The sequence below is a fragment of the Streptomyces sp. NRRL S-118 genome, from assembly GCF_000716335.1.
GTDB lineage: Bacteria > Actinomycetota > Actinomycetes > Streptomycetales > Streptomycetaceae > Streptomyces.
The window spans coordinates 159,128-248,173 of record NZ_KL591004.1; the positions used below are offsets into that span (position 1 = coordinate 159,128).

Annotated in this window: 82 protein-coding genes, 2 tRNA genes, 3 pseudogenes and 1 riboswitch (1 of these 88 running past the window's edge); of the genes and pseudogenes, 49 read left to right on the plus strand and 38 right to left on the minus strand. The window is 69.5% G+C overall.

Annotated elements, in window-relative coordinates:
- The 3 genes in view from cydD to IH00_RS0110050 are tightly spaced (at most 32 nt apart) and all read right to left on the minus strand, a layout consistent with a single transcriptional unit that may run on beyond the window.
- On the minus strand, nt 1-1,894 hold the 5' portion of the coding sequence (gene cydD, locus IH00_RS0110040; protein WP_031071827.1) for a thiol reductant ABC exporter subunit CydD. 1,742 nt of this gene lie to the left of the window's left edge; only the first 1,894 of its 3,636 coding nucleotides appear in the window; its start codon is at nt 1,892-1,894; its stop codon lies off the left edge, out of view.
- A 15-nt stretch (nt 1,895-1,909) separates the two neighbouring features.
- Nucleotides 1,910-2,914 carry a cytochrome d ubiquinol oxidase subunit II gene (gene cydB / locus IH00_RS0110045; RefSeq protein WP_031071828.1) on the minus strand — a complete coding sequence of 335 codons (1,005 nt, stop codon included), beginning with the start codon at nt 2,912-2,914 and terminating at the stop codon, nt 1,910-1,912.
- Between the two features lie 32 nt (nt 2,915-2,946).
- A complete protein-coding gene (locus IH00_RS0110050; RefSeq protein ID WP_031071830.1) occupies nt 2,947-4,464 on the minus strand; it encodes a cytochrome ubiquinol oxidase subunit I in 1,518 nt (505 codons plus the stop codon).
- Between the two features lie 195 nt (nt 4,465-4,659).
- On the opposite strand from IH00_RS0110050, the gene IH00_RS0110055 reads away from it, so the two are divergent.
- Complete coding sequence (locus IH00_RS0110055) at nt 4,660-5,034, plus strand: cyclophilin-like fold protein (protein WP_031071832.1); 375 nt, start codon at nt 4,660-4,662, stop codon at nt 5,032-5,034.
- Nucleotides 5,035-5,047: 13 nt separating this feature from the next.
- Here the strand turns inward: IH00_RS0110055 and hisC are convergent, their stop codons facing one another.
- Entirely contained in the window at nt 5,048-6,166 is a 1,119-nt protein-coding gene (gene hisC, locus IH00_RS0110060) for a histidinol-phosphate transaminase (protein WP_031071834.1), read from the minus strand.
- Nucleotides 6,167-6,544: 378 nt separating this feature from the next.
- Here hisC and IH00_RS0110065 point away from each other — a divergent pair, with 378 nt between their 5' ends.
- The 3 genes from IH00_RS0110065 (at nt 6,545) to IH00_RS0110075 (ending at nt 9,978) form a co-directional block, all read left to right on the plus strand.
- The gene (locus tag IH00_RS0110065; protein WP_031071837.1) at nt 6,545-7,651 is read left to right on the plus strand and encodes a LacI family DNA-binding transcriptional regulator; all 1,107 of its coding nucleotides are present in this window, start codon (nt 6,545-6,547) and stop codon (nt 7,649-7,651) included.
- A gap of 248 nt (nt 7,652-7,899) precedes the next feature.
- Entirely contained in the window at nt 7,900-8,997 is a 1,098-nt protein-coding gene (locus IH00_RS0110070) for a metallophosphoesterase (protein ID WP_267882555.1), read from the plus strand.
- A gap of 159 nt (nt 8,998-9,156) precedes the next feature.
- Nucleotides 9,157-9,978 (plus strand): membrane protein, encoded by an 822-nt coding sequence (locus IH00_RS0110075; protein WP_031071841.1) that lies wholly within the window; start codon nt 9,157-9,159, stop codon nt 9,976-9,978.
- Between the two features lie 70 nt (nt 9,979-10,048).
- Here the strand turns inward: IH00_RS0110075 and IH00_RS45040 are convergent.
- Both IH00_RS45040 and IH00_RS43320 read right to left on the minus strand, forming a co-directional pair.
- Nucleotides 10,049-10,183, minus strand: a pseudogene (locus IH00_RS45040) (hypothetical protein); the annotation flags it as partial.
- A gap of 84 nt (nt 10,184-10,267) precedes the next feature.
- A complete protein-coding gene (locus IH00_RS43320; protein ID WP_199819740.1) occupies nt 10,268-10,408 on the minus strand; it encodes a hypothetical protein in 141 nt (46 codons plus the stop codon).
- A 290-nt stretch (nt 10,409-10,698) separates the two neighbouring features.
- Here IH00_RS43320 and IH00_RS40050 point away from each other — a divergent pair, with 290 nt between their 5' ends.
- Entirely contained in the window at nt 10,699-11,262 is a 564-nt protein-coding gene (locus tag IH00_RS40050; RefSeq protein WP_234334810.1) for a hypothetical protein, read from the plus strand.
- A 65-nt stretch (nt 11,263-11,327) separates the two neighbouring features.
- Here IH00_RS40050 and thiC read toward each other — a convergent pair whose 3' ends face one another.
- Entirely contained in the window at nt 11,328-13,115 is a 1,788-nt protein-coding gene (gene thiC / locus IH00_RS0110095; protein ID WP_031071847.1) for a phosphomethylpyrimidine synthase ThiC, read from the minus strand.
- A riboswitch (TPP riboswitch) is annotated at nt 13,109-13,243 on the minus strand. Its footprint overlaps the gene before it by 7 nt.
- A 71-nt stretch (nt 13,244-13,314) precedes the next feature.
- On the opposite strand from thiC, the gene IH00_RS0110100 reads away from it, so the two are divergent.
- Complete coding sequence (locus IH00_RS0110100) at nt 13,315-14,667, plus strand: YibE/F family protein (RefSeq protein ID WP_031071849.1); 1,353 nt, start codon at nt 13,315-13,317, stop codon at nt 14,665-14,667.
- Nucleotides 14,668-14,669: 2 nt separating this feature from the next.
- Here the strand turns inward: IH00_RS0110100 and IH00_RS0110105 are convergent, their stop codons facing one another.
- From IH00_RS0110105 to IH00_RS0110120, 4 genes are all read right to left on the minus strand, one after another.
- Complete coding sequence (locus IH00_RS0110105) at nt 14,670-15,104, minus strand: SsgA family sporulation/cell division regulator (RefSeq protein WP_031071851.1); 435 nt, start codon at nt 15,102-15,104, stop codon at nt 14,670-14,672.
- Nucleotides 15,105-15,249: 145 nt separating this feature from the next.
- Nucleotides 15,250-16,020 (minus strand): IclR family transcriptional regulator, encoded by a 771-nt coding sequence (locus IH00_RS0110110; RefSeq protein ID WP_031071853.1) that lies wholly within the window; start codon nt 16,018-16,020, stop codon nt 15,250-15,252.
- A 262-nt stretch (nt 16,021-16,282) separates the two neighbouring features.
- On the minus strand, nt 16,283-16,501 hold the full coding sequence (locus tag IH00_RS0110115; protein WP_420710866.1) for a DUF5326 family protein: 219 nt from the start codon (nt 16,499-16,501) through the stop codon (nt 16,283-16,285).
- A gap of 140 nt (nt 16,502-16,641) precedes the next feature.
- The gene (locus tag IH00_RS0110120) at nt 16,642-16,959 is read right to left on the minus strand and encodes a cupin domain-containing protein (protein ID WP_031071858.1); all 318 of its coding nucleotides are present in this window, start codon (nt 16,957-16,959) and stop codon (nt 16,642-16,644) included.
- Nucleotides 16,960-17,009: 50 nt separating this feature from the next.
- Here IH00_RS0110120 and IH00_RS0110125 point away from each other — a divergent pair, with 50 nt between their 5' ends.
- From IH00_RS0110125 to IH00_RS0110140, 4 genes are all read left to right on the plus strand, one after another.
- Entirely contained in the window at nt 17,010-17,390 is a 381-nt protein-coding gene (locus tag IH00_RS0110125; protein WP_031071860.1) for a phage holin family protein, read from the plus strand.
- Nucleotides 17,391-17,418: 28 nt separating this feature from the next.
- On the plus strand, nt 17,419-18,549 hold the full coding sequence (locus tag IH00_RS0110130) for a cystathionine gamma-lyase (RefSeq protein ID WP_234334811.1): 1,131 nt from the start codon (nt 17,419-17,421) through the stop codon (nt 18,547-18,549).
- 230 nt (nt 18,550-18,779) lie between these two features.
- Complete coding sequence (locus IH00_RS0110135) at nt 18,780-19,676, plus strand: LysR family transcriptional regulator (RefSeq protein WP_031071864.1); 897 nt, start codon at nt 18,780-18,782, stop codon at nt 19,674-19,676.
- Nucleotides 19,677-19,717: 41 nt separating this feature from the next.
- On the plus strand, nt 19,718-20,197 hold the full coding sequence (locus tag IH00_RS0110140; protein ID WP_031071866.1) for an NUDIX domain-containing protein: 480 nt from the start codon (nt 19,718-19,720) through the stop codon (nt 20,195-20,197).
- Between the two features lie 116 nt (nt 20,198-20,313).
- Here the strand turns inward: IH00_RS0110140 and IH00_RS0110145 are convergent, their stop codons facing one another.
- The 4 genes and pseudogenes from IH00_RS0110145 to IH00_RS0110155 form a co-directional block, all read right to left on the minus strand.
- Nucleotides 20,314-21,957 (minus strand): globin domain-containing protein, encoded by a 1,644-nt coding sequence (locus tag IH00_RS0110145; RefSeq protein WP_031071868.1) that lies wholly within the window; start codon nt 21,955-21,957, stop codon nt 20,314-20,316.
- Between the two features lie 368 nt (nt 21,958-22,325).
- Nucleotides 22,326-22,433 (minus strand): annotated as a pseudogene (locus IH00_RS43935) (hydrolase); the annotation flags it as partial.
- Between the two features lie 85 nt (nt 22,434-22,518).
- On the minus strand, nt 22,519-22,671 hold the full coding sequence (locus IH00_RS45405; RefSeq protein WP_420710867.1) for a hypothetical protein: 153 nt from the start codon (nt 22,669-22,671) through the stop codon (nt 22,519-22,521).
- Nucleotides 22,672-22,784: 113 nt separating this feature from the next.
- Complete coding sequence (locus IH00_RS0110155) at nt 22,785-24,005, minus strand: MFS transporter (RefSeq protein WP_031071870.1); 1,221 nt, start codon at nt 24,003-24,005, stop codon at nt 22,785-22,787.
- Nucleotides 24,006-24,144: 139 nt separating this feature from the next.
- On the opposite strand from IH00_RS0110155, the gene IH00_RS0110160 reads away from it, so the two are divergent.
- The gene (locus IH00_RS0110160) at nt 24,145-24,606 is read left to right on the plus strand and encodes a MarR family winged helix-turn-helix transcriptional regulator (protein ID WP_031071872.1); all 462 of its coding nucleotides are present in this window, start codon (nt 24,145-24,147) and stop codon (nt 24,604-24,606) included.
- A gap of 86 nt (nt 24,607-24,692) precedes the next feature.
- On the opposite strand, the gene IH00_RS0110165 is transcribed toward IH00_RS0110160, so the two are convergent.
- On the minus strand, nt 24,693-26,069 hold the full coding sequence (locus IH00_RS0110165; RefSeq protein ID WP_031071873.1) for a serine hydrolase domain-containing protein: 1,377 nt from the start codon (nt 26,067-26,069) through the stop codon (nt 24,693-24,695).
- Between the two features lie 139 nt (nt 26,070-26,208).
- Between IH00_RS0110165 and IH00_RS0110170 the strand changes: the two genes are divergently transcribed.
- The 3 genes from IH00_RS0110170 (at nt 26,209) to IH00_RS0110180 (ending at nt 28,452) form a co-directional block, all read left to right on the plus strand.
- Nucleotides 26,209-26,934: a dienelactone hydrolase family protein gene (locus tag IH00_RS0110170; protein ID WP_031071874.1), complete on the plus strand. Its 726-nt coding sequence runs from the start codon at nt 26,209-26,211 to the stop codon at nt 26,932-26,934.
- Nucleotides 26,935-27,212: 278 nt separating this feature from the next.
- Nucleotides 27,213-27,776 (plus strand): dihydrofolate reductase family protein, encoded by a 564-nt coding sequence (locus tag IH00_RS0110175; RefSeq protein WP_031071877.1) that lies wholly within the window; start codon nt 27,213-27,215, stop codon nt 27,774-27,776.
- Between the two features lie 163 nt (nt 27,777-27,939).
- Nucleotides 27,940-28,452, plus strand: coding sequence for a hypothetical protein (locus IH00_RS0110180; protein ID WP_031071879.1), 513 nt, complete (start codon nt 27,940-27,942; stop codon nt 28,450-28,452).
- A 154-nt stretch (nt 28,453-28,606) separates the two neighbouring features.
- Here the strand turns inward: IH00_RS0110180 and dnaB are convergent, their stop codons facing one another.
- Nucleotides 28,607-30,097, minus strand: a complete 1,491-nt coding sequence (gene dnaB / locus IH00_RS0110185; protein ID WP_031071880.1) for a replicative DNA helicase — start codon at nt 30,095-30,097, stop codon at nt 28,607-28,609.
- 422 nt (nt 30,098-30,519) lie between these two features.
- Between dnaB and IH00_RS0110190 the strand changes: the two genes are divergently transcribed.
- On the plus strand, nt 30,520-31,857 hold the full coding sequence (locus IH00_RS0110190; RefSeq protein ID WP_031071886.1) for an MATE family efflux transporter: 1,338 nt from the start codon (nt 30,520-30,522) through the stop codon (nt 31,855-31,857).
- Between the two features lie 167 nt (nt 31,858-32,024).
- On the opposite strand, the gene rplI is transcribed toward IH00_RS0110190, so the two are convergent.
- The 4 genes from rplI to rpsF form a co-directional block, all read right to left on the minus strand.
- The gene (rplI, locus tag IH00_RS0110195) at nt 32,025-32,471 is read right to left on the minus strand and encodes a 50S ribosomal protein L9 (RefSeq protein ID WP_031071888.1); all 447 of its coding nucleotides are present in this window, start codon (nt 32,469-32,471) and stop codon (nt 32,025-32,027) included.
- An 18-nt stretch (nt 32,472-32,489) separates the two neighbouring features.
- Nucleotides 32,490-32,726, minus strand: coding sequence for a 30S ribosomal protein S18 (gene rpsR / locus IH00_RS0110200; protein WP_005315025.1), 237 nt, complete (start codon nt 32,724-32,726; stop codon nt 32,490-32,492).
- A 63-nt stretch (nt 32,727-32,789) separates the two neighbouring features.
- Nucleotides 32,790-33,362, minus strand: a complete 573-nt coding sequence (locus IH00_RS0110205; RefSeq protein ID WP_031071890.1) for a single-stranded DNA-binding protein — start codon at nt 33,360-33,362, stop codon at nt 32,790-32,792.
- Nucleotides 33,363-33,437: 75 nt separating this feature from the next.
- Nucleotides 33,438-33,728, minus strand: a complete 291-nt coding sequence (rpsF, locus tag IH00_RS0110210; protein ID WP_003956532.1) for a 30S ribosomal protein S6 — start codon at nt 33,726-33,728, stop codon at nt 33,438-33,440.
- 281 nt (nt 33,729-34,009) lie between these two features.
- Between rpsF and IH00_RS0110215 the strand changes: the two genes are divergently transcribed.
- From IH00_RS0110215 to IH00_RS0110225, 3 genes are all read left to right on the plus strand, one after another.
- A complete protein-coding gene (locus IH00_RS0110215; RefSeq protein WP_031071892.1) occupies nt 34,010-34,324 on the plus strand; it encodes a hypothetical protein in 315 nt (104 codons plus the stop codon).
- Between the two features lie 172 nt (nt 34,325-34,496).
- Complete coding sequence (locus tag IH00_RS0110220; RefSeq protein WP_031071894.1) at nt 34,497-35,615, plus strand: lipid II:glycine glycyltransferase FemX; 1,119 nt, start codon at nt 34,497-34,499, stop codon at nt 35,613-35,615.
- Between the two features lie 64 nt (nt 35,616-35,679).
- Nucleotides 35,680-36,711 (plus strand): alanine racemase, encoded by a 1,032-nt coding sequence (locus IH00_RS0110225; RefSeq protein ID WP_031071896.1) that lies wholly within the window; start codon nt 35,680-35,682, stop codon nt 36,709-36,711.
- Nucleotides 36,712-36,784: 73 nt separating this feature from the next.
- Here IH00_RS0110225 and IH00_RS0110230 read toward each other — a convergent pair whose 3' ends face one another.
- Both IH00_RS0110230 and IH00_RS0110235 read right to left on the minus strand, forming a co-directional pair.
- Nucleotides 36,785-38,269 (minus strand): glycosyltransferase family 87 protein, encoded by a 1,485-nt coding sequence (locus IH00_RS0110230; protein WP_031071899.1) that lies wholly within the window; start codon nt 38,267-38,269, stop codon nt 36,785-36,787.
- Nucleotides 38,270-38,515: 246 nt separating this feature from the next.
- Complete coding sequence (locus IH00_RS0110235) at nt 38,516-41,200, minus strand: transglycosylase domain-containing protein (protein WP_039946703.1); 2,685 nt, start codon at nt 41,198-41,200, stop codon at nt 38,516-38,518.
- A 384-nt stretch (nt 41,201-41,584) separates the two neighbouring features.
- On the opposite strand from IH00_RS0110235, the gene IH00_RS0110240 reads away from it, so the two are divergent.
- The 3 genes from IH00_RS0110240 (at nt 41,585) to IH00_RS0110250 (ending at nt 44,899) form a co-directional block, all read left to right on the plus strand.
- Nucleotides 41,585-42,307, plus strand: coding sequence for a PadR family transcriptional regulator (locus IH00_RS0110240; protein WP_031071903.1), 723 nt, complete (start codon nt 41,585-41,587; stop codon nt 42,305-42,307).
- 50 nt (nt 42,308-42,357) lie between these two features.
- Nucleotides 42,358-43,440: an inositol-3-phosphate synthase gene (locus tag IH00_RS0110245; RefSeq protein WP_031071907.1), complete on the plus strand. Its 1,083-nt coding sequence runs from the start codon at nt 42,358-42,360 to the stop codon at nt 43,438-43,440.
- Nucleotides 43,441-43,630: 190 nt separating this feature from the next.
- Complete coding sequence (locus tag IH00_RS0110250; protein ID WP_031071909.1) at nt 43,631-44,899, plus strand: MFS transporter; 1,269 nt, start codon at nt 43,631-43,633, stop codon at nt 44,897-44,899.
- 130 nt (nt 44,900-45,029) lie between these two features.
- On the opposite strand, the gene IH00_RS0110255 is transcribed toward IH00_RS0110250, so the two are convergent.
- Nucleotides 45,030-46,496, minus strand: coding sequence for a CCA tRNA nucleotidyltransferase (locus IH00_RS0110255; protein WP_031071911.1), 1,467 nt, complete (start codon nt 46,494-46,496; stop codon nt 45,030-45,032).
- 162 nt (nt 46,497-46,658) lie between these two features.
- On the opposite strand from IH00_RS0110255, the gene IH00_RS0110260 reads away from it, so the two are divergent.
- The 7 genes from IH00_RS0110260 to trxA all read left to right on the plus strand — a co-directional run bounded on the left by IH00_RS0110260 (nt 46,659) and on the right by trxA (nt 56,301).
- Entirely contained in the window at nt 46,659-49,082 is a 2,424-nt protein-coding gene (locus IH00_RS0110260) for a DUF6049 family protein (RefSeq protein ID WP_031071913.1), read from the plus strand.
- Nucleotides 49,083-49,127: 45 nt separating this feature from the next.
- Nucleotides 49,128-51,335 (plus strand): murein biosynthesis integral membrane protein MurJ, encoded by a 2,208-nt coding sequence (gene murJ / locus IH00_RS0110265; protein WP_031071916.1) that lies wholly within the window; start codon nt 49,128-49,130, stop codon nt 51,333-51,335.
- Between the two features lie 138 nt (nt 51,336-51,473).
- Complete coding sequence (locus IH00_RS0110270) at nt 51,474-53,201, plus strand: protein kinase family protein (protein ID WP_031071918.1); 1,728 nt, start codon at nt 51,474-51,476, stop codon at nt 53,199-53,201.
- A gap of 28 nt (nt 53,202-53,229) precedes the next feature.
- A complete protein-coding gene (gene sigM, locus IH00_RS0110275) occupies nt 53,230-53,934 on the plus strand; it encodes an RNA polymerase sigma factor SigM (RefSeq protein ID WP_031071920.1) in 705 nt (234 codons plus the stop codon).
- A complete protein-coding gene (locus IH00_RS0110280) occupies nt 53,931-54,812 on the plus strand; it encodes an anti-sigma factor (protein ID WP_031071921.1) in 882 nt (293 codons plus the stop codon). The genes sigM and IH00_RS0110280 overlap by 4 nt, the downstream gene beginning before the upstream one ends.
- Before the next feature lie 124 nt (nt 54,813-54,936).
- A complete protein-coding gene (gene trxB, locus IH00_RS0110285; protein ID WP_031071923.1) occupies nt 54,937-55,911 on the plus strand; it encodes a thioredoxin-disulfide reductase in 975 nt (324 codons plus the stop codon).
- Nucleotides 55,912-55,959: 48 nt separating this feature from the next.
- Nucleotides 55,960-56,301 (plus strand): thioredoxin, encoded by a 342-nt coding sequence (gene trxA / locus IH00_RS0110290; RefSeq protein WP_031071925.1) that lies wholly within the window; start codon nt 55,960-55,962, stop codon nt 56,299-56,301.
- A gap of 83 nt (nt 56,302-56,384) precedes the next feature.
- Here the strand turns inward: trxA and IH00_RS0110295 are convergent, their stop codons facing one another.
- The 9 genes from IH00_RS0110295 to rpmH form a co-directional block, all read right to left on the minus strand.
- Entirely contained in the window at nt 56,385-57,002 is a 618-nt protein-coding gene (locus IH00_RS0110295; RefSeq protein WP_031071928.1) for a GNAT family N-acetyltransferase, read from the minus strand.
- A gap of 303 nt (nt 57,003-57,305) precedes the next feature.
- A complete protein-coding gene (locus IH00_RS0110300) occupies nt 57,306-58,409 on the minus strand; it encodes a ParB/RepB/Spo0J family partition protein (protein ID WP_078887666.1) in 1,104 nt (367 codons plus the stop codon).
- Complete coding sequence (locus IH00_RS0110305; protein ID WP_078887667.1) at nt 58,406-59,482, minus strand: ParA family protein; 1,077 nt, start codon at nt 59,480-59,482, stop codon at nt 58,406-58,408. The genes IH00_RS0110300 and IH00_RS0110305 overlap by 4 nt, the downstream gene beginning before the upstream one ends.
- A gap of 264 nt (nt 59,483-59,746) precedes the next feature.
- Nucleotides 59,747-60,457, minus strand: coding sequence for a 16S rRNA (guanine(527)-N(7))-methyltransferase RsmG (rsmG, locus tag IH00_RS0110310; RefSeq protein ID WP_031071934.1), 711 nt, complete (start codon nt 60,455-60,457; stop codon nt 59,747-59,749).
- Between the two features lie 118 nt (nt 60,458-60,575).
- Nucleotides 60,576-61,088 carry a Jag family protein gene (locus IH00_RS0110315; protein WP_031071936.1) on the minus strand — a complete coding sequence of 171 codons (513 nt, stop codon included), beginning with the start codon at nt 61,086-61,088 and terminating at the stop codon, nt 60,576-60,578.
- Between the two features lie 14 nt (nt 61,089-61,102).
- A complete protein-coding gene (gene yidC, locus IH00_RS0110320) occupies nt 61,103-62,380 on the minus strand; it encodes a membrane protein insertase YidC (RefSeq protein WP_031071938.1) in 1,278 nt (425 codons plus the stop codon).
- A gap of 3 nt (nt 62,381-62,383) precedes the next feature.
- A complete protein-coding gene (gene yidD, locus IH00_RS40065) occupies nt 62,384-62,707 on the minus strand; it encodes a membrane protein insertion efficiency factor YidD (protein WP_078887668.1) in 324 nt (107 codons plus the stop codon).
- Nucleotides 62,704-63,075, minus strand: coding sequence for a ribonuclease P protein component (gene rnpA / locus IH00_RS40070; protein ID WP_078887669.1), 372 nt, complete (start codon nt 63,073-63,075; stop codon nt 62,704-62,706). The genes yidD and rnpA overlap by 4 nt, the downstream gene beginning before the upstream one ends.
- 18 nt (nt 63,076-63,093) lie before the next feature.
- On the minus strand, nt 63,094-63,231 hold the full coding sequence (gene rpmH / locus IH00_RS0110330) for a 50S ribosomal protein L34 (protein ID WP_003956500.1): 138 nt from the start codon (nt 63,229-63,231) through the stop codon (nt 63,094-63,096).
- A 360-nt stretch (nt 63,232-63,591) separates the two neighbouring features.
- Between rpmH and dnaA the strand changes: the two genes are divergently transcribed.
- From dnaA to IH00_RS0110385, 11 genes are all read left to right on the plus strand, one after another.
- Complete coding sequence (gene dnaA / locus IH00_RS0110335; RefSeq protein ID WP_078887670.1) at nt 63,592-65,331, plus strand: chromosomal replication initiator protein DnaA; 1,740 nt, start codon at nt 63,592-63,594, stop codon at nt 65,329-65,331.
- A 1,066-nt stretch (nt 65,332-66,397) separates the two neighbouring features.
- Nucleotides 66,398-67,528, plus strand: coding sequence for a DNA polymerase III subunit beta (gene dnaN, locus IH00_RS0110340; protein WP_031071944.1), 1,131 nt, complete (start codon nt 66,398-66,400; stop codon nt 67,526-67,528).
- Between the two features lie 148 nt (nt 67,529-67,676).
- A complete protein-coding gene (gene gnd / locus IH00_RS0110345) occupies nt 67,677-68,555 on the plus strand; it encodes a phosphogluconate dehydrogenase (NAD(+)-dependent, decarboxylating) (protein WP_031071945.1) in 879 nt (292 codons plus the stop codon).
- Between the two features lie 58 nt (nt 68,556-68,613).
- The gene (recF, locus tag IH00_RS0110350; protein ID WP_031071947.1) at nt 68,614-69,735 is read left to right on the plus strand and encodes a DNA replication/repair protein RecF; all 1,122 of its coding nucleotides are present in this window, start codon (nt 68,614-68,616) and stop codon (nt 69,733-69,735) included.
- Between the two features lie 62 nt (nt 69,736-69,797).
- Entirely contained in the window at nt 69,798-70,337 is a 540-nt protein-coding gene (locus IH00_RS0110355) for a DciA family protein (protein WP_039946754.1), read from the plus strand.
- Between the two features lie 583 nt (nt 70,338-70,920).
- Complete coding sequence (gyrB, locus tag IH00_RS0110360) at nt 70,921-72,984, plus strand: DNA topoisomerase (ATP-hydrolyzing) subunit B (protein ID WP_031071951.1); 2,064 nt, start codon at nt 70,921-70,923, stop codon at nt 72,982-72,984.
- A 41-nt stretch (nt 72,985-73,025) separates the two neighbouring features.
- Nucleotides 73,026-75,680, plus strand: a complete 2,655-nt coding sequence (gene gyrA / locus IH00_RS0110365) for a DNA gyrase subunit A (protein ID WP_031071953.1) — start codon at nt 73,026-73,028, stop codon at nt 75,678-75,680.
- A 3-nt stretch (nt 75,681-75,683) separates the two neighbouring features.
- Nucleotides 75,684-76,286 (plus strand): DUF3566 domain-containing protein, encoded by a 603-nt coding sequence (locus tag IH00_RS0110370; RefSeq protein WP_078887672.1) that lies wholly within the window; start codon nt 75,684-75,686, stop codon nt 76,284-76,286.
- 59 nt (nt 76,287-76,345) lie between these two features.
- Nucleotides 76,346-76,419: transfer RNA gene (locus IH00_RS0110375), tRNA-Ile, on the plus strand.
- A 144-nt stretch (nt 76,420-76,563) separates the two neighbouring features.
- Entirely contained in the window at nt 76,564-76,698 is a 135-nt protein-coding gene (locus IH00_RS40085) for a DLW-39 family protein (RefSeq protein ID WP_003958712.1), read from the plus strand.
- Nucleotides 76,699-76,886: 188 nt separating this feature from the next.
- Nucleotides 76,887-78,185, plus strand: a complete 1,299-nt coding sequence (locus tag IH00_RS0110385; protein WP_031071957.1) for a hypothetical protein — start codon at nt 76,887-76,889, stop codon at nt 78,183-78,185.
- Nucleotides 78,186-78,252: 67 nt separating this feature from the next.
- Here the strand turns inward: IH00_RS0110385 and IH00_RS0110390 are convergent, their stop codons facing one another.
- The gene (locus IH00_RS0110390; protein WP_031071959.1) at nt 78,253-79,581 is read right to left on the minus strand and encodes a serine/threonine-protein kinase; all 1,329 of its coding nucleotides are present in this window, start codon (nt 79,579-79,581) and stop codon (nt 78,253-78,255) included.
- Between the two features lie 33 nt (nt 79,582-79,614).
- Nucleotides 79,615-80,163 carry a helix-turn-helix domain-containing protein gene (locus IH00_RS0110395; protein WP_031071961.1) on the minus strand — a complete coding sequence of 183 codons (549 nt, stop codon included), beginning with the start codon at nt 80,161-80,163 and terminating at the stop codon, nt 79,615-79,617.
- Nucleotides 80,164-80,312: 149 nt separating this feature from the next.
- Between IH00_RS0110395 and IH00_RS0110400 the strand changes: the two genes are divergently transcribed.
- A tRNA-Ala gene (locus IH00_RS0110400) sits at nt 80,313-80,385 on the plus strand.
- Between the two features lie 489 nt (nt 80,386-80,874).
- On the opposite strand, the gene IH00_RS0110405 is transcribed toward IH00_RS0110400, so the two are convergent.
- The gene (locus IH00_RS0110405; protein WP_078887673.1) at nt 80,875-81,510 is read right to left on the minus strand and encodes a malonic semialdehyde reductase; all 636 of its coding nucleotides are present in this window, start codon (nt 81,508-81,510) and stop codon (nt 80,875-80,877) included.
- A gap of 244 nt (nt 81,511-81,754) precedes the next feature.
- On the opposite strand from IH00_RS0110405, the gene IH00_RS0110410 reads away from it, so the two are divergent.
- Nucleotides 81,755-82,084 (plus strand): DUF6344 domain-containing protein, encoded by a 330-nt coding sequence (locus IH00_RS0110410; RefSeq protein WP_031071964.1) that lies wholly within the window; start codon nt 81,755-81,757, stop codon nt 82,082-82,084.
- Nucleotides 82,085-82,095: 11 nt separating this feature from the next.
- Here IH00_RS0110410 and IH00_RS0110415 read toward each other — a convergent pair whose 3' ends face one another.
- Nucleotides 82,096-82,791: a DUF5324 family protein gene (locus IH00_RS0110415; RefSeq protein ID WP_031071966.1), complete on the minus strand. Its 696-nt coding sequence runs from the start codon at nt 82,789-82,791 to the stop codon at nt 82,096-82,098.
- A 160-nt stretch (nt 82,792-82,951) separates the two neighbouring features.
- Between IH00_RS0110415 and IH00_RS0110420 the strand changes: the two genes are divergently transcribed.
- Together IH00_RS0110420 and IH00_RS0110425 are read left to right on the plus strand one after the other, a co-directional pair.
- Nucleotides 82,952-83,485: a peptidylprolyl isomerase gene (locus IH00_RS0110420; RefSeq protein WP_031071969.1), complete on the plus strand. Its 534-nt coding sequence runs from the start codon at nt 82,952-82,954 to the stop codon at nt 83,483-83,485.
- Between the two features lie 65 nt (nt 83,486-83,550).
- Nucleotides 83,551-84,414, plus strand: a complete 864-nt coding sequence (locus IH00_RS0110425) for a rhomboid family intramembrane serine protease (protein ID WP_031071971.1) — start codon at nt 83,551-83,553, stop codon at nt 84,412-84,414.
- Between the two features lie 244 nt (nt 84,415-84,658).
- Here IH00_RS0110425 and crgA read toward each other — a convergent pair whose 3' ends face one another.
- A complete protein-coding gene (gene crgA, locus IH00_RS0110430; protein WP_031071972.1) occupies nt 84,659-84,916 on the minus strand; it encodes a cell division protein CrgA in 258 nt (85 codons plus the stop codon).
- Between the two features lie 159 nt (nt 84,917-85,075).
- Between crgA and IH00_RS0110435 the strand changes: the two genes are divergently transcribed.
- From IH00_RS0110435 to IH00_RS39485, 6 genes and pseudogenes are all read left to right on the plus strand, one after another.
- Nucleotides 85,076-85,846 carry a DUF881 domain-containing protein gene (locus IH00_RS0110435; RefSeq protein ID WP_031071975.1) on the plus strand — a complete coding sequence of 257 codons (771 nt, stop codon included), beginning with the start codon at nt 85,076-85,078 and terminating at the stop codon, nt 85,844-85,846.
- A gap of 25 nt (nt 85,847-85,871) precedes the next feature.
- Complete coding sequence (locus tag IH00_RS0110440; protein WP_031071978.1) at nt 85,872-86,630, plus strand: class E sortase; 759 nt, start codon at nt 85,872-85,874, stop codon at nt 86,628-86,630.
- Nucleotides 86,631-86,703: 73 nt separating this feature from the next.
- Nucleotides 86,704-86,865: a hypothetical protein gene (locus tag IH00_RS43325; RefSeq protein WP_031071981.1), complete on the plus strand. Its 162-nt coding sequence runs from the start codon at nt 86,704-86,706 to the stop codon at nt 86,863-86,865.
- A complete protein-coding gene (locus tag IH00_RS0110450) occupies nt 86,862-87,500 on the plus strand; it encodes an aminodeoxychorismate/anthranilate synthase component II (protein WP_031071984.1) in 639 nt (212 codons plus the stop codon). The genes IH00_RS43325 and IH00_RS0110450 overlap by 4 nt, the downstream gene beginning before the upstream one ends.
- Nucleotides 87,497-88,738, plus strand: a complete 1,242-nt coding sequence (locus IH00_RS0110455; protein WP_031071985.1) for a class E sortase — start codon at nt 87,497-87,499, stop codon at nt 88,736-88,738. Before IH00_RS0110450 ends, IH00_RS0110455 begins: the two co-directional genes overlap by 4 nt.
- Nucleotides 88,739-88,788: 50 nt before the next feature.
- Nucleotides 88,789-89,046: pseudogene (locus IH00_RS39485) on the plus strand (class E sortase); the annotation flags it as partial.

The window sequence follows — 89,046 nt, forward strand, 5'->3', positions numbered from 1 at the left end:
GCCACTCCCCCGCCGTGTCGCGGACCCGGCGCAGCACTCCGCGGCCAGGCGCCCCTGCGCCGGGCCTGTCCGGGTGTCCCGAGGCTCCCGTGCCCGCGGCCGCAGGGACGCCGTCGTCGCCGCGTCCCGCGCCCGCGCCCTCCGCGGACGCGGCCTGCGCCGCGACCTCCGCGTCCATGCGGCCACCCCACGAGGGGCTACCCGCTCCACCCACGGCCCCGGCCCGGGCCGCGCTCCCGGCGGGGGGTCCGGCGGGGGAGACCCGCAACTCCACCACCCGGTCCGCCACCGCCAGCAGCGCCGGCCGGTGGACCACCAGCAGCACGGTCCGCCCGGCGGCGAGCCGCCGCACCGCGTCCACCACCCCAGCCTCGGTCTCGCCGTCCAGCGCCGCCGTCGGCTCGTCGAGCAGCAGCACCGGCCGGTCCGCGAGGAACGCCCGCGCGAGGGCGAGCCGCTGCCGCTGGCCCGCCGACAGGCCGGCGCCGTCCTCGCCCAGCACCGTTCCCGCCCCCGCCGGCAGGGCGTCGACGAACTCGGCCGCGCCCGCGTCGCGCAGCGCCCGCGCCACGGCCTCGTCGTCCGCGCCGGGCCGGGCCAGCCGCACGTTCTCCGCGATGGTCCCGGCGAAGAGGTACGGCCGCTGCGGGACCCAGGCGATGCGTTCGCGCCACCGGTCCAGGTCCAGCGACCGGAGGTCGGCACCGCCGACGAGGACCCGGCCCCCGTCGGCCACCGGCTCCACGAAGCCCAGCACCACATCCAGGAGGGTGGACTTGCCCACCCCGCTCGGCCCGACCAGCGCGACCGTCTCGCCCGGTTCGACGACCAGCGAGGCCGCGTCCAGCGACGGCTCCGTCCGCCCCGGGTGCCGCACGGTGACACGGTCCAGCTCGATGCGCACCGAGGCCGGCGCGACACCGGCGCCGGTGTCCCGTACCGGGGTCTCCAGTACGGCGAAGATCTCCTCCGCGGCCGACAGCCCCTCCGCCGCCGCGTGGTACTGCGCCCCCACCTGCCGGAGCGGCAGGTACGCCTCGGGCGCCAGGATCAGGATGACCAGCCCCGTGTAGAGGTCCAGGTCCCCGTGGACCAGCCGCATGCCGACGCCGACCGCCACCAGGGCGACCGACAGCGTCGACAGCAGCTCCAGCGCGAAGGACGACAGGAACGCGATCCGCAGCGTCCGCACCGTCGCCTGCCGGTACTCCGATGTGATCGCTCTGATCGACTCGGCCTGTGCCTTAGCCCGGCCGAACACCTTCAGAGTGGGCAGCCCGGCCACCACGTCCAGGAAGTGCCCGGACAGGCGCGACAGCAGCTTCCACTGCCGGTCCATGCGGGCCTGGGTGGCCCAGCCGATGAGCACCATGAAGATCGGGATCAGGGGCAGTGTCACCACGATGACGGCCGCCGACACCCAGTCCTCCGTGACGATCCGCGCCAGGACCGCCACCGGCACCACCACCGCCAGCCCCAGTTGCGGCAGGTACCGCGCGAAGTAGTCGTCGAGCGCGTCGACTCCTCGTGTGGCCAGCGCCACCAGCGACCCCACCCGCTGCCGGCCCAGCCACCCCGGCCCGAGGGCGGCCGAGCGCTCCAGCAACCGGCCGCGCAGCTCGGACTTGACCGCCGCGGCGGCCCGGTGGGCGGCGAGCTCGGTCAGCCAGGCGACCAGCCCCCGCCCCACCGAGACCGCCGCCAGCAGCGCCAGGGGCGCCGCAGAGCCGGAGACGTCACGTCCCTGCTGGAAGGCGCCGACCACCACCTCGGCGATGAGCATCGCCTGGACGACGACCAGCCCCGCGCCGAGCAGGCCGAGCACCACCACTCCGGCCAGGAACAGACGGGTGGCACGGGCGTACCGGAGCAGACGCGGGTCGATCGGTTTCACGTGAAACATTCCCCACTAGTGAGCGGCGTCGGCGATGTGCTGGGTGCCGATCCGCTTGCGGAACACCCAGTACGTCCAGCCCTGGTACAGCAGGACCAACGGCGTGGCGATGGCTGCGCACCAGCTCATGATCTTGAGCGTGTAGGGGCTGGAGGCGGAATTGGTGACCGTGAGACTCCAGTCCGGGTTCAGCGAGGACGGCATGACGTTCGGGAAGAGCGTCAGGAAGAGCATCGCGACGGCGGCCGCGATCGTGACGCCCGACAGCGCGAACGACCACCCCTCACGCCCCGCCTTGATGGCCCCGACCGCCCCGACCAGCGCCACCACGGCCACGGCCATCGCCACCAGGCTCGTACCGTCACCGCGCGAGAACTGCGTCCAGCTCAGGAAGCCGAGCGCCAGAGCGGCGGTGACCAGTCCCAGCGTGAGCGCGAGCTTCCGCGCCCGGACCCGGATGTCACCGACGGTCTTGAGCGCGGTGAAGACCGCGCCGTGGAAGGTGAACAGCGTCAGGGTGACCAGCCCGCCCAGCAGCGCGTACGGGTTGAGGAGGTCGAAGAGCGTTCCGACGTACTCCTTGGACGCGTCGATCTTCACGCCCCGCACGATGTTGCCGAAGGCGACGCCCCACAGGAAGGCGGGGATGAGCGAGGTCCAGAAGATCGCCTGCTCCCAGTTGTGCTGCCACCGCTCCTCGGGCCGCTTGGCGCGGTACTCGAAGGCGACACCGCGCACGATCAGGCAGACCAGGATGAGCAGCAGCGGAAGGTAGAAGCCGGAGAAGAGCGTGGCGTACCAGTCCGGGAAGGCGGCGAAGGTCGCGCCGCCGGCGGTCAGCAGCCAGACCTCGTTGCCGTCCCAGACGGGTCCGATGGTGTTGATGAGCACCCGCTTCTCGACCCGGTTCCGGGCGAGCAGCTTGGTCAGGACACCGACTCCGAAGTCGAATCCCTCCAGGAAGAAGTAGCCCGTCCACAGGACGGCGATGACGACGAACCAGACGTCGTGGAGTTCCATGCCTCAGCTCCCAGTCCTCGAGTGAAGGGCCATCAGTACGAGAAGGCCATCGGCCGGTCGGCCTCACGATCGGCGTCGCGGTCGTGGCCGCCGATCCTGGTGGGCGGGTTGAGGTCGGACTCGGTGAGCTCGGGCGGCCCGGCCTTGACGTACTTGACGAGGAGCTTGACCTCGATCACGGCGAGCACGGCGTAGAGCGCGGTGAAGACGATCAGCGAGATGAGCACCTCGGCCTGGGACACACCGGGGGAAACGGCGTCACGTGTCCGCAGCACCCCGTACACCACCCACGGCTGGCGGCCCATCTCGGTGAAGATCCAGCCCCACGAGTTGGCGATGAGCGGGAAGCCGAGCGTCCACAGGGCGCCCAGCCAGTACAGCTTGGTGAGCTTGGGGCTCAGGGGCTTGCGGAAGAGCACCAGGTTCGGCACCTCGTCGTCGCCCACCCGCAGCCGCTTCGGCAGCAGGAACCGCTTGCGGGTCAGCCACAGCCCGAGGAGCCCGAGCGAGAAGGACGCCATGCCGAAGCCGATCATCCACCGGAATCCCCAGTACGCGACGGGGATGTTGGGCCGGTAGTCGCCGGGGCCGTACTTCTCCTGGAGCGCCTCATTGGTGTCGTTGATGCCGGGGACGTACGACTCGAAGTCGCTGTGCGCGAGGAAGGACAGCAGGCCGGGTATCTCGACGGCGACCTTGTTGTGGCCCTTGTCGACGTCTCCGTACGCGAAGATCGAGAAGGGCGCGGGGCTCTCGCCGTCCCACAGCGCCTCGGCCGCGGCCATCTTCATCGGCTGCTGCTGGTACATGACCTTGCCGAGGAAGTCACCGCTGATCGCGGTCAGCATGCCGCCGACCACGACGGTGACCAGTCCGAGCCGCAGCGAGGTCTTCATGACCGGGACGTGCTTCGTGCGGGCCAGGTGGTACGCGGCGATGCCGACCATGAACGCCCCACCGGTGAGGAAGGCCGCGGACATGGTGTGGAAGACCTGGGTCACGGTGGTGTTCTGGCTGAGCACCGCCCAGAAGTCGGTCAGCTCCGCCCGCCCGGTGGCCGCGTTGATCCGGTAGCCGACCGGGTGCTGCATCCAGGAGTTCGCCGCCAGGATGAAGTACGCGGACAGGATGGTGCCGATCGAGACCATCCATATACAGGCCAGGTGGATCCTCTTCGGCAACTTGTCCCAGCCGAAGATCCACAGCCCGATGAACGTCGACTCGAAGAAGAAGGCGATGAGCGCCTCGAAGGCGAGCGGCGCGCCGAAGACGTCACCGACGAAGCGCGAGTAGTCGGACCAGTTCATGCCGAACTGGAACTCCTGCACGATGCCGGTGACCACACCCATCGCGATATTGATCAGGAACAGCTTTCCCCAGAACTTCGTCGCCTTGAGGTACTTCTCCTTCTCCGTCCGCACCCAAGCGGTCTGCAGACCGGCAGTGAGGGCGGCGAGGGAGATCGTCAGGGGAACGAAGAGGAAGTGGTAGACGGTAGTGATACCGAACTGCCACCGCGCCAGCGTCTCTGGCGCCAGAGCCAGGTCCACGACATCTTCTCCTTACGGCCGTGCAGGGTCGTCGTGCGCCCCCACCGCCCACCTGATTCCGGCGGATCCCGGGAGGAACCAGGCGAGCTTGTGAATGCGTTCACAATCACAAGCAATTATGACTCACACGAAATCCGTAGCGGTACCCGGGGGTACCTCTACCGGAAAACTTCAACATCTTGTTGAATCCAGCGGGTGCAGATACGTATCTCCTGGCCCGCCGGCCACACGACCGCGACCATCGAGGAAACCCCCACGAGCAAGGCGCTCGCAGGGGTCCTCCCGATCACCTCCACCGCCCGCAGCTGGGGCGAGGAGGTCTACTTCGACACACCCGTCTCCACCGCCCTGGAGGCGGACGCCCGCCAGGTGGTGGAACCCGGCACCGTCGCCTTCTGGACCGAGGGCGACGCGCTGGCCCTGCCGTACGGGCCCACCCCGGTCTCGCGGGGTGACGAATGCCGCCTCGCGAGCCGGTGCAACGTCCTGGGCCGGCTCGACGGGGACCCGCGCGTCCTCGCCACCGTCCGCGACGGCGACCCGGTGCGCGTCGAGCTGGTGACCGACTAGCGCGGCCCGCCCGTCAGAACTTCTCCTTGCGGTAGGACTCCGCCACCCGCAGGAAGATGTCGTTGGCCTCGCTCTCGCCGATCGTCACCCGCACGCCCTCACCGGCGAACGGCCGCACGACCACACCGGCCTCCTCGCAGGCCGCCGCGAAACCCGCGGTCGCCTCGCCCAGCCGCAGCCACACGAAGTTGGCGTGCGTCTCGGGCACCGTCCAGCCCTGGGCCACCAGCCCGTCGTAGACCCGCGTGCGCTCACACACCAAGGAGCCAACGCGCCCCAGCAGTGCGTCCTCGGCACGCAGCGAGGCCACCGCCGCGTCCTGCGCGAGCTGGCTCACGCAGAAGGGCAGCGCCGTCTTGCGCAGGGCCGCGGCGACCGGCTCGTGGGCGACGGCGAAACCCACCCGGAGCCCGGCCAGCCCGTACGCCTTGGAGAACGTCCGCAGGACGGCCACGTTCGGCCGGTTGCGGTAGATCTCGATCCCGTCCGGCACCTCGGAGTCCCGGATGAACTCGCGGTACGCCTCGTCCAGCACCACCAGCACATCGGACGGAACCCGGTCCAGGAACCGCTCCAGCTCGGCCCGGCGCACCACCGTGCCCGTGGGGTTGTTGGGGTTGCAGATGAAAATCAGCCGCGTCCGGTCGGTGATCGCATCCGCCATCGCGTCCAGGTCGTGCACATCACCCTCGGTCAGCGGGACCTGCACCGGAGTGGCACCGCTGATCTGCGCGATGATCGGGTACGCCTCGAAGGACCGCCAGGCGTACAGCACCTCGTCGCCCGGACCGGCGGTGCTCTGGACGAGCTGCTGCGCCACGCCCACCGAGCCGGTGCCCGTGGCCAGGTGCGTCACCGGTACCCCGAAGCGCTCGGAGATCTCGGCCATCAGCCCGGTGCAGGCCGCATCGGGGTAGCGGTTGAAAGCGCCCGCGGCGGCCATCGCCGACTCCAGCACGCCGGGCAGCGGCGGGTAGGGGTTCTCGTTGGAGGACAGCTTGTAGGCGACCGGCTTGCCCTCACCGGCGCTCGCGGCGGGCTTGCCCGGCTTGTACGTGGGAATGCCGTCCAGCGCGGCCCGCAGCTTCGGGCCCGTGCCGCTCGCGCCGCTCTTCCCGCTCGTCTCGCTCACTGTGGTCCTCCTCGACCGTGCGTACCACCAATACTTCTCACCCTATGAGGATTCGGCCGCTGTGCGAATGGCTTCAGGACGACGAATGCCGCACGCCCGCCGCCGGGCGGCAGGACAGGGGGAGCGCTCCCGGGACGGCGCGCGCCGGTGGCTCACGCCGTGGCGCGCATCCCCCGTAGAGGTGAGTTGAGCCCTCACCGAGACCTCGGCCATGTGGCCGGACCGTACGCACCCACATCTGGCCGTGCCAAGAGAAAAGGCCCAACTGCCTTGCAAAACAAGGCAATTGCGGGGAGCCGACCATGCAGAATCGTGCCTGTCAACGAGTGAATATGCGACCGGCTCAACCGCCCGCCATCGCCCTACTATCGGCTCGCCATGACAGCAGCAGGGAAGCACCAGGTGAGCCGGGCACAGACCCGGGGAAGCCGGCAGGGTCGAGCGGGCATCCGGGACGTGGCCGCCGCAGCCGGGGTCTCCATCACGACTGTCTCCGACGCGCTCAACGGCAAGGGCCGGCTCCCGGACGCCACCCGCCGCCATGTCCGCGAGGTCGCCGACCGGCTGGGCTACCGCCCGTCGGCCGCGGCCCGCACGCTCCGTACCGGCAAGTCCGGCCTCATCGGCCTGACGGTGACGACCTACGGGGATGAACCTTTCACCTTCACCGAATTCGCCTATTTCGCCGAGATGGCCCGGGCCGCCACCTCCGCCGCGCTCGCCCGCGGCTACGCCCTGGTCATCCTGCCCGCCACCTCACGCCACGACGTCTGGTCGAACGTCGCCCTCGACGGCACCGTCGTCATCGACCCCTCCGACCACGACCCGGTGGTCACGGAGCTCGTCCGCCAAGGGCTGCCCGTCGTCTCCGACGGCCGCCCCGCCGGAACGGTTCCGGTCACCGCCTGGGTCGACAACGACCACGAGGCCGCCGTACTCGATCTGCTCGACCACCTCGCAGCCGCCGGCGCCCGCCGGATCGGCCTGCTCACCGGCACCAGCACCGACACCTACACGCGGCTCTCCACCAGCGCGTACCTCAGCTGGTGCGAGCGCGTGGGCCAGGACCCGGTGTACGAGGCCTACCCGGCCCACGACCCGTGCGCCGGGGCCGTCGCCGCCGACCGGCTGCTCGCACGCCCGGACCGCCCGGACGCCGTCTACGGTCTCTTCGACCCCAACGGCACCGACCTGCTCGCCGCGGCACGGCGCTACGGCCTGCGCGTCCCCGACGACCTGCTGCTCGTGTGCTGCAGCGAATCCACGGTGTACGCCGCCACCGAGCCGCCCATCACCACGCTGTCCCTCAAACCGCGCCGGATCGGCACCGCGGTCGTCCAGCTGCTCATCGACGCCATCGAGGGCATCGACGCCGACCGGCCGGTCGAGCAGGTGATACCGACGGAGCTCATCGTCCGGACGTCCTCCCAGCGACGCTCCACCCGTACGACCGTCAGTCCTCCCAGGTCGCCGTCCCAGGAGTGACTCCGGTCGCGGAACGGAGCGGACCCGCTCACGGGTCGGCGACACGTCAGCGACAGGCCCGGGCAGGGACAGGGGCAAGGACAGGACAGACCTCCCCAATCGGGACGAAACGGCCGGTGAGCCCGGGGCGCACCCGGATTCACCACCCCTGGTGCGTCACACAGCTCGGGCCTCATTCCTATGATGGGCGGACGACACCGCGGACCGCCCCGACCAGGCCGGTCTGCCAGGTGTAGGGCGTCGCGACGGTGGTGGAGGGGTCGATGACTCAGGGGGCCGGTCAAGGACCCGTGGTGCGGACGGCGACGTTGCGTGACTTCCGCGTACCGCCGTACGCCCAGGTACCGGTGCAGGACCACGCCGCACACCCCGGGAACGCCTTCCCTGAAGGCGAGTTCCCCGAGGGCTACACGCCGACGGAGCGGGACCTCCCGGTGATCAACCGTGGCGACACCGTGCAGGTGACCGTCGACCCGCCGGAGGCCCCCGCCCCGGCGCCCGTCACCGCCCCCGATCCGCATGCCGGCCCCGGCCCGCTGTACGTGGTCGGCGACGTCCACGGCTACCTCGACGAGCTGGTCGCCGCACTGCGCGAGCAGGGCCTCATCGACGCCGAAGGACGCTGGGCCGCGGGCAACGCCCGGCTCTGGTTCCTCGGCGACTTCACCGACCGCGGCCCCGACGGCATCGGCGTCATCGACCTCGTCATGCGGCTGTCCGCCGAGGCCGCGGCTGCGGGCGGCTACTGCAAGGCGCTCATGGGCAACCACGAGCTGCTGCTGATCGGCGCGAAGCGGTTCGGCGACACCCCCGTCAACTCCGGTGCCGGCACGGCCACTTTCCAGGCGGCCTGGCTGCTCAACGGCGGCCAGAAGAGCGACATGGACCGTCTCCAGGACGTTCACCTCCAGTGGATGTCCCGGCTGGACGCGGTGGTCGAGGAGGACGGGCACCTGCTGCTCCACTCCGACACCACCGCCTACCTGGAGTACGGCTCCACCGTCGAGGACGTCAACGACACCGTCCACGAGATCCTCACCCGCAACGACGCCGACGAGTGCTGGGACCTGTTCCGCAAGCTCACCAAACGCTTCGCCTTCCGCGACGAGGGCGGTCCCACGGCCGTACGGGAACTGCTCGACGCCTACGGCGGGGAACGCGTCGTGCACGGCCACAGCCCCATCCCCTACCTCCTGGGCGAGGTGGGCTCCGAGGACGGCGAGGACAGCGCCGGCCCCTCGGTCGCCGGTCCGCACGTGTACGCCGACGGCCTCGCCATCGCCATGGACGGCGGTGTGACCATGGCCGGAAAGCTGCTGGTCGTTCAACTCCCGCTCTCTCCCTGAGACATCACGCAGCGGAGCCGAGACAGGCGATTTCCGGAATTCCTCTGTCACCCTTTGCCGTAACCGCTCTACCATCGGCTTATCCGTAGCAGGCTCTCCTCCGTTTCCGCCCGACTGCCCGTTCTACGCGGGCAAACAGGCCCTACGGAGCATCGGGGGATGCACATGAAAAGCGCTCCGCACCTGCTGACCGAGGACCGCTCCGAGTACGAGCGCCTCCTCGACGAGGCACTGCGCAACGCGCACGAACGTCCGGAACTCGACGCGATCGGCAAACGGCTCAACGCCGAACAACTGCGCACCATGGCCCTGAACGCGACGGCACTGATCACCCAGGCCGCCGCGACCGAGTACGACCACTTCGTGCAGGTGCGCGAGGAAGCGCGTACGCCCGCACCCGCCTCCACCATCGGCTCCATGCTGTCCGGCGACGACGACTCGGCGGCCGGCCCGGGCGCCGGGCTCGGTGTCGTCGTCACCGTCCTGGCCCCGGTGCTCGCCGGTACCGCCGCGGTCATCTTCCTGCTGGTCGGCTATCTGCTGATGGCCCTCGACCCGGCGCCGTCCTTCGCCGAGCCGCTCCTGACGGCCGGCTGGTTCTTCGCCGCGGTCACGGCGCTGGGGATCCTGGTCGCCGCCGTCGGCCTGCTGGTCACGGCCCTGCGCAACAGCTCCACGCAGGTGCCCGCGCACGAACCGGGCGACGACCTGCCCGACGAAGTCGCCCGCGCGCGAGAGGCATGGCGCCATGCCCTGCTGGAGCGGGGCATCATGCCGTTCCTGCGGGACGCCCTGGCCGACCCGAGCGCCGACCCCGCCTCCGGAGCCCCTCCGCGCAGGGTCGGGCAATTGCCGAAGGTCGGTTACAGCGGCCCCGACTTCTCCAGTCCCAGCGAGGGCGGCACGGCGCCGCGACCCACGTTCACCAGCCCGGACTTCACCAGTCCGGACTTCGGCGGCCCGGAGCACCAGCCGGACTGACCGGTGCATGGGCTCTGTTTCACGTGAAACATCCGTTCGAGGGCCTGGCGCCGCGTCCACGCGGCCGGGGTCAGTCCGCCAACGGCAGATAGACCCGGTTCCCCGCAGCGGCGAACTCGGCGGACTTCTCCGCCATCCCCGCCTCGATTTCGTCCTGCTTCAGATCGCCGCCGTGCTCCCGCCGGATGTCCTGCGAGATCTTCATCCGTCAAAGGATCAGTCCGCAGAACGACGAAGGCTGACCGACGACTCCCCCCGGAATGCCGTCGGTCAGCCTCGTTTGCGCAGGTCAGTCAGCCAGCGGAAGGTAGACGCGGTTGCCAGCGGCCGCGAACTCCTTCGACTTCTCCAGCATCCCGGCCTCGATCTCCTCCGGGGTGGCGTCCGCCTCACCGCCGAACTGCTCTGTGATGCTTCTGCTGATCTTCATCGACTGAAGGATGGTCCGTAGATCGGCAGACATTGGTTCGCTCTCCCAATCCGTAAAAAATGGGAAACCCCCTGGTCACCGACTACGCGCGCCACTAGCGTCGGACTCTCTTCCACACCGTCATCGGGGGACTCATGCACGCCCGCACGACACAGTTGGCGACGTCAGCCGTAGCAGCTGTCATCGGTCTGTTCCTCATGTCGGGCTGTGCCCCAGCGCAGGAGCCGAAGGCCGCTGCTGGAGCGTCGTCCTCCACCCCGCCGGCCAAGTCCCTCGTGACACCCCTGACGATGGCCCAGCTCAAGACCCTCGCCTTCAAGAGCGGAGAAGTTCCGCAAGCCCACGAGCCCATCGAGGTACGCGAACCGATGCCGGAGGGCAGCGGGCGCACGTTCCCGCCCATATCCGACCCCTCCTGCCAGCCCCTCATCGACGCCCGTTCGGGCGAGGGTTCATTCGCTCACGTCTTCCAGACCTTCAACTGGAAGGAGAACATCATGGGCGGCGGCTCGACACTTGCCTCCTACGAGGGTGACCAGGCCGAACAGCGCTTCGCAGAACTCAAGCGGGCCCTCGCCACCTGCCGGTCCTACGAGGGCGAAGGCTGGGTCGGGAAGTTCAAAGCGACGGTGAAGACGGAGGCACCACCGCAGGTCGGCGACGAGGCAGTTGCCTTCCGGGAGGTCATGCCTGCGGTGGAGATGCCCGGAGACCGCAACGAACAGTTCATCGTGGTACGTACGGGGAACACGATCGCCACGTTCTCCGAGCTCTCGGTAGGCACACCCCTGTCGTTTCCCGCCGAGCTGGTCAGTCGACAGGTGGAACGGCTGCGGAACGCCCAGCGAACCTGATCACAAGCGAACGACCGGCCGACGACGCCCCCGTAGCCGTCGGCCGGTTGCCTGCCATCCGCTGATCAGTCCGCGAGCGGAAGGTAGACGCGGTTACCGGAAGCCGCGAACTCCTTGGACTTCTCCAGCATCCCGGCCTCGATCTCCTTCGGGGTGGCGTCCGCCTCGCCGCCGAACTGCTCTGTGATGCTTCTACTGATCTTCATCGAGCAGAACTTCGGGCCGCACATGGAGCAGAAGTGGGCGGTCTTGGCCGGCTCGGCAGGCAGCGTCTCGTCGTGGAACTCCCGCGCGGTGTCCGGGTCGAGGGCCAGGTTGAACTGGTCCTCCCAGCGGAACTCGAAGCGGGCGTCCGACAGGGCGTCGTCCCACTCCTGCGCCCCGGGGTGCCCCTTGGCAAGGTCCGCCGCGTGGGCAGCGATCTTGTACGTGATGACACCGGTCTTCACGTCGTCGCGGTTGGGCAGTCCCAGGTGCTCCTTGGGCGTCACGTAGCAGAGCATCGCGGTGCCCCACCAGGCGATCATCGCGGCGCCGATGCCCGACGTGATGTGGTCGTACGCCGGAGCGACATCGGTGGTCAGCGGGCCGAGCGTGTAGAACGGCGCCTCCTCGCAGATCTCCTGCTGGAGGTCGATGTTCTCCTTGATCTTGTGCATCGGGACATGGCCCGGGCCCTCGATCATCGTCTGGACGTTGTACCGCTTGGCGATCCGGTTGAGCTCGCCCAGCGTGCGCAGTTCGGCGAACTGGGCCTCGTCGTTGGCGTCGGCGATCGAGCCGGGCCGCAGGCCGTCGCCGAGCGAGTACGTCACGTCGTACGCGGCGAGGATCTCGCAGAGCTCCTCGAAGTTCTCGTACAGGAACGACTCCTTGTGGTGCGCCAGGCACCACGCTGCCATGATCGAGCCGCCGCGGGAGACGATGCCGGTCTTGCGGCGCGCGGTCAGCGGCACGTACCGCAGCAGGACTCCGGCGTGGACCGTCATGTAGTCGACGCCCTGCTCGGCCTGCTCGATGACCGTGTCCTTGTAGATCTCCCAGCTCAGTTCCTCGGCCTTGCCGTCGACCTTCTCCAGAGCCTGGTAGAGCGGCACGGTACCGATCGGCACGGGGGAGTTGCGCAGCACCCACTCGCGGGTGGTGTGGATGTTCCGGCCGGTGGAGAGGTCCATGACCGTGTCGGCACCCCAGCGGGTCGCCCAGGTCATCTTCTCCACCTCCTCCTCGATGGAGGAAGTGACGGCGGAGTTGCCGATGTTGGCGTTGACCTTCACCAGGAACCGCTTGCCGATGATCATCGGCTCGATCTCCGGGTGGTTGACGTTGGCCGGCAGCACCGCGCGCCCGGCCGCGATCTCCTCACGCACCACCTCCGGGGAGACGTTCTCGCGGAGCGCGACGTACTCCATCTCCGGCGTGATCTCGCCCCGGCGGGCGTACGCGAGCTGCGTCACCGCCTGCCCGTCACGGCCCCGGCGCGGCTGGCGCGGGCGGCCCGGGAAGACGGCGTCGAGGTTGCGCAGCCCGCCGCGCGGCGAGGTGTGCTTGATCCCGTCGTCCTCCGGGCGGACCGGGCGGCCGGCGTACTCCTCGGTGTCGCCGCGCCCGATGATCCAGTTCTCCCGCAACGGCGGCAGGCCGCGGCGCACATCGGTCTCGACGTGCGGATCGGTGTAGGGCCCTGACGTGTCGTACAGCGTCACGTCCTTGCCGTTGGTGAGGTGCACCTTGCGGACCGGCACGCGAAGGTCGGGGCGCGAACCCTCGATGTACCCCTTGTGCCATCCGACGGACTTCCCGGCCTCGTCGTTCTGATCCGAGGCAGGCGTGCGTGCGTCCTGAACGGTCATTGTGACCTACTCCCTACGCCGGCATTACCCGGTAACAGGTTCGGCGGTCGACGCAGCCGTTTCCGTACTCTTCGTACGGATATCAGCGCCCTCTCAGCCCGGTGCTCCGAGCTCCCGCGTGTGCAAAGGTGTCACCACGCTAGCGCCCTCCCGGCCACGCTGAACAGAGGGCCCCCTCGGTTCTTGCGATGATCGGTCGGTGACTTCCACGCACGAGACACCCGAGCCGGACCGGCATGCGCACGGTCATACGCACAGCCATGGCCCTGCCGCGCCCGTCTCCAAGCATCTGCGCAAGGTCATCGCTGCTGTCCTCATTCCCTTCGCCACGGCGGTGGTCGTGGGTCTCGCCGTGCTGTGGCCAGGGGGTGCGCCGGCACATGAACGCACCGGTGTCGGTTTCGACCGGCAGACCGAACAGGGCACGGTCGTCCGCGTCGAGCGGGTCGACTGCAAGGACGTGAACGCCGCCCAGGTCCCGCCCACCGGGGACACGACGACACCGGAGGGCCGGGAGGCGGTCAACGCGCAGCAGGGGCAGTGCGCGAAGGCGACGGTCGAGGTCACCACGGGCAAGGACCAGGGCCGCCGGTTCGTCGAGGTCGTACAGCCCGACTCGCCACGCCAACTCGACGAAGGGCAGGGCGTGGTGGTGGCCTACGCGCCCGACGCGCCCCGCGACCTCCAGTACTCGGTCACCGACGTCGACCGCAGGGTCCCGATCGCGGTGCTCGCCGGGATCTTCGCACTGGCGGTGGTGGCCGTCGGCCGGATGCGCGGTGTGATGGCGCTGATCGCCCTGGCGGCGAGCTTCATCGTGCTGACGGTCTTCATCCTCCCGGCCATTCTCCAGGGTTCGAATCCGCTGGTCGTGGCGGTGGTCGGGGCGAGCGCGATCATGCTGATGGCGCTGTACCTGTGCCACGGGCTCACCGCCCGCACCTCGGTCGCCGTGCTGGGCACCCTCATCTCACTGCTGCTGATCGGGCTGCTGGGTTCGGTCTTCATCGAATGGGCGTCCCTCACCGGCAACACCGACGACTACACCGGTCTGATCCACGGCCTCTACCCGGACATCGACATGTCGGGTCTGCTGCTCGCCGGCATCATCATCGGTTCCCTCGGTGTACTCGACGACGTGACCGTGACCCAGACGTCCGCGGTGTGGGAACTGCACCAGGCCGACCCGAAGATGGGTCCCCGCGCCCTGTACCGCGCCGGTATCCGTATCGGACGTGACCACATCGCCTCCGTGGTCAACACGCTGGTCCTGGCGTATGCGGGTGCGTCGCTGCCCCTGCTGCTGCTCTTCTCGATCGCGGAGAGCAGTGTGGGGACGGTCGCCAACAGCGAGTTGGTGGCACAGGAGATCGTACGGACCCTCGTCGGCTCCATCGGGCTGGTGGCCTCCGTGCCGGTCACGACGGCTCTGGCCGCCCTGGTGGTCTCGGCCGACCGGCCGGACGACAGCGACCGCCCGGGGCCCGCGGCCGCCGCGGCCCCGGCGGGACGCAGCGGACGCGGCGGACGGGGCCGTCGTCGCAAGCAGTGATCTCAGCCGGCGTTCTCCTCGGCGAGGATCCGGCCGAGCGCCTCCTCCAGGTGCTGCTCGAAGTCACCGAGGGTGAGCTCCTGGCCCAGGGGCACCAGCTTGTCGGTCCGGTCGAGGAACGCCACCAGGGGCGGCACGCCCGCCCGGAACAGCGCCCGGTCGCTGCCGACCTGCAACCGGATGCTGACGTCCGACAGATCCTCGGACCCGGTCGGCGCGATGTGCACGTCGCCGTCACCGGTCGGCGCGTTGATCCCGTCCAGGAGCAGCTCCCGCCCGAACGTCCAGGTCACCGGTGCGTCACCGGGCAGATGGAAGGTCATCCGGACCGCGAAGGGGTCCGTCGTGTCGTACCCGAGCTCGACCGGGATCCTGAAGGCCAGCTCCTCGGATACGACGAAGCTCATCAGGACCTCGGCCTGAACCGACTCGTGCATCATGTACCCCGCAGTGGATGAAGCAGTGATGAACAGCAATGTGATGAAGGCCGGAGCCGATAACGGCAAGTAATGATCTCTACCCGCCCTCTTAGTTCGATCGTCATCGTCCTGGAGGCACTGGAGGATCACAAGGAGTGATTTTTCAGATACTGATAGAGACGTCGAGCGAACGCAGCAGCCAGCCCACTTCACCGCGGAGCCGGTCAACAGCGGGCCACAGCCGTTCCTCCTCATGGAGGGGGACGGAGATTGCCATGGCGGCCGTCATCGAGCCCGTCGGGATCGGAATGGCGGCGCAGACCGTGCCGAGCGCGTACTCCTGACGCTCCACCAACGGCTGTATCCGCCCGGTGCGTGCCAGGCGATCCAGCAGGGACCGCCGGTCGGGGACGGTGTACCGGGTGACCGGCTGCACGGGATGGCGGTCGAGGTGGTCCTGCCGGGCCTTCTCGTCGAGCTGCCCGAGCAGGCACTGGCCGATCGCATGGGCGTGGCCCGTCTCGCGGAAGTCGGCCGACTCCTCCACGGCAGGGGCGGCAGGCGTGTCGGATACGGCGAGCAACTCGATCTCGCCGTCGCGGTAGACCGCGAGGTAGAGGGGGACGCCGATCAGGTCCCGCACCTGCGCCAGCGAGTCCTGGATCTTGCTGCGACGATTCTGCGGAGCGCCGCCGGCCACCAGGCGGCGGGCCGCGTCACCGATGACGAACACACCGTCCACGCGGTGCAGATAGCCCTCGTAGGTCAGGGTGCGCAGCAAGTGGTACGCGGTGGGAAGCGGCAGGCCCGTCTCGCGGGCGAGCTGCTTGGCAGGGGCACCGTCGGCATGGGAGCCCACGGCCTCCAGGAGTCTCAGCGCCCGCTGGACGGAGCCGATGAGGGTTGGAGCCGCTGAGCTGGTTTCCGTGGCCAAAGGTCACCCCCGGGCGGATTGCCCCCGGTGCGGTCCGTGGACCGCGGACAGGGCGTGCGACCACCCTTGTTCTTCAAGGACGGCGAAGGCTGGCCACTCTAACGGCAGCGCCTGCTCGGAGGCCGGGTTTCACCGGCCCCGTTCCCTCGCCCGGACTAACGCCCGAGCTGGTGGCCGGGCGGGCAGGCGTCCGGCCGCGGGCGCCGCCGGTCGCCGCGGACGGCGCCATGATCACCGGTCGCGGCGGTCACGGACGCCGCCGTCACCAGTCGCTGCGGGACGACGAGGAGGACAGGAACTTCCGTACGACGTAGATCAGTCCGCCGACGAGCGCGACGAACAGCAGTACCTTGAACAGCACCCCGATCAACACGCTGACCACGGTGGCGATCATGCCGCCGAAGACGAGCACCGCGATCAGGGGTATGGCCACCCACTTCACCCACCACGGCAGCCCCGCCAGAAGCCCCTTCATCGCCATCGCCCCTACCTCATCCCTGCACACCGGTACGTCCGTACGTCCTGACGCCCTCGATGCTAGAGGTGAGGCGGGGCCCGGCGGGGGTCCGGCGTCCCTTGCTCTCCCCTGATCCTCCCCCTAGGGCCCCTCAGGGGAGGAGGTCAGCTCTCCGGCGGAGAAAAGACCACCAGCACCCGCAGATCCTCGGTGATGTGGTGGAACTTGTGCGGCACACCGGCCGGCACGTACACCACGCTCCCCCGCCCGACCTGAGTCGTCTCCATCCCGACCGTGATCGACGCGCGACCGCTGACGATGACGTACACCTCGTCCTCGTTGTGCGGCTTCTGGGGATCGAGCTCGCCCGCGTCGAGTGCGTACAGGCCCACCGACATGTTCCGCTCGCGCAGGAACTGCAGATACGCGCCGTCGTTGGCGGCGCGCTCCGCCTCCAGCTCGTCCAGTCGGAATGCCTTCATGCCCGTCCGCCCCTGCCCTCGCTCCAGTGCTGTCTGCCACGATCAGACACATGATGAATTTCCTAGTCAAGACGATCGCGAACGCAGGTGCCCTGGCAGTGGCGATCTGGCTGCTCCAGGACATCACGCTGACCGGTGACAGCACCGGAAGGAAGGCGCTGACCCTGGTCCTGGTGGCCCTTGTCTTCGGCGTGGTGAACGTCCTGGTCAAGCCGGTGGTGAAGCTGCTCACGCTGCCGCTGTTCATTCTCACGCTCGGGCTGTTCACCCTCGTCGTGAACGCGCTGATGCTGTTGCTGACCTCGTGGCTCGCCGACGTGCTCGACCTGAACTTCCACGTCGAGGGGTTCTGGACCGCCGTCCTGGGCGGCCTGATCATCTCCGTCGTGTCCTGGGCCCTGAACGTCATTCTCCCCGAGGGCAAGGACTGAGGGCCGGGCATCGATGGAGGAAGCACGCATGGGCGACGGAACGCGAGCGGTACGGGCCGGTCTGCCCGAGCCCCACAAGTACGAACCGACCCTGCCGGGGCCGGTGTTCGCAGCCCACTACCACCTGCCCGGCGAGCCGACCGGCCCGTACACCTATGGACGCGACGAGAACCCGACCTGGACACACCTGGAGCGGGCCATCAGCGAACTGGAGGCGCCGGGCGAGCCGGACGGCGTCGAGAGCGTCGTCTTCGCCTCCGGTATGGCCGCCGTTTCCGCGGTCCTGTTCTCGCAGCTCAAGGCCGGTGACGTGGTGGTCCTCCCGTCCGACGGCTACCAGGCGCTGCCGCTGGTGCGCGAGCAGTTGGAGGCGTACGGGATCGAGGTGCGCACCGCGCCGACCGGAGGCGACGCGCAGCTGGCCCTGCTGGACGGCGCACGGCTGTTGTGGATCGAGACGCCGTCGAACCCGGGGCTGGACGTCTGCGACATCCGGCGGCTGGTGGCGGCCGCGCACGACCGCGGCGCGGTCGTCGCCGTCGACAACACCCTCGCCACGCCTCTCGGCCAGCGTCCGCTGGAACTGGGCGCCGACTTCTCCGTCGCCAGCGACACCAAGGGCATGACCGGACACGGTGACGTCCTGCTCGGGCACGTGGCCTGCCGCGATGCGCGGCTCGCCGCCTCGGTACGGCGCTGGCGCAAGATCGTCGGCGCCATTCCCGGGCCCCTGGAGGCATGGCTCGCGCACCGGTCCCTGGCCACGCTGTCGCTGCGCGTCGAGCGCCAGTGCGCCAACGCGCTGGTGCTGGCCGAAGCTCTGATGCGGCGCGACGACGTCTCGGGACTGCGCTATCCCGGGCTGCCGGGCGACCCCTCCCACAAGGTGGCCGCGGGACAGATGTGGCACTACGGGTCGGTCGTCTCCTTCGTCCTGCCCGACCGCGGCCGGGCGGAGCGCTTTCTGGAGGCGCTGCGGCTGGTGGACGACGCGACCAGCTTCGGCGGGGTGCGGTCCACCGCCGAGCGGCGCGGCCGGTGGGGCGGCGACGCCGTGCCCGAGGGCTTCATCCGCTTCTCGGTCGGGGCCGAGGACGCCGAGGACCTGGTGGCCGATGTGCTGCGGGCGCTCGACGAGACGGCACAGCTGGCGGCATGAATACGGGCGGCGCATGGAAAGGACGGTCCGAGCCTCCCCCCTCGTGGCTCGGACCGTCCTGGCTTGTCGCGCGGAGATCAGTGGAGATCCGCGTGGAACAAGGCTAGTTGACTCTGCGTCAGTGTCCAATCACGGTAGCGACAGCGACCTATCGACTTATTTATAGTTGGACGGCCTGAGGCGCTGTCAGGTGACGCGACCGTGACCGTGGCGATGGGGAGGCGATGGATGTGGACCTCGCCCTGCTGCGCACGTTCGTCACCGTCCACCGGGCCGGTTCCTTCACCCGCGCCGCCGCCCTGCTGGGCCTCTCGCAGCCCGCCGTCACCAGCCAGATCCGTACCCTGGAGCGGCAGCTGGGCCGCCCGCTGTTCCTGCGCCAGGCCCGTGGCGTCACACCGACGACCATCGGGGACGAGCTCGCCCACCGGGCCGCGCCCCACCTGGACGCGCTGGTCGAAATCGTCGAGACCGGGCTGGACGAGCAGACCGGGGTCCGCACCCTGCACCTCGCCGGGCCGCCCGAGTTCACCTCCGTACGCGCCCTTCCCGCCCTCACCGGGCTCATCTCCCAGGGCCTCGCGCTGCGCACCACGCTGGCCGGCACCGCCGAGGAGACCCTGGAGGGGCTGGCCGCCGGCCACCACGACCTGGCCATCACCACGGCCCGTCCCCGCGGCGGGCTGCTCACCGCGACACCGCTCTGCGACGAGGAGCACGTCCTGGTCGCCTCACCGCGCTGGGCCGCCCGGCTCGGCCCCGGCGTCCTGCTGCGCAAGGGCGCCGTGGTGCTGGAGCAGCTGCCCGTGGTCGAGGTGCACGAGTCGCTGCCGTTCGTCGCGCGTTACTGGACAGCTGTCTTCGACTCCAAGCCGGCGGCCGCCGCCACCGTCATCGCACCCGACCTGCGCGCCGTACTCGAGTCCGCCGCCTCGGGTGCCGGCCTCGCCGTACTGCCCCGCTACCTGTGCGAGCACGACCTGGAGCGCGGCCGGCTGGTGGCCCTGCTCGATCCGCCCGTGCCCCCGTTACGCACGTACTTCCTCGTCGTGCGCACCGGCACGCTGGCGCTCCCGCACATCGCGCGGGCGCACGAGTCTCTGCTGCGTGCTGCGGTCGACTGGTGAGTGGGAGTTTCAGGAGCACCGATGCGGGCCATTTTCAAGCCATGACCGAACGACCGGTGGTCAAGCGCACCGCACGCGCCGTCCTGCTCGACGGCGACGACCTCATTCTGATCAAGCGCACCAAGCCCGGTATGGATCCGTACTGGCTGACCCCGGGCGGCGGCGTCGAGCCGGAGGACCCGACGGTCGTCGACGCACTGCACCGCGAGGTCCACGAGGAACTCGGCGCCAAGATCGTCGATGTCGTGCCGTGCTTCGTCGACACCGTCGAGCACATCGTGGACGGCGGCGTCTCGGGCGTGAAGGTGCAGCACTTCTTCGTCTGCCGGCTGGAGTCCATGGACCCCGCCCAGCGCCACGGCCCCGAGGTCGACGAGCCCGAGGGGGAGTACGAGATCGTCCGGGTGCCCTTCAGCCGCGTCGGTATCGCCGCCGTCAACCTCGTCCCGCTCTCGCTGCGGCACTACCTGGACGGCAACATCGAAGGCGTCCGGGCGATGCACGCGCCGGACCTCGGCTAGGGCCTGTCTTATGGATGGGGCCGGATCAGGCAGCGGGGTCCGGGGCGTGCGGGTGCAGGGCGGAGGAGGGATCCTCCCCGGGCGCCCGAAGGGCAACGGGGCCCTGGCCGGGCCGGTCAGGTCGTCGCCGCCACCAGCTCATCGAGGGAGTCGTGCCGTATCCGCTCGTACGGCACGCCGATGCCCCGCAGCGCGTCGACACCGCTGCGGATCATGCCCGGTGGGCCGGAGAGGTAGGCGTCGTACTCGTTCCACGGCCCGTACTCGCGCACCACGTCGGGCAGCTGCGTCTTGCCGTCGATGATGGCCCGCACCTCCAGCCACGGATGCGACTGCTGGAGCCGCAGCATCGTGTCGATGTCGTACAGGTCGTGATCGGTGCGGGCACCGTAGAAGACCTCGACGGGCCGCCGCTCGCCGTGCTCGGCGACATCCTCGACGAGCGCCTTGATGGGCGCTATGCCGGTGCCGCCGCCCAGGCAGAGCAGACCGTTGTCGGTGGAGTGGTCGACGGTCATGGATCCGGCGGGCGGTCCCAGCCGCAGCACGTCGCCGGGACGGGCGTGGTGGACGAGGGCGTTGGAGACCCAGCCGGCCGGTACTGCCTTGACGTGGAAGCTCAGCAGACCGTCCGAGCGCGGCGCGGAGGCGAACGAGTAGTGGCGCCAGACCCTCGGCCACCACGGCGTTTCGAGGCTCGTGTACTGGCCGGCCAGGAAGGGGTAGGGCTGGTCGGGCCGGACGGTGACAACGGCGATGTCGGGCGTTCTCAGGTCGTGCGAGACCACCTCGGCGTGCCACCAGGCCGGAGCATGGCGTTCGTTCTCCGCCGCCGCGTCGATCATGATCTGCGAGATCGTGGTGTACGTGCGGACCCAGGCCCCTTCGGTCTCCTCGTCCCACGTCGTCGTCGCGTACCTGCTCAGGGCTCCGATGAGCGCCTCCCCCACGGCCGGGTAGTGCGAGGCCTCGGTGCCGTACTTGCGGTGGCCGCGGCCCAGGTGCTGGAGGTACTCCGTGAGCACCTCGGCGTTGTCCATGTGCTCGGCTGCCGTCAGCAGCGCCTTGAGGAGGCGGTCGCGCTGGGTGTCCATGGCCGCCGGGAAGAGGGAGCGCAGGTCGGGATGGCGGGTGAACAGCAGGGCGTAGAAGTACGACGTCACCTTGTCGGCCACGGGGGCCACCTCGGCGAGCGTGCGCCGCACTCGTATCGCGTCGGGCGAACCGCTCTCGGCGACGTCGGCCGTGCCGGGTATGCCGTGCACGGAGGGCTCGTCGGCGGCGGAGGCCCGGGATGCGGGCCCGGCGGCCTCCGGCCCCCGCGGTCCCGGCACCGGGACCGGGACCGGGACCGGCGACTCCCAGGCGGACCGCTGCTCGGGGACGGGACGGTCGTCGCCGACGGGACGGGAGGCGGCTGGGGGCCCTCCGGGTGCGGTGTACTCGTCGCCGTCGGGGTGCTCGGCGGCACGGTCGTGGGCCGTCCGGCCTCCCTGGGTGGTGGACTCATCAGCGGGATGCCCTGTGGCCACCGGCTCTGACGCGGTACGAGTCGCACCACTGCCGACCAGCCGTATGGAGGTCAGTGGACGGCGCGGCCCCTCCGTTCGCTGCCGGCCGGGTCCGGTGCCCCCGTCGGTCTCCGGGTCCGGCGCGGCAGGCCGGTCCGATACGGGTTTGCGCGGCGTGAACCAGCCGCCGCCACCGCCGCTGTCACCGGAAGTGCCGTTGTCGGCCGACGTGGTGGTCGGAGCGTCCATAGAGTGCCTCGCCTCGAACATCTTTCGGTCGGTGTCCGGACTTTCCGACGATCCGGAACATGACTCAATTGCCCGCGCTGCCCCGTCATCTGCTTCGCTGCCCGCCGTCACCGTAACCCCGGCGTGCCACGAACCGGGATGACCGCCATCCCTCCGCGACATTGGGTGGAGCGGCCGTCATCGCAGCATGCCAGCGCCCTCCGGTCCTCGGACCGAGTGCGGAAAGCCCGGGTTTTCCCACGCGTTTCCCGTTAGGCTGCATTGCCTCCATGCCCTTGGAACCAGCGGCGGCCGCACCGGCCGTGGGCCTTTCGGAGATTCGCCTCCCGAATCCGCATGCAGTGCGATCCACATGCAGTGCCAAACCCGATCTCCGCGTCGGACATGGAATCACCGTATGCAACACACTCGTCCAGCTCTACCCCCAACTCTGCACAGAGCCGGTCCCTGATCTTCACTTCGGCAGCTGCCCGGATGCCTGGCATTCATGCGTGTGCTCCCGCCGTCGGATGTCACTGACGGCGGGAGCACCGGTGTGTTTCACGTGAAACCGTGACGCCCTCAGGCGAGCGCTTCCCTGGCTGCGGAGGCGAACTCATGGTTCTGGGCGGGGGCGCCGGCGCCCACACCGTTGGCGCCGATCAGACGACCGTCGCGTGTCTCCGCGTCCTGAGTGGTGAGCGGGGCGACGGCGATGGTGGAGGCGGTGCTCATGAGGGGTGCTCCTTGGTGCGGGGGTTGTTCGCGGGGTCTTCGGGCGTGGGGATCCGGGCAGGGGGTCTCGTGCCAAGCGATGCCCTGGATCGGGACGTGCTCGGGACGGCTGCTCAGTGATGCGCCGTCGCGGCGGAGACGGCGGTCGGCTCCGGAGCGGCCCCGGCGACGACCCGGCTCCCGCGGCGGCCGTCCCGGCGCTCCAGGGCGCTGGAGAGGACGGCCAGGGCGAGGGCCGAGACGGCGAGCACGGCACCGACCCAGTTCGGGGCGGTGATCCCCAGGCCGGCCGAGATGACGATGCCGCCGAGCCATGCGGACAGCGCGTTACCGAGGTTGAAGGCGCCGATGTTGACGGCGGAGGCGAGGGTCGGTGCTCCGGACGCCTGGTCCAGAACCCTCTTCTGCAGCGGCGGTACGGTCGCGAAGCCGAGCGCGCCGATCAGCGTGATCGTGACAGCGGCCGCTACCTGGTGGTGCGCGGTGAGGGTGAAGAGCGCCAGGACGACGGCGAGGGCTCCTAGCGAGACGTAGAGCAGCGGCATCAGCGCACGGTCGGCGAACTTGCCGCCGATCAGGTTGCCGCCGACCATGCCGAGACCGAACAGGACGAGCAGCCAGGTGACGGAGGACTCCGCAAAGCCGGCTGCCTCGGTCATCATCGGCGTGATGTAGGTGATCGCGGCGAACACACCCCCGAAGCCCAGCACGGTCATCGCCATCGCGAGCAGTACCTGCACATTGCGGAACGCCGCGAGTTCATGGCGCAGCCGTACGCCTTCGGGCCTGGGCTGCTCGGGCACCAGCTTGGCGACACCCAGCAGGCCGAGGACGCCCAGCGCGGCGACGATGAAGAAGGTCGCGCGCCAGCCCGCCGTCTGGCCGATGAACGTTCCGGCCGGCACACCGACGACGTTGGCGACGGTCAGACCGGTGAACATCATGGCGATCGCACCGGCCTTCTTCTCCGGGGCGACCAGGTCGGCCGCAACCACGGAGCCGATGCCGAAGAACGCTCCGTGCGCGAGCGAAGCCACGACACGGCCCAGCAGCATCAGGCCGAAGACCGGTGCCACGGCGGACACCAGGTTGCCGGCGATGAAGAGTCCCATCAGCAGCATCAGCATGCGCTTGCGGGAGACCCTGGTGCCCAGGACGGTCATCAGGGGGGCGCCGAGCACGACGCCGAGTGCGTAGCCGGTGACGAGATAGCCGGCGGTCGGGATCGAGACTCCGTAGTCACCGGCGACCTGGGGCAGCAATCCCATGATCACAAACTCGGTGGTTCCGATACCGAAGGCCCCGATGGCCAGGGCGAGGAGCGCGAGTGGCATGGGCTCTACCTTCCAAAGATGTTGCGTCTGCGCCTTACGAGCGTCCACAATAATTGCAGACGCGGGTTATTTGCAAGCGCTGGCTATTGCAGCCGTCATCTATGCTGAGGTGAAGCCACTCCTGGACGGAGGAGAACCCATGACAGCGACAGACCCGGCCCTGACCGCCCTCTCCCAGGGGTGGTGCGCCCTCTCTCTGCTGCACGGGAAGATCGAGTCCCACATCGAGCGCGCACTGGAGGCTGGGCACGGCCTGAGCATGCGCGAGTACTCCCTGCTCGACGTTCTCAGCCGCCAGCACAACGGCCCGGGTGGCCATCTGCAGATGAAGCAGGTAGCCGACGCTGTCGTGCTCAGCCAGAGCGCGACCACCCGTCTGGTGAGCCGCCTGGAGGACCGCGGACTCCTCACGCGGTACCTGTGCGACACCGACCGGCGTGGCATCTACACGGATGTCACAGAAGCGGGCCTGGCCCTCCTCGCGGAAGCCAGGCCCACCAATGACGCCGCCCTGCGCGAGGCACTCGACGAAGCCGCCAAGAACCCGGCGCTCGCCCCGCTGGTCAGGGTGGTCGAAGAGCTGCACGCTCCAGCCGTGTGACAGCCGGAGCTGCACGCTGCAACCCCATCACGCTCTGGGACGTGATGGGGAACCAGTGCTGTTTCACGTGAAACAGCACTGCGGCATCACAGGCCGCGCCAGCCCCCCTCGTCCACTCCGCCCGGCACAGCGTCGCCAGGCGCGTACGGCTCTCGCGTGAAGACGAACGAGCCCAGGTCGAGATGGCTCACCGACCTGTCCTCCCGGCGCACCACCCGCAGGGTCTCCCCAGCGAAATAGCCGTCCAGACCGGTCCAGGTCTCGTCCGCCTCCGCCCGGAAGCGGGAGGCCCGCCCCGGCCCCCGCAGAGGACGCAGCTCCACGCCCCGGTCGGCCCCGATCGCCAGGCCGTATGCGTAGGTCCCCCAGTACCAGGGGCCGGTCAATGCCAGCAGCGCCGGATCCACCTCGGGCAGCGGCCGCCATGGCGCGGGAATGCGCGGCTCGGCCTCCGCCACGATCCGGACGAGATCGGCGGCGACCACGCCGGGCACGGGCCCCGACGTGGCATTGGCCAGCACGACAGCCGCCAGTCCCTCCGTCACATCGATCCACAGCCCGGCGAGGAACCCCGGCAGTGAGCCGCTGTGCCCGACCAGTGTGCGGTCGCCTCTGCGTACCAGCTGGAGTCCCAGGCCGTATCCGCCGTCCCAGTCACCCTCCTCCGGCGCCACGGCCGGCGAGCGCATTTCCCGGACCGTCTCCGCGCGCAGCACGCGGTCATCTCCGTGGGCGAGGAAGGAAGCGAACCGGCACAGGTCGGTGGCCGTGGACCAGAGCTGCCCCGCCGGGGCCATCAGCCCCAGGTCGTGGATCGCTTCGGGCAGCATCACATCGGCCCAGGGGTGCACCGCCCAGCCACCGGCGTGCGGTGAGGCTGGCTGTGTGGTCGTGCGGTTCAACCCCAGCGGTTCGAGAATCTCGGTCCGCAGCGCCTCTTCCCAGGGCACCCCGCGCACCGCTTCCACGAGAGAACCGAGCAAGGTGTAGCCGGTGTTGGAGTAGTGATGGCGGCGCCCGGCCGGATGCAGCAGCGGACGTTCACCGAGCACATCGGTGAGCCCCGGGCGCAGGTCCCCCGGCGTCCGCTCCCACCAGGGCGCCGGCGATTCGGCGATCAGGCCGGAGCTGTGACTCAGCAGCTGGGCGATCGTCACCTCGCCCACCCCCGTGCCCGGCAGGTGCTTGTCCAGCGGATCGGCCAGGTCGAGCAGCCCTTCGTCCCGCAGCCTCATGACCAGGACGGCCGTGAACGGCTTCGTGATGGACCCGATCCGGTACTGCGTCTCGGCATCGGGGGCATGCCCGTCCACGCAACTGCGTGCACCCGTCCACACCACCTCACCGTCCCTGACGACGGCCCCGACGAGGGACGGTGTACGCCCTTCGGCCTGGGCGGTGGCGACCCGGTGGACCAGTGCCCGTTCGGTCGTGGGGAGCAGTGCTTCGAAGGAGGATGTCATGGCTCAGGTCTAGCGCCCGGAGATCACGCCGTCGACCGGATAACCACCGACATGGCAACCCACGGGCTCGCACCCGGGCTGTTCTGCCCACAGTGAAGACCGGTCCGACCGGGCCGGGCGATCACTACAGTCCGGCCTCATGACGACGATCACCACGCGCGCGGTCGAATACCCGGCCGACGGCTTGACGATGATCGGGCACCTCGCGCTCCCCGCCGGTGTCGACCGCCGGCCCGCAGTTCTGATCGGGCCCGAGGGACCAGGACTGAACGACGTCCAGCGCCGCAGGGCCGACGCCCTCGCCGAACTGGGATACGTAGCGCTGGCCTTCGACATCAACGGCGGCCGCTGGTTCACCGACCCGCAGCAGATGCTGGCGCACGTGACCCCGCTGCTCGGCGACCCCGACCGCATGCGGGCCATCGGCCATGCGGCACTCGATGTGCTGCGTGCTGAACCGCGGACCGACCCCGACCGGATCGCCGCCATCGGCTACGGCACCGGGGGTGCGATCGTGCTGGAACTCGGGCGCGACGGTGCCGACCTGCGCGCGATCGGCACGGTCAACGCACTGACCACGGGCCGACCGGGCGAGGCGGCGCGCATCCGGTGCCCGGTGTGGGCAGGGGTCGGGTCGGAGGACCCGATCATGCCGCCCGCGCAGCGGGACGCGTTCACCGCCGAGATGCAGGCCGCCGGCGTCGACTGGCGCCTCGTGGTCTACGGCGGAGCCCTGCACGCCTTCCACCACCCGCCGGTCGACCAGGACGTGCTCCCTGGCGTCGGCTACCACCCGCAGCACGCGCAGCGGGCCTGGCGCGACATCGTCAACCTGCTCGCCGAGTGCCTGCCAGTAACGGCATGAGCCAGGAGTGCCGGGGGACGGCGCCCGGGGACCCCAGGTCCGTAGGGTCTCGCCGCCGATGACATGTCGATTCCGTGACCTGCTGGTTCTCTGTGTTGTCTCACCGCGATGCCACCCAAGATCAGTCTCAGATAGATGCCATTTCCTCGGCGGAACCATGAGTCTGCGGCTGAGCCACCGAGCACGAGGACTACCTGCGAGCTCAGATCGCGCACCGATGAGTTTCCCGCGCCGCGCCGGTCTGTACGCGTGAGACCGACTTACGGAAGGCCGGCGCCATGCGGAAATTGATCTACGGCATGAACCTGACCCTGGACGGCTACATCGCCGCGCCCGGCGACGACATCGGCTGGAGCGTGCCGAGCGACGAGCTGTTCCAGTTCTGGTCCGACCAGTTGCAGGCGACCGACCTGTCGCTGTACGGGCGCAAGCTGTGGCAGACGATGAGCTCCTACTGGCCGACCGGCGACCAACAGCCCAACGCCACCGCGGCGGAGATCGAGTTCGCGCGCCGCTGGCGGGACATGTCGAAGGTCGTGTTCTCCTCGACGATCGACAAGGTCGACTGGAACACCCGCCTGGTCACCGGCGACGCGGTCGCCGAGATCACCCGGCTCAAGGCCGAGGACGGCGGCCCGATGGACATCGGCGGCGCGACGCTCGCCGGGGCGGCCATGCGGGCCGGGCTGATCGACGAGTACGTGCTGGCCACCGCGCCGGTCCTGGTGGGCGGCGGCACGCCGTTCTTCACCGCGCTGGACAACTGGGTGAACCTGAACCTGGTGGAGACGCGGACACTTCCCTGCGGCGTGATCCTGACCAGGTACGAGACGAGGCGCTGAGCGCCCGTCCGGGAGTTACGGGCCATGTGCTCCGCGCAGCGGTGCTTGGTTTCGGGGGAGGGCGCACCCCCTCAGGTCGTACCTCAGCGGGTGCGCCCTACTCCGCACAGTGGAGACGGTCCGCCGTAGCGGACGATGCGTGGCTGCCATGTCCACGGCCAGCATGTATGTCATGACGACAGCGACCCCTCCACTGCCTACCTCTGCCCCCGCACCCGTCTGGGCCCGCCGCGCCGCCCATGCCATCGCCTTCTGCGCCGTCCCGTCCGGTCTGTGGCGCATCGCCATGGCATCCGGTGTCTACGTCGGCTACAGCGACCAGGTCCTGCGCGACGTCTTCGACATCCCGGGGTGGGGTATCGCGTACGTCGTCGGCCTCTCCGTCATCGCCGAGCTGGCCGCCCTGTTCCCGCTGCTCCTGGTCAGCGACCGGTGGCGGCCACTGCGCCCCCGAACTCTCGCCGCGCTGGCCTGGACCGCCTCGGCCGTCTTGGTCCTGGTGGCACTGTGGCAACTTGTGGTGGCCTTCACCGTCGAGAGCCAGACGTACATGTCAAGTGGTACGGCACAGACCGTCTGGGGCTTCGTCTTCGCCCCGCTGTTCGCCATCCCGGCCTTGATGACGGCCGTGACCTGGTCGTACACGAAGCGGCACCGAGCACCGGGCCAAGCATGACCCCCGACCCCGTGCACCCAGAGAAGTTGGGAGGCGCCCCGAAAAAGATCCCCACTGGATGTGGTGATTGCCAACGGGACCGCGGATTTGTTGGTCCACTGCTGACGAACTGCCTTCATTGCTGACGAAGTCGCGGATCCTGGATCAGGCCGGATCAGGTCTGAGCCATGTCGACGAAGCGCGAGTAGTGGCCCTGGAACGCCACCGTGATCGTCGCGGTCGGACCATTACGGTGCTTTGCGACGATCAGGTCCGCCTCGCCCGCACGCGGCGACTCCTTCTCGTACGCGTCCTCACGGTGCAGCAGGATCACCATGTCCGCGTCCTGCTCGATCGAGCCGGATTCACGCAGGTCCGAGACCATGGGCTTCTTGTCCGTGCGCTGCTCGGGGCCACGGTTCAGCTGCGAGAGCGCGATGACCGGGATCTCCAGCTCCTTTGCCAGCAGCTTCAGGTTTCGGGACATGTCCGAGACCTCTTGCTGACGGCTCTCCGCACGCTTCGATCCGCCCGACTGCATCAGCTGCAGGTAGTCGATGACGACGAGCTTCAGATTGTTCCGCTGCTTCAGCCGGCGGCACTTCGCCCGGATCTCCATCATCGACAGGTTCGGTGAGTCGTCGATGTACAGCGGCGCTTGCGAGACGTCCGGCATGCGCCGGGCCAGGCGGGTCCAGTCCTCGTCCGTCATCGTTCCGGAGCGCATGTGGTGCAGCGCCACTCGGGCCTCCGCCGAGAGCAGACGCATCGCGATCTCGTTGCGGCCCATTTCGAGGGAGAAGATCACGCTCGGCAGGTTGTGCTTGATCGAGCAGGCGCGAGCGAAGTCCAGCGCAAGAGTCGACTTACCCATCGCGGGACGGGCCGCGATGACGATCATCTGGCCGGGGTGCAGGCCGTTCGTCAGCGAGTCGAAGTCCGTGAAGCCGGTGGGCACGCCCGTCATCTCGCCGCTGCGCGAACCGATCGCCTCGATCTCGTCGAGCGCGCCCTCCATGATGTCGCCGAGCGGAAGGTAGTCCTCGCTCGTGCGCTGCTCGGTGACAGCGTAGATCTCGGCCTGGGCCTGGTTGACGATCTCGTCGACGTCGCCGTCCGCGGCGTATCCCATTTGCGTGATCTTGGTGCCGGCCTGCACCAGACGGCGCAGCACCGCCCGCTCGTGGACGATCTCCGCGTAGTAAGAGGCGTTGGCCGCGGTCGGAACCGACTGGACCAGCGTGTGGAGGTACGGGGTTCCACCGACACGGTTGATCTCACCGCGCTTGGTGAGCTCGGCGCCGACCGTGATGGGGTCGGCCGGCTCGCCCTTGGCATAGAGGTCGAGGATCGCGCTGTAGATGGTTTCGTGGGCCGGCTTGTAGAAGTCATGACCCTTGATGATCTCCACGACGTCCGCAATGGCGTCCTTGGAGAGCAGCATGCCGCCGAGCACCGACTGCTCGGCGTCGAGATCCTGGGGCGGAACCCGCTCGAACCCGCCGGCACCGCTGTCCCACGGGCCGTCGTCGCTGCCGCGCTCGTGCTGCTCGTCACGGCCCCGGCCACGGCCCCGGCCGTCACTGCCGCGTTGGCGGGTGACGGGCAGACGATCACTGGGACCGGTGTCCGTCCACGGGTCGTCCAAAGGCTCGGGGATGCTCACCGGCCACCTCCTCCCGTCCGCTCCGCGGACCTCGCCGTGCCACTCTTTCTACGGCACGACACTGACAAAACGAGAGGCTCAACTCCGCTTCTGGCGCGTCGAGCGCCGGACCACGGTAGGCCCGCGGGCACCGTCAGCCAATCTGGTTATCCACAGGGCCTGTGGGTGAAGGACCAGATGCTGTGGAGAACCCCTCAGAACCTGTGCACGGAGCAGGGGACAGCCGTGTGGACAAACTCATACCGTCGCCGCCACACCGCCTCTGACCTGCCCTTTTTCCGTCCACCGGCTGTGGGGGAGAAAAACTTTCCCGCCAGGACCAAGATCAGAACAAACGGCGCACAGAAGAACCGGCGTCTCACCCTTTGGTAAGGGCTACAAACTGTTTGCATCTCTTACCTGTGGAAGATTAGATGGAGACCATGAGCCAGGCCCCCGCGCCGCCCCGGAGCGCCCGACGCCGACATGACCGCGAGATCATCGCACTCGCCGTTCCCGCCTTCGGAGCGCTGGTCGCCGAACCGCTCTTCCTGATGGTCGACAGCGCCATCGTCGGCCACCTCGGCACCCCCCAGCTCGCCGGCCTCGGCATCGCTGCCGCTCTCCTCGCGACCGCCGTCAGCGTTTTCGTCTTCCTCGCCTACGCCACCACGGCCGCCGTGGCCCGCCGCGTCGGCGCCGGCGACCTCCCCGCCGCCATCCGCCAGGGCATGGACGGCATCTGGCTGGCGCTCATCCTGGGCATCGCCGTCATCGCCATCACACTGCCGACGGCACCCTGGCTGGTCGATGCCTTCGGCGCGTCCGACACTGCCGCGCCTTATGCCATCACCTATCTGCGTATCTCCAGCCTGGGGATACCGGCGATGCTCATCGTGCTGGCCGCCACGGGCGTCCTGCGCGGTCTCCAGGACACCAGGACACCGCTGTACGTGGCCGTCGCCGGCTTCGCGGTCAATGCCGCACTCAACATCGCCCTGGTCTACGGCGCCGACCTGGGGATCGCAGGCTCCGCCTGGGGCACGGTCATCGCCCAGTGCGGCATGGCCGCCGCCTATTTGTTCGTCGTGGTGCGAGGAGCTCGCCGTCACGGCGCATCCCTGCGCCCTGACGCTGCGGGCATACGAGCCAGCGCGCAGGCAGGAGTCCCCCTCCTCGTCCGTACGCTCTCACTCCGCGCCATCCTGATGATCGCCACCGCCGTCGCGGCCCGGCTGGGCGACGTCGACGTCGCCGCCCACCAGATCATTCTCTCCCTGTGGAGCCTGACGGCCTTCGCTCTGGACGCGATCGCCATCGCGGGGCAGGCGATCATAGGCCGCTACCTCGGTGCCGATGACGCCGACGGGGCCCGCCAGGTGTGCCGGCGCATGGTCCAGTGGGGCGTCGCCTCCGGCCTGGTTCTCGGCGCCCTGATCGTCCTGGCGCGACCGCTCTTCATCCCGTTGTTCACGGCCGACCAGACCGTGCAGGACACCTTGCTGCCGGCGCTCCTCGTCGTGGCGCTTTCCCAGCCGATCGCAGGGGTGGTCTTCGTTCTGGACGGCGTGCTGATGGGAGCAGGTGACGGCCCCTACCTGGCCGGAGCGATGGTGCTGACACTGGTCGTCTTCGCACCGGTCGCGCTGCTGGTCCCGGCCATGGGCGGTGGGCTGACCGCCCTGTGGTGGGCCATGACACTGATGATGACCGTCAGGATGCTGACGCTGTGGTGGCGCGCTCGCTCCGGCCGCTGGGTGGTCACGGGCGCCACGCGCTGAAGACACCCGCTGGCCGGGCAGGCGGCTGTTTCACGTGAAACAGCCGTACGCGACCACGGCATACGGCCCCTGCGCGCACCGCGGGCCTGTACGGCAAGCAGGGAGGACACAGCAGAAGGGCCGCACCCGGTTGGATGCGGCCCTTCTGTGACTGCTGAGCGCGACGCTTAGGCAGCGACGATCTCGACGTTGAGCTTCGCAACGACGTCAGCGTGCAGACGCACGGAGACCTGGTGCGAGCCGAGCGTCTTGATCGGGGAGCCGAGCTCCACACGACGCTTGTCGACGTCCGGGCCACCCGCAGCCTTGATCGCCGCAGCGATGTCGGCCGGGGTCACGGAGCCGAAGAGACGGCCGGAGTCACCGGCGCGGACCGCGTGACGCACGTTCACGCCCTCGAGCTTGGCCTTGACCTCGTTGGCCTGCTCGATGGTCGCGATCTCGTGGATCTTGCGGGCGCGGCGGATCTGCGCCACGTCCTTCTCGCCACCCTTGGTCCAGCGGATCGCGAAACCACGCGGAACCAGGTAGTTGCGCGCGTAACCGTCCTTGACCTCGACGACGTCGCCGGCGGTGCCGAGGCCGGAGACCTCGTGCTTGAGGATGATCTTCATGATTCGGTCACCCTCTCCTTATCGCGCGGTGGACGTGTAGGGCAGCAGCGCCATCTCACGGCTGTTCTTGACGGCCGTGGCGACGTCACGCTGGTGCTGCGTGCAGTTGCCGGTCACGCGGCGGGCACGGATCTTGCCGCGGTCGGAAATGAACTTCCGCAGCATGTTCGTGTCCTTGTAGTCCACGTAAGCGGTCTTGTCCTTGCAGAAAGCGCAGACCTTCTTCTTCGGCTTGCGCACAGGCGGCTTCGCCATGGTGTATCTCCTGTGTGATCAAGAAGTGTGGGTGCGAGCCCCCACCCCCGAGGCCACGAGGGCCTAGAAGGGAGGCTCGTCCGAGTAGCCGCCGCCGGAGCTTCCGCCCCAGCTGCCTCCGCCGCCCTGCTGGCCGCCACCGGCCGGCGCGCTGGTCGCCCACGGGTCGTCGGCGGGAGCACCGCCGCCGCCCTGAGGGGCACCGCCCGGGGCTCCGCCCCAGTTGCCGCCGCCCTGCTGGCCGCCGCCGTAGCCACCCTGGCCGCCGCGACCGGTGGTCTTGGTGACCTTGGCCGTGGCGTTCTTGAGGCTGGGGCCGACTTCCTCGACGTCCAGCTCGAAGACCGTGCGCTTGACGCCCTCGCGGTCCTCGTAGGACCGCTGCTTCAGCCGGCCCTGCACGACGACACGCATGCCGCGCTGGAGCGACTCGGCGACGTTCTCCGCCGCCTGGCGCCAGACCGAGCAGGTCAGGAACAGGCTCTCGCCGTCCTTCCACTCGTTGGTCTGACGATCGAAGGTGCGGGGAGTGGACGCGACACGGAACTTCGCGACCGCCGCACCGGACGGGGTGAAGCGCAGCTCGGGGTCGTCGACAAGATTGCCGACGACCGTGATGACGGTCTCGCCTGCCATGGGGAACCTCTCGGCGGGATTGCTTCTGGCTGCTTGCTGCTGCTACTCGAACCCGATGACCTCTGAGCTAGGCGCTCAGTGGGTCTCGGGACGGAGGACCTTGGTCCGGAGGACCGACTCGTTCAGGTTCATCTGGCGGTCGAGCTCCTTGACGACCGCAGGCTCGGCCTGCAGGTCGATGACCGAGTAGATGCCCTCGGGCTTCTTCTTGATCTCGTAAGCGAGACGACGACGGCCCCAGGTGTCGACCTTCTCCACCTTCCCGTTGCCCTCACGGACGACGGAGAGGAAGTTCTCGATCAGGGGGGCGACAGCGCGCTCCTCCAGATCGGGGTCGAGGATGACCATCACCTCGTAGTGACGCATGTGGAACCCACCTCCTTTGGACTCAGCGGCCACGGTCGTTCCGTGGCAGGAGGGTCGTGATGCGTGCGCAACGGTATCGGCCGCCACTGACAATCGCCCCGGCCGGCCGGACCGACGGGAGCACCTGACGATGGGCATGGGCAGACACCGGTGCAGACCGTACAGAGTACCCGCACACCGGCTTCCGGTTGAAATCCTGTGGTGAGGGGACGCAATCTGTACACATCGGGTGCGTGCGGCGCTACGATGCGCCGCCTTCCGGCACAGCCAGGAGGTACCTCATGGCCCAGGCATTCCATCGTCATCCCACCTCGTCCCTCTTCGCCACGGACGGCAAGCCCCATCCCCTCCAGGACACGCTGATGGCGGTGACCCTGGTGCTGGGTGTCCTTGCCTTCATCACCGCGCAGTTCCCCAGCCTCCACCTGCTGAGTTCCTGGTCGGGGCTGGTGGGCATCCTCACGGGCGCGTACGGACAGTTCATCTCGGAGACCACCCGCGAGCGGACGCTGCTGATCATCGGTCTCGGCGCATCCGCGGTCGGCTTCTTCCTCGGGATGGCGCACGGGGGCCTCTTCGGCGGCCTTCTGGGCTAGCCGCTGTGGCGACACCCCTCACACGGCGCAGCCCACCGCCGTGAGCTGACACGGCCCGTACGACGCGTACATGGCCCACAGCCAGACGGGGCGCTCCCCGGTGCCAGTAGGCTTCGGCGCGAGAGCCGGAGCCCCTGACCAATGGGGACACACCTGCCGAGGAGCGCCCCGCATGAGCCTGACCCTGAGGACCATCAGCCGAGAGCAGCATCTGGCGTACATCCAGAGCCTGCCCGCGGCGAGTCACTGCCAGGTCCCGGCGTGGGCGGACGTGAAGACCGAGTGGCGCTCGGAGAACCTGGGCTGGTTCGACAAGAGCGGCCAGCTCGTCGGCGCCGGTCTGGTCCTCTACCGCCAGCTTCCGAAGATCAAGCGGTACCTCGCCTACCTGCCCGAGGGACCGGTGATCAACTGGTACGCGCCGAACCTGGACGACTGGCTGCAGCCGATGCTGGCGCACCTGAAGAACCAGGGTGCCTTCTCGGTGAAGATGGGCCCGCCGGTCGTCATCCGCCGCTGGGACGCGGCCGCGATCAAGTCCGGCATCCAGGACCCGGACGTCAAGCGCCTGCGCGACGTCGAGGCCAGCCACATCGAGCCGCGCGCCTTCGAGGTGTCGGACCGGCTGCGCAAGATGGGCTGGCAGCAGGGCGAGGACGGCGGCGCCGGCTTCGGTGACGTCCAGCCCCGCTACGTCTTCCAGGTGCCGTTGGCGAACCGTTCGCTCGACGATGTCCTCAAGGGCTTCAACCAGCTGTGGCGGCGCAACATCAAGAAGGCCGAGAAGGCCGGTGTCGAGGTGGTCCAGGGCGGCTACGAGGACCTGGCCGAGTGGCAGCGGCTGTACGAGATCACCGCCGTGCGCGACCGTTTCCGGCCGCGTCCCCTCTCCTACTTCCAGCGCATGTGGACCGTCCTCAACAACGAGGACCCCAACCGCATGCGGCTGTACTTCGCGCGCCACAACGGCGTGAACCTTTCGGCGGCCACGATGCTCGTCGTGGGCGGCCACGTCTGGTACTCCTACGGCGCCTCGGACAACATCGGCCGCGAAGTTCGGCCCTCGAACGCGATGCAGTGGCGGATGCTGCGCGACGCCTACGCGATGGGCGCGACCGTCTACGACCTGCGCGGCATCTCCGACTCGCTCGACGAGACGGACCACCTCTTCGGCCTGATCCAGTTCAAGGTGGGCACGGGCGGCGAGGCCGTCGAGTACATCGGTGAGTGGGACTTCCCGCTCAACAAGCTGCTGCACAAGGCACTCGACATCTACATGTCGCGCCGCTGACGCTTCCGTAGTCTCGTCCATACCTTCGATACACCGCAGCCATCAGAAAGGTTCCGTGCCGGCCATGGCGCTCTCCCTCTACGTCGACACCGCTCGCTGGCGGGCGCACCAGAAGACCGTGATCGACCAGTTCCCGGGTCTCGTCCCGGTCTGCAAGGGCAATGGCTACGGCTTCGGACATGAGCGGCTGTCGGAGGAGGCGGCACGTTTCGGCGCCGACATGCTGGCCGTGGGCACCACGTACGAGGCCGCACGGATCAAGGACTGGTTCAGCGGCGACCTGCTCGTCCTCACGCCGTTCCGGCGTGGTGAGGAGCCCGTGCCGCTGCCGGACCGGGTGATCCGGTCGGTGTCGTCCGTCGACGGGGTCCACGCGCTGGTCGGCGCCCGCGTCGTCATCGAGTGCATGAGCTCGATGAAGCGCCACGGCATCAGCGAGCACGATTTGGGCCGGCTGCACGCCGCCATCGAGGACGTCCGTCTGGAGGGCTTCGCGCTGCACCTGCCGCTGGACCGCACGGACGGCACCGACGCCGTCGAAGAGGTCATCGGCTGGATGGACCGGCTGCGCGCGGCCCGGCTGCCGCTGCACACCATGTTCGTCAGCCACCTGAAGGCGGAGGAACAGGCCCGTCTGCAGCAGCAGTTCCCGCAGACCCGCTTCCGCGCCCGCATCGGTACCCGCCTCTGGCTGGGCGACCACGAAGCGACGGAGTACCGCGGCGCGGTCCTGGACGTCACGCGGGTCGCCAAGGGTGATCGTTTCGGCTACCGGCAGCAGAAGGCGGCGTCGGACGGCTGGCTGGTCGTCGTCGCCGGCGGTACGTCCCACGGAGTGGGGCTGGAGGCGCCCAAGGCCATGCACGGCGTGATGCCGCGAGCCAAGGGCGTGGCCCGCGCCGGTCTGGCGACGGTCAACCGCAACCTCTCGCCGTTCGTCTGGTCGGGCAAGCAGCGCTGGTTCGCGGAGCCGCCGCACATGCAGGTGTCCATCCTCTTCGTCCCCGCGGACGCACAGGAGCCGAAGGTCGGGGACGAGCTGGTGGCGCACCTGCGGCACACCACCACCCAGTTCGACCGCCTCGTGGACCGCTAGGGCCTCTCGTCCCGAACGTGCTGCGCTCCTGGCCCTGGACCCGCCTCTCGCGGCGTTGTCCAGGGCCGGGAGCTCATTCCCGTACCACGCCCCACTCCACCCGCGGCCCCTGCACCGCGTGCGCCGCGTGCTCCGGCGGGTGTGCCGCCTGCCCGAGCACGAAGACGTCCTGCGACCCGTCCAGCACGCCGCCGGACGGGTCGTCCTCCCCGTCGCGCCGTACGGCGTCCCGCTCGGGCAGCAGGATGTCGCGGACGATCATGGCGCAGACGAACAGCGTCCCGGCCAGGTGCAGGGCGATCGCGAACTGGTACCCCTCGGTCGGCAGCCCCTGCTTGTTGCCGCTCGTCGTGTAGGCCAGGTACATCCAGATCCCCAGGAAGTACATGACCTCGCACGCCTGCCAGATCAGGAAGTCCCGCCAGCGCGGGCGGGCGAGGGCCGCGAGCGGGATCAGCCACAGCACGTACTGCGGCGAGTAGACCTTGTTGGTGAGGATGAACGCGGCGACCACCAGGAACGCCAGCTGGGCGAAGCGCGGCCTGCGCGGTGCGGTGAACGTCAGCACGGCGATCCCGGCGCAGGCGAGCAGCATCAGCAGGATGGCGTACGTGTTGACCGCCCCGACCTCGATGCCCTCGCCGGTGCGCTGGGTGAGGATCAGCCAGAACGAGCCGAAGTCGATGCTCCGCTCACTGCTGAAGGAGTAGAACTTCTTCCACCCCTCGGGCGCCAGCAGCATCACGGGCAGGTTGACCACCAGCCAGGAGCCCGCGGTACCCAGCAGCGCCAGCCCGAACTCCCGCCACTTCCAGGCCCGCCAGCACAGCAGAAGCAGCGGCCCCAGCAGCAGGAACGGGTAGAACTTGGCGGCCGTGGCCAGCCCCAGCAGGATCCCGAAGGCGAGCGCCCGCCCGCGCGACCACATCAGCATGGCGGCGGCGGTCAGGGCCACGGCGAGCAGGTCCCAGTTGATCGTCGCGGTGAGCGCGAGGGCGGGCGCAAGCGCGACCAGCAGGGCGTCCCACGGCCGGTTGCGGTGCGTACGGGCGACACAGACGGCGAGGACGGCCGCGCAGGCCATCAGCATGCCGGCGTTGACCATCCAGTACATCTGCTCGCGGGACTGGACATCCCCGTCGAACGGAGCCATCACCCACGCCGCCACCTGCATGAACAGTCCGGTCAGGACCGGGTACTCGAGGTACTCCATGTCGCCGCCGAGCCGGTCGAAGTACGGGATCAGGCCGTCGGCGAACCCGCGGCCCAGGAAGAGGTGCGGGATGTCGGAGTAACAGGCGTGGGTGTACTGCGAGCTGGTGCCGCGGAACCAGGCCCAGTTGTAGCAGGGCAGCTTCTGCACCATGCCCAGCGCGAACATGCCGATGGTGACGAGTGCGACGACCCGGACGGGGCTGAAGGGGCTGCTGCCGAGCCGTGCCCAGCGACCGGACGGCCCGCCGATCAGCTCGCTGCCCGCGGCCGCGACCTCGTCCCGCCACGTGGGCCGCACGACGGGCGGGTCCTGGTGCGCGCTGGTCTTCTCTGGGCTCGGCATGGGGACATCCTGCCGTACCGGGCTGTGGATCCGTGCGGCCTGTGGACAACGTCCGGAAAGCCGCGTGACTGCCTTCACGGAGCGGCTTGTGGACAGCGGTGCCGAACAGGGCGAGGGCCGCCGCGCCCGCTTCCGTACGTCGTGTACGCAGCGAGTGCGACGGCCCTCGCATCGGCCCTTCGAGCCGGTGGCCATGGCGGTTGCCCTTCGCCGACCGGCCCTCCGGGTCAGCCGGTGGGCGGCGCGCTAGCCGACCGTGCCACCGAACCAGCCCTCACCCGGGTCACCGCCGTTGCCGCCGTTGCCGTTGCCGTTGCCGCCACCCCCGGTCGGAGCGGACGGTGTGGGCGTCAGGCCGCCGGTGGTGGTTTCCCCCTCGGTCGTACCGCCGGTGTCCGTGGTACCGCCGGTGTCACCACCGCCGCCGTTCTGGCCACCGCCGCCGGTGTCCTCGCAGTCCCAGTCGAGCGGGCCGCAGGACTTGCCCGGCTCGGGGCTCTTCGAGGGCGGCGTCTTCGACGGGCTCGCCGAGGGCGACTCGGACGGGCTCGCGGACGGCGTGTCGGACGGCGTCGGCTCCGGGCTCTTGGCACCGCCGCCCCACACGGGCTCGGCTCCGAGGTCCTCGGGCTCGGGGAAGGCCTCGGCCTTCTCGCCCTTGAGGGCGTCCGACATGTACTTCTGGAAGATCTCGGACGGGAACGACGAGCCGTGGATCTTCTTCTGGTCGCCGGTGCCGTACATCTCCAGGAACTTGCGGTTCTTGTTGGCCGCGTTGTCGTCCATCCGGTACATGTCGATCGCGGTCGCCAGCTGAGGCGTGTAGCCCACGAACCAGGCGGACCTGTTGCCGTCGGTGGTACCGGTCTTGCCGGCGACCTGCCGGCCCGGGATGGCGGCGTTGTTGCCGGTGCCGTCCGGGTGCTCGACGACGTCCCTCAGCACATCGGTGACGTTGCTCGCGACAGCACTGGAGAAGGCCTTCCTCGCCTTGTCCTCGTGCTTGTAGACGGTCCGCCCCTCCTTCTTGACCTCCGTGACGGAGTACGGATCGCGCTGCTCACCGTTGGCCGCGAACGTCGCGTACGCACCCGCCATGCGGATGGCGCTCGGGTCGGAGATACCGATCGAGAAGGACGGCACGTTGCCCTTGGCGAGGCTGCTCTCGCGCAGACCCGCGTCCACCGCGGCCTGCCGCACCGTCGGGATGCCGACGTCCATGCCGAGCTGCACGAACGGCGAGTTGGCGGAGTGGATCATCGCCTTGCGGAGGTTGATGTCGCCGTAGCTCTGGTCACCGTCGTTGACCTGCAGCCACTCCTTGCCGTCCTCGTTCTGCCAGACGGTGCGGTCGTAGTTCCTGATCTTGACCTTGTTGTCACCGTTGTAGACGGCCGTGTCCGGGTCCACGATCCGGCGCTCGTCCGGGCCCTGCTCGGGTCCGAGCTCGGGGTTGCGGACACCGTCACGCATTGCGGCGGCCAGTACGAACGGCTTGAAGGTCGATCCGACCTGGGCACCTGTCTGGTCGGCGTTGTTGGTGAAGTGCTTGGTGGCGTCCTCGCCACCGTAGATGGCGACGATCGCCCCGGTCTCCGGGTCGACCGAGGCACCGCCGAACTGGACGTGGGTGTCGGTTTTCGGCCGCTTCTTCGGGTCGATGTGCTCGTCGTAGACCGCCTTGACGGCCTTCTGGAGCTTCTTGACCTTGTTCTGGTTGAAGGTCGTGTGGATCTCGTAGCCGCCCCGGGCCAGGTCCTTCGTGGTGATGCCCTGGTCGTTGTTGTTGATGAAGTAGGCCTTGGCGAGGTCGACCAGGTAACCGGTCTGCCCGCTCAGTGTGGCGCTCTTCCGCGGCTCCCCGATCGGGGGAAGATCGGTGTACTGGGCGCGCTCGGCAGCCGGGAGGTGGCCGTCCTTGACCATCTCGTCGAGGATCCACGCCCACCGCTTGGTGGCTCTCTCGGTGTTGGCGTCGCGCGTGGCGGCCGGGTCGATCTCGGTCGCGCCGGCGGGGTCGTAGTAGGTCGACCCCTTGAGCAGGGTGGCGAGGAAGGCGCACTCGCTGGCGTTGAGCTTGCTCGCGTCCTTGTCGAAGTAGGTGCGCGCCGCCGCCTGGATGCCGTACGCACCCCGCCCGTAGTACGAGGTGTTCAGATAGCCCGCCATCACCTCGGGCTTGTCGACCTCGTTGCCCACCTTGATGGAGATGAACAGCTCTTTCAACTTACGGCTCAGCGTCTGCGACTGGTCGTTGAGCATGGCGTTCTTGACGTACTGCTGGGTGATGGTCGAGCCACCCTGCGTCTGCTCGCCCTGCGCCATGTTGAGCAGCGCACGGCCGATGCCCATCGGGTCGATGCCCGAGTCCGTGCGGAACGTCTTGTTCTCCGCCGAGATCACGGCGTTCTGCATGTTCTCGGGGATCTGGTGGATCCCGATGATCTGCCGGTTGATCTCACCGCCGGTGGCGGCCATCTGCGTGCCGTCGTCCCAGTAGTAGACGTTGTTCTGCGCCGTGGCCACCTTCTGCGGGTCCGGCAGCTCCACCATGGCGTACGCGATCGCGGAGCCCGCCATGAGGATGCCGAGGAAGCCGAGGGTCAGACCCGTCGCGAGGCGCCACGACGGCACCCAGCGGCGCCAGCCGTACTTGTCGTGGCGGGGATAGTCGATCATCCGCTTCTTGCCAGGCTGTCCGCCCGCGCCCCGTCCCCGTCCGCCACCGCGCCCAGTACCGCGCTGGGCGGCACGGCGGGCCTCGGCGCGGCCGCCGTACGGGCGCTCCGTGCCGTACTCATCGGAAGGGGAGCCCGTGCTGGCTCCCCGTGCCTGAGCTGCCCGGCGGCCTGGGGGCTGCTGGGCGGCTCGCCTGGCCGCGGCACGTCCGCCACCTTGCGGCTGGGGCGGTTTGCGACGGTGCTCGCTCATCGAACGACTACTCCTCGGGCAGGCGAGTACGCCTGGAAGCGGCAGTGAGTTCCGGTCCCCCCGAAATGGCTGCGGACCAGCCCTGGCTCGAGCTCGTCCGCGATGCACACAGTGCACTCAGGACGAGGACGCCCCCTGGCGGCGCATGGTTCCCGGCGGTGTGCATGCCGCACAGACTACGCACGGTCAAAATCCAACTAGCGGGAAAGTTCACCCCAAATCAGGCAACTCACCTGCTGCGAATTGACGATGTGACGCCGCTCACGACCACCCCACTTGTCGCAACCGGAACGCCGCTCTATCGTCGGGATGTATCGAGTCGATACATCAGTACGACATAAGCATCGGTACGAGCGACGGTGACGGGGGAGGAGGAGGCGAAGGATGAGCAGGCGCTCCGGCATCCTCGAGTTCGCCGTCCTCGGCCTGCTGCGCGAAGCCCCGATGCACGGATACGAGCTGCGCAAGCGGCTCAACACGTCGCTGGGGATTTTCCGGGCGTTCAGTTACGGCACTCTTTACCCCTGCCTCAAGACGCTGGTCGCAAACGGCTGGTTGATCGAGGAACCGGGCAGCGCGCCCGAGGACGCCCTCGCCGCCTCGCTCGCGGGGCGGCGGGCCAAGATCGTCTACCGTCTGACGGCCGAGGGCAAGGAGCACTTCGAGGAGCTCCTGTCCCACACCGGCCCGGACACCTGGGAGGACGAGCACTTCGCGGCGCGCTTCGCCTTCTTCGGGCAGACCGAGCGCGAGGTGCGGATGCGGGTGCTCGAAGGGCGCCGCAGCCGCCTGGAGGAGCGCCTGGAGAAGATGCGCGCCTCCCTGGCCCGGACGCGCGAGCGCCTGGACGACTACACGCTCGAGCTGCAGCGGCACGGCATGGAGTCCGTGGAGCGCGAAGTGCGCTGGCTGAACGAGCTCATCGAGAGCGAGCGGGCGGGCCGGGATCAGCGACGGTCCGGCACCGACGCCCCGCAGGGCGACGGGACCTCCGGGGCCGGCGCCAAGGGCGCCGCTCAGCAGGACAACACATCTGGAGAGACGGGCGGCCTGCCCCGGCACGGGGGCAGTACCCGGCCGGATCCGTCCGACGACACCGCAAAGTGAGGCCCCGCGACCTGCAGGGCCTCGTCGAGAACACACAGGGAGCAACCGGAATGGGTTCGGTTCGCGTAGCCATCGTCGGCGTGGGCAACTGCGCCGCCTCGCTGGTGCAGGGCGTCGAGTACTACAAGGACGCCGACCCGGCGGGCAAGGTGCCGGGTCTGATGCACGTCCAGTTCGGCGAGTACCACGTCCGGGACGTCGAGTTCGTGGCCGCCTTCGACGTGGACGCGAAGAAGGTGGGTCTTGACCTCGCGGACGCCATCGGCGCCAGCGAGAACAACACCATCAAGATCTGCGACGTGCCGTCGACGGGCGTGACCGTCCAGCGCGGTCACACCCTGGACGGCCTGGGCAAGTACTACCGCCAGACCATCGAGGAGTCCCCCGAGGCCCCGGTCGACGTCGTCCAGGTCCTCAAGGACAAGCAGGTCGACGTCCTCGTCTGCTACCTGCCCGTCGGCTCCGAGGACGCGGCGAAGTTCTATGCCCAGTGCGCCATCGACGCCAAGGTCGCCTTCGTCAACGCCCTCCCGGTCTTCATCGCCGGCACCAAGGAGTGGGCGGACAAGTTCACCGAGGCCGGCGTCCCGATCGTGGGTGACGACATCAAGTCGCAGGTCGGCGCCACCATCACGCACCGCGTCATGGCGAAGCTCTTCGAGGACCGGGGCGTCGTCCTGGACCGCACGATGCAGCTGAACGTCGGCGGCAACATGGACTTCAAGAACATGCTCGAGCGCGAGCGCCTGGAGTCCAAGAAGATCTCCAAGACGCAGGCCGTCACCTCGCAGATCCCGGATCGGGACCTCGGCGAGAACAACGTCCACATCGGCCCGTCGGACTACGTGGCCTGGCTGGACGACCGCAAGTGGGCGTACGTCCGCCTCGAGGGCCGCGCCTTCGGTGACGTCCCGCTGAACCTGGAGTACAAGCTCGAGGTGTGGGACTCCCCGAACTCCGCGGGTGTCATCATCGACGCGCTGCGCGCCGCGAAGATCGCCAAGGACCGCGGCATCGGTGGCCCGATCCTCTCCGCGTCCTCGTACTTCATGAAGTCCCCGCCGGTGCAGTACTTCGACGACGAGGCCCGCGAGAACGTCGAGAAGTTCATCAAGGGCGAGGTCGAGCGCTGAGCCTCCCGGCACAGCGCTGAACCCGCGGACGACGCGCCGGCCCCCGAGGCCGAGCGCTGAGTCCCACCGACGGTGCACGCCCGGCCGATGCTGCTGTCACAGCCGCACTCGCCCGCTCGGCCGCACCCGCGGTGTCGAAGGTCCCCGTGGCATCTGCCCGGGGACCTTCGCCGTATGTGACCCTTGGGCCATGCCTGTCGTACGTGATCTGCGCGTACTCCTGCGCCTAGCGCACTTCCGCCGCCTGCTCGCCGTACGACTGCTCTCCCAGTGCGCCGACGGCGTCTACCAAGTGGCACTCGCCACGTACGTCGTCTTCTCCCCCGAGAAGCAGACCTCGCCCGCCGCGATCGCCTCCGCGATGGCGGTCCTGCTGCTGCCCTACTCGTTCGTGGGCCCATTCGCCGGCGTCCTGCTCGACCGCTGGCGGCGGCGCCAGGTCCTGCTGTACGGGAATCTCCTGCGAGCCCTGCTGGCCGGCGTCACCGCGGCACTGATCCTTGTCTCCGTGCCGGAATGGGTCTTCTACGGCTCCGCGCTCACTGTCACCGCCGTCAACCGCTTCGTCCTGGCCGGGCTGTCGGCCGCTCTGCCCCGGGTCGTCGACGCCGACAGGCTCGTGATGGCCAACTCCGTCTCGCCCACCGCGGGTACCCTCGCCGCGACGGCCGGCGGCGGGCTCGCCTTCGCCGTACGGCTGCTCGTGGCCGACTCCGACGCCGCAGTGGTGCTGCTCGGCGCGGCGCTCTATCTCTGTTCGGCGCTCGCCTCGCTGCGCTTGGGGCGCGAACTGCTCGGGCCCGACCCGGATGTGGTGCAGCCCCGGTTCGGTGTCGCTCTGGCCTCGACCGCGCGAGGCCTGATCAGCGGGCTGCGGCACCTGTCGGAGCGCAGGGACGCGGCGCGAGCGCTGGCCGCGATGACCGTCATGCGCTTCTGCTACGGCGCGCTGACGGTCATGGTGCTCATGCTCTGCCGGTACGCCTGGTCGGCCAGCGAGTCGGAGGGGCTGGGGCTGCTGGGACTGGCCCTCGGAGTGTCCGGCGCCGGCTTCTTCGCCGCCGCGGTGCTCTCGCCCTGGATGATCGGGCGGCTGGGCCAGTTCGGCTGGATGGCGGTATGCGCCGGGTCGGCCGCGGTGCTGGAGCCGGCACTGGGGGTGCCCTTCGCTCCGGTACCGATGCTGGTCGCCGCCTTCATCCTGGGGCTCACGACACAGGGCACCAAGATTTCCACCGACACGGTCGTGCAGAAGGTGGTGGATGACTCCCACCGGGGCCGGATCTTTGCCCTGTACGACGTGCTGTTCAACGTGGCCTTCGTCGGCGCGGCCGGGATCGCCGCGCTGCTGCTGCCCTCCGACGGCCGGTCGCTCCCGCTGGTCGCCCTGGTCGCCGTCCTGTACGCGAGCCTCGTCATCCTGCTGCTGCGATGGCGACGGGCCAGCGCGCTGCTGTAGCGCCTCCCACGTGGCCGGCCGACCCGGGCGGGCGACGTTTCACGTGAAACATCGCCCGTGGGCCTCACGTGTCGGCGGCCGTCATGTTTCACGTGAAACATGACGGCCGCCGACACTCGGACCAGGCCGGTCAGTCCCGGCCCGCCCACCACTTCTTGAGGGCAGCGACAGCAGCGTCGCGCTCCATCGGCCCGTTCTCCAGCCGCAGCTCCAGCAGGAACTTGTACGCCTGCCCGACGGCCGGACCCGGGCCGATACCCAGGATCTCCTGGATTTCGTTGCCGTTCAGGTCGGGCCGGATGGCGTCCAGCTCCTCCTGCTCCTGCAGCTTGGCGATGCGCTCTTCCAGCCCGTCGTAGGCGCGGGACAGCGCACCGGCCTTGCGCTTGTTGCGTGTGGTGCAGTCGGACCGGGTCAGCTTGTGGAGCCGGCTCAGCAGCGGCCCCGCATCGCGCACATAGCGGCGCACGGCCGAGTCGGTCCATTCACCGGTTCCGTAGCCGTGGAACCGCAGGTGCAGCTCCACCAGTCGCGCCACGTCCTTGATCATGTCGTTCGAGTACTTCAGGGCGGTCATGCGCTTCTTGACCATCTTCGCTCCGACCACCTCATGGTGGTGGAACGAGACCCGCCCGTCCGGCTCGAAACGCCGGGTGCGCGGCTTGCCGATGTCATGGAGCAGCGCCGCCAGCCGCAGCACCAGGTCCGGGCCGTCCTCCTCGAGGTCGATGGCCTGCTCCAGCACGGTCAGGGAGTGCTCGTACACGTCCTTGTGCCGGTGGTGCTCGTCGCTCTCCAGCCGCAGAGCGGGCAGCTCGGGAAGGACCCGGTCGGCCAGGCCGGTCATGACCAGCAGCCCCAGACCCTTGCGCGGGTGCGCCGAGAGGAGCAGCTTGTTGAGCTCATCACGTACCCGCTCGGCGGAGACGATCTCGATCCGCTCGGCCATCTCCATCATGGCGGTGATGACCTCGGAAGCCACCTCGAAGTCGAGCTGCGCGGCGAACCGGGCTGCGCGCATCATGCGCAGCGGGTCGTCGGAGAAGGACTCCTCCGGCGTACCGGGAGTCCGCAGAACGCGCTCGGCGAGATCCTGAAGCCCGCCGTACGGGTCGATGAACTCCTTCTCCGGCAGCGCGACGGCCATCGCGTTGACCGTGAAGTCACGACGGACGAGATCTTCCTCGATGGAGTCGCCGTAGGAGACCTCGGGCTTGCGCGACGTCCGGTCGTACGCCTCGGACCGGTACGTCGTGATCTCGATCTGGAAGCGCTGAACCGCATCCCCGACACGGGCGTCCTTCTGCGACCCGACGGTGCCGAACGCGATGCCGACGTCCCACACGGAGTCAGCCCACGGCCGCACGATCTTCAGTACGTCCTCGGGGCGGGCGTCGGTGGTGAAGTCGAGGTCGTTGCCGAGCCGCCCGAGCAGCGCGTCGCGCACCGAGCCGCCGACCAGGGCCAGACTGAACCCGGCCTCCTTGAAACGGCGGGCGAGATCGTCGGCGACCGGCGACACACGCAGTAGTTCACTGACCGCGCGGCGTTGCGCCTCGCTCAGTGCAGTCGGGTTCTCTTCGTTCGGGTTCGGCACAGCAGAAAAGGTTACGTGCCCGGGCCCCGCGGGTCGTCCTCGTTTCCGCCCGATCATGTGGAGCACTCCGCGGCACTTAGGTCCGGCGAGCCTCGTTACCATGCGTGGACGCAGGAACCGACAACCACCAACGGACACCAGACGACAAGGGACGGGTAGCGCGTGGCCGAGGCGGCAGACTTCCAGGGCACCCGCCCCTCCCCTGCCCGCCGGTGGCTGCGGCGTACAGCCTCCGTCGTCGCCGGCCTGCCCCTGTTCGCCGGGCTGCTCTACGGCCCGGTCGCCCCGTCGGCCCACGCGGACGCGAAGGTCGCCGGGGCCCGCACCGTCGATGTGTCCCTGGACACGTTCAGCCCCAGCGCGCCGATGGACGGGGACACCCTGACGATCACCGGCACGGTGACCAACGACGGCAAAGAGACCGTCACCGGCGGGGCGGTGGACCTACGGGTCGGTTCCCCCCTCCCCAACCGCGGCGCGATCGACGAGGTGGCCGAGCGGAAGGGCTTCACGCCCGGCAGCGACGGCACGGATCTCGGCGATGCATACACCTACAAGATCCCGGCGCTCCCGGCGGGGATCACGGAGGACTTCACCCTCTCCGTACCGGTGGACAAGCTCGGCCTCGACGAGGAGGGCGTCTACCAGCTCGGGGTCTCCCTCACGGGGCGCACCCCCAGTGAGCCCTACGACCAGGTGCTGGGCATCGAGCGCACCTTCCTCCCGTGGCAGTCCGACGCCACGGAGAAGAAGACCGGGCTCACCTACCTGTGGCCCTTGATCTCCTCGACGCGTCTGTCCGCCGTGACAGGTTCGGACGACCAGCAGACCCCGGTCCTTGAGAACGATGACCTGGCCGCGGAGCTGGCCCCCGGCGGCCGGCTGGAGCGGCTCGTCGCGCTGGGCGCCGAGCTCCCCGTCACCTGGGTCATCGATCCCGACCTGCTGGCCACCGTCGAGGCGATGACCCGGAGCTACCGGGTCAAGGACGGGGACGCCGACGTACCCGGGCGGAATCAGGCCGTCGCCAGACAGTGGCTGAGCTCGCTCGACAAGGCCGTACAGGGCGGCAAGGTGGTCGCCCTCCCGTACGCCGATCCCGACCTGGCGTCGCTCGCCCACCGCGGCAAGGACGTCTCCGGCTCGCTCAGCCACCTCCAGCCGGCCACGGAGCTGGCCGAGACGACCGTGGAGACGATCCTCCACGTGAAGCCGTCCGTGGACTTCGCCTGGCCGGTCGACGGAGCGATCGACCCGTCGGTCGTCGACGTCGCCACCTCGGCCGGTGCCGACAAGGTGATCGCCCGCAGCGACAGCGTGCGCGACGACCTCTCGTACACGCCGACCGCGGCACGGCCCATCGGCGGCGGCACGACGGCCGTCGTGGCCGACGAGGCGCTGTCGACCGCTTTCACGGGCGACATGACCAAAGCCGAGGACTCCACGCTCGCCGTGCAGCGGTTCCTCGCCCACACCCTGACCGTGACGCAGCAGCAGCCGGGCAAGCAGCGCAGCATCGTCGTCGCCCCGCAGCGCATGCCGACCGCCGCCCAGGCCCAGTCGATGGCGAGCGCCCTGCGGGGCCTGTCCGCCCAGCGCTGGACGCAGCCCGTCGACCTGGTCACGGCGGCAGCGGCCAAGCCCGACCCGCGCGCCGCGACGAAGGTGCCGGGCAGCGCCCGCTACCCGCAGAAACTGCGCCGCCAGGAGCTGCCTCTGCAGGCGTTCCAGGACATGAAGGCCACCCAGGAGACCCTGGACAACTTCAAGGTGATCCTCACCGCGGCGTACCGGGTCGTCACGCCGGTGGGCAATGCGATCAACCGGGAGATGTCGACATCGTGGCGTGGCCGGCCACAGTCGGCGGCGGTCTACCGCCAGGGTGTGCTGACGCATCTCAAGAGCCTCACCACCGAGGTCAAGCTCATCGACAAATCGGATCTGACGCTGTCGGGGCGCAGCGCGACGATCCCGGTGACCGTGCAGAACAAGCTGCTGCAGGGCGTCGACCACCTGGTGCTGAGGCTGACGTCGACGAAGCCGACCCGCCTGAAGCTCAACGGCGACACCGTCTCCGAGCTGCCGGTCAGGATCGAAGGCGGCCACAGCCAGTCGGTGAAGTTCACGGCGTCCGCCGCCGCCAACGGCCCCGTCCCGATGACGGCGCAGCTGTACACGGAGGACGGCAGGCCGTACGGCAAGCCCATGAGCTTCACCGTCAAGGTCTCCGAGATCACACCGACGGTGATGCTGGTCATCGCGGGCGGTGTCCTGCTGCTCGTCCTCGCCGGCATCAGGATGTACACGCAGCGCAAGCGCGCCGCGGCCCGTGACACCGCGGCCGGCGGAGACCCGGGGGCCGACCCCAAGGCCGACCCCGAAGCAGCCCCGGACGGGAGCCCGGACCAGGACCCGAAGGCGGCCGGGGAACCGGCCGCGGAGGCCGCAGCGGAGCAGGCACCGGGAGCGGAGGACGGAACGGCGGCCGCGGACGACGACGATCCGGAGCAGCCGAGTGACCCGACGCCGGACACCGGAGCGCAAAGCACGGACCCGTCGGGCCCGGGTGAGAAAGTGGACCGTTGAGCGATGTCGTGGCCGGTCGGCCGGGGACGATGAGGTGGGGTAACCATGAACGCGCCGTATGACGGTGACCGCGGTCAGGGCGCGGGCGGCGGCAGTGCGCCTTCCGGTGGGACGCCCGCGGCGCCCCCGGCCGGCCAGGTGCCGCCACCGGCCCGTCCGCACGGCCAGGACCCGCAGGGCCCGGACCCGTACCTCCAGGACGCCTACGAGCAGGACCCGTACCGGGCACACGACCTTTCCAGCCAGGACCCGGTGAGCGAGGCGCTCTACGACCGCGCCGCGCACCCGCCGCCCCCGCCCGGCACCTATCCGGAGCCGCAGCCGCTCTACCAGCAGCCCGCCGCGCCGCAGTACGCCCCCGATCCGCGCGTCTGGGCGCCGACCCCGCCGCCCGAGCCCGACGGCCCCTCCCGCCACCTCCCATACGGCGACGACGCCAGGACCGTTCAGTTCACCGGCGTCGACGACCTGGTCACGCGGGCGGGCGAGGACCAGCCGGAGCCGGACGCCTTCGCGCACCTCTACCGGGATCAGCAGGCCCCTGGCCAGCCGCCTGCCGCGCAGGAATCCGAGCCCGATCCGGTACCGGCGGCGCCCGCGCCCGCTCCGAAGAAGTCCGGTGGCGGCCGCGCGTCCGGCCTGCTGAAGTCGAGCGCCGTGATGGCCGCGGGCACCCTGGTGTCGCGCCTCACGGGCTTCGTCCGCGCTCTCGTCATCACCGGCGCGCTCGGAGCCGCACTGCTCGGTGACTCCTACACCGTCGCGGCCACCCTGCCGACGATGATCTACATCCTCACCGTCGGCGGCGGTCTGAACTCCGTCTTCGTCCCCCAGCTCGTCCGCTCGATGAAGGACGACGAGGACGGCGGCGAGGCGTACGCCAACCGGCTGCTCACCCTCGTCATGGTCGCACTGGGCGTGATCGTGGCCATCGCGGTGCTCGGAGCGCCCTTGCTGGTGCGGGCCATGTCGCCCACCATCGCAAGCGATCAGGCGGCCAACAGCGTCGCCGTCACCTTCGCCCGCTTCTGCCTGCCCACCATCTTCTTCATGGGCGTGCACGTGGTGATGGGTCAGATCCTCAACGCCCGCGGCCGGTTCGGCGCGATGATGTGGACTCCTGTCCTCAACAACATCGTCGTCATCTTCACCTTCGGGATGTTCATCTGGGTCTACGGCACCTCCGCCGAGACCGAGATGGCGGTCACCACCATCCCGGACGAGGGCGTGCGGCTGCTGGGCATCGGCACGTTGCTCGGTCTGGTGGTCCAGGCGCTGGCGATGATCCCGTACCTCCGAGAGGCGGGCTTCCGCTTCCGGCCGCGCTTCGACTGGAAGGGCCAGGGGCTGGGGAAGACAGTCAAGCTGGCCAAGTGGACCGTTCTGTTCGTCCTCGCCAACCAGGCGGGCGTCGTGGTGGTCACACAGCTCGCCACGGCGGCCGGCAAGGCGTCCGGCACCGACGGGGCGGGCATCCTCGCGTACTCCAACGCCCAGCTGATCTGGGGCATGCCGCAGGCCATCATCACCGTCTCGGTGATGGCCGCACTGCTTCCGCGCATCTCCCGTGCGGCGCACGACAACGACCCGGGCGCGGTCCGGGACGACATCTCCCAGGGCCTGCGGAACTCCGCCGTCGCCATCGTGCCGATCGCGTTCGCCTTCCTGGCGCTGGGACTGCCGATCTGCACCCTGCTGTTCGCGTCCGCCACCGACGAGGCCGCTCGCGGCATGGGATACATGCTGATGGCCTTCGGCCTCGGCCTGATCCCGTACTCGGTGCAGTACGTCGTACTGCGCGGCTTCTACGCGTACGAGGACACGCGCACGCCCTTCTACAACACCGTCATCGTCGCCGGCGTGAACGCGGCCGCGTCCGGTGTCTGCTACGTCGTGCTGCCGGCCCGCTGGGCTGTCGTCGGCATGGCCGCTTCGTACGGCCTCGCCTACGCCGTCGGTGTCGGCGTCGCCTGGCGCCGGCTGCGCAACCGGCTGGGCGGCGACCTGGACGGCTCCCACGTCGTGCGGACGTATGCCCGGCTGTGCATGGCGTCCGTTCCCGCGGCGCTCGCCGGCGGGGCCACCGGTTTCGCCATCCTCAACGCCCTCGGGCAGAGTGCGCTGGGCGCGAGTGCGGCGCTGGTGGCCGGCGGGATCGTGCTGCTGGGCGTCTTCTACCTGGCGGCGAAGAAGATGCGCATCCAGGAGCTCAATGCCATGGTCGGCATGATTCGCGGCCGACTCGGCCGCTAGGCACCGGAAAGAGGCCGACAAGTAGCGGCCACCGCGCAACCATCGTGGGCCACCGCGTGTCGTGCACTGCGGCGGACTGTGGGCACAATTGGCATGGCTGTTGGATATGGCGCAACGGATGGGGAGGCAGGAACGACGGTGGCGGAACGTAGCACGGCTGCCGTCGACGTGGCCGACAACAGCGGAGACGACCCGCTGACCGCGAAGGCGGACAAGGCCGCGGCCGACGGGGTGGCGGAAGCGCAGGACACGGCGGAGACGTCTGCCGAGAACACCGACGACGAGCGGCGGACCGGCGGTCAGCCTCCCCGTAAGAGCCCGGAGCTGCACAGCGGCCACAAGCTCGCCCGGCGCTACCGGTTGGAGGAGTGCGTCACCCGACTGGACGGCTTCAGCAGCTGGCGTGCCGTCGACGAGAAGCTGCGCCGTGCGGTGGGTGTGCACGTACTGCCGGCGGATCACCCGAGGGCTCGGTCGGTGCTGGCGGCGGCGCGCTCCTCCGCGCTGCTCGGCGACCCTCGTTTCGTGCAGGTCCTGGACGCGGTCGAGGAGAACGAACTCGTCTACGTCGTCCATGAATGGCTGCCGGACGCCACCGAGCTCACCGCTCTGCTCGCCGCCGGGCCGCTGGAGCCGCACGACGCCTACGGGCTCGTCAGCCAGGTCTCGCAGGCCATGGCCGCGGCGCACCGGGAAGGGCTCGCCCACCTCCGGCTCACCCCCGGCGCGGTCCTGCGCACCTCCACCGGCCAGTGGCGCATCCGCGGGCTCGCGGTGAACGCGGCCCTGCGCGGCATCAGCGCCGACCGTCCGCAGCGCACCGACACGGAGGCGATCGGCGCGCTGCTGTACGCCGCTCTCACGCAGCGCTGGCCGTACGAGGACGACGCTCACGGACTGTCCGGTCTTCCCAAGGGCGTTGGGCTCATCGCACCCGACCAGGTCCGGGCGGGTGTGCACCGCGGCCTCTCCGAGATCGCCATGCGGGCCCTCGCCAATGACGGAGCGACCGCCTCCCGTCAGGAGCCGGCCTGCACCACTCCCGACGAGCTCGCCAAGGCCGTCGCCGCGATGCCCCGGATCCGACCGCCGGAGCCCCAGTTCCCCACGCCGCCCGACTATCAGCGCACGACGTACCAGCAGGGGACCTACGGCCGGCCCAAGCCCCGTCCCCACGCGGTCGCCCCTCAGCCGGCCCCCGTCCCGCCCGCCCCGCTCCAGACCCGCACGGGCAAGGCCCTCAAATGGGTTGTGTCGGCTCTCCTCATCGCGGCCCTGGGCCTGGGGAGCTGGCAGGTGGCCGACAAGCTCCTCGAGAGCGACCAGGGCGCCGAGAAGCCGAAGCCCACGCAGACCAACACCACGACCGGCGGCAACGAGAAGCCGAAGACGCCCGTTCCACTGAAGATCGAGGACGCCGAGGAGTACGCACCGGACGGCGTTCCGCAGAACGCCGACGACGCCGACAAGACGCACGACGGCGACAGCGGAAGCTACTGGCGGACGAAGTACTACCTCGACGGGCCGGAACTCGAACCTTCGATCAAGAAGGGTGTCGGCATCGTCTACGACCTCGGCTCGGAGAGGGACGTCTCCAGCGTCTCCATAGGCCTGCGGTTCATCGGCGACCACACCACCATCTCGCTCTACGCGACCGACGCGCTGTCCCCTTCCGGTTCCGTCGACGACATGAAGAAGATCGCGACCGGGACGGGCAGCGGCACCACCCTGCAGATCTCCGCCGACAAGCCGGTGAAGACGCGGTACGTGCTGCTCTGGATGACCGCGATGCCGTACTCCGGACAGGACGGCTACAGCAAGCCGGGCTTCAAGCAGGCGATCACCGACGTGAAGTTCACCGGCTGACACAGAGACGTGGGGAGGGGGCTCACCGTTGGACGATGCCGAACTGCGCAGCACCGGCGACCAGGAACTGCTGGCGCGCCATGTCGCCGGGGATCCGGACGCCTTCGGTGAGCTTGTTCGCCGCCACCGCGACCGGCTCTGGGCGGTCGCCCTGCGCACGCTGGGCGACCGTGAGGAGGCGGCCGACGCCGTCCAGGACGCGCTCGTCTCCGCCTTCCGGGCCGCACACACCTTCCGGGGGCAGTCCGCCGTCACCACGTGGCTGCACCGCATCACCGTGAACGCCTGTCTGGACCGGGCCCGTAAGGCCGCCACACGCAAGACCTCACCCGTGGAGGACACCGAGCGGCTGGAGCAGCTGCTGGAGCCGCACGAGTCGGCAGAGGCCCCGGCCGAGCGCCAGGACCTCCACCGGGAGCTCCTGGCCGCTCTGGCGAAGCTGCCCGCGGATCAGCGGGCCGCGCTGGTGCTGGTCGACATGCAGGGCTACCCCGTCGCCGAGGCCGCCAGCATCCTCGACGTTCCGACCGGGACGGTGAAGAGCCGCTGTGCGCGCGGCCGCGCCAGATTGCTTCCCATGCTCACTCATCTGCGCGGTGACACGGGGGGTAAGGGTGAGCTCGGAGGGGGAAGGAACCGGACGCCGGGGACATCCGTCCCACCTGCGTCGGGAGCACGTGATGCAGGACCCAATGATCCTGCTGCTGTGAAGGGCGGAGGTGGACGCGCGTGACATCCACGGCCGACACGACTCAGCACCCGGACGTCTCGGAGATCTCCGACCTCACTGAGGGGCTTCTTTCGCCATCCCGGATGGCCGATGTGCGCCGGCATCTGGAGAGCTGCGCCCTGTGCGCCGACGTACGGACCTCCCTGGAGGAGATCCGTGGCCTCCTGGGCACGCTGCCCGGCCCGTCGCGGATGCCCGCCGACATCGCCGGACGCATCGACGCAGCGCTGGCCGCCGAAGCACTGCTGGATGCCACCGCTCCTGCCGAAGCGGACCATGTTTCACGTGAAACACTTCTCGCCCCGGCGACCGTGGAGCCGATGCGAGTGGACCGCCCCGCTGGGCACCCTCGCGCCGCCACCGGTCCGGGCCGCGGCCGTGCCACCGGCCGACGGCGCCGGAACGCGGTCCTGAGCGCGGTCTTCGGTGTGGCCCTCGTCGGAGCGAGCGCCCTTCTCGTGCAGAGCGTCCAGCAGGGGGACGGCGAAGGCTCGAAGACGGCTGACATCAGCGCCAGCGCTCCCGACAACGCTCTCTTCTCCGGGTCTCCCGTGGACGGCCGTGTGCGGACGATGCTCACCGACGCTGAGTCGTCGGCCTCGGCTGCGCCCGAGAAGCAGAACCGCTCCCTGGGCACCCACTCGGTGAAGCGAGGGGGCGACGCTCCGGTACCGCCCTGCGTGCAGGCGGGTACCGGGCGTACTGAAGCCGCACTGGCTGCTGAGCCCGGCGAGTACCAGGGGAAGAAGGCGTTCCTCGTGGTCATGCCGCACTCCACGGACGTCCGCCGGGTGGAGGCCTATATCGTCGACGCGGCCTGCATCACCTCGAAGGCGCCCAAGGGCGACCTGCTGCTGACACACTCCTACCCGCGTCCCTGACGACGCTGCCGTGCCACTCGGTCACTGCGGGAATGCACGCCCCGTAGGATCCGTTGGGTGGGGTGAGAGTCCTTGACCCGGCCCCGTAGGCAGTAGGCAGTCTGCAGAGACGAGGAAGAAACCCGTGAGCGACGTCCGTAATGTGATCATCATCGGCTCCGGGCCCGCCGGCTACACGGCCGCGCTCTACACGGCGCGCGCCTCGCTGAAGCCGCTGGTCTTCGAAGGTGCCGTCACCGCCGGTGGTGCGCTCATGAACACGACCGACGTGGAGAACTTCCCCGGCTTCCGTGACGGCATCATGGGCCCGGACCTGATGGACAACATGCGCGCCCAGGCCGAGCGCTTCGGCGCCGAGCTCGTGCCGGATGATGTGGTCGCCGTCGACCTCACCGGGGACATCAAGACCGTGACGGACACCGCCGGCACCGTCCACCGGGCCAAGGCCGTGATCGTCACCACCGGTTCCCAGCACCGCAAGCTCGGTCTGCCGAACGAGGACGCGCTGTCGGGCCGGGGCGTCTCGTGGTGCGCCACCTGCGACGGCTTCTTCTTCAAGGAGCAGGACATCGCCGTGGTCGGCGGCGGCGACACCGCGATGGAGGAGGCGACCTTCCTCTCCCGCTTCGCCAAGTCCGTCACCATCGTGCACCGCCGGGACACCCTGCGTGCCTCCAAGGCCATGCAGGAGCGCGCCTTCGCCGACCCGAAGATCAAGTTCGCCTGGGACAGCGAGGTCGCCTCAATCCAGGGCGAGCAGAAGCTCACCGGTCTGACGCTGCGCAACACCAAGACCGGCGAGACCTCCGAGCTGCCGGTCACCGGTCTGTTCATCGCTGTGGGCCACGACCCCCGCACCGAGCTCTTCAAGGGCCAGCTCGACCTCGACGACGAGGGCTACCTGAAGGTGGAGGCGCCGTCCACGCGCACCAACCTGCGCGGTGTCTTCGGCGCCGGCGACGTGGTGGACCACACCTACCGCCAGGCGATCACCGCGGCCGGCACGGGTTGCTCCGCGGCGCTGGATGCCGAGCGCTACCTGGCAGCTCTCGCCGACGGCGAGAAGGTCGCCGAGCCGGAGAAGACCCCCGTCGTCTGACCCCGTCCCATCCCCACTCCCACACCCCGCAAAGTTAAGGAGGCTGCCGTGGCCGGCGCCGTGAAGATCGTGACCGACGACTCCTTCGAGGAGGACGTCCTCAAGAGCGACAAGCCCGTACTCGTGGACTTCTGGGCCGAGTGGTGCGGTCCGTGCCGCCAGATCGCTCCGTCGCTTGAGGCCATCGCCAGCGAGCACGACGAGCTCACGATCGTGAAGCTGAACATCGACGAGAACCCGGCCACCGCCGCGAAGTACGGCGTCATGTCGATCCCGACGCTGAACGTCTACCAGAACGGTGAGGTCACCAAGACCATCGTCGGCGCCAAGCCCAAGGCCGCGCTGCTGCGCGACCTGGAGCCCTTCCTCGATAGCGAGACCAAGGCCTGACGCATTCTGTTTCACATGAAACACGAACGGCCCACCCCGGTCAGGGGTGGGCCGTTCGGCAATCCTGAGGCCGGTGGAACCACTCAGAGGGGACGCAGCGCCGGTTCCTTCTGTACCGCTCCCAGCAGACGGTCGAGCGCCAACTCGACATCCTCCTTCCAGGACAAGGTGGAGCGCAGCTCCAGCCGCAGCCGAGGGTAGGTGGGGTGCGGCCGGACGGTCTTGAAGCCGACGGACAGCAAGTGGTCGGCAGGCAGCACGCACGCCGGTTCCTTCCAGCGAGCATCCCCGAACGCCTCGATCGCCTTGAAGCCCCGCCGCAGCAGATCCTTCGCCACGGTCTGCACCATGACCCGGCCCAGCCCCTGCCCCTGGTAGCCGGGAGCGATCCAGGCCGTTATCAGCTGCACGGCATCGGGCGACACGGGACTCGTCGGAAAGGCACTCGACCGCGGCACATAGGCCGGAGGGGCGTAGAGGACGAACCCCACGGGGACGTCGTCCACATAGACCACCCGGCCGCACGACCCCCAGTCCAGGAGCACGGCGGAGATCCATGCCTCCTTCTCCAGCCCCGGGGTCCCTGCTTTTACTGCGGCCTCTCCGCTGACCGGGTCAAGTTCCCAGAAGACACACGTTCGGCAACGCTTGGGGAGATCCGGAAGGTTGTCCAACGTGAGCGGTACGAGCCGACGCCCCATGAAGGCTGCTCCTCACTTCCTTCGCGTGCCGCCTCTCGGGCGGCTGCCAGCGCGCTCCGTTCCCGGAGCAGGCTGCCGATGAACCCGCCGACAGCGCCGAGTCCCAGGCCTGCTGTCACCAGTTGGCCGCGGCTCACCTCTCGCATGCCTGGTTCTCCCTCCATGGTGGGTCAGGCTGATGCGCATACCAGAACGCATCGTATCGATCGGGTGATGACGCGCATACGGGAAGACGCCAAAGGGCGGACCGTGTTCCGGTGAACACCGGACACGGCCCGCCCTCGACGGCCGTCCCGAAGGGACTCAGCCTTCGTCGTCCTGCTGCTCCTGCTCCGCGAGCCGCTGCGCCAGGACCCGCCCCTCACCCGGGGCCAGGGTTCCCAGGATGCGGTCGAGATCGTCTATCGACGCGAACTCGACGACGATCTTTCCCTTCTTCTGTCCGAGATCGACCTTCACCCGCGTCTCGAATCGGTCCGAAAGCCGGGACGCGAGGTCGGTGAGCGCGGGCGACACCCGGGCACCTGCCCGCGGTCCCTTCGGCTTGGTCGGCGTACTCCCGGTCTGGGAGCCCATCAACGTCACGATCTCCTCGACAGCCCGCACGGAGAGCCCTTCGGCCACGATGCGGTACGCCAGCTTGTCCTGCGCCTCCGGGTCGTCCACCGACAGCAGAGCACGGGCATGGCCGGCCGACAGCACACCGGCGGCGACGCGACGCTGGACCGGCGGCGAGAGCCGCAGCAGGCGCAGGGTGTTGGAGACCTGGGGGCGCGAGCGCCCGATGCGGTCGGCCAGCTGGTCGTGGGTGCAGTTGAAGTCCTTCAGCAGCTGGTCGTAGGCCGCGGCCTCTTCCAGTGGATTCAGCTGCGCCCGGTGCAGGTTCTCCAGCAGGGCGTCCAGCAGCAGCTTCTCGTCCTCGGTAGCACGGACGATCGCGGGGATACGCTCCAGGCCGGCCTCGCGGCAGGCCCTCCAGCGCCGCTCGCCCATGATCAGCTCGTACCGCTCCGGGCCCAGCTGACGCACGACGACCGGCTGCAGCAGGCCCACCTCCTTGATGGAGGTGACCAGTTCGGCCAGCGCATCCTCGTCGAACACCTCACGCGGCTGGCGAGGGTTGGGAGTGATCGCATCCAGCGGCAGTTCGGCGAAGTGGGCCCCCGCCGGAGCCTCGGCCTCAGGTACCGCCTCAGCTTCGGGCGACATGATCCCCGGCTCCGCGGGCCGCGGGCTCGCCGGCAGCGTGGCCACCTTCGCGGCTGCCACACCACGCTCCGCCGTCAGCGTGGGAATCGCACCCGGGGAGGTGGAACCCGTCCCCACCGAGGGCGTCTGCCTCTCCTGGGGAGCCGCGGGGATCAGCGCACCAAGTCCACGCCCCAGCCCCCTACGTCGCTCGCTCACTGGATCCCCTCCGACATGCTGTGCTTGCTGATCTGGTTGCCCACATGGGCGTGCTGCGCCTCGTAGTAGACCCCGGCACCCCGCAGGGCGATCTCACGCGCCGCCTCCAGGTACGACAGCGCACCGCTGGAGCCCGGATCGTACGTCAGTACCGTCTGCCCATAGCTGGGCGCCTCCGAGATCCGGACGGACCGCGGAATGCTGGTCCGCAGCACCTCGTCACCGAAGTGGCTGCGCACCTCCTCGGCCACCTGCGAAGCGAGCCTGGTCCGGCCGTCATACATGGTGAGCAGGATCGTCGACACATGCAGGCCCGGGTTGAGGTGGCCTCGTACCAGGTCGACGTTCCGCAGCAGCTGCCCCAGCCCCTCCAGCGCGTAGTACTCGCACTGGATCGGGATGAGTACCTCCGCACCCGCCACCAAGGCGTTGACCGTCAGAAGGCCGAGAGACGGCGGGCAGTCGATGAGGATGTAGTCCAGCGGCTGCTCATATGCCTGGATCGCCCGCTGGAGCCGGCTCTCCCGCGCCACCAGCGACACCAGCTCGATCTCCGCACCGGCGAGATCGATGGTGGCCGGGGCGCAGAAGAGGCCTTCGACGTCCGGGACCGGCTGGACCACATCGGAGAGCGGCTTGCTGTCCACCAGGACGTCGTAGATCGAAGGGACCTCGGCATGGTGATCGATGCCGAGCGCCGTGGAGGCGTTGCCCTGCGGGTCGAGGTCGACGACGAGGACGCGTGCTCCATGCAGCGCCAGCGACGCAGCAAGGTTGACCGTCGTGGTCGTCTTGCCCACGCCGCCCTTCTGGTTGGCAACCACCATCACGCGCGTCTGCTGGGGGCGGGGCAGCCCCTCGCCGGCACGGCCCAGAGCCTCCACCGCCAATTGGGCAGCACGACCGATGGGGGTGTCGTCCATCGGGGGAAGCGTTTCACGTGAAACATCCTCCCCCGCCGATTCGGTACGGGGACCGGGGACCGGATCGGTCATCGGTCCCGCGATGTTGGCGTCGGACCGCAAGGATTCACTCTCCTCGGCTTCAGGCTCGCGATGAGGAGAGCCTGCCATGCTTTCGGGGTCGTGAACCAGCGAGGCCCGTGGTTCTGTGGAGAACTCCACCTCTGTGGACAACTCTCTCGCCCCCACGGGGGGCCTACGGTCGCGCGGCGTGGCAGCCGCGCGACCGCGACTGATGATTCCCTGCAGCAGTGAGCGACGTTTCACGTGAAACATTGATGCACTCGACGCCCACCGCGGGCACCACGACACTCCGAAATGCGTACGTATGAGGATCAACGGCATCGTGGCCCGCCGGGGCCTCGGGACGATGACCTAGCGGCGGCGTCGAGACGTCCGGGCCGCCTTGGCGCGCTTGGCTGCGAAGCGGACGCCACCGGGGCTCTCGCCCACTTCCACCCGCACGACGGTCGACATCGGATCGACAACGCCCTCGCCGACGTGGAGCACCGAGGTCTGCACGACACCCAGCTTGCTCAGCGCGGCCCGCGCACCCTGGAGCTCTTCTTCGGCCGTATCGCCCTTGAGCGCCAGCATCTCTCCGTAAGGACGGAGCAGCGGTACGCCCCAGCCGGCGAGGCGGTCCAGCGGCGCGACCGCGCGGGCCGTCACCACATGTACCGGAGGCAGCTTGCCCAGCATCTCCTCGGCGCGGCCGCGAACGACCGTCACGTGGTCCAGACCCAGGAGCTCGACGACTTCCTGGAGGAAGTTCGTACGGCGCAGCAGGGGCTCCAGGAGCGTGATCTTCAGGTCGGGACGGACCAGCGCCAGCGGAATCCCGGGCAGCCCCGCCCCGGACCCCACATCGCATACCGTGACGCCCTCGGGCACGACCTCCGAGAGCACCGCGCAGTTCAGCAGGTGTCGCTCCCACAGCCGAGGCACCTCACGGGGGCCGATCAGACCGCGCTTGACCCCCGCGTCCGCCAGGAGCTCCGCGTACCGGACCGCCTCCGGGAAGAACTCGCCGAATACCGTCCGCGCTTCTTGAGGCGCATGGGGAAGCTCTTCTGCCTCCGTCACGGGAACCGTCCTTCCGTACCGCATTACCGCACCAGGGTCCCGAGACCGCAGTGCTGACTTACAGGCTGACAAAGATCGGCCCCGCCTGCGAACAGACGGGGCCGACATGAAGCGGGGCTCAGGCAGGGAGCACGACGACGAAGCGCTGCGGCTCCTCGCCCTCTGACTCGCTGCGCAGACCGGCGGCGGCCACCGCGTCGTGCACGACCTTCCGCTCGAACGGGGTCATCGGCTTCAGCTTGACCGGCTCGCCCGAGGCCTTGACCTCATCCGCGGCCTTGGCGCCCAGCTCGGCGAGCTCGGTGCGCTTCTTCGCCCGGAAACCGGCGATGTCCAGCATCAGCCGGCTGCGGTCACCGGTCTCCCGGTGCACGGCGAGCCGGGTCAGCTCCTGAAGGGCCTCCAGCACCTCACCGTCGCGCCCCACGAGCTTCTGCAGGTCGCGGCTGCCCGTGTCGCTGATGATCGAGACTGCGGCGCGGTCCGCCTCGACGTCCATGTCGATGTCGCCGTCAAGGTCGGCGATGTCGAGGAGACCCTCGAGGTAGTCGGCCGCGATCTCGCCTTCCTGCTCCAGGCGGGTCAGGGTGTCGCCACCCTCGGCGGCGGCGGAGGTGGTGCCTTCCGTCACGGATGGACTCCTTCTTACTTCTTGGACGACGGGTGCTTGGGCCGCTGCTGGCCCTTGCGCTGTCCGGACTTGGCTTGGCGTGCGGAGCCGGAGGCGGTCCTGCCCGCCTGCTTCGGCTTGTCTTCCTGCGGCTCGTCGGCCTGCTTCTCCAAGGAAGGCTGCTTTTCCAGGGAAGGCTGCTTTTCCAAAGAAGGCTTGCTGGCGCCCTGCTGGGCAGCAGTGGCCTGACGCTTGGCCTTGGTCTGGCGCTTGGGCTGCTGACGACGCGCCGCGGCCGCGTTCTCGGCCTCGGCAACGGCCGGGTCGACCTTGGTCACGGTGCCGTCGGCCTGGGCGGAGAAACCGGCCTTGGCGAGAGCGCCGATGAAGCGCCGCTCGTTCTCGTTGCGGTCCGGCCCCTTGGCGACGATCGTCTGGACGACGGTGCGGCGGCGACGGCCACGGACCTCGCCGTGCGAGGAGACACTCTTGAGCAGGCGCTGCAGGTACTGGTCCTGGGCCTTGCTGCCCGGAGTCGGGTTCTGGTTGATCACGTACATCTGCTGGCCCATGGTCCACACGTTGGTGGTCAGCCAGTAGACGAGGACACCGACCGGGAAGTTGATGCCCATCACGGCGAAGATCACCGGGAAGATGTACATGAGCATCTTCTGCTGCTGCATGTACGGCGTCTTCACCGTCAGGTCGACGTTCTTCTGCATCAGCTGGCGCTGCGTGAAGAACTGCGACAGCGACATCAGGATGATCATGATCGCCGTGACGATGCGGACGTCCAGCAGCGTGGCGTTGAGCGCCTCGACCTTGCCCGGGTCGTCCATGAACTTCGCGGCGATCGGAGCACCGAAGATCTTGGCCTCACGAGCGCTGTCCACCAGTCGCTGGTTGAGGACGCCGATCTCGTCACCCGAGGCGATCTTGCTCAGCACGTGGTACAGAGCGAAGAAGAACGGCGACTGCGCCAGGATGGGAAGGCACGAGGAGAGCGGGTTGGTACCCGTCTCCTTGTACAGCTTCATCATCTCTTCGGACTGACGCTGCTTGTCGTTCTTGTAGCGCTCCTGGATCGCCTTCATCTTCGGCTGGAGCGCCTGCATGCCGCGGGTCGACTTGATCTGCTTGACGAACAGCGGGATCAGGCAGATCCGGATGACCACCACAAGGGACACGATGGACAGACCCCAGGCCCAGCCGGTGTCCGGGCCGAAGATCGCCCCGTACAGCTTGTGGAACTGGACGATGATCCACGAAACAGGTGTGGTGATGAAGGCGAACAGACTGGCAATCGTGTCCACTAATCAAGCTCCTTGAGCATTGGGCGAGGTCTCTGCGGCCGGGCTCGTCTCGGCTGAGTGCCCGCCCTTGCCGCGCAGGGCGCCGCGCAGCAGTTCATGCCAACGCGGGCGCTTGCGTGGAGGGACATGGTCCACACCGCCCGGCGACCACGGGTTGCACCGCAGGATCCGCCAGGCGGTCAGGGCCGTGCCCTTCACCGCGCCATGCCGGTCGATGGCCGTATATCCATAGTGGGAACACGACGGGTAGTACCGGCACACGGGGCCGAGCAGCGGACTGATCGTCCACTGGTAGAGCTTGATCAGAGCCAGCAGCGGGTACTTCATCGCGCGCCCCCTCCCAGCAACCGCTGAAGGGCGGCGTCCAGGTCTCGGGCCAGCTGTGCATGGTCGGCGTCGCCCGCTCCGGGCAGCGCCCGTACTACCACCAGGCTACCGGGGGGCAGCAGGGGCAGCCGGTCGCGCACCAGGTGGCGCAGTCGGCGCTTCACCTGGTTGCGGACGACCGATCCGCCCACGGCCTTGCTGACGACGAAACCCGCACGTGTCGGGGGAGCGCTCTCCCCTGACGCGTGCGGGTCCGTTGCACCGCTTCTTAGGTGGACGACGAGGAGCGGGCGGCCGGCCCGGCGTCCTCGGCGTACCGCGGTCGCGAAGTCCTCGCGCCGCCTCAGCCGATTCTCGGTAGGCAGCACGTCATGACCTGTAAGCGATCAGGCGGACAGGCGGGCGCGACCCTTGCTGCGGCGGGACGCGAGGATCGCGCGGCCGGCACGGGTACGCATGCGCAGACGGAAACCGTGGGTCTTCGCACGACGACGGTTGTTCGGCTGGAAGGTGCGCTTGCTCACTCGGGGGCTCCAGAAATGATTCGGGTGGTGGCGGGACATCGCCTGGCTGTCACCGTGCGCCCACGAGTAGCTCGCAATACGCCCGAGTGCACCGCTTTCACAATCACTGATCGTGATCTTTGCCCATCGGAGGCAGGCGGCAGCAGCCATCGACAACTCGACCTGGTTACGGTACGCGCGGCTACGCCATCCGGTCAAACCAGCACCACAGCGGGCCCCGCTATGCACAGGCTGTGGACAACAACTTGAACCACGTGAGCCGCCACGACTACCGTGGCTGAACTCGGATTCCTTTCCTGCCTGTCTTCCCATCCCGTCCCGAGAACCACACATTCGTGGGACCTGTGAGAGAGCGTGCCTGTGGCTGACGTACCTGCTGATCTTGCCGCAGTGTGGCCACGAGTGCTGGAACAGCTCCTCGGTGAAGGCCAGCAGAGCATCGAGCCGAAGGACAAACAGTGGGTCGAGCGGTGCCAGCCGCTCGCACTGGTGGCCGACACGGCTCTCCTCGCCGTACCCAACGAGTGGGGCAAGCGCGTCCTGGAGGGCCGGCTCGCCCCGCTGATCAGTGACACGCTCAGCCGCGAGTGCGGGCGCCCCATCCGGATCGCGATCACCGTCGACGACTCGGCGGGCGAACCTCCCGCCCCGCCGGCGCCGCCCGCGCGCGAGCAGCCGCGCTACGACGACTACGGCCACCGGCCGCTGCCGGACGACGGTCTGCCGACCGCCCGCCCTGCCTACCCCGACTACCAGCAGCACCGCCCCGAGCCGGGCGCCTGGCCGCGCACCCAGGAGGACCTGTCCTGGCAGCAGCCGCGCCTGGGCGGGTTCCAGGAACGCGACCCGTACGCGACGGCCCGCCCGCAGCAGCCGCACCACGACTACCGGGGCCCGCAGGCGCCGGACCACACCCGGCACGGGTCGCCGTCGCCCTTCGAGCAGCAGCGCGGCGCCGAGCGGCGCGAGCTTCCGGAGCCTCAGTCGCCCGGAGCGGGTGGCGCCACGGGCGCCGGCCCGGGGGCGGGCGCCGGAGGGGCGGCCGGGGCGGGGCGCCCCGGTGAGCAGCACGCCCGGCTGAACCCCAAGTACCTCTTCGACACCTTCGTCATCGGGTCGTCGAACCGGTTCGCGCACGCGGCCGCCGTCGCGGTGGCGGAGGCGCCGGCCAAGGCGTACAACCCGCTCTTCATCTACGGGGAGTCGGGGCTCGGCAAGACCCATCTGCTGCACGCGATCGGGCACTACGCGCGCAGCCTCTATCCCGGCACGCGCGTGCGGTACGTGAGCTCCGAGGAGTTCACCAACGAGTTCATCAACTCGATCCGCGACGGGAAGGGCGACACCTTCCGCAAGCGTTACCGGGACGTGGACATCCTGCTCGTCGACGACATCCAGTTCCTCGCGAGCAAGGAGTCGACGCAGGAGGAGTTCTTCCACACCTTCAACACCCTCCACAACGCCAACAAGCAGATCGTGCTGTCCTCCGACCGGCCGCCCAAGCAGTTGATGACGCTGGAGGACCGGCTGCGCAACCGCTTCGAGTGGGGTCTGACCACCGACGTGCAGCCGCCGGAGCTGGAGACGCGGATCGCGATCCTCCGCAAGAAGGCGGTGCAGGAGCAGCTCAACGCCCCGCCGGAGGTACTGGAGTTCATCGCCTCCCGCATCTCCCGCAACATCCGGGAGCTGGAGGGCGCGCTGATCCGCGTGACGGCCTTCGCCAGCCTGAACCGGCAGCCGGTCGACCTGGTGCTCACGGAGGGCGTCCTCAAGGACCTCATCCCGGGCGGGGAGGACGCCGCCCCGGAGATCACGGCCGGCGCCATCATGGCGGCGACCGCGGACTACTTCGGGCTGACGGTGGAGGACCTGTGCGGCTCCTCGCGGAGCCGGGTGCTGGTGACGGCCCGGCAGATCGCCATGTACCTGTGCCGGGAGCTGACCGACCTGTCGCTGCCGAAGATCGGCGCCCAGTTCGGCGGGCGTGACCACACGACGGTGATGCACGCGGACCGCAAGATCCGCGCGCTCATGGCCGAGCGCCGCTCGATCTACAACCAGGTCACCGAGCTCACGAACCGCATCAAGAACGGCTGACGCGCGGCGCCGGAACGGCAGTAGCAGCAGGGGCGAGACGGCGCGAAGGGCGCTCCGGGACACGGTTCCGGGGCGCCCTTCGCCGCGCTCCGAGCCCTTGAGGCCCTGTAGGCCCTTCGTGGCGGTGGGGCACCCGGCCGAGCCCCCGCACGGCCGCGAGCGGACCTGCCTCCCCGGGGCCTGCCCGGTGTCCGCTCCGAGCCCTGCCCCGGGGCCTGCCCGGCGTCCGCCCGGTCCTCCGTGTGCTCCCCGCGTGCCTTCCACGGGCCGGCGAAGCGCCTCCGGGCCGTCCCGATGAGCCATCGGCGGGCCCCGGCGCGGGTCCCGGTGGGCCAACGGTGTTCGAATACACAGACCCGTCACGCCGTTCTCCACAGAGGACGGCGCGATCTTCGATCCACAGCCTGGGGACCGGAGAGTTGTCCATACGGCGTCCACAGGCCGACCGGTCGACACTGCGTTCGCCCAGCTCACAGGGTTGTGGAATTGTGGCCGAGCTCGCTCCACAGGCTGTGGACAGAGATTTCGTCCACAGGCACGTGGAAGAGTTGTCCACCGGCGGCCCACAGGCAGCAGTCCATGGTCCACAGCTTGGCGGGTCTTCTCCACACCGCTGTCCACTGTTCGGCAACGAAACACCCGACCTCACCGCGCCGAGTGAAAGCGGTCACACGAAGATGCCGGATTGGGCTGTGGGGAAGGTGGGTAAAACTGGGGACGGCGCTGGGGAGAAGTGGGTCCCGGCTGTGCATGGGCTGTGCAGAACTTCCGTGCGTCCACAGATCACCCCGGTTGTCCACGGGCTCCGCCCACAGGCGCGGTGGACAAAAAACTGGGCCTGACCTGCGTGGACGACGTTATCCACGGTTTCCACAGGCCCTACTACTACTCCCACTCATAGTTACCGGGGAATTCGCTTCGAAGAGGGGCCTGTGCACAACTCGGCGCCGGAGCCCCCGGTGCCTCTCGTCACGACTTGACCCCGAGCCGCACCGAGTGCCGGTGGCGTGCGTCAGACTGGTTCCCGCAGTCGACGAAGAGCCAGCAACAGCAGGAGGCGGTTCCGGTGAAGATCCGGGTGGAGCGCGATGTACTCGCGGAGGCGGTGGCCTGGGTGGCCCGCAGCCTCCCGGCCCGTCCGCCGGCGCCCGTACTCGCGGGCCTTCTTCTGAAGGCCGAGAACGGCGCGCTCAGCTTCTCCAGCTTCGACTACGAGGTCTCCGCGCGGGTCTCGGTCGAGGCCGAGGTGGAGGAGGACGGCACCGTCCTGGTCTCCGGCCGCCTGCTCGCCGACATCTGCCGCGCCCTCCCCAACCGCCCGGTGGAGATTTCCACAGACGGTGTACGGGCGACCGTGGTCTGCGGCTCCTCCCGCTTCACGCTGCACACCCTCCCTGTGGAGGAGTACCCGGCGCTGCCGGAGATGCCGTCCGCGACCGGCACCGTCCCCGGTGAGGTGTTCGCCTCCGCCGCGGCCCAGGTCGCCATCGCCGCGGGCCGCGACGACACGCTGCCCGTCCTCACCGGCGTGCGGATCGAGATCGAGGGCGACACGGTGACGCTCGCGTCCACCGACCGCTACCGCTTCGCGGTGCGTGAGTTCCTGTGGAAGCCCGAGTCCCCGGACGCCTCCGCGGTGGCCCTGGTGCCCGCCAAGACGCTGCTGGACACCGCCAAGTCGCTGACCAGCGGTGACACGGTCACGCTGGCGCTGTCGGGCTCCGGCAAGGGCGAGGGTCTGATCGGCTTCGAGGGCGCGGGCCGCCGCACCACCACCCGGCTCCTCGAGGGCGACCTGCCGAAGTACCGCACGCTCTTCCCGACGGAGTTCAACTCGGTCGCGGTGATCGAGACGGCGCCGTTCGTCGAGGCCGTCAAGCGCGTGGCGCTGGTGGCCGAGCGGAACACGCCCGTGCGCCTGACCTTCGAGCAGGGCGTCCTCATCCTGGAGGCCGGTTCGAGCGACGACGCACAGGCTGTGGAAAGGGTCGACGCGCAGCTGGAGGGCGACGACATCTCGATCGCCTTCAACCCGACCTTCCTGCTGGACGGTCTGAGCGCGATCGACTCCCCGGTCGCCCAGCTCTCCTTCACCACCTCCACCAAGCCGGCGCTGCTGAGCGGCAAGCCGGCGCTCGACGCGGAGGCGGACGAGGCGTACAAGTACCTGATCATGCCGGTGCGGCTGAGCGGCTGACGCTCTCCGACGGGACCGGCGAGGTCCTCCGCGGGCGCCGCTCGGCCGAGCGGCCGAGTGAGCGCCCGACCCCACAGGTGTGCAGCGACGTCCGGGCGTAGTCTCGGACGCGGGTACGAACTCGCACACAACGATTGAGGAAAATCTGATGGAGCTCGGTCTCGTCGGTCTCGGCAAGATGGGCGGCAACATGCGCGAGCGCATCCGCCGCGCCGGCCACACCGTCATCGGGTACGACCGCAACCCGGACCTCGCCGATGTCCACAGCCTCGAAGAGCTGGTGAGCAAGCTCAAGGGCCCGCGCGTCGTGTGGGTCATGGTGCCCGCCGGTGCCGCCACCCAGTCCACGATCGACCAGCTCGCCGAGCTGCTCTCGCCCGGCGACGTCGTCGTCGACGGCGGCAACTCGCGCTGGACGGACGACGAGAAGCACGCCGAGGAGCTGGGCCGCAAGGGCATCGGCTTCGTCGACTGCGGTGTGTCCGGCGGCGTCTGGGGCCTGGAGAACGGCTACGCGCTCATGTACGGCGGCGACGCCGAGAACGTGGCCAAGGTCCAGCCCGTCTTCGACGCGCTCAAGCCGGAAGGTGAGTTCGGGTCCGTCCACGCGGGCAAGGTCGGCGCCGGCCACTTCGCGAAGATGGTCCACAACGGCATCGAGTACGCGATGATGCAGGCGTACGCCGAGGGCTGGGAGCTGCTGGAGGCCGTCGACTCCGTCACGGACGTCCGCGAGGTCTTCCGCTCCTGGCAGCAGGGCACCGTCATCCGCTCCTGGCTCCTCGACCTGGCCGTCAACGCGCTGGACGAGGACGAGCACCTGGAGAAGCTGCGCGGATACGCCCAGGACTCCGGCGAGGGCCGGTGGACGGTCGAGGCGGCCATCGACAACGCGGTGCCGCTGCCGGCGATCACCGCGTCGCTGTTCGCGCGGTTCGCGTCCCGGCAGGACGACTCACCGCAGATGAAGATGATCGCCGCGCTGCGCAACCAGTTCGGTGGCCACGCGGTCGAGGCGAAGAAGTAGTTCCACAGGCTGTGCATCCCGCGGTGCACGGCATGCCGGGGGAAGGTCGGCGCACACCATGCACGTCACGCATCTGTCGCTGGCCGACTTCCGCTCGTACGCCCGGGTCGAGGTCCCTCTCGATCCGGGCGTCAGCGTTTTCGTCGGCGCGAACGGGCAGGGGAAGACCAACCTGGTCGAGGCGGTCGGCTACCTGGCGACGCTCGGCAGTCACCGGGTCTCGTCCGACGCGCCGCTGGTACGGATGGGCGCCGAGCGCGCCGTCATCCGCGCGGCCGTACGACAGGGCGAGCGGTCCCAGCTCGTGGAGCTGGAGCTCAATCCGGGGCGGGCGAACCGCGCGCGCATCAACAGATCCTCGCAGGTCAGGCCCCGCGATGTGCTGGGGATCGTACGGACGGTGCTGTTCGCGCCCGAGGACCTGGCACTGGTCAAGGGCGACCCCGGGGAGCGGCGGCGGTTCCTCGACGAGCTGATCACCGCGCGGTCGCCGCGGATGGCGGGCGTGCGCTCGGACTACGAGCGGGTCCTCAAGCAGCGCAACACGCTGCTGAAGTCGGCGGCGATGGCGCGGCGGCACGGCGGGCGCTCCATGGATCTGTCCACGCTCGACGTCTGGGACCAGCACCTGGCGCGCACCGGGGCGGAGCTGCTGGCGCAGCGGCTGGACCTCGTCGCGACCCTGCAGCCGCTGGCGGACAAGGCGTACGAGCAGCTGGCGCCGGGTGGCGGCCCGGTCGCCCTCGAGTACCGCGGACCGGTCGCGGCCGGTGTGCACGGCCGGGAGGCTCTGTACGAGGGCCTGCTGGGGGCGCTCGCCGAGGTCCGCAAGCAGGAGATCGAGCGGGGCGTCACGCTGGTGGGGCCGCACCGCGACGATCTGGTGCTCAAGCTGGGCGACCTCCCCGCGAAGGGGTACGCGAGCCACGGCGAGTCCTGGTCGTACGCCCTGGCGCTGCGGCTGGCCTCGTACGACCTGCTGCGGGCCGAGGGCAACGAGCCGGTGCTCGTCCTCGACGACGTCTTCGCCGAGCTGGACGCGCGCAGGCGGGAACGGCTGGCGGAACTGGTGGCTCCGGGAGAGCAGGTGCTGGTGACGGCGGCCGTCGACGACGACGTGCCGGGCGTGCTGGCCGGGACGCGGTATGCCGTGGCGGAGGGAACGGTGGAGCGGTTGTGACGAGCGAGCGTATGCCGGAGCCGTCGGTGCCGTCGGCTTCATGGATCCAGCCGGCCGGAGCGATGCAGCCGATGCCGTCCGTGCCGTCGGTCCCGGAGCCGTCGGGCGTCGACCTGGCGCGGGTCGCGCTGCGCGCGGCCAAGGAGCAGGCGAAGGCGCGCGGCGCCGCCGCGCAGCAGAAGAAGCAGGCCCGGCGAGGCGGTGGACTGCGCTCGGGTGCCCGGGCCGACGGGCGGGACCCGCTGCCGCTGGGCGCCGCGATCAACCGGCTGATCACCGAGCGCGGCTGGGAGACGCCCGCAGCGGTGGGCGGCGTGATGGGCCGCTGGCCGCAGATCGTCGGCGAGGACCTGGCCAAGCACTGCGTGCCCCTGCGGTACGACGAGGACCCCGAGGAACGTGTCCTCACGGTGCAGTGCGACTCCACGGCGTGGGCGACGCAGCTGCGGCTGCTGGCGCCGCGGCTGGTGGCGCGGCTGAACGAGGACCTGGGTCACGGAACCGTGCGGATGATCAAGGTGCTGGGGCCGGGCGGCCCGCGGCGCGGTTACGGACCTCTGCGCGCGCCGGGGAGCACGGGCCCGGGCGACACCTACGGCTGAGGCGGGCGCCGGACGGCCGCCCGGCCGGCGTGCGCCACAGGAGCCGTCCCGTCCGGGGCGGCCGCGGCCATGGGCCACCGGCACGGGGTCCCGCCCCGGCCCTCCGCCGTACGCCCCCACCATCACCCGGCCCGCCCCTCGCTGCCCCGCAACGGGTGCTCCCCGCGCCGATCCCCCTGCCCTGCCTCCTCCTCCCGCGGACGGCCGCCGCCCCCGGCGCCCCGCACCGGCACGGCTGTCATGCCCGCCGACCAGCGACGCCTTCCCGGTCCCCCGCGTAACAAGGGGTGCGCGGTGCTCGCGGGGGCCCGCGGAGCGCCGTGGGAGCGAGGGGGCGGGTGAGGTGGCCGTCACCGTTGCTGGAGGTTGACAGGTCGAAGCGCTGAGTGGCGGCGTGAGCCTCTTGGAGCCCCTTCCCGGATATGGGGAGTCGGTGGGCGCCGGTTCAGGGCGGCACATGCGGACTCAGGTACCGGCAAACCCCCATGAGTGTCGGCGTCACCGGTACACTGGTAAGTAATCCCGCCCACTGCGGAACATGTCGAACGACGCAGCCGCCTCCGCATGCCCGGAGAGACGGCTTGTGCTGTGCCAGAAAGGGCGCTTCGTGGCCGATTCCGGCAACCCCAACGAGAACATTCCGTCCACTGCTGCCGGCGAGGCGACCTCGTCGTACGACGCCAGCGCGATCACCGTCCTCGAGGGTCTGGACGCGGTCCGCAAGCGGCCCGGCATGTACATCGGGTCGACCGGTGAGCGTGGACTCCACCACCTGGTGTACGAGGTCGTCGACAACTCCGTCGACGAGGCCCTGGCCGGGCACGCGGACACCATCGACGTCACCATCCTCGCGGACGGTGGCGTCAAGGTCGTGGACAACGGTCGCGGTATCCCCGTCGACATCCACCCCGTGGAGAAGAAGCCCGCCGTCGAGGTCGTCCTGACCGTGCTGCACGCGGGCGGCAAGTTCGGCGGCGGCGGCTACGCCGTCTCCGGTGGTCTGCACGGCGTGGGTGTGTCCGTCGTGAACGCCCTGTCCAGCAGGGTCTCGGTGGAGATCAAGCGCGACGGGTACCGCTGGACCCAGGACTACAAGCTGGGCGTCCCCACCGCTCCGCTCGCCAAGCACGAGGCGGTCGAGGACTCCGGCACGTCGGTGACCTTCTGGGCCGACGCGGACATCTTCGAGACGACCGAGTACTCCTTCGAGACCCTCTCGCGCCGCTTCCAGGAGATGGCGTTCCTCAACAAGGGCCTGCGGATCTCCCTGACCGACGAGCGGGAGTCGGCCAAGGCGACCATGAACGCCGACGACCCCGACGCCGCGGAGACGGCCGAGGAGGCGCCGGCGCGGACGGTCTCGTACTACTACGAAGGCGGCATCGTCGACTTCGTCAAGTACCTCAACTCGCGCAAGGGCGAGCTCATCCACCCCACGGTCATCTCGGTCGAGGCGGAGGACAAGGAGCGGCTGCTCTCGGTCGAGATCGCGATGCAGTGGAACTCGCAGTACACCGAGGGTGTGTACTCCTTCGCGAACACGATCCACACCCACGAGGGCGGTACGCACGAGGAAGGCTTCCGCGCCGCGCTGACCGGCCTGGTCAACCGCTACGCGCGGGACAAGAAGCTGCTGCGCGAGAAGGACGACAACCTCACGGGTGAGGACATCCGCGAGGGCCTCACGGCGATCATCTCGGTCAAGCTGGGCGAGCCGCAGTTCGAGGGCCAGACCAAGACCAAGCTGGGCAACACGGAGGCGAAGACCTTCGTGCAGAAGGTCGCCCACGAGCACCTGTCGGACTGGCTCGACCGCAACCCCAACGAGGCCGCCGACATCGTCCGCAAGGCGATCCAGGCCGCCACCGCGCGCGTGGCCGCCCGCAAGGCGCGCGACCTGACCCGGCGCAAGGGCCTGCTGGAGAGCGCGTCCCTGCCCGGCAAGCTGAGCGACTGCCAGTCGAACGACCCGTCCAAGTGCGAGATCTTCATCGTCGAGGGTGACTCCGCCGGCGGCTCCGCGAAGTCCGGCCGCAACCCGATGTACCAGGCCATCCTGCCGATCCGCGGCAAGATCCTGAACGTCGAGAAGGCCCGGATCGACAAGATCCTGCAAAACACCGAGGTCCAGGCGCTGATCTCCGCCTTCGGCACCGGTGTGCACGAGGACTTCGACATCGAGAAGCTCCGTTACCACAAGATCATTCTGATGGCGGACGCCGACGTCGACGGCCAGCACATCAACACCCTGCTGCTCACCTTCCTGTTCCGCTTCATGCGGCCGCTGGTCGAGGCCGGGCACGTGTTCCTGTCCCGCCCGCCGCTGTACAAGATCAAGTGGGGGCGCGACGACTTCGAGTACGCCTACTCGGACCGGGAGCGCGACGCGCTCGTCGAGCTCGGCAAGCAGCAGGGCAAGCGCATCCGCGAGGACTCCATCCAGCGCTTCAAGGGTCTGGGTGAGATGAACGCCGAGGAACTGCGCATCACGACCATGGACCAGGAGCACCGCGTGCTCGGCCAGGTCACGCTCGACGACGCGGCCCAGGCCGACGACCTGTTCTCGGTGCTGATGGGCGAGGACGTGGAGGCGCGCCGGTCCTTCATCCAGCGCAACGCCAAGGACGTTCGTTTCCTCGACATCTGAGTCGGTCTCAGCTGACCGTACGAAAGGATTGACGACCAGCAATGGCCGACGAAACCATGCCCAACCCGCCCGGCACCGCCGAGACGACTCCCGAGGAAGAGGGACCGCAGCTGCGGATCGAGCCCGTCGGGCTCGAGACCGAGATGCAGCGCTCGTACCTCGACTACGCGATGTCCGTCATCGTGTCGCGTGCGCTGCCCGACGTCCGGGACGGCCTCAAGCCGGTCCACCGCCGCGTGCTGTACGCGATGTACGACGGCGGGTACCGGCCCGAGAAGGGCTTCTACAAGTGCGCCCGTGTCGTCGGTGACGTCATGGGTACGTACCACCCGCACGGCGACTCCTCCATCTACGACGCCCTGGTCCGCCTGGCCCAGCCGTGGTCGATGCGCATGCCGCTGGTGGACTCCAACGGCAACTTCGGCTCCCCGGGCAACGACCCGGCGGCCGCCATGCGGTACACCGAGTGCAAGATGGCGCCGCTGTCCATGGAGATGCTCCGGGACATCGACGAGGAGACCGTCGACTTCACGGACAACTACGACGGCCGCAACCAGGAGCCGACGGTCCTGCCGGCGCGCTTCCCGAACCTCCTGGTCAACGGCTCGGCGGGCATCGCGGTCGGCATGGCGACCAACATCCCGCCGCACAACCTGCGCGAGGTCGCGGCCGGTGCCCAGTGGGCGCTGGAGCACCCCGAGGCGACGCACGAGGAGCTCCTGGACGCGCTGATCGAGCGCATCAAGGGTCCCGACTTCCCGACCGGCGCGCTCGTCGTCGGCCGCAAGGGCATCGAGGAGGCGTACCGCACGGGTCGCGGCTCCATCACGATGCGCGCGGTCGTCGAGGTCGAGGAGATCCAGAACCGCCAGTGCCTGGTGGTCACTGAACTGCCGTACCAGGTCAACCCGGACAACCTCGCGCAGAAGATCGCCGACCTCGTCAAGGACGGCAAGATCGGCGGCATCGCGGACGTCCGCGACGAGACGTCCTCGCGGACCGGGCAGCGGCTCGTCATCGTCCTCAAGCGGGACGCGGTCGCCAAGGTCGTGCTGAACAACCTGTACAAGCACACCGACCTGCAGACGAACTTCGGCGCCAACATGCTGGCGCTGGTCGACGGCGTGCCGCGCACCCTCTCGCTGGACGCGTTCATCCGCCACTGGGTGACGCACCAGATCGAGGTCATCGTCCGCCGGACGCGCTTCCGCCTGCGCAAGGCGGAGGAGCGGGCGCACATCCTGCGCGGTCTGCTCAAGGCGCTGGACGCGATCGACGAGGTCATCGCGCTGATCCGGCGCAGCGACACCGTCGAGGTCGCACGCGAGGGCCTGATGGGCCTGCTGGAGATCGACGAGATCCAGGCGAACGCCATCCTCGAGATGCAGCTGCGCCGCCTGGCCGCCCTGGAGCGCCAGAAGATCATCCAGGAGCACGACGAGCTCCAGGCCAAGATCAACGAGTACAACCAGATCCTGGCCTCCGAGGAGCGTCAGCGCCGCATCGTCAGCGAGGAGCTGGCGGCGCTGGTCGAGAAGTTCGGCGACGACCGCCGCTCCAAGCTGGTGCCCTTCGACGGCGACATGTCCATGGAGGATCTGATCGCCGAGGAGGACATCGTCGTCACGATCACGCGTGGCGGCTATGTGAAGCGGACCAAGACGGACGACTACCGCTCCCAGAAGCGCGGCGGCAAGGGCGTGCGCGGCACGAAGCTGAAGGAAGACGACATCGTCGACCACTTCTTCGTCTCCACCACGCACCACTGGCTGCTCTTCTTCACCAACAAGGGCCGCGTCTACCGTGCCAAGGCGTACGAGCTGCCCGACGCCGGCCGGGACGCGCGCGGTCAGCACGTCGCCAACCTGCTGGCCTTCCAGCCGGACGAGCAGATCGCCGAGATCCTCGCGATCCGCGACTACGAGGCGGCGCCCTACCTGGTGCTGGCCACGAAGGCCGGTCTGGTGAAGAAGACCTCGCTGAAGGACTACGACTCGCCTCGTTCGGGCGGCGTCATCGCCATCAACCTGCGCGAGCGGGAGGACGGCAGTGACGACGAACTGATCGGCGCGGAGCTGGTGTCGGCGGAGGACGATCTGCTGCTGATCTCCAAGAAGGCGCAGTCGATCCGGTTCACCGCGACGGACGACGCCCTGCGGCCGATGGGCCGTGCCACGTCCGGCGTGAAGGGCATGAGCTTCCGCGAGGGCGACGAGCTGCTGTCGATGAATGTGGTCAGGCCGGGTACGTTCGTGTTCACTGCGACGGACGGCGGGTACGCCAAGCGCACCGCCGTCGACGAGTACCGCGTCCAGGGGCGTGGCGGCCTCGGCATCAAGGCTGCGAAGATCGTGGAGGACCGCGGCTCGCTCGTCGGCGCGCTGGTGGTCGAGGAGACCGACGAGATCCTCGCCATCACGCTGTCCGGCGGTGTGATTCGTACGCGAGTCAATGAAGTCAGGGAGACGGGCCGTGACACCATGGGCGTCCAACTGATCAATCTGGGCAAGCGCGATGCCGTCGTCGGTATCGCACGCAACGCCGAGGCCGGTCGCGAGGCCGAAGAGGTCGACGGGGCCGAAGGTACCGAAGACATCGAAGGAACCGAAGGAACCGAAGGTGCCGTCGAAGGCACCGAGGTGACGGCCGAGGCCGCCGGGGGTACGGAGCCGCCGGCCGGGGAGCACGAGGAGTAGAGCGTGAGTGGAGCCACGGGTGCCGGATCGGCCGCTTCAGGAGCGAGCGGTGCCCGTGGCCCAGCCACGGACTCCCAGGGGGTTACGGTGACCACGTACGACAAGGGACCGCTGCCCGGTGAGCGGCCCGCTGCGGCGCAGCAGACGGCACAGCCGTACCAGCCGCCCCAGGCGTATTCCACGCAGGGTGGGGGCACGGTTCGCCGGCCCCGGACGGGTGCGACGACCATGCCGCGTACCCGCAAGGCGAGACTGCGGGTGGCCAGGGCCGACCCGTGGTCGGTGATGAAGGTGAGCTTCCTGCTCTCCATCGCGCTGGGCATCTGCACGGTGGTGGCGGCGGCGGTGCTGTGGATGGTCATGGACGCCATGGGCGTCTTCTCGACCGTCGGCGGCACGATCAGCGAGGCGACGGGCTCCAACGAGAGCAACGGCTTCGACCTGCAGGCCTTCCTGTCCCTGCCGCGGGTGCTGATCTTCACGTCGGTGATCGCGGTCATCGACGTGGTGCTGGCCACGGCGCTGGCGACGCTGGGCGCCTTCATCTACAACCTGTCCGCCGGGTTCGTGGGCGGCGTGGAGCTCACGCTGGCCGAGGACGAGTAGCGGATTTGGGAACTCACCGCTCCGTGCGCTAATCTTCAGAGGTCAGCGCGCAGCGCGGAGGGGCTATAGCTCAGTTGGTTAGAGCGCATCCCTGATAAGGATGAGGCCACAGGTTCAAATCCTGTTAGCCCCACAGTGACGGTGATCGGCCCGGTCGGAGAAATCCGACCGGGCCGATCGCTTTTCCCGTGGGGCATAGGTCACCGTATGGTCTCGACCGGTGTGTATAGTCGAGCGCCATAAGGTCTCCTACGTCAACGAAAGACGAGGTCGCGCGGTGAAGAAGCTTCTCCTGGTCGCACTGGCCGCCATCGGCGGGCTCCTCGTGTACCGCCAGATCCAGGCGGATCGCGCCGAGCAGGACCTGTGGACGGAGGCGACCGACTCCGTGCCCGCAGGTTCCGGTGTGTGAGACGACACGCAGTCTGCGTACGGGCCCCGGCCGCTGAAGCGGCCGGGGCTTCGTGCTGTTCGCGTCCGCGAATATGTCGGTTGCTTCCGCGAATGCGCGGGAGGTGCGGCAGACAGCGCGGGGGCGGGCGGGGCAGGATGGTTCCCGGTTCGTAGGCGTGGTAGGCGTGGCGTACGGAGGGGAAGCGCGTGAACGGGCGGTACGGCAGGGCCGGCGGCCGGGTGGTGCGGGGCGGGGCGGCGGCGCTGTGCGCCGCGGCGGTGCTGACCGGGCAGGCATGGGCCGCCGGACAGCCGGGGCCGTACGCCTTCGCCGAAGGCGCCCGGCAGACGCACGGCGCCTCCAGCACCAGCGAAGCCCCGCAGCTTGCCGCCGGAGCGACGTACAAGGACAGCATCAAGTCCGGCGAGAAGCTGGTCTACCGGGTCGACCTGGACGCTGATCGCGACGCGTACGTCTCGGCGGTGGCGATCCCCCGGGCGGGAGCGAAGGTCGCCTACTCCGACGCGCTCAAGGTCTCCCTGCAGGACCGGGACGGCTACGACTGCAGCTCCAACGAAAGCCGGTTCGGCTCGGCCGAGTTCCCCCGGCCGCTGGCCGCCTACGCGCACCGGACCATCAAGAAGGACAGCACCTCCTGCCAGGAGGGCGACTCGTACTACGTGGTCGTCGAGCGGTCCGACGAGGAGACGGCCGCGGGCGAGCCGTGGGACCTGGAGATCCGGCACGAGCTGGAGCCCGGGGTGAAGTCCGTCGGGCCGACCGCGGCACCGTCCGTCTGGCCGAGCACGTCGCCGTCCCCGCCGGCCGGTGGCCCCCGGGAGCGCAAGGGCGGCACCAGCTTCCACGACGCCACCGGCCTCACCGAGGGCGAGTGGACCGACCGGATCGAGCCCGGGCAGTCGCGGTTCTACCGCGTGCCCGTCGACTGGGGGCAGCAGATCTTCGCCAGCGCCGACCTCGGCAGCTCGACGGGTGACGGCTACGTCGGCAGCGCGCTCGCCATGACGCTGTTCAATCCCATGCAGGGCGTGGTGGCCGGGACCGACACCGTCTCGTACACCGGCAAGCAGAAGTCGGCCGCGCTCGATCCGCTGCCACCGGTGCGGTACGAGAACCGCTACGACTCCAGCGACAAGTTCGAGGACATGCGCTTCGCGGGCTGGTACTACCTGCGCGTGAGCCTGAACCCGAAGGTCGGCGAGGAGTTCGGTAAGAAGCCGTACGGACTGACGCTGCGGGTCAACGTGCGCGGGCAGGCGCAGCAGGGGCCCGCCTACGAGGGGCCCGCCGGGATCTTCGCGGTCACGGACGACGACAAGGAACAGGCGGCCAGTGGGCAGAGCGGTCCGGAGGCGCAGCGCAGCGCCACCATGAAGGTCGTCGCGGCGGCCGGGATCGGCACCGGGACGGTGCTGGTAGCGGGGCTGGGCGTGTGGACGCTGCTGGCCCGGCGGCGCGCCGCCGCGTCGGCCGTGTCGTGGTGAGCATGCCCTGAGCCGGCCGGGTCCCTGGGCTCCGGGTCCGGGCCGGGCGGTCGGGCGGCCGGGCGGCTCAGATCCGGGTGAGCGCCCAGATCCCGATCGCGAAACAGACGAGCGCCGTCAGCAGCACCGGGACCGCGACCTTCGGGGGCGGTCCCGGTCGCTTGTGCGCGACGGGGGCGGGAACCTGTGTGGGCTGGGCGGTGTACTGATGGGTGCGGGGGTCCTGGTGGGGCGCGGGCACCGTGGCGGGTGCGGGTGCGGGTGCCGGCGAGGGGGGAGCCGCGTGGTGAGCGGGGTGCTGGGGCGGCGGTGCAAGGTGGAAGCTGCCGGTCTCGGACGGGACCGGGAGGGGCGGGGCCGGTACGGGGGCGGTCCGGGTGGCCTGGGCGGCCTGGGCCGCGGCGGACGTGTCGTGGGGCGCCGCCGTGGGGGCCGGGTGGGGCGCGGGCTGCTGAGGATTCCCGGGTGCGTCCTGCCGCGCGGGTGCCGGGTCGGCAGGGGGTGCGGCGGACGCGGCTACGGGGCCGTCCGGGCCGAAGCCGGCCGGCAGCGGGCCGAGTTGGTCGAAGACCTCGACGGGCTCCTCGTCCCCGTCGGCCTCCGGGAGCATCTCGACGGCCGTCGACAGCGCCTTGCGCGCGCCCGTGGCCGTACGGAAGCGGGCCTGCGGGTCGGGCTGCAGCAGGCCCGCGAGGACCTGCCACAGCGGCTCCGGGATGCCCTGCGGGGCGCCCGGCGTGCCGTACGTGGAGAAGTGCTCCACGAGCGCCTGCGAATCGGGCTTCTGCCCCTGGAGCAGATAGAGCGCGACCAGGCCGACGGCGAACAGGTCCGCCGGGAAGTCGGGCTCGGTGCCCATCAGTTGCTCGGGCGCGAAGTAACCGGGTGTGCCGACCACGTAGTTGGTCTCGGTCAGCCGGGGCTCTCCCTTGCGCATGGAGATGCCGAAGTCGGACAGCCGCAGATGCGGCCGTCCCGTTCCGGTCGCCTCCAGCAGGATGTTGGCCGGTTTGATGTCGCGGTGCACGACCCCCTCCGCGTGCACCGCGGCCAATCCGGACAACAGCTGGTCGAGCAGGGTGCAGACGAAGCGCGGCGGCAACGGCCCGTAGTCACCGATCACATGGGCCAGCGACCCGCCGCTCACCAGGTCCATGGTGAACAGCACCTTGTCGTCGTCGGCGGCCCAGCTCGCCGGGGCGAGGACATGCGGGTGATCGATCCTCAGCGCCTGCTCGCGCACGAAGCGGAGCAGCGTGTGGGCGTCGCTCTGCTGCAGCACCTTGGCCGCGACGTAGCGGCGCCGGCGGTGGTCCCAGGCGCGCCAGACGGCACCCACACCACCCCGCCCGATCGGGTCGATCAGCTCGTACCGCCCAGCGAAGACCTCACCCATCGGTTGCGCCGCTCCCCGTCCGTCCGCCTGAACTCAGCTCTGGTGCGACTCGTAGTGGGCGACCGCGTCCGCGGTGCGCCCCGCGCCGTACACCCTGAGGAACTCTGCCAGCTCGGGGTGCGTCGGGGCGAGCGAGTCGGCCGCATCGATGATGTCGCCGGCCGCCGAGACCGAGCGCAGCAACGACTGGATCTCCCGGACCACGCGCTTGACGGTCGGGGCGCCGGAGCTGGCGGTGGTCTGGCTGGAACCGGTGAGCACCGAACCGCCCTGGGACTTCTTGATCTCGTCCATCCGGTCGGTGGCCTCGGCCGCGCTGACGCTGCCGTCGGCGACCTGGCTCGCCAGCTCCTGGAGGGCCTGGACACGCTGCACCACGGCAGGGTTGCCGATCTTGGCGCGCTGACCGCTCATCAGCTGGGAGAGCATCGGCGCCGACAGTCCGAGCACCGCCGCGAGACGGGCCTGGTTGAGGCCCAGATCGTCGATGAGCCGGCGGAAGAGCGCCCCCAACGGCTCCCCGTACCAACTGCGCTGAAGCTCTCTGGCTCTCGCGGTCGCTTCCTGCTGTGCTGCATCCATTGCGTCTCCCCATCGCTTCGGTTCGCTGCTGCGAACCTCGCCCAGCATCTTACGGAGAGTGGTCGCCTCCGGGGAGTCCCAATCCTTTTGCGGGACACCCCCTGGTAACCGGTACTCTGGTCTGCGGCACGGCACCCTGTGGCCGTCCCGGGGCCTTAGCTCAGTTGGTAGAGCGCTGTCTTTGCATGGCAGATGTCAGGGGTTCGACTCCCCTAGGCTCCACACCCGGACACCCCTCCGATCTGCGGAAACGCTGTCGGAGGGGTGTTTTGCGTCCGTCCTGTGCCCGCCCTGCGGATCCCCGTCCGCCCCCCGTCCCTTCCCCCGGCCGATCTCCTGGTTCCCGTCCGGCGGGCAGGAGCTGCGGAACCGGTACCGCCCGGGAGGCCCGCGGAGGACATCCGTGCCCGCCCGGGTCGCTGAGCCGCCGGATCGGCCGCGCCACCGGTCAGCTCGTCCACCAGCGCGGCCGCCGCGCGGCAGCGGGAGCGCCTCCGCGTACATCGCGCGGTCGTCGAGCGGGAGCGGCGGGGGTGCGTGCGGGACGAGTACCCGGCGGACCTCCCGGCCTGAACCGCCTGCGTGGGGGCGCGACGGCTGCCGGCTTTGCTGGCGTACAGCTTCGTCCCCCGGACCGCCCCGAGAGCCCGGCCGGACCGCTTCCGAGGCCCCTCACCTGCGCGAACGCGGTGAGGGGTCCGCTCGCGGGGATCAGGCGGTCCGGAAGACCTCCTCGAAGGCCAGGCGCGGGGCCCGGGGGCGGAAGGCGTCCGGGGCGGGGCGGCCGACGTTCGCCACCACCAGGGCACGGTGGCGGCCGTCCGGGAAGAACTCCGCGGTGACGGCTTCGGCGTCGAACCCCGACATCGGCCCGACGGCCAGGCCGGCCGCCCGTACGCCCACGATGAAGTAGGCGATCTGCAGCGCGGCGTTCAGCACGGCGGCGTCGTGGCGCGGCCCGTCGTCGGTGAAGAGCTCGCGTGCGTCCGGGACATGGGGTGCGACCTTGGGCAGCTGTTCGTGGAAGTGCAGGTCGGCGGCGAGGACGACGACCAGGGGAGCCTGTCGCGTCTTGACCCGGTTGCCCGGCGCCATGTGTTCGACCAGCCGCGCCCGCGCCTCGGCGCTGCGAACCAGTACTCCGCGCAGCGGCTGGCTGTTCAGTGAGGTCGGCCCGTACTTGATCAGCTCGTGGATCGCGGCGATCTGCTCGTCGCGCACCGGCTCGTCCGTGTACGCGTGGGCCGTGTGCGCCTGCCGGAACAGCAGGTCCTGGGCCTCGGGGGTCAGCGCAGGGGCGACAGTCGCGTCGGATGCGGCGGAAGTGGGGGGAATCGTGGAAGTCACGCCACTCCTCTAGTACGGCGCGGAGTGGGGGCGCCACTTCTGTTACGCCACACGAGTGCTGTTCATCGGAAGATCCGCGCGGCGGCGGTGGAGGTCCTCGCGTTCTCGAGATGCGTACACATCATGAGGAAGGTATGTAGATCGCCCAACCCGGTCAGCAGCTCACCCGCTGACCCGCTCACCCGCTTGCACGCCGTCTCGAACCGATATCGACCAGCAGGAACCGACACGAAAGCGAGGGGCCATGGCCGCCGTCGAAGTCACCCGCGTCTGGACCGCCTTCCTCTCCCTCCTGACCGCCCTCCTCGCCGCACTCGGCTTCCGCCACGGCACGACGACCGCGACCGCGGTCCCCGCCGCCCGGCCGGAGCAGCCCGCCGCGCCCGCGCCGGCCCCCGCTCCGGTGCCCGTACCGCGCAAGGCGTCCGTGCGGGACCGGTCGCTGCCGCCCACGATCAAGCAGCGCATCCGCGCCGAGGCGCACGGATCATCGCCCTCCGTGCGCCACCTGCCGTCCGCCGCTGCCGCGGAGCCCGCCCCGACCGAGCTCCCCGACCTGGCGCTCGCCGCCTGAGGCGTCGCGGCCTACGGCCGGTCCTCGCCGTTCGGCGAATCGGTTTCCGCCTCGGCCTGCTTGGCCTCCACCTCGGGGTCCAGGGTTCCGGCACTGCCGTCGACCGACGTCAGCGGAGTCCGCTCGGAGACCTCCGTGGCAGCCGGCGGTTCGACCAGCCAGTCCGGGTTGGCCTGCTTGTCCCACCACTTCCACGCGGCGAACGCCGCACCCGCCAGGACGCCCACCACCGCCATCCCCTTGGCGACACGCCCGGCCCGCGCCCGGCGCTCATGCTTCCTGACGATCCGCCGGATGTCCTTCGCCGTCACCTGACCGCGCAGGGCCGCCACTGCGGCGGCCGAGCGGTGCACCGCCTCCATGCCCACGGGCTGGGCGGCGGCCATTGCCTTCTCCATCCGGGGCGCGGTGTACTCCGCCGCCTGACGCGCCGCCCGGCGGGTCTGCACCACCGCACGGTGCGCGGCCTTGTCGAGCTTCGGCGGCACATGCGGCGCCACCATCGTGTCGTACTGGGTGCGAGCCTGCGTCCGCGCCTGATGCGCGACGCTCGAGACCTTGGGCGCGACCCTGACGCGCGCTTCGTTCGCGTAGTGCACGGCTGTGTCCTTCGCCGTGCTCGCGTAGGGCGCCACCACTTCCGCGGCATGCCGCACGCTGTCCATTGCCGTATCGGTCGCGGCGCGCACGCCGTCCTTGCGGGTCACAGGATCCTCCTCCTCGGTGGCGGGGCGGGTCGGTATTCGCCTTTCCGTCCTGTTTGAAATCATGCCTGCCGCTGTGCCGCTCGGCATGCGGTACGGGCATCCGGGGCATCGGCCGTGGGAGGATCGGGGTACGTCAGCGCAGACTTACGGAAGGCACGCCGTGGCCGAGCAGCTTTACGCCACCCTGAAGACCACCATGGGCGACATCGCGATCCGGCTCCTGCCGTATCACGCCCCGAAGACGGTCAGGAACTTCGTGGAGCTCGCCAAGGGCGAGCGCGAGTGGGTCCACCCCGCGACCGGCGTGAAGTCCACGGACCCCCTGTACGACGGCACGGTCTTCCACCGCGTGATCAGCGGCTTCATGATCCAGGCCGGCGACCCCCTCGGCAACGGCACGGGCGGCCCCGGCTACGAGTTCGGCGACGAGTTCCACCCGGAGCTGCACTTCACCAAGCCGTACCTGGTGGCCATGGCCAACGCCGGCCCGGGCACCAACGGCTCGCAGTTCTTCATCACCGTCGCGCCGACCACCTGGCTCACCGGCAAGCACACGATCTTCGGCGAGGTCGCCGACGAGGCCGGCAAGCGGGTCGTGGACGCGATCGCCGCCACCGAGACCAACCCCCGTACGGACCGCCCGGTCCAGGACGTGGTCATCGAGTCGGTGGAGATCGAGTCCCGCAAGAGCTGAGCGGGCACTTTTCGCCCCGTCCGTCCGTCAGGATGGACGGGGCGTCGCGTTGAGAGGGGAACCCCATGGAGCAGGCGCAGGCGCCGCAGTGCTACCGCCACCCGGGCGTGGAGACCGGTATCCGGTGCACCCGCTGCGAGCGGCCGATCTGCACGGACTGCATGGTCGACGCCTCGGTCGGCTTCCAGTGCCCGGACTGCGTACGGAACGGGTCGGGCACGGGACACGCGCCGTCCGCGAACCAGCCGCGCACGGTCGCGGGCGGCCGGATCACCGGCGGAGATCCGCAGCTGATCACGAAGATCATCATCGCCGTCAATCTGGCGGTGTTCTTCGCCGTGCTGGCCGTACCGCAGCTCGACGACCGGCTCTCCCTGGTCGGGCTCGCCTACGATCCGCAGCTCGGCGAGGTGGTCGGCATCGCGGACGGCGAGTGGTACCGGCTGCTGACGTCCGCGTTCCTGCACCAGGCGATCTGGCACATCGGCTTCAACATGCTCGGGGTGTGGTGGCTGGGCGGGCCGCTGGAGGCGGCGCTCGGACGGGCCCGCTACCTGGCGCTGTACCTGCTCTCGGCGCTCGCCGGCAGCGCCTTCACCTATCTGATCGCCGCGCAGAACCAGCCGTCCCTCGGTGCCTCCGGCGCGGTCTTCGGCCTGCTGGGTGCGACGGTGGTGCTGGTGCGGCGGCTCAAGTACGACATGCGCCCGGTGATGGCACTGCTCGTACTGAACCTCGTCCTCACCTTCTTCTGGGAGGGCATCGCCTGGCAGGCGCACATCGGCGGCCTCATCGCGGGCGCGGTCATCGCGTACGGGATGGTCGGCGGCTCCCGCGAGCGACGGGCCGTCATGCAGTGGGGGGCCTGTGGGCTGGTGCTCGCCCTGTCCCTGGTGACTGTCGTTGTGAGGACCGTCGCGCTCAGCTGAGCGGGGTTTTTCCCCAGCGTTGTCCACAGCGCGTCGCGGTTCCTGCGCGCCGGGTGGGGAACACCTGTACCCACAGCTCTGACCTGCGGAGATGCGGAAGCGGCGTGAGAGGCGCCGCAGTCACATCGGCGTCAACACCGTGTGGGTTATCCACAGATCGTCTGACCTTTTCCACGGCCTGTACACAACGCTGTGGATAACCTCAGGGCACGGCTTGACGGCTACCGCGAAGGCTGCCTCGACGTCACTTCCACTGCGTGGAGACGCCGAAGCCGCCGGCGATGAAGCCGAACCCGACCACGATGTTCCAGTTCGAGAGCGACTTGATCGGCAGCGAGCCGTCGGTGACGTAGAAGACGACGATCCAGGCCAGCCCGATGGCGAAGAGAGCCAGCATCACGGGCGCCACCCAGCTGCGGTTGGTCAGCTTGATGGCGGTCGCCTGCTTCGCGGCCGGCGGCGGCGTGAAGTCGGCCTTCTTGCGGATACGTGACTTCGGCACGAGGGACTCTCCTGTCGATGCGCTGCGTGACCGCGCAGGGAACTGTGGCTGTGTGCTGCGTTTGTGCTGGTGCCGGGGCTGAGGACGAGGGGGACCACTGCTCCGCCCGGGCGTCCGTTAGCGTAGTGCTTCCTCGGCGCTGAAGGAGATAAGGGTACGTTGAGCAATTCCGCCGACTCTCCCGCAGAGCCCGCCCCGCGCCGCCCGTGGCGCCCGGTCCGGGTCCTCACCGCCGGCGTCTTCGCGCTCGCCGGCCTGATCTTCGTCACCAGTTTCAACACCGCCAAGGGCACCAACATCCGCGAGGACGCCTCGCTGCTGAAGCTTTCCGACCTCATCCGCGAACGCAGCCACAAGAACGGCGAGCTGGACGAGTCGACGGCCGCCGTACGCGATGAGGTGGACGCCCTCGCCCGGCGCGACGACGGCTCCACCAAGGCGGAGGACGAGAAGCTCGGAGCCCTGGAGAAGGCCGCGGGCACCACCGCGGTCGCCGGCCAGGGCCTGACCGTCACCCTCAACGACGCCCCGCCCGACGCCCGTGCGGCCCCCGGCTACCCGGAGCCGCAGGCCAACGACCTGGTCATCCACCAGCAGGACCTCCAGGCGGTCGTCAACGCCCTGTGGAAGGGCGGCGCCGAGGGCATCCGCGTGATGGACCAGCGGCTGATCTCCACCAGCGCGGTCCGCTGCGTCGGCAACACCCTGATCCTCCAGGGCCGGGTCTACTCGCCGCCCTACAAGATCACGGCAGTGGGGGACAGCGGACGCCTCCGGCGGGCGCTGGAGGACTCGACGGCCATCCAGAACTACCTGCTGTACGTGAAGGCGTACGGGCTCGGCTGGAAAGTCGACGGGCACGAGGCGGTGACTCTGCCGGGCTACTCGGGCACAGTGGATCTCCACCACGCCAAGCCTGTGACCGACTAGCTCCGCTTCCGGGGAGGGCGGGCCCGTGCGGCTGATCGTCAGGACCCTCAGCGAGCTCTGCATCACCGCCGGCGCGGTGATCCTGCTCTTCGTCGCCTACGTGGTGCTCTGGACCGGCGTCGAGGCCCGGGACGCCGTGGCCGGCGAGATCCGGGCGCTGGAACTGCGATGGGCCGAGGCGCCGCCGGCCACCGGCCCGGCTGCCCCGCCGGTGCCGCCGCGCCCGGAGCCCTCCGCCTCCGCGCCCTCGGAGCCGTCCTCCGCGCCGTCGGCGGCGCCAGGGCTCTCCGGAGGGGCGCCTCCCGCGGCGTACGCGCCCGGGAAGCCGTTCGCCGTCATGTACATCCCCCGCTTCGGCGGCGCGTGGGACTGGCCCGTCCTCGAGGGCACCGGCGCCGGCACCCTCAAGAAGGGGCTCGGCCACTACGCGGCCACGGCTCCGCTCGGCGGGACCGGGAACTTCGCGGTGGCCGGCCACCGCCGCACGTACGGCGACCCGTTCAAGGACTTCCCGCGGCTGCGCCCCGGCGACGCGGTGGTGCTGAACGACGGCACCACCTGGTTCACGTACCGCATCGCGCGGCAGCCCTACCGGACCGTGCCCTCCGACGTCGGCGTCGTCGACCCCGTACCGGCGAAGGCGGGCTTCGGCGGGCCGGGGCGGTACCTGACCCTCACCACCTGCGATCCGGAGTGGGGCAGCAGCCACCGGCTGATCGCCTGGGCGCGGCTGGAGGCCACACGGCCTGTGACGGAAGGCAAACCACCGGCTTTGGACAGCTGACCCACCCGGGGGGTGCGGAGCCGTACTCTGGTGCGGTATCGAAGGGCATACGACGGAAGGACCAGCAGACGTCATGTACGGCTGGATCTGGCGGCATCTGCCGGGCAACGCCTGGGTGCGGGCACTGACTTCGCTCGTGCTCGTGCTGGCGGTGGTCTACGTGCTCTTCCAGTACGTCTTCCCCTGGGCGGAGCCTCTGCTTCCGTTCAACGATGTGACGGTGGACGGTCAGTGAGCGCACGCATTCTCGTCGTCGACAACTACGACAGCTTCGTCTTCAACCTGGTCCAGTACCTGTACCAGCTGGGCGCCGAGTGCGAGGTCCGGCGCAATGACCAGGTCGAGCTGAACCACGCCCAGGACGGCTTCGACGGCGTGCTGCTCTCGCCCGGGCCCGGAACGCCCGAGGAGGCCGGCGTCTGCGTCGACATGGTCCGCCACTGCGCCGACACCGGGGTCCCCGTCTTCGGCGTCTGCCTGGGCATGCAGTCCATGGCCGTGGCGTACGGCGGTGTCGTCGACCGCGCGCCCGAGCTGCTGCACGGCAAGACCTCGCCGGTCACGCACGAGGGCCGGGGCGTCTTCACCGGGCTGCCGTCACCCTTCACCGCCACCCGTTACCACTCGCTGGCCGCCGAGCCGGGCGACCTGCCCGCGGAGCTGGAGGTCACCGCGTGGACGGAGGACGGCATCATCATGGGGCTGCGCCACCGTGAGCTGGCCGTGGAAGGCGTGCAGTTCCACCCGGAGTCGGTGCTCACGGAGCACGGGCACCTGATGCTCGCCAACTGGCTCGAGCAGTGCGGCGACACCGGAGCGGTGGGCCGGTCGGCAGGGCTCGCGCCGGTGGTGGGCAAGGCCGTCGCGTGACCTCCGCGCGCCCGGAGCACGGCGCGGGGGAGGAGGGGTCGCCCTGGTTCCGGGCGACGAACCTGCCGGAGCGGGAACCGGAGCCGGAGTACCCGTACTGGCAGAGCCCGGCCGCGCCGGAAGTTCCGTACGACGAGACGATGGCCCTCCGCACGCAGGAGGTGCGGCGAACGGTCGCCACGCAGGCCACTCCGGCGCCCGGCACCGAACCGGCCGGGACGGCCCCGGGTTCCAGGTCCATTCCGGGCTCCAGGTCCGCTGCGGACAACGGATCCGCTCCGGGCTCCGGGCCCACTCCGGACGACGGATCCGCTCCCGGCTCCAGGTCCGTGTCCCGGGCCGGGGCAGCGTCCGACGGACCCGTGCGGCCGACGGGCGGCCGCGCCGAGCGCCGCCGTGCGGCGGCGGCCAAGGGACGCGGCCGCCGCCGCGCGGGCAAGCACGCCCCGGGCGGCGCCGCGGCGGCGTCCTCGGCGTCCTCGGCGTCCTCGGTGGCCTCAGGGGCGTCCACCGCCCCCGAGCGGCCGATGACGCGCGTCGAGGCCCGGCGCGCCGCCCGCGCCCGCAAGGACAGTGTCGGTGTCGTCGCCAGCCGTGTGGTGGGCGAGCTGTTCATCACCTTCGGCGTCGTGATGCTGCTCTTCGTCACGTACCAGCTGTGGTGGACCAACGTCCGTGCCGGCCTGGAGGCCGACAAGGCCAAGAAGGGGATCGAGGAGGCATGGGCGGAGGGGCGCAAGCCCGGTGCGTTCGAGCCCGGCCAGGGCTTCGCGATCATGTACATCCCGAAGCTGGACGTCGTGGTGCCGATCGCCGAGGGCATCGACAAGGAGAAGGTCCTGGACCGCGGCATGGTCGGCCACTACGCCGAGGGCGCCCTGAAGACCGCCATGCCCTCAGACAAGCAGGGCAACTTCTCCGTCGCCGGCCACCGCAACACCCATGGCGAGCCGTTCCGCTACATCAACCGCCTGGTGCCGGGCGACCCGATCGTCGTCGAGACGCAGGACGCGTACTACACGTACGAGATGCACAGCATCCTGCCGCAGACCCCGCCCTCGAACATCTCGGTGATCCAGCCGGTGCCGCAGGGATCGGGCTTCTCCAAGCCCGGCCGCTACATCACGCTGACGACCTGTACGCCGGAGTTCACCAGTACGTATCGAATGATCGTGTGGGGCAAGATGGTCGAGGAACGCCCGCGCAGCAAGGGTAAACCGGACGCGCTCGTAGGCTGACGAACGACCCCCCGACTCCTCGACCTCGAACTCCAGACGGGACAGATGTAGTGGCACGTGCGCGCAGCCGGATCGCCGGCGTCATCAGTGTCTTCGGCGAACTGCTGATCACCGCCGGTGTGCTGATGGGCCTGTTCGTCGTCTACTCGCTGTGGTGGACGAACGTCCTGGCCGACCGCGAGGCCGACAAGCAGGGCAGCCAGGTCCGCGACAAGTGGGCCTCCGGACCGGGCGCGCTGGACATGAAGGACGGCATCGGCTTCCTCCACGTACCGGCGATGAAGAACGGCGAGGTGCTGGTCAAGCAG

Coding starts and splice junctions, on each gene's coding strand:
- IH00_RS0110230 (WP_031071899.1), bottom strand. CDS start 38,269: ATGCCGAGCCCAGAGAAGACCAGCGCGCACCAGGACCCGCCCGTCGTG.
- gnd (WP_031071945.1), top strand. CDS start 67,677: ATGGAGCTCGGTCTCGTCGGTCTCGGCAAGATGGGCGGCAACATGCGC.
- IH00_RS0110215 (WP_031071892.1), top strand. CDS start 34,010: ATGGCCCAGGCATTCCATCGTCATCCCACCTCGTCCCTCTTCGCCACG.
- IH00_RS0110155 (WP_031071870.1), bottom strand. CDS start 24,005: ATGCCACTCGCGCTCCTCGCCCTGGCCATCGGGGCCTTCGGTATCGGA.
- IH00_RS0110225 (WP_031071896.1), top strand. CDS start 35,680: ATGGCGCTCTCCCTCTACGTCGACACCGCTCGCTGGCGGGCGCACCAG.
- rpsR (WP_005315025.1), bottom strand. CDS start 32,726: ATGGCGAAGCCGCCTGTGCGCAAGCCGAAGAAGAAGGTCTGCGCTTTC.
- recF (WP_031071947.1), top strand. CDS start 68,614: ATGCACGTCACGCATCTGTCGCTGGCCGACTTCCGCTCGTACGCCCGG.
- thiC (WP_031071847.1), bottom strand. CDS start 13,115: ATGACCGTTCAGGACGCACGCACGCCTGCCTCGGATCAGAACGACGAG.
- IH00_RS0110105 (WP_031071851.1), bottom strand. CDS start 15,104: ATGCACGAGTCGGTTCAGGCCGAGGTCCTGATGAGCTTCGTCGTATCC.
- IH00_RS0110165 (WP_031071873.1), bottom strand. CDS start 26,069: ATGACATCCTCCTTCGAAGCACTGCTCCCCACGACCGAACGGGCACTG.
- IH00_RS0110395 (WP_031071961.1), bottom strand. CDS start 80,163: ATGGATGCAGCACAGCAGGAAGCGACCGCGAGAGCCAGAGAGCTTCAG.
- IH00_RS0110075 (WP_031071841.1), top strand. CDS start 9,157: ATGCACATGAAAAGCGCTCCGCACCTGCTGACCGAGGACCGCTCCGAG.
- IH00_RS0110425 (WP_031071971.1), top strand. CDS start 83,551: ATGGAGCAGGCGCAGGCGCCGCAGTGCTACCGCCACCCGGGCGTGGAG.
- IH00_RS0110250 (WP_031071909.1), top strand. CDS start 43,631: ATGCCTGTCGTACGTGATCTGCGCGTACTCCTGCGCCTAGCGCACTTC.
- IH00_RS0110170 (WP_031071874.1), top strand. CDS start 26,209: ATGACGACGATCACCACGCGCGCGGTCGAATACCCGGCCGACGGCTTG.
- IH00_RS0110065 (WP_031071837.1), top strand. CDS start 6,545: ATGACAGCAGCAGGGAAGCACCAGGTGAGCCGGGCACAGACCCGGGGA.
- IH00_RS0110120 (WP_031071858.1), bottom strand. CDS start 16,959: ATGAAGGCATTCCGACTGGACGAGCTGGAGGCGGAGCGCGCCGCCAAC.
- IH00_RS0110125 (WP_031071860.1), top strand. CDS start 17,010: ATGATGAATTTCCTAGTCAAGACGATCGCGAACGCAGGTGCCCTGGCA.
- IH00_RS0110355 (WP_039946754.1), top strand. CDS start 69,798: ATGCAGCCGATGCCGTCCGTGCCGTCGGTCCCGGAGCCGTCGGGCGTC.
- IH00_RS0110240 (WP_031071903.1), top strand. CDS start 41,585: ATGAGCAGGCGCTCCGGCATCCTCGAGTTCGCCGTCCTCGGCCTGCTG.
- IH00_RS45405 (WP_420710867.1), bottom strand. CDS start 22,671: ATGAGCACCGCCTCCACCATCGCCGTCGCCCCGCTCACCACTCAGGAC.
- IH00_RS0110130 (WP_234334811.1), top strand. CDS start 17,419: ATGGGCGACGGAACGCGAGCGGTACGGGCCGGTCTGCCCGAGCCCCAC.
- IH00_RS0110205 (WP_031071890.1), bottom strand. CDS start 33,362: ATGGCAGGCGAGACCGTCATCACGGTCGTCGGCAATCTTGTCGACGAC.
- IH00_RS0110160 (WP_031071872.1), top strand. CDS start 24,145: ATGACAGCGACAGACCCGGCCCTGACCGCCCTCTCCCAGGGGTGGTGC.
- murJ (WP_031071916.1), top strand. CDS start 49,128: ATGAACGCGCCGTATGACGGTGACCGCGGTCAGGGCGCGGGCGGCGGC.
- IH00_RS0110145 (WP_031071868.1), bottom strand. CDS start 21,957: ATGGACGCTCCGACCACCACGTCGGCCGACAACGGCACTTCCGGTGAC.
- cydB (WP_031071828.1), bottom strand. CDS start 2,914: ATGGAACTCCACGACGTCTGGTTCGTCGTCATCGCCGTCCTGTGGACG.
- yidD (WP_078887668.1), bottom strand. CDS start 62,707: ATGAAGTACCCGCTGCTGGCTCTGATCAAGCTCTACCAGTGGACGATC.
- IH00_RS0110390 (WP_031071959.1), bottom strand. CDS start 79,581: ATGGGTGAGGTCTTCGCTGGGCGGTACGAGCTGATCGACCCGATCGGG.
- IH00_RS0110245 (WP_031071907.1), top strand. CDS start 42,358: ATGGGTTCGGTTCGCGTAGCCATCGTCGGCGTGGGCAACTGCGCCGCC.
- IH00_RS0110140 (WP_031071866.1), top strand. CDS start 19,718: ATGACCGAACGACCGGTGGTCAAGCGCACCGCACGCGCCGTCCTGCTC.
- rpsF (WP_003956532.1), bottom strand. CDS start 33,728: ATGCGTCACTACGAGGTGATGGTCATCCTCGACCCCGATCTGGAGGAG.
- IH00_RS43325 (WP_031071981.1), top strand. CDS start 86,704: ATGTACGGCTGGATCTGGCGGCATCTGCCGGGCAACGCCTGGGTGCGG.
- IH00_RS0110115 (WP_420710866.1), bottom strand. CDS start 16,501: ATGGCGATGAAGGGGCTTCTGGCGGGGCTGCCGTGGTGGGTGAAGTGG.
- IH00_RS0110295 (WP_031071928.1), bottom strand. CDS start 57,002: ATGGGGCGTCGGCTCGTACCGCTCACGTTGGACAACCTTCCGGATCTC.
- gyrA (WP_031071953.1), top strand. CDS start 73,026: ATGGCCGACGAAACCATGCCCAACCCGCCCGGCACCGCCGAGACGACT.
- IH00_RS0110235 (WP_039946703.1), bottom strand. CDS start 41,200: ATGAGCGAGCACCGTCGCAAACCGCCCCAGCCGCAAGGTGGCGGACGT.
- IH00_RS0110180 (WP_031071879.1), top strand. CDS start 27,940: ATGTATGTCATGACGACAGCGACCCCTCCACTGCCTACCTCTGCCCCC.
- IH00_RS43320 (WP_199819740.1), bottom strand. CDS start 10,408: ATGAAGATCAGCAGAAGCATCACAGAGCAGTTCGGCGGTGAGGCGGAC.
- IH00_RS40050 (WP_234334810.1), top strand. CDS start 10,699: ATGGCCCAGCTCAAGACCCTCGCCTTCAAGAGCGGAGAAGTTCCGCAA.
- IH00_RS0110220 (WP_031071894.1), top strand. CDS start 34,497: ATGAGCCTGACCCTGAGGACCATCAGCCGAGAGCAGCATCTGGCGTAC.
- IH00_RS0110190 (WP_031071886.1), top strand. CDS start 30,520: ATGAGCCAGGCCCCCGCGCCGCCCCGGAGCGCCCGACGCCGACATGAC.
- IH00_RS0110305 (WP_078887667.1), bottom strand. CDS start 59,482: ATGGCAGGCTCTCCTCATCGCGAGCCTGAAGCCGAGGAGAGTGAATCC.
- IH00_RS0110410 (WP_031071964.1), top strand. CDS start 81,755: ATGGCCGCCGTCGAAGTCACCCGCGTCTGGACCGCCTTCCTCTCCCTC.
- IH00_RS0110175 (WP_031071877.1), top strand. CDS start 27,213: ATGCGGAAATTGATCTACGGCATGAACCTGACCCTGGACGGCTACATC.
- rplI (WP_031071888.1), bottom strand. CDS start 32,471: ATGAAGATCATCCTCAAGCACGAGGTCTCCGGCCTCGGCACCGCCGGC.